The sequence below is a fragment of the Streptomyces griseosporeus genome, assembly GCF_014656055.1.
Lineage (GTDB): Bacteria > Actinomycetota > Actinomycetes > Streptomycetales > Streptomycetaceae > Streptomyces > Streptomyces griseosporeus.
Genome location: NZ_BNBR01000008.1, coordinates 181,110 through 296,452, shown reverse-complemented (window position 1 = coordinate 296,452; position 115,343 = coordinate 181,110). Strand labels below are relative to the sequence as shown.

Below are 115,343 nucleotides of genomic sequence, written 5' to 3'. Positions count from 1 at the left end.
CCGGCACAACGCGGTCGACATCGCGGGCCTGCTGCCCGACGGCACCCCGTCCGACCTCACCGTCAGCAAGACGCTGCGCGAGCGCGGCCAGATCCGCGACGTCTCCGCGGAGGCGCTCAACGACCTCAAGGCGCTGGAGCAGCGCGCCGAGGAACGCCTGGAGCGGAAGTCCCTCGCGCCGGCGACCTTCAAGCGGACCGAGGAGGCGTCGAAGTGAACCCGGTCAACTACCTGTACCTGGCAGCGCTGCTGTTCACGATCGGCGCCACCGGAGTGCTGATCCGGCGCAACGCCATCGTGGTGTTCATGTGCGTCGAGCTGATGCTGAACGCCTGCAACCTCGCGTTCGTCGCCTTCTCCCGCATGCACGGCAACCTCGACGGCCAGATCATCGCGTTCTTCACGATGGTCGTCGCGGCGGCGGAGGTCGTGGTCGGCCTCGCGATCATCGTGTCGCTGTTCCGTTCCCGCCACTCGGCCTCGGTCGACGACGCCAGCCTGATGAAGCTGTAAGGGGTCGGAAGAATCGTGGAGAACCTGATCGCGCTGCTCATCGCGGCGCCCCTGCTCGGAGCGGCCGTCCTGCTGGTCGGCGGCCGGCGGCTGGACGCCGTCGGCCACTGGCTCGGCGTCCTGCTGTCGACCGTCTCCTTCGTCCTCGGCCTCGTCCTCTTCTCCGACCTGCTCGGCAAGGGCGCCGAACACCGGACGCTGACACAGCACCTGTTCAGCTGGGTGCCGGTCGAGGGCTTCCAGGCGGACATCGCCTTCCGCCTGGACCAGCTGTCGATGACGTTCGTCCTGCTGATCACCGGCGTCGGCTCGCTCATCCACCTGTACTCGGTCGGGTACATGGAGCACGACGAGCGCCGCCGCCGCTTCTTCGGCTACCTCAACCTGTTCCTCGCGGCGATGCTGCTGCTCGTCCTCGCCGACAACTACCTGCTGCTGTACGTCGGCTGGGAGGGCGTCGGTCTCGCCTCCTACCTGCTCATCGGCTTCTGGCAGCACAAGCCCAGCGCGGCCACCGCGGCGAAGAAGGCCTTCCTGGTCAACCGCGTCGGCGACATGGGCCTGTCGATCGCCATCATGCTGATGTTCACCACCTTCGGCACGTTCGCCTTCGGCCCGGTCCTCGGCACGCACGCCGAGCCGGGCCTGGTCGGCGACACGTCCGAGGGCAAGCTCACCGCGATCGCGCTGATGCTGCTGCTCGCCGCCTGCGGCAAGTCCGCCCAGGTGCCGCTGCAGTCCTGGCTCGGGGACGCGATGGAGGGCCCGACCCCGGTCTCCGCCCTCATCCACGCCGCCACCATGGTGACCGCGGGCGTCTACCTGATCGTCCGCTCCGGGGCGATCTTCAACGCGGCGCCCGACGCACAGCTCGTCGTCACCGTCGTCGGCGCGGTCACGCTCCTGTTCGGTGCGATCGTCGGTTGCGCGAAGGACGACATCAAGAAGGCGCTGGCCGGCTCGACCATGTCGCAGATCGGCTACATGGTGCTGGCCGCGGGCCTCGGCCCGATCGGCTACGTCTTCGCGATCATGCATCTGGTGACGCACGGCTTCTTCAAGGCCGGGCTGTTCCTCGGCGCCGGTTCGGTCATGCACGGCATGAACGACGAGGTGGACATGCGCCGCTACGGCGGCCTGCGCAAGTACATGCCGGTCACCTTCGTCACCTTCGGCCTCGGCTACCTCGCCATCATCGGCTTCCCCGGCCTGTCCGGCTTCTTCTCCAAGGACAAGATCATCGAGGCGGCGTTCGCCAAGGGCGGCACCGAGGGCTGGATCCTCGGCGCGTGCGCCCTGCTCGGCGCGGCCATCACCGCCTTCTACATGACGCGCGTGATGCTGATGACGTTCTTCGGCGAGGAGCGCTGGCGCAACGCCCCGACGCCGTCCCCGGCCGAGCCCAGCGTCGAGCCCGCCGCCGAGACCCGCGGCGAGCACAGCGAGCCGCACCCGCACGAGTCCCCGAAGGTCATGACGGTCCCCATGATCGTGCTGGCCGTCGGATCGGTCTTCGGCGGCGCGTTCTTCAGCATCGGCGACCGCTTCCTGAACTGGCTGGAGCCCATCACCGGGCACAGCGAGGGCGACTCGCCGCTCAGCGCCGCGACGGTCACCGGCGCGACCATGGTGTGCCTCGTCATCGGCGTGGCCATCGCCTGGGCGCAGTACGGCCGCAAGCCCGTCCCGGCCGTCGCCCCGCGCGGCTCGCTGCTCACCCGGGCCGCCCGCCGCGACCTGCTCCAGGACGACTTCAACCACGTGGTCCTGGTCCGCGGCGGCGAGCACCTGACCCGGTCCCTGGTCTACGTCGACCACACCCTGGTCGACGGAGTCGTCAACGGCACGGCGGCCTCGATGGGCGGCCTGTCCGGACGACTGCGCCGGCTGCAGAACGGCTTCGCGCGGTCGTACGCGGTCTCCATGTTCGGCGGTGCGGCCCTGCTCATCGCCGCCACCCTGCTGATGAGGGCGGTCTGATACCGATGTCCTTTCCTCTGCTGACAGCGACGGCGGCGCTCCCGGCGGTCGGGGCGATCGCCACGGCCGCCGTGCCGGCCGCGCAGCGCACCGCCGCCAAGTGGCTGGCGCTGCTGTTCTCCCTCGCCACCCTCGCGCTCGCCGCCACGGTCGCGGTCCGCTTCGACCCCGGCGGCGACCGCTACCAGCTCACCGAATCCCACGCCTGGATCAAGGACTTCGGGGTGCGGTACGAGCTGGGCGTGGACGGCATCGGGGTGGCGCTCGTCGCGCTCACCGCCCTGCTGATCCCGTTCATCATCCTGGCGGGCTGGCACGACGCGGACCCGCTGGAGACCGGCAGCAAGCGCTGGCGGCCCACCCAGGGCTTCTTCGCGCTGATCCTCGCCGTCGAGGCGATGGTGATCCTCTCCTTCGAGGCCACCGACGTCTTCCTCTTCTACATCTTCTTCGAAGCCATGCTCATCCCGATGTACTTCCTCATCGGCGGCTTCGGAGACCGGGCCCACGAGCACGGCGAGCAGGCGGCGGCCACCCAGCGGTCGTACGCGGCGGTGAAGTTCCTGCTGTACAACCTGGTCGGCGGTCTGATCATGCTGGCCGCGGTGATCGGCCTGTACGTCGTCGCCGGGAACTTCTCCCTGGCGGAGATCGCCCAGGCGCGCGCCAACGGCACGCTCGACATGGCGACGAACACCGAACGCTGGCTGTTCCTCGGCTTCTTCTTCGCCTTCGCGGTGAAGGCGCCGCTGTGGCCGCTGCACACCTGGCTGCCCAACGCCATGCAGGAGTCCACCGCGCCGGTCGCCGTCCTCATCACCGCGGTCGTCGACAAGGTCGGCACCTTCGCGATGCTCCGCTTCTGCCTCCAGCTCTTCCCGGAGGCGAGCAAGTGGGCGACGCCGGTGATCCTGGTGCTGGCGGTCATCAGCATCATCTACGGCGCGCTGCTCGCGGTCGGCCAGCGGGACATCAAGCGCCTGGTGGCGTACGCGTCGATCTCCCACTTCGGCTTCATCATCCTGGGCATCTTCGCGATGACCAGCCAGGGCCAGTCCGGCGCGACGCTGTACATGGTCAACCACGGCATCTCGACGGCCGCGCTGATGCTGGTCGCCGGCTTCCTGATCTCCCGGCGCGGCTCGCGGCTCATCGCCGACTACGGCGGTGTGCAGAAGGTGGCACCGGTGCTCGCCGGCACCTTCCTGATCGGCGGTCTGGCGACGCTGTCGCTGCCGGGCCTCGCGCCGTTCGTCAGTGAGTTTCTGGTCCTGGTCGGCGCGTTCGCGCGCTACCCGGCCATCGGCATCATCGCCACCTTCGGCATCGTGCTCGCCGCGCTGTACACCCTCGTCCTGTACCAGCGGACGATGACCGGCCCGGTGAAGCCGGAGGTGTCCGCGATGCCCGACCTGAGGGTGCGCGAACTCGTCGTCGTCGCCCCGCTGGTCGTCCTGCTGATCTTCCTGGGCGTCTACCCGAAGCCCGTCACGGACATCGTCAACCCGGCGGTCAAGCAGACGCTGTCCGACGTACACAAGAAGGACCCCCGGCCCGAGGTGGAGGCGGCCAAGTGAGCACAGCAGCCGTCCACAGCCTGTGGACAACCGCGGCCGACCCGATCTCGAAGATCGACGCGCCGAAGATCGAATACGGGCAATTGTCGCCCACCCTGATCGTCGTGGGCGCCGCGATCATCGGGGTCCTCGTCGAGGCGTTCGTGCCGCGCAAGGCGCGCTACTACGCGCAGATGTTCGTCTCCGTCGTCGCGCTCGCCGCCGCGTTCGCCGCGGTCGTCGCCCTCGCGGCCGACGGATACGGCACGACCAAGGCCCGTATCGCGGCGATGGGCGCCATCGCCGTCGACGGACCGGCGCTCTTCCTGCAGGGCACCATCCTGCTGGCCGCGCTGGTCGGCCTGTTCACCTTCGCCGAGCGGCGTCTGGACCCGGAGGCGCACGGCCGGCCGGTGGACTCCTTCGCCGCGCAGGCCGCGTCCGTACCGGGCAGCGACAGCGAGAAGGCCGCGGTCAGGGCCGGGTTCACCACCACCGAGGTGTTCCCGCTGCTGCTGTTCGCCGTCGCGGGCATGCTGGTCTTCCCGGCGGCCAACGACCTGCTGACGCTCTTCGTCGCCCTGGAGGTCTTCTCGCTCCCGCTGTACCTGCTGTGCGCACTGGCCCGCCGCAAGCGGCTGATGTCGCAGGAGGCCGCGGTGAAGTACTTCCTGCTCGGCGCCTTCGCCTCCGCGTTCACCCTGTTCGGCATCGCCCTGCTGTACGGGTACGCGGGCTCGGTGTCGTACGCGACGATCGCGCACGTCGTCGACGGCACGGTGGCCGACGTCGACCCGGCCCTCGCCGACACCATGGGCAACGACGCGCTGCTGCTGATCGGCACCGCGATGCTGGTGATGGGCCTGCTGTTCAAGGTGGGCGCCGTGCCGTTCCACATGTGGACCCCGGACGTCTACCAGGGCGCGCCCACCCCCGTCACCGGCTTCATGGCGGCGGCGACCAAGGTGGCCGCCTTCGGCGCGCTGCTGCGCGTGCTGTACGTCATCCTGCCCGGCCTGCGCTGGGACTGGCGGCCCGTCATGTGGGGCGTCGCCATCGTCACGATGCTGGGCGGCGCGATCGTGGCGATCACGCAGACCGACATCAAGCGGCTGCTGGCGTACTCGTCGATCGCCCACGCCGGGTTCATCCTCGCGGGTGTCATCGCCACCACGCCGGACGGTGTCTCGTCGGTCCTCTTCTACCTGGCGGCGTACTCCTTCGTGACGATCGGCGCGTTCGCCGTGGTCACCCTGGTGCGCGACGCGGGCGGCGAGGCCACGCACCTGTCCAAGTGGGCGGGGCTGGGCCGTCGTTCGCCGCTGGTGGCGGCCGTGTTCGCGGTGTTCCTGCTGGCCTTCGCGGGCATTCCGCTCACCTCCGGCTTCGCCGGGAAGTTCGCCGTGTTCAAGGCGGCCGCCGAGGGCGGCGCGGCCCCGCTGGTCGTGGTCGGTGTGATCTCGTCGGCCATCGCGGCGTTCTTCTACATCCGGGTGATCGTGCTGATGTTCTTCAGCGAGCCCCGGCCCGAGGGGCCGACGGTCGCCGTGCCGTCGCCGCTGACCATGACGGCCATCGGGGTCGGCGTGGCGGTCACGCTGGTGCTCGGTGTGGCGCCGCAGTACTTCCTGGACCTGGCGGGCCAGGCGGGGGTGTTCGTGCGCTGACCTGCCCGCGTTGGCGCACGCCGCGGACCCGGTTCCCTTGGGGGGAGCCGGGTCCGTCGTGTGCCGGGGGACCGCCGCGGCTCAAAGCAGCGAGTCGAGCAGCGTGTCCAGACCGGCCAGACCGGTCAGGCCGTCGAGATCGATCAGCTCGTCCAGCTTGCCGAGGTCGAGGAAGGCACCCAGATCGTCCAGCTTGCCGAGGTCGAGCACGCCGTCCGTGCTGCCGGCGTCGGCAGCGGTGCTCGTGTCGGCGGTGCCGGCGTCCGTCGCGCTCGTGCCCGTGGTGCCCGTGTCCGCGGTGCTCGGGGCGGCCGGGTCCGGCGACACGGTCACCGCCGAGGGGCAGGCCAGCGTGGTGTTCCACGGCGTGAACATCCCGGACGGGTTGTCCTCGTAGATCCACGCCATCAGGGTGTAGTGGCCGGGCAGCACGTCCTTGGTGAACGTCTCACCGAACAGCTCCGGCGCGGCCTGCCCGGTGTCCTTGACCACCCACTCCACCGCGGCGAGGTCGCGTGAGCCGTCGTCGTCCGACGTGTACACGAGGCCCGCCGGCTTCGCCGGGTCCAGCGAGCCGACGTTCGCGGCGTTGAAGTAGTGGTAGCCCATCCCGCCCTTCTGCCCGTCGGTGACACAGGTGTCGGAACGCGTGAACCCGGCGGGGGAGGCGAGCGGCTCGTAGGCGAAGCGTGCCGTGGCCGCGTAGACCTTGCCCAGCTCGGTCCAGGCGACCGCGTCGGGGTCGGGCGCGGCGTACGCCGGCGCCGCGGACAGACAGAGGGCTGCGGTCGCCGCCAGGGTGACGGCGGCCTTGAGGGGCCGAGGGGACATCGGGACTCCTTGGGCGAGAGGGGGGACATCGAGGGCGGGGACGGGCCGCGGGTCTGCCCTGTCCCGCCGGATCAGCATGTCCACGCCGCCCATACGCCCGCACGGTGACGCAGTCCATTCGAATGACCACCGAACGTGAACACCCGAACGGGAGGACGGGACCTGTGGATAACTCCGGGGCTGTCAGTCGGGGCCCCTATCGTGGAGGCAGTGGTCGAGGGACGACGTACGGGGGACACGACGATGGGCGGGACGGGCGGTATCGGTGTGATGCCAAGCACGAGCCAGGCGCCGGACGAGAGCGCGGCGGCGGGCGCGGCCGCGAGCGAGGCGCTGGCCACGCTGCACCGGGTCTTCGGATACGAGGCCTTCCGCGGCGAGCAGGAAGCCGTCATCGAGCATGTGGTGGCCGGCGGCGACGCCGTGGTGCTGATGCCGACCGGCGGCGGCAAATCGCTGTGCTACCAGATCCCGGCCCTGGTCAGACCGGGCACGGGCGTCGTGGTCTCGCCGCTCATCGCGCTCATGCAGGACCAGGTGGACGCGCTGCGGGCCCTGGGCGTGCGGGCCGGGTTCATGAACTCCACGCAGGACTTCGACGAGCGGCGCACGGTCGAGGCCGAGTTCCTCGCCGGTGAGCTTGACCTGCTCTATCTCGCGCCGGAGCGGCTGCGGCTCGACGCCACGCTGGACCTGCTCTCCCGCGGGAAGATCTCGGTCTTCGCGATCGACGAGGCGCACTGCGTGTCCCAGTGGGGCCACGACTTCCGGCCCGACTACCTCACCCTGTCGCTGCTCGGCCGGCGCTGGCCGGACGTGCCGCGCATCGCGCTGACCGCGACCGCGACCCATGCGACGCACCGGGAGATCACCGAGCGGCTGGACATGCCGACGGCCCGCCACTTCGTGGCGAGCTTCGACCGGCCGAACATCCAGTACCGGATCGTGTCCAAGGCGGACCCGAAGAAGCAGCTGCTGAGCTTCCTGCGGGAGGAGCACCCGGGCGACGCGGGCATCGTCTACTGCCTGTCGCGCAACTCGGTGGAGAAGACGGCCGAGTTCCTCAGCAGCAACGGCATCGAGGCGGTGCCCTACCACGCCGGCCTGGACGCGGGGACGCGCGCGGCGCACCAGTCCCGGTTCCTGCGGGAGGACGGCCTGGTCGTGGTGGCGACCATCGCCTTCGGCATGGGCATCGACAAGCCCGACGTCCGCTTCGTCGCCCACCTCGACCTGCCGAAGTCCGTCGAGGGCTACTACCAGGAGACGGGCCGCGCCGGACGCGACGGACTGCCGTCGACCGCCTGGATGGCCTACGGCCTCAACGACGTCATCCAGCAGCGCAAGCTGATCCAGTCCGGCGAGGGCGACGAGGCGTTCCAGCGGCGCGCCCAGGCCCACCTGGACGCGATGCTCGCGCTGTGCGAGACCGTCCAGTGCCGCCGCGGGCAACTGCTGGCCTACTTCGGGCAGGAGCCCGACCCGTCGGGCTGCGGCAACTGCGACACCTGCCTGACCCCGCCGGAGACCTGGGACGGCACGGTCGCGGCGCAGAAGGTGCTGTCGACGGTGGTGCGGCTGCAGCGGGAGCGCGGGCAGAAGTTCGGCGCCGTGCAGATCGTCGACATCCTGCTGGGCAAGCGCACCGGCAAGGTCATCCAGTTCGACCACGACCAGCTGTCGGTGTTCGGCATCGGCCAGGAGCTGACCGAGGGCGAGTGGCGGGGCGTGATCCGCCAGCTGCTGGCCCAGGGCCTGCTCGCCGTCGAGGGGGAGTACGGCACGCTCGTGCTGACCGACGCCAGCGCCTCGGTGCTGCGGCGGGAGCGGGAGGTGCCGCTGAGGAAGGAGCCGAAGCGGGCGCCCGCGCAGCGCACGGGATCCGGCGGCTCCTCGGGTGCCGGACGCAAGGGCAAGACGGCCGTCGCGGCCGAGCTGCCCGAGCACCTGCTCCCCGCCTTCGAGGCCCTGCGCGGCTGGCGTGCCGAGCAGGCGCGGGAACAGGGCGTCCCGGCGTACGTCATCTTCCACGACGCCACGCTGCGGGAGATCGCCCTGGTGTGGCCCACGTCGGTGCGGGAGCTGGGCGGCGTCGGCGGGGTGGGGGAGAAGAAGCTCGCGACGTACGGGGAGGGCGTGCTGAAGGTACTGGCCGAGCTGGGTGGACCGCCCGGACCGGCCGGTGCGGACCCGGCGGGCGCAGACGCGGCGGGCGGGGGCCGGGACGCTGAGCCCGGACCCGACGACTGGCCCGAGATGGACGCCGAGCCGGAGCCCGACATCTGGGCGTAGACCGGTCGGCGCCCGTCGGTCATGCGCCGGTCAGCTCAGGGCCGTCAGCCCCGGCGCGAAGGTGATCAGCAGCGGCAGCAGCGGTACCAGCGCCGCGACCGTCGTCGTCAGGGCGCGGCGCCGGCGGCCCAGGCGGGGCGGGGGTTCGAGGAGGCGGTCGACCCGTTCGCCGAGCAGGCGGTGGCTGGAGTCGCAGGACAGGACACCGCGGTGCTGGTTCAGCTCGATCAGGGCGAGCGCCGTGGTGAGGTGGCCGCAGCGCCGGGAGGCCGTGTCGTCGGCGGCCAGTTCGACCAGGCGGTGCGTCTGGTCGCAGAAGTGGGCGAAGAGGGGGACACGGGGGAAGCCGGTGGCCAGGGCGGTGGACAGGTGCAGCAGCCAGTCGTGGTGGGCGCGGGCATGGCCGCGCTCGTGGGTGAGGACCGCGTCGAGCTGGTGGGCGGTCAGGCGGTGCAGCGCACCGGTGGTGACGATCAGCTGGGGCGGATGGCCGGGCAGCCACCAGGCGTCGGGATACTCGTCCTCCAGCACCAGCAGCGGACCGCGCCCGGCCGGAAGCCCCGCGGGCAGGTCGGGGGCGCGCTCGCGCAGCTGGGCGCGGGTCTGGCCGCGGCGCCTGCGGGCCTCGACCAGCTCCCGGGCGAGCATCGCCCCGGTCCAGGCCGCACCGCAGGCCAGCAGCACGGTGAGGACGGCCGCCCAGGTCGGCGCGGCGGACAGGTCGTACGCCTCGGTGACGGCGCGCGGGGCGGGCGCGAAGACCTGCGCGCGGACCGTGTGGAAGACCGCGGCTGCGCCCAGCACCAGCGCCGTCAGGCAGCACAGCAGGACGGTGGCGACCAGGCACTGCCACACCCACAGCGCGACGACCGGTTCCCGTTCGGGCCAGGCGGCCCGGGTCAGCGCGCGCGGGGCCGGGACGGCGGCGGTCAGGGCGACGGCGCTCAGCAGGAGCAGGCAGACGGTCATGCCACAGGCTCCGGATCCTGATCGGAAGGCGACGGTACGGGGGCGTGCGGGCGGTGGTGCGGCGCGGGCCGGCGGCGGGTGCGTCGTGCGGGACGGTGCGGTGGACCGCCGGCGGCAGGTGCGGGGTGCGGAGCGCACCCGCCGCCAGTATGACGGGCCACGGCCGGGGCGTCAGCCCGCCACGACGCGGCCCGTCACCTCGCCGAGGCCCACCCGGGCGCCGCCCGGGCCGGGCGCCCAGGCCGACAGGGTCACCACGTCGCCGTCCTCCAGGAAGGTCCGCTTGCCGTCGGGGAGTTCGAGCGGGTCGCGGCCGTTCCAGGTCAGCTCCAGCAGGGAGCCGCGCTGGCGCTCCTCGGGGCCGCTGACCGTGCCGGAGCCGTAGAGGTCGCCGGTGCGCAGGGAGGCGCCGTTCACCGTCATGTGGGCCAGCTGCTGGGCGGCCGTCCAGTACATGGTGGAGAACGGCGGCTCGGAGACGACGTGGCCGTTGATCGCGACGGAGATCCGCAGGTCGTAGCCGCCGGGCTCGTCGGCCGAGTCGTCCAGGTAGGGCAGCAGCGGGTGGGTGCGCTCCGGGGGCGCGACGCGGGCGTCCTCCAGCGCCTCCAGCGGGGTGATCCAGGCCGACACCGACGTGGCGAAGGACTTGCCGAGGAAGGGGCCGAGCGGGACGTACTCCCAGGCCTGGATGTCACGGGCCGACCAGTCGTTGAGCAGGCACAGGCCGAAGACGTGCTCACGGAAGTCGCCGAGCGGCACGGGCGTGCCGAGCGGCGAGGGCACGCCGACGACGAAGCCGACCTCGGCCTCGATGTCCAGCCGGACCGACGGGCCGAAGACGGGCGCCGGGTCGGTGGGCGCCTTGCGCTGGCCCGAGGGCCGCACGACGTCCGTGCCGGAGACCACGACGGTGCCGGAGCGGCCGTGGTAACCGATCGGGAGGTGCTTCCAGTTGGGGGTGAGGGAGTCCGCCGCGTCGGGGCGGAAGATCTGGCCGACGTTCCGGGCGTGGTTCTCGGAGGCGTAGAAGTCGACGTAGTCCGCGACCTCGAAGGGCAGGTGCAGCGTGACCGAGGACAGGGGGTGGAAGAGGGGTTCGACGACCTCCCGGTGGGAGGGCACCGTCACCCAGGCGGTCAGGGCGCGCCGGACGTCCGACCAGGCGGTGCGGCCCGCGGCCAGCAGCGGGTTGAGCGTGGGATGCGCGAGCAGGGCGGCGTAGGGGGAGTCGAGCGCCAGCGCCGCGGCGCCGGCGTCGAGCACGTGGTCGCCGAGCCGTACGCCGACCCTCCGCTCGGCGGGCGCCTCCGCGGTGGAGAAGACGCCGTAGGGAAGGTTGTGCACACCGAAGGGGTCGCCCTCGGGGACGTCGAAGGGGGGCATGCGGTGCAGCCTCGCTTTCGTGCACGTCGGACACGGCGGGGACGCCGTGTGGTCCATGTGGTTGCGGCACACGTTACGGCCGGGCCACCCGTCTTGGGCAGTGCCTAAAGAGTTTGCAATGTCTGATTTGCCCTTGTCGGAGGTGGCAATTCCGGCTTAGCGTCCTTTGCGGGGAACACGGACCGGGGACATCCGTTCCGCAGGGGGGACATGTGGGGGGACCCGTGACGAGGCGTGCCAGAAGTGTGCCTGTCGAGGCGGACCGCGAGGTGCCGGGCCTGATCGTCAAGTTCGGCGACTACCCGCTGCACCACGGCGGGGTCGGCGCGATCCGCAGCCTGGGCCGCCTGGGGGTGCCCATGTACGCGGTCACCGAGGACCGGTACACGCCGGCCGCCGCCTCCCGCTACCTCACCAGGGCTTTTCCCTGGCGGACGACGGGCACGGAGGAGCCGGAGGCCCTGGTGGAGGGGCTGCTGCGGATCGGCCGCCGGATCGGCCGGCTCGCGGTGCTCATCCCCACCGACGAGGAGGCCGCGGTGCTGATCGCCGAGCACCAGGAGGCGCTCGGCGGCCGCTTCCTCTTCCCCCGCGTCGACCCGCTCCTGCCCCGCCGGCTGGCCAGCAAGCAGGGCCTGCACGACCTGTGCGTGGAGCACGGCATCGCCAGCCCGGCGGCGGCCTTCCCGCAGTCGTACGAGGACATCGCCGCGTTCGCCGAGAAGGCCCGCTTCCCGGTGGTGGCGAAGAACCGGGAGGCGTTCCTGCGGCGCTCGCGGCCCGCGGTGAACGGCACCACCCGCATCGCCACCCGCGAAGGCCTGCTCAGCCTGGCCCGCGACTGGGGCGAGCACCCCGGGGTGATCCTCCAGGAGTACCTGCCCAGGGAGGACGCCGAGGACTGGATCGTGCACGCCTACTTCGACCGGGACTCCACACCGCTGGCGATGTTCACCGGCGTGAAGGTCCGCTCCTGGCCGCCGCACGCGGGCATGACCGCCAACGCCTACGTCGTCGACAACCCGGAACTCGCGGACCTCGCCGCGCGTTTCATCAAACAGATCGGCTTCACCGGCGTCATCGACCTCGACCTGCGCTTCGACCGGCGCGACGGACAGTACAAGCTCCTCGACTTCAACCCGCGCATGGGCGCCCAGTTCCGGCTCTTCGAGAACGAGTCGGGGGTGGACGTCGTCCGCGCCCTGCACCTCGACCTGACGGGGCGCCCGGTCCCCGAGGGGGAACAGCGGGCCGGCCACCGCTACATCGTGGAGAACATCGACCTGCCCGCCCTGCTCGCCTACCGCCGCAGCGGCTACACGACGCCGCACGCGCCGGCCCGGCCCAGCGGGACGGAACTGGCCTGGCTCGCGGGTGACGACCCGCTGCCGTTCCTCACGATGCTCGCGCGCTTCGTGCGGCCGGGCGCGAAGCATCTCTACCAGCTGTGGCGGGCCAACCGCCGCGGCGGCCATACCGGTTCGGGCGCCTGACGCCGCGACCGCGCGGGCCCGCCGGGCCCGAGCCGGCCACGAAGTGACGGTGTGACGTCTCTGGGGAGGGACTTCGTGATCCAACCGGTAGCAGTCATCGGCGCGGGCCCGTTCGGCCTGTCCACCGCCGCCCATCTGCGGGCACGCGGTATCCCGGTGCGTGTCTTCGGCGAGCCCATGGTCAGCTGGCGCGGCCACATGCCCGACGGGATGCTGCTCAAGTCGACCCCCGCCGCCTCCAGCATCGACGCCCCGCAGCCCGGGCACACGCTCGCCGACTACTGCGACGCCGCGGGGCTGCGGCGGCTCGTCACGGACGAGGACATCATCCCCGTGGAGACCTTCATCGGGTACGGGGAGTGGTTCCAGCAGAAACTCGTGCCCGAGCTGGAGCGGGTCCGGGTGGTCTCCGTCGACCGGGCGACCGGCGGGTCAGGCTTCGAACTGAAGCTGGACTCGGGCGAGTTGTTCACCGCGCGGGCGGTCGTGGTGGCGACCGGCCTGTCGGGCCTCGCGCATCTGCCCGCCGAGCTGGCGGCCGCCGCCCCGGACGGGCCGAGCCCCACCGGGCCGCTCTCGCACAGCAGCCAGCACCCCGACCTGGGCCGGTTCTCCGGCCGCGAGCTGATCGTCGTCGGCGCCGGCCAGTCCGCCCTGGAGACCGCAGTGCTGGCCGCGGAGGCGGGCGCCCGGGTGCGGGTCGTCGCCCGCGGACGGGGCAGGGTCGCCTTCGGCGCACCTCCCTGGCGGCAGCCGAGGCTGCGCCCCGAGTCGCCCTTCGGCCGCGCCTGGTCGCTGTGGGCGTTCAGCTACTACCCGCACCCCTACCGCTACCTCCCGGCCGACCTGCGCCACTACCTCGTCCGCCGGGTCCTCGGCCCGCTCGGCGCCTGGTGGCTGCGTGCCCGCTTCGAGGGCAACGTGCAGGTCAGCGAGGTGGAGCGGATCGTGCGGGCCGAGACGGCCGGCGACCGTACGGCGCTCACGGTGCGCACCCACGCGGGCGGCGGGCGGGAGCTGACCGCCGATCACGTCATCGCCGCGACGGGCTACCGGGTGGACATCGCCGCGATGGACTTCCTCGGCCACGAACTGCGCACCGAGCTGGCGGTCAGCCGCGGCACCCCGAGGCTCGGCGCTGGCTATGTGTCGTCGGTGCCGGGCCTCTACTTCACGGGGCTGCCGGCGGCGGCGTCGTACGGGCCGGTGATGCGGTTCGTGTGCGGCACGGAGTTCGCCTCGCCCCGGCTGGCCGGGCACCTGGCGGCGGCGCACGGGGGGTGAGGCGACGGCCGCGGCGGCGGGCCGGCACCGGGGCCGTCCGCGGTCACGGAGCGCGGTGAACGGGCGGGGTGTGGTGTCCGTATTCTCTGATCATGGCCGCACCCACCGCATATTCACTCGTCGCGACGGACCTGGACGGAACGCTGCTGCGCGGGGACGACACCCTCTCCGACCGGTCCCTCGCCGCGCTCGCGCGGGTGGCGGCGGCCGGCGCCCGTCACCTCGTGGTGACGGGCCGGCCGGCGCCCCGGGTACGGCCGCTCCTTGAGGACCTCGGCAGCACCGGGCTCGCGGTGTGCGGGCAGGGCGCGCAGGTGTACGACGCCGGCGCGGACCGGCTGCTGTGGTCGGTCACGCTGGACCGGGAGCTGGCCGAGACCGCGCTCGGCAAGATCGAGGCGGAGGTCGGGCAGGTGTACGCCGCGGTCGACCAGGACGGCGTCGACGGGCTCACCCTGATCGAGCCCGGCTACCTGATGCCCCACCCGACCCTGCCCGCGGTCCGGGTCGGGCGGCGCGACGACCTGTGGGGCGAGCCCATCAGCAAGGTGCTGCTGCGCCACCCCGAGCTGTCGGACGACGAGTTGGCGGCGACGGCCCGGTCCGTGGTGGGCTCCCTCGCCACGGTCACGATGTCCGGGCCGGGGACGGTGGAGCTCCAGCCGTGCGGCGTCACCAAGGCGACCGGGCTGGCGCTGGCCGCCGAGCACCTCGGGCTGCGCCCGGACCGCGCGCTGGCCTTCGGGGACATGCCCAACGACATCCCCATGTTCCGCTGGGCGGTCCACGGGGTGGCCATGGCCAACGCGCACCCGGAGCTGAAGGCGGTGGCCGACGAGATCACCCTGTCGAACGAGGACGACGGCGTGGCCGCCGTCCTCGAGCGGCTGTTCCCGTAGGGGGCCCGGGTGAGCCCGTCGGGGTCAGTAGGCCCCGAAGACGTTGTCGATGGAGCCGTAGCGGGCGGCCGCGTAGTTGCAGGCGGCGGTGATGTTGGCGACCGGGTCGTACGGGTCGAACGACGTGCCGGGCACGTGGTACGCGGCGAAGGTGGGGTCGATCACCTGGAGCAGGCCCTTGGAGGGGGTGCCGGCGACGGCGTTGGAGTCCCACAGGTTGATGGCGAGCGGGTTGCCGGACGACTCGCGCATGATGTTGCGGTAGATGCCGTCGTAGCTGCCCGGGATGTGCCGCTCGGCCATGATCGCGAGGGACTCGCGGATCCAGCCGTCGAGGTTGTTGGGGTAGCCGGCGAGCGTCGTCGCCGCGGTGGACGTGGTCGACGCGGGCGCGGCGGTGGCCGCGGAGGCGCTGCTCGCGCCGAGGAGCGGCAGGGCGAGGACGGCGGCGCCCGTGCCGGCGACGGCGAGGGTGCGGGCCAGCCGGGACGTGCGGGTCCGGCGGTGCGGGGCGGCAGCGGGCATGGCGGAAGAAGCAGGCATGGCGAAGTTCCTCTCCGACGCCTGCGAGGTGAGCTGTCGGGTTCGGGCGGGGAGGTGCCCGGCCGGGCCGCTCGTGGGCGGCCGGCTTCACCCCTAGCCGGGCCGTACGTCCGCGGACGTGCGGATGTACGGGCCGGCGCTTACCTGGGTCCCCCGCTCCTGCCGTGCGTGGATGCGTCCGTGGGTGGTGGAACGGGCGGCGGCAGGATTCGGCGTCCGCCCGACAGGCCGGGAACGTATGCGAGAGCACATGCCGGGAACAAGTGCCTGATTCCTGCATCACCGCCGGTGAGCATGATCGGAGCCGCTCGCTCGCGCTTGATCGTTTGCTGCTGCCAAGACGACAAGTGGCTGGTGAGAGCTGTGCGGCGGATGTGGGGAGGGAAGGCGGTGAAGGGGCGGGGAGGCCGTTCGAGTGAGTCACCTCACCTTGATCGACAAACGGGGGTGAAACGGGTGAATGGCCCAAGTCGGTGTCGACGGGTGCGGGTTGCCACTCCGGCGCTGGTTGTTACCCTTGGGTAAGTCGATAAATATTCCTCCTTATCAACCGATCAAGAACATAACGGGCGTGATCCGATACCGCCTGGCCTGTAACCGTGGGGGCTATCGGTGATCGAAACGTGACCGGATACGCTGACTTGAGTGAGGGCAGCGACCTATCGACAAACCGTGTAATCGCCAACAGACACCAGCAGACAGGAGACCCCTCGTGACCGTCGTCGGGCCGTTCGGGCTGAGCGTGCGGGACCAGGCTCTGGAAGCCGATGTCCAGGCCGGATTGGCGGCTGTCGAGGAAGGGCTGCTCGAGGCCACCAAGAGCGAGGTTCCCTTCATCACGGAGGCCGCGCAGCACCTGGTGCGGGCCGGCGGGAAGCGGTTCCGGCCGCTGCTCGTGATGCTCGCCGCGCAGTTCGGTGATCCGTACGCGCCGGGTGTCGTGCCGTCGGCCGTGGTCGTGGAGCTGACCCACCTCGCCACGCTGTACCACGACGACGTCATGGACGAGGCCGCCGTACGGCGCGGGGTGCCCAGCGCGAACACGCGGTGGGGGAACTCCGTGGCCGTCCTGACCGGCGACTTCCTCTTCGCGCGGGCCTCGCAGATCCTGGCCGACCTCGGCCCCGAGGCGGTGCGGGTGCAGGCGCTGGCGTTCGAGCGGCTGGTCACCGGGCAGATCCTGGAGACGGCCGGGCCGCAGGACGGGCGGGACCCGGTCGAGCACTACCTGGACGTGCTGAGCGGCAAGACCGGGTCGCTGGTGGCCGTGTCCTGCCGGTTCGGGGCGATGATGTCCGGCGCCGACGAGACGGTCGTGGACGTCCTGACGCAGTACGGCGAGCGGCTGGGCGTCGCCTTCCAGCTGGCCGACGACGTGCTCGACATCGCGAGCGACTCCCACGAGTCCGGGAAGACGCCCGGCACCGACCTGCGCGAGGGCATCCCGACGCTGCCGGTGCTGCGGCTGCGGGAGCGGGCGGCGCGGCTGGGGCTGGCCGAGGACGTCGCGCTGTGCGAGCTGCTGGACTCCGACCTCAGTGACGACACGCGGCACGCGGAGGCGCTGGCCGCGCTGCGGGCGCACCCGGCGCTGGAGCAGGCGCGCCGGGACACGGTGCGGTACGCGGAGGAGGCGCGGGCCGCGCTGGTGCCGCTGGCGGAGTGCGATGCGAAGGTCGCGCTGATGGAGCTGTGCGATGCGGTGGTGCATCGGGCGGGCTGAGGGGGTGCCCCCGGCTCGGGGGCGCCGCCGCGGGGCTCCGCCCCGGACCCCGTTCTGCCACCCGCCCACCCGACTCGGTGGGTCGAGAAGTGACCCTCACCCGGGGCTCCGCCCCGGACCCCGGCGGGGGCTTCGCCCCCCGCGCCCCCAGGGCGCCTTCCGCCCCCTGCGCCACCTCCCACCCCCACCCCGCCCCGTGCGCCCCCTCCCCACCCCCTGACTCCCCCTCAACCCGCCCATCCCCTACTGGATGGGGGACCCGACAGGCCTCCGTGTCATACCGGAGCAGTACGTGGAGTTGAGTCCCCGGGTTGACGAATCCTCCTGGCCGATTTGGTCAGATGGTGCATGCGGAAAGACACCAGACTTCACCGGTTCGGGTGAGAATGGCGGCTTGGTGGGATCCCGGCGCTACGGCGTGAGACGGACGGACAGCCGCCGCCGACAACGGAGGTAAGGCACACATGGCACCGTACGAATCCGACGACAGCACGGCCGGCGCCGACCCGAGGGCAGGGCGGCGCAAGGCATCGCGGTATGTCGTCCCGGTCGCGGTGGTGGGGGTGGCGGCGGCGACGATCGGCATCGTCCCCGCGCTCGCCGACTCCGGTGACCCCGACCTGCCCGAGATCAGCGCACAGCAGCTCATCGAGAAGATCGCCGCGTCGGACGTGCAGCAGCTGTCCGGCACCGTGAAGATCAGCACGGACCTCGGTCTGCCCGACCTCGGCGGCCTGGAGAAGAGCCTGGGCTCCGGCTTCGGCGGGGCGGGGGCGGGCGCGCGTTCCGGTTCCGAGGGCTCCGCCGCCGACCCGTCGGCCAAGATGACCGAGCTGGTGACCGGTTCGCACACCCTGCGGGTCGCCACCGACGGGCCGGACCGGCAGAAGGTCTCGCTCCTGGAGGACGCCGCCGAGTACAGCCTCATCCACAACGGCAAGGACATCTGGGGCTACGACAGCAGGTCCAACGAGGTCTACCACGCCACCGCCGACGACCGGCACCCCGCAGGAAAGGACGCTGAACTTCCCGCCACCCCGCGCGACTTCGCCGAGGAGGCCCTGAAGTCGGTCGACGACACGACCTCGGTCACGGTCGACGGCACGGTCCACGTCGCCGGCCGCGACGCCTACAAGCTGCTGATCAAGCCTAGGCAGTCGGGCACCACCGTCGGCGCGATCAGCATCGCCGTGGACGCGAAGACCGGGATGCCGCTGAAGTTCACGCTCACGCCGGCCGGCGGCGGCGCGGCCGTCGTCGACGCCGGCTTCACCAAGGTCGGCTTCGGCAAGCCGGACGCCTCCACCTTCGACTTCACCCCGCCCAAGGGCGCGAAGGTCACCGAGGACGAGGACATGCCGGGCAAGGACCTTCCCGGCAAGAACCTCCCCGGCAAGGACGCCCCAGGCGAGATCCCGGGCAAGGGCGATCTCGGCAAGGGACTCGACGGACTCAAGGTCATCGGCAAGGGCTGGAACACCGTCGCCACCTTCGACACCGGCGGCCAGGGCATCCCCTCCGGCTCCGAGGTCGGCGGTGACCTCGGCGGCTTCCTCGACTCCCTCGGCGACCACGTCAGCGGCAAGTTCGGCTCCGGCACGGTCTTCTCCACCCGCCTGGTCAACGCCCTCGTCACCGACGACGGCAAGGTCTACGTCGGTACGGTGGACAAGGACACCCTCGTCCGCACCGCCGACGCCGGGTAACAGCCCACCGAACACCGGGAGTCGACAGTCCATGGGCCATCCCTCCGCCGCGCGGACCGACGCGCCCGACCCGGTCATCCGCACCCGCGCCCTCACCAAGCGCTACCGCGGCGGACAGCTCGCCGTGGACGGTCTCGACCTGACCGTCCCGGCGGGCAGCGTCTTCGGGTTCCTCGGGCCCAACGGCTCCGGCAAGACCACCACCATCCGCATGCTGATGGGCCTGATCGAGCCGACCTCCGGCTCGGCGCGGGTCCTCGGGCATCCCATGCCGCGCGCCTCCCGCGCCGTACTGCCCCAGGTCGGCGCGCTCATCGAAGGGCCCGCGCTGTACGGCTTCCTGTCCGGCCGGGACAACCTGCTGCGGTACGACGCCGCCGACCCGACCGCCGACCCGCGCACCCGGCGTGCGCGGGTCGCGGCGGCGTTGGAGCGGGTGGGGCTGACGGCGGCGGCGGGGAAGAAGGCGAAGGCGTACTCGCTGGGCATGAAGCAGCGGCTCGGCCTCGCCGCGGCGCTGCTCCAGCCGCGTCGGCTGCTCGTCCTGGACGAGCCGACCAACGGGCTCGACCCGCAGGGCATGCGGGAGATCCGCACCCTGATCCGGGAGCTGGCCGCCGACGGCACCACCGTGTTCCTCTCCTCCCACCTCCTCGACGAGATCGAGCAGGTGTGCAGCCACGCTGCGGTCATGGCGCAGGGGCGGCTCCTCACGCAGGGCGCGGTCGCCGACCTGGCGGCGCGGGCCCGCGGGCGGCTGGTGGTGACCACGCCGGACACGGCGGACGCGGCCCGCGTACTGAAGGAGCAGGGCGTCGGGGACGTCGTGACGGCCGAGGACCAGGTGTCCGGGGATCCGCCCGACCGCGAACTCGCCGAGCTGACAGCCGCGTTGGTGGCGGCCGGCGTCCGGGTGCGCGGCTTCGGGGTGGAACGGGCGTCGCTGGAGGACGCGTTCGTGGCGCTGACGGGGGAGGGGTTCGATGTCGCGGGCTGACCGTGCTGCCGCCGACACCGCTGCGGCCGACACCGCTGTTGCCGACACTGCTGCGGCCTACACCGCTGCCGTGGACACACCGGGGCAGGGCGGCGCGGCCCGCGCCCCCAGCCCGCTGTGGACCCTCGGACTCTTCCGCAGCGAGCTGGTCGTCACGCTGCGGCGCTGGCGTACCCTCGCCCTGCTCGGGGTGCTGGCCGCCGTACCCGTACTGGTCGGGATCGCGGTGAAGATCGAGACCCGGGACGGCTCCGGAGCCGGCGGTGGGGGCGGCGAGGGGCCTGCGTTCATCTCGCAGGTCACCAACAACGGGCTGTTCCTGGTCTTCACGGCCCTGGCGGCGACCCTGCCGTTCTTCCTGCCGATGGCGATCGGCGTGATCGCCGGGGACGCGATCGCCGGCGAGGCGAACGCGGGCACCCTGCGCTATCTGCTGGTCGCCCCGGCCGGACGCACCCGTCTGCTGCTCGCCAAGTACGCGACGACGATGGCGTTCTGCCTGCTGGCCACGCTCGTCGTCGCCGCGTCGGCGCTCGCCGTGGGCGCCCTGCTCTTCCCGCTCGGCGACCTCACCACCATCTCCGGCACCCGGATCGGCTTCGCCGAAGGCCTCGGCCGGGCCCTGCTCATCGCGCTGGTCGTCGCCGCGTCACTGACCGGCGTCGCCGCGCTCGGCCTGTTCGTGTCCACCCTCACCGGCAGCGGGATCGCGGCGATGGCGACGACCGTGGGCCTGCTGATCACCGTGCAGATCCTGGACCAGATCCCGCAGCTGCACGCCGTACAGCCGTACCTCTTCTCCCACTACTGGCTGTCCTTCGCGGACCTGATGCGCGAGCCCCTGTACTGGGACGAGGTGCGCAAGAACCTCGGCCTCCAGGCCCTGTACGCGGCCGTGTTCGGATCGGCGGCCTGGGCACGGTTCGCCGCGAAGGACATCACCTCTTGAGCCATGTCAGCTCATGAGTCGCCGTCGGCCTCGTACGGGAAGCGGGCGAGCGGCGCTTCCTGCGCGAAGAACGTCTTCGCCCGGGCCAGCGCCTCCGCGTCCTTCTCGACGTCACCGGGCTTGCTGCCGTTGCCCAGCAGTACGCCGCCGAACCGCATGCCCATGTAGGCGGCCGAGTTGGAGAGCGTGCCGATCAGCGGGTCGGCGACCTCCTGCTCCTCGTGCGCCAGCGCGGTGACGCCCCACAGGGTGCGCCCGGCCATCCGCGCCTTGAAGTCGAGGCCGGGGGTGCGCAGCCAGCCGGACCAGTGGTCGAGGTAGCGCTTGGCCTGCGCGGACACCGAGTACCAGTACAGCGGCGAGGCGATCACGATGTCGGTCGCCGCGAGCGTGGCGTCCAGGAGGAGGGCGGTGGTGCCCTCGGTGGGGCGGACGTGGTCGCTGTCGTGCCGCAGGTCGGCGAAGTCGGGCAGCAGGTGCTCGGTGAGGCTCAGCCACTCCTGCTCCACGTCGCTCGGCAGCTGCTCGGCGGCCCGGCGGGCCAGCAGCTCGGTGTTGCCCTCACTGCGGCTGCTGGCCAGCAGGAACAGGAAGCGGCGGTTCATGGGGTCCCCCAGTCGACGGGCGTACGGCGATTAACTGCACCTGCATTATATGCAGACGCATGAAGATCGTGGGGGTGTGGTCTCAGGACAGGTGCGTGCGCGCGGTCGGGACGAGTCTGTGACGCTGCGGTGACGCCGCCGACGGGAGTGAGCGGCGAGACTCAACAGTACGGACGGCAGCAGGTTTTCGATGTCGGACGTACGAACGACCATGGCCGGCTGCGGCGGTGGGGAGAGGCGCGGGGGAGCAGTGAAGGGCACGATGGAAGCGATGTCTCGACTCAGCCGCGAGAAGCGGGAAAACAAGCCGGAGCCCGGCGGCTCCGCCGTACCTCCGCTCGACGTCCACGTCCCCGCCTCCGGGCCGGACGCGGGCCGGGCGTCGATCAGCGGGGTGCCGGTCGTCCCGGCGGAGGGCGAAGAGCTCCAGCAGGCCGTCCTCGGCCACCTGTACCGGATCGCCCGCGCCACCGGGCGCCCCGTATACGCGACCGTGCGCGACGAGCGCATCGGGTACGCCGTCCCCCTCCGGGTCGACCCTGACGGGTCCAGCCACCTCACGGCGGAGCCGGTGGCGACGACGGGGCCGGTGGGGACGGGGCCGGTGGCGAGGGGGCCGGTGGCGACGGAGCCCACCGGACGCGGTGGTGCCCCCGGCACGCAGGCCGCCACCGGGCCCACGGGCGGTGCCCACGGCATGGGAGCCCCCACCGAGCCGACAGCCGGTGCCCCCGGCACGCAGGCCCCCACCGGGCCGACGGCCGGTGTCCCCGGCACGCAGGCCCCCACCGGGCCGACGGCCGGCGTAAAGCCCCTCGTCGAGCCGATGGCCGGCACAGAGGCCGCCACCGAGGCCCGGCCTCCCGCCCCCCAGGGCGCCTTCGGTCCGCCCCCGGTGATGCCCCCGCCCGAGCCCGCCCCGGCGCCGGACACCACCTCCCGCCCCGGATCCACCCGCACACCCGCCCCTGACTCCGCGCCCACCCCGCCCCGCGGCTTCGACGCCGTCGCCGAGGCGGTGCTCGGGGACGGACCGACCGTCGGGGCGGGGATGCCGTCCCTGCTCGCGGCGAAGGTCGAGGACATCAACGAGGCCGTGCGGTCGGGGCGGATAGCGGCCGCGTCGGAGCTGGCGGAGCACACCGTGGGCGAGGCCGTCCGGGTGCTGGGCCCGGAGCACGCCGAGGTGCTCCGGCTGCGTGAACTCGCCGCCTACGTCGCCTACCTGGCCGGCGACCCGGTGCGGGCCTTCCGGCTCTCCCTGGACCTGGCCCGCGTCCACCACCGGGCGTGCGACGCGGACGCCGCCTACGGCAACGTGCAGAGCGCGGCCACGGCGTGGCGGGCCGTGCGCGATCCCTTGCAGGGCCTGGACCTGGGGCGCGACCTGCTGGGGCTGTGGGTGGAACTCACCGCGGGGGACGGCCCCGCCGCGGACGACATCGAGGAACTGGACTCCGCCCGGGCCCGGATGACCCGCCTTGCCGACCGCGCCGACCGCGCCGACCGCGCCGACCGCGCCGCCGCCCGCGGAACGGGCGGCGACCAGGGCTGACCGGGCTCACCGCACACAGACACCCGCGCCTTCCGGGCGCACTGCACGCGGGACCTGCTGCCCTCGCGGCTCACTGCACGCAGGACCTGTTGCCCTCGTGGCTCACTGCACGCAGAACTCGTTGCCCTCCGGGTCGGCCATGACGACCCACTCGCCGCCCGCCTCCTTCACCCGGCGCACGACCGTCGCTCCGAGCCCCTCCAGCCGCTCCGCCTCGGCGTCCCGCCGGTCCGCGCCGGGGTGCAGGTCGAGGTGGAGCCGGTTCTTGACGGTCTTCGCCTCCGGCACGCGCTGGAACAGCAGCCGCCGCCCCAGCCCGGTGCCGCTGTCCGGGTCGTAGGGGTCGTCGGGGTGGCGTACGGCGATCAGGTCCCGGAAGGCCGGGCGGCCGTGGAACTCGACGGTGGCCGCGCCGGGCAGCGCGCCGAGTCCGAGCAGCCGTTCGACGAGGGCGCTGTTGTCCTCGACCTCGTAGTGCAGCGCGGCGGCCCAGAAGTCGGCCTGGCCGTGCGGGTCGGCGGCGTCGATGACGAGCTTCCAGTGCAGCGGGGCGGGCGTCTCATTCATGGAGCCACTTAAATGTGTGCACCAGCCGCAGGGCAACGGAAACGCCGGAAGGGGATCAGGCTTCCACGCGAGGCGCAGCCGCCGTCCCGGTGGCCGTCCCGGCGGTCGCCGCAGGGACTGTCTCCGTCTCCGCCACCGGTGCCGTCGCCGCGAGCGTCGACCGCAGGCGGGCGGACCGGCGGGCCGTGTGCAGGCTGTCGGCGGTGAGCACGATCAGGGCCAGCCACACCAGGCCGAAGCCCGCCCAGCGCTCGGGCGGCATGGCCTCGTGGAAGTAGAGGATGCCGCACAGGAACTGGAAGACCGGGGCGAGGTACTGCAGCAGCCCCAGCGTGGACAGGGGCACGCGGATCGCGGCGGCGCCGAAGCAGACCAGCGGCAGCGCGGTCACCACGCCGGTCGCGGCGAGCAGCGCGGTGTGGCCCGGGCCCTCGCTGGTGAACGTGGAGTCGCCTCGCGCGGTCAGCCACAGCAGATAGCCGAGCGCGGGCAGGAACTGGATGGCGGTCTCGGCGGCCAGTGACTCCACGCCGCCGAGGTTCACCTTCTTCTTCATCAGGCCGTAGGTGGCGAAGGAGAAGGCGAGGATCAGCGAGATCCACGGGGGACGGCCGTAGCCGACGGTCAGGACGACGACCGCGGCCAGACCGACGCCGACGGCCGCCCACTGCGCCGGCCGCAGCCGTTCCTTCAGCAGCAGCACGCCCATCGCGATGGTGACGAGCGGGTTGATGAAGTAGCCGAGCGAGGCCTCGACGACATGGCCGCTGTTCACGGCCCAGATGTAGACGCCCCAGTTGACGCTGATGACGGCCGCGGCGACCGCGACCAGGCCCAGTCGGCGCGGCTGCCGCAGCAGCTCGCCGGCCCACCGCCACCGCCGTACGACGAGCAGCACCGCGGCGACCACGACGAAGGACCACAGCATGCGGTGGGCGAGCACCTCACCGGCGCCGGCGGGCTCCAGCAGAGGGAAGAAGAGGGGGAACAGCCCCCACATCCCATACGCCGCGAAGCCGTTCAGCAGACCTATGCGCTGCTCACCCTTCGACGTGTCGCCCACGGGGCCCTCCTTCGCCTGTCGCCCTGCGTTCACGAAGGTAGCGCCGCACACCCCCTGCTGTCATGCCCGTATCGCCATACGGTCATGACAGTCAGGGGGTGGACCCGGAGCGTGGGGCGTCAGCCCTGGTGCCGCTCCTTCAGCGCGACGGCGATCGCCTCCGCCAGCGGCGTGGTCGGACGGCCGGCCAGCCGGGACAGGTCACCGCCGGAGACCACCAGCTCGCCCTTCTCGATGGACGCGTCCACGCCCGCGAGGACGGCCGCGAGCGGGCCGGGCAGCCCGGCGCCGGTGAGGATGCCGGTCAGCTCCTCCACGGAGACGGGCTGGTAGGCGATCTCCCGGCCGGTCTGCCGGCTCAGCTCGGCCGCGTACTCGGCGAAGCTCCACGCCTCGTCGCCGCCCAGCTCGTACGTCCGGTTCTCGTGCCCCTCGCCCGTCAGTACGGCCACGGCGGCGGCCGCGTAGTCGGCGCGCGACGCGGTCGAGATGCGGCCCGCGCCGGCGGCGGCGACCACGGCGTCGTGCGCCAGGACCGGGGCGAGGTTCTCGGTGTAGTTCTCGTGGTACCAGCCGTTGCGCAGCAGCACGTACGGCACGCCCGAGCCGAGCAGGATCTCCTCGGTGGCGCGGTGGTCGTCGGCCAGCGCGGCGCTCAGGGAGCCGGGGGCGCTGGTGTAGGCGAGCAGGGCCACGCCGGCCGCCTCCGCGGCGTCGATGACGACCTTGTGCTGCTGCGGGCGGCCCTTGTCGAACTCGTTGCCGGAGATCAGCAGCACCTTGTCGCCGGCCGCGAAGAGGCCGTCGAAGGTCTCGGGCGCGTTGTAGTCGGCGACGGCGAGCCGCACGCCGCGCCCGGCGAGGTCGGCGGCCTTGGCCTTGTCCCGCACGACGGCGGTGATCTGCTCGGCAGGGACCTTCTCCAGCAGCTGCTCCACGACGTGGCGACCGAGCTTTCCGGTGGCTCCGGTGACGACGATGCTCATGATCTGCGTTCTCCTCGGGGGGTCGGCTTCTGACACTCACCGTAGGGCATGCGCTAACTATGGGAAAGTACCAACTTTGAAGTAAGGTACTGGCATGGCGGTAAGTGCAGTGCGCGCGAACAGCGCAGATAGCGCAGATAGCGCAGATAGCGCAGATAGCGCAGATAGCGCAGATAGCGCAGATAGCGCAGACAGCGCAGACAGCGGCGCAGAGATGTGTCCCCACCGGCTCGTGCTGGAGCACGTCACCAGCCGCTGGGGCGTCCTGGTGCTGATCGCGCTGCTGGAGCGGTCGTACCGGTTCAGTGAGCTGCGCCGGGAGATCGGCCGGACCGGCCGGGGCGTCAGCGAAAAGATGCTCACCCAGACCCTCCAGACGCTGGAGCGCGACGGCCTGGTCCACCGCGAGGCCCGGCCGGTCATCCCGCCCCGCGTCGACTACTCCCTCACCGACCTGGGCCGCGAGGCGGCCGAACAGGTGCGCGGGCTGGCGGCGTGGACGCAGCAGCGCATGCCGGACGTGGAGCGGTCGCGCCGGGCATACGACGAGGCCCGGGCGGCGGCCCGGGCCTCGTGACGGTGGCGGCGCCGGCTCAGCCGACCACGGTCCAGGTGTCCCCGCCGGCCAGCAGGGCGGCCAGGTCGCCCTTGCCCTTCTGCTCGACGGCGGTGTCGAGCTGGTCGGCCATCTGGGTGTCGTAGACGGGCCGTTCCACATCGCGCAGGACGCCGATCGGCGTGTGGTGCAGCGTGTCCGGGTCGGCGAGCCGGGACAGCGCGAAGGCCGTGGTGGGGGACGCGGCGTGCGCGTCGTGGACCAGGATGTCGGCCTCGTTGTCCGGCGTGACGTCGACGACCTTCAGATCACCGGTGGCCCGGTCGCGTACGACACCGCGGGCGCCGTCGGCGCCGAAGCGGATCGGCTTGCCGTGTTCCAGCCGGATGACGGCTTCCTCGGCCTGCTGCTTGTCCTTGAGGGCGTCGAAGGCGCCGTCGTTGAAGATGTTGCAGTTCTGGTAGATCTCGATCAGGGCGGTGCCGGGGTGGGCCGCGGCCTGGCGCAGGACCTCGGTGAGGTGCTTGCGGTCGGAGTCGATGGTCCGCGCCACGAAGGACGCCTCCGCGCCCAGCGCGAGCGAGACCGGGTTGAAGGGGGCGTCGAGGGAGCCCATCGGCGTCGACTTGGTGATCTTGCCGACTTCGCTGGTGGGGGAGTACTGGCCCTTGGTGAGGCCGTAGATCCGGTTGTTGAACAGCAGGATCTTGAGGTTGACGTTGCGGCGCAGGGCGTGGATCAGGTGGTTGCCGCCGATGGAGAGGGCGTCGCCGTCGCCGGTGACGACCCAGACGGACAGGTCGCGGCGGCTGGTGGCGAGGCCGGTGGCGATGGCCGGGGCGCGGCCGTGGATGGAGTGCATCCCGTAGGTGTTCATGTAGTACGGGAAGCGGGAGGAGCAGCCGATGCCGGAGACGAAGACGATGTTCTCCTTCGCCAGTCCCAGCTCCGGCATGAAGCCCTGCACGGCGGCGAGGATCGCGTAGTCACCGCAGCCGGGACACCAGCGCACTTCCTGATCGGACTTGAAGTCCTTCATGGACTGCCTGGCCTCGGCCTTGGGGACGAGCGAGAGCGCTTCGATCGTGCCCGTGCCTTCCCCCGACGAACGGGTCGTCTCAGCCATCGATGGCCTCCTTGAGAACCGCGGCGAGCTGTTCCGCCTTGAACGGCATGCCGTTGACCTGGTTGTACGAGACCGCGTCGACCAGGTACTTCGCCCGGATCAGCGTGGCGAGCTGGCCGAGGTTCATCTCCGGGATCACGACCTTGTCGTACGACCTCAGCACCTCGCCCAGGTTGCCCGGGAACGGGTTGAGGTGGCGCAGATGGGCCTGCGCGATGGGGATCCCGGCCGTGCGCAGACGCCGGACCGCCGCCGTGATCGGGCCGTACGTCGAACCCCAGCCCAGGACGAGCGTCCGCGCCTGCTGCGGGTCGTCCACCTCGACCTCGGGGACGTCGATGCCGTCGATCTTGGCCTGGCGCAGGCGCACCATGCGGTCGTGGTTGGCAGGGGCGTAGGAAATGTTGCCCGTGCCGTCCTCCTTCTCGATGCCGCCGATGCGGTGTTCGAGACCGGGCGTGCCCGGGATCGCCCAGGGACGGGCGAGGGTCTGCGGGTCGCGCTTGTACGGCCAGAACACCTCGGTGCCGTCGTCGAGCGTGTGGTTCGGGCCCTGCGCGAACTGCACCCGCAGGTCGGGCAGCTCGTCCAGCTCGGGGATGCGCCAGGGCTCCGAGCCGTTGGCCAGGTAGCCGTCGGACAGCAGCATCACCGGGGTGCGGTAGGTCAGCGCGATGCGGGCCGCCTCCAGGGCGGCGTCGAAACAGTCCGCCGGCGTTCTCGGCGCCACCACGGGGACGGGCGCCTCGCCGTTGCGGCCGTACATGGCCTGGAGGAGGTCGGCTTGCTCGGTCTTGGTCGGCAGGCCGGTGGAAGGACCGCCGCGCTGGATGTCGACGACCAGGAGGGGCAGCTCCAGGGAGACGGCCAGGCCGATCGTCTCCGACTTCAGGGCCACGCCCGGGCCGGAGGTGGTGGTCACGGCGAGGGAGCCGCCGAAGGCAGCGCCCAGTGCCGCGCCGATGCCGGCGATCTCGTCCTCCGCCTGGAAGGTGCGCACGCCGAAGTTCTTGTGCTTGGACAGCTCGTGCAGGATGTCCGAGGCCGGGGTGATCGGGTACGAGCCGAGGAAGAGCGGCAGGTCGGCCTGCTGGGAGGCGGCGATCAGGCCGTAGGCCAGGGCCAGGTTGCCGGAGATGTTGCGGTAGGTGCCGACCGGGAAGGCGGTGGCGGCCGGGGCGACCTCGTAGGAGACCGCGAAGTCCTCCGTCGTCTCACCGAAATTCCAGCCCGCGCGGAACGCCGCGATGTTCGCCGCGGCGATCTCCGGCTTCTTCGCGAACTTCTGCTTCAGGAACTGCTCGGTGCCCTCGGTCGGCCGGTGGTACATCCAGCTCAGCAGCCCCAGCGCGAACATGTTCTTGCTGCGCTCGGCCTCCTTGCGGGACAGGTCGAACTCCTTCAGCGCCTCCACCGTCAGCGTGGTCAGCGGCACCGGGTGCAGGCTGTAGCCGTCGAGGGAGCCGTCCTCCAGCGGGGAGGTCTCGTAGCCGACCTTCTGCATCGCCCGTTTGGTGAACTCGTCCGTGTTGACGATGATCTCCGCGCCGCGCGGCAGATCGCCCACGTTGGCCTTGAGGGCGGCGGGGTTCATCGCGACCAGCACGTTCGGGGCGTCGCCGGGGGTGAGGATGTCGTGGTCGGCGAAGTGCAGCTGGAAACTCGAGACACCTGGCAGAGTGCCTGCGGGCGCACGGATCTCGGCGGGGAAGTTGGGCAGCGTCGACAGGTCGTTGCCGAACGACGCCGTCTCCGAGGTGAACCGGTCGCCGGTGAGCTGCATACCGTCGCCCGAGTCCCCCGCGAACCTGATGATCACCCGGTCCAGCCGGCGGACGCTCTTCGCCCCGGCCGGTTTGCGCTGCTCTCCCACGACGGTGGTGTCGGTGTCGGCCTGTTCCGCTGGGCTGCTGACCTGACTGGTCACTGAACTGGACCTCCCTCGGGGCGGCTGTCGGGCAGGGGCCTTTCCACGGGCCCTCCCGTCACCAACCCTACGTCTCCGAGTACCGCCTCCCCTTGGTCTTTTGCATCGCGGACACGACTTGCGTACGGCAATCCGCTCGGTCGCGCTTCCGCCGGGGAAAAGGGGGGAGCCGCTGGGGCGGTCCCCGCTTCCGCCGGGGAAAGGGGGAGCCCCTGGGGGCGGTCCGTCAGGAATTGAGATACGTGAGCACGGCCAGGACCCGCCGGTGGTCGCCCTCGCTCGGGGAGAGCCCGAGCTTGAGGAAGATGTTGCTGACGTGCTTCTCGACCGCCCCGTCGCTGACCACCAGCTGCCTGGCGATCGCCGAGTTGGTCCGGCCCTCCGCCATCAGCCCCAGCACCTCCCGCTCCCGCGGGGTGAGCCCGGCCAGCACGTCCTGCTTGCGGCTGCGCCCGAGCAGCTGGGCGACGACCTCCGGGTCGAGCGCGGTCCCGCCCTCGGCGACCCGCACCACCGCGTCCACGAACTCCCGCACCTCGGCCACGCGGTCCTTGAGCAGATAGCCGACCCCGCGGCTGGAACCGGCCAGCAGCTCGGTGGCGTACCGCTCCTCCACGTACTGCGACAGCACCAGCACCCCGAGCCCCGGATGCGCCCTGCGCAGCTGTACGGCGGCCCGGACGCCCTCGTCGGTGTGCGTGGGCGGCATCCGCACGTCGGCGACGACCACGTCGGGCAGCGCGCCCTCGGCGTCCAGCTCGCCGATCGTCTTCACCAGCGCCTCGGCGTCACCGACCCCGGCGACGACGTCATGCCCACGGTCGGTCAGCAACCGGGTCAGGCCCTCCCGCAGCAGCACCGAATCCTCGGCGATGACCACCCGCACCCTGTCCTCCACGATCTCGGCCCCCCAGAAACCCACGCCCACCCGGGCGACAAGTCAAGCATTCCAGCATCGGGAGGGGAGCGTGGGTGGGGCAACGGGATTCCGGGGGGTCGGGGCGGCAGATTGCGGCGCGGATCGGCGGCACGGGGGAGGGTTTTCGGACGGGGGTGGCTGGTTGTCGAGGGGCGGTGCTGATCAGGGGGCGGTTCCGGGGATGTGTCGTCAGGCGGTGCTGATCAGTGGGCGGTTCCGGGGATGTGTCGTCGGGCGGTGCTGATCAGTGGGCGGTTCCGGGGATGTGTCGCCGGGCGGTGCTGATCAGTGGGCGCCGTCGGGGACGGAGGTCACCCCCGCCACGGCAGCTCCGCCGTCACCCGCGTCGGGCCGCCCGCCGGCGAGTCCACGACCAGGATCCCGTCCACCGCGTCCAGCCGCTCGGCCAGTCCCGCCAGCCCCGACCCGCCGGACGCGGACGCCCCGCCGACCCCGTCGTCCACCACCTGCAGCATCAGCCGGTCCTCCGACCGCCACACGTCGACGCTCGCCGACCGGGCCCCGCTGTGCTTGCTGACGTTCTGCAGCAGCTCGGAGACGGTGAAGTAGGCGATGCCCTCGATCGCCGGCGCCGGCCGCGACGCCAGGTCCACGTCCACCCGCACCGGCACCGTGCAGCGGGAGGCCACCGAGGACAGCGCGGCGTCCAGCCCCCGGTCGGTCAGGACGGCCGGGTGGATGCCCCGGGCCAGGTCCCGCAGCTCCTGCAGCGCCGTCTTCACCTCGCCGTGCGCCTCGTCCACCATCCGCGCCGCCACCTGCGGGTCCTCGCGCAGCTTCTCCTTGGCCAACCCGAGATCCATCGCCAGGCTGACCAGCCGCGCCTGCGCCCCGTCGTGCAGGTCGCGCTCGATGCGCCGCAGGTCGGCAGCGGCCGTGTCGACGACCACGCCCCGGTCCGACTCCAGCTCCACCACCCGCGACGCCAGCCGCGACGGCCCGAGCAGCCCGTGCACCAGCAGCCGGTCCACCATCGTCAGCGCCCGCACGATCCACGGCGTCGCCAGCGTGAACAGCAGTCCCACCAGCGCCGTCACCGTGATCTCGAAGGGGTTGTCCAGGTAGATGCTGTGCTGCTCGTCGCCGTACAGCTGGAGGCCGCCCTGGCCGCCGTACACCGGGAAGAGCCAGAACCACAGCGGATACGTCAGCAGCGCCCAGCCGTACGCCCACACGTTCAGCGCGACGACGAACGAGAACACCGCCCACGGGAAGTGCAGCACCGCGTACAGCAGGTGCCGCCACGACGTACCGCTCTTCAGAACCGCGCCCATCCACCCCATCAGGCCGCTCTTGCGCACCCGCAGCGGCTCCGGGTCGGCGACCTCCAGGCCGAGCAGGGCCCGTGCCCGCGCCCGCTCCATCGCCCCGAGGCCCCGGCAGCCGGCCAGCGCCGCCGCCAGCACCGGGATGCCGAGGAACGTCACGAGCAGCCCCGCGCCGAGCGCCACCATCGTCACGGCGTACGTGAAGAGCAGCACGCCGATCGGCAGGTTCAGCAGCAGGTACGCGAACTCCCGCCAGCTGCGCCCCTCGAACGGCGCCCGCAGCGCGGCGGGCAGCCGGTGCCGACGGGAGTCACCGGGGCCGTAGCCGCGGTGGCCGTCGTGGGCGCCGGTGCCGTAGCCGCTGTAGCCGCCGTAGCCGCCGTGGCTGCCGGAGGGGCCGTGGGTGTCGTAGGGGGATTCTCCGTACTCCATGGCCATCGCCGTGGTCCGTTTCTGCTCGTCGTCGGGTCTTCTCGAGGTCCGGCCGCGGATCCCGGTGAGGTCCGGTCGTCGGTCCCCGCGAGGTCCGGTCGTAGGTCCTCGTCAGGACCGGTCGTAGGTCCTCGTGAGGTCCGGCCGGCCGGACCCTCGGAGGTCCGGATGTCGTACCTCCACCCTGCTCTGCCGCAGGTCGGCGGACCATGGAGGCCGTCGGCGTCTTGGACGGGGGGTTTTCCCTACCTCGGCCGCTCGTCCGGGCCGCGGTCGCGCCAGGGCAGCTCCGCCGTGACCGTCGTCGGACCGCCGGGCGGCGAGTCGACGACGAACAGGCCGTCCACGGCACCCAGCCGCTCCGACAGGCCCCGCATCCCGCTGCCGCCGTCCAGCGACGCGCCGCCGCGCCCGTCGTCCCGGACCTGGATGAGCAGCCGGTCCCGCGACCGCCACACGTCGACGCTCGCCGACCGGGCCCCGCTGTGCTTGCTGACGTTCTGCAGCAGCTCGGAGACGGTGAAGTAGGCGATGCCCTCGATCGCGGCGGCAGGCCGGGACGGCAGGTCGGCGGTCACCTTCACCGGCACCGTGCAGCGGGAGGCCACCGAGGACAGCGCGGCGTCCAGCCCCCGGTCGGTGAGGACGGCCGGGTGGATGCCGCGGGCCAGGTCGCGCAGCTCCTGGAGGGCCAGCTTCACCTCGCCGTGCGCCTCCTCGACCATCGCCGCGGCCGCGTCGGGATCCTCCAGCAGCTTCTCCTTGGCCAGACCCAGCCCCATCGCCAGGTTCACCAGCCGGGCCTGCGCCCCGTCGTGCAGGTCGCGCTCGATACGTCGCAGGTCGGCGGCGGCCGTGTCCACGACCACCCCCCGGTCGGACTCCAGTTCGGCGATACGGCGCTCCAGCTCGTCCGACGGCGACAGCAGCCCGCGCACCATCGCCCGGTCCACGTTGCTCAGCGCCCGCGCCACGAACGGCAGCACCGGCCACAGCACGAACAGCGATGTGAGCACCGTGACGAAGGTGAGCACACCCCAGGGCAGCCGGATGAAGTCGTACAGCGCCGTACGCCAGGCCACCGGATCCTTCACGGCCATCCACATCCGGCCGAGGAGACCGTCCGGCCCGCGGCGCAGCGGCAGACTGCTCGGCTCGTCGACGCGCACCCCGAGCAGCGCCCGCGCCCGGTTCCGCTCGAACCGGCCCAGCAGCCGCGCACCCATCAGCCCCATCGCCAGCAGCGGCAGGCCGACCACGGTGATCGTCAGCGCGCTGCTGACAACCACCACCGTCATGACGTAGACGAACCCGGCCAGCGCCATCGGCAGGTTGGTCAGGAGATACGCGATCTCCTTCCACGTCCACGCCTCGAACGCGAAACGGGGCGGCGGCAGGCGATCGTCGTCGGGGGCCGCCGGAACAGGTGCGGAGACGGCCGGCGACGAGGGTGTGGATGCGGTCATATGGGTTAGCGTGCCGCGCGCCGCCGCGGCGCGCCATGAGGTCGCCCGGCCTCGTCCGACGGGGGAAAACCCCACCCCGCTCCCGACGGGGCGGCCCGACCGGCATCTCAAGGCGTGACGGGCTGCTTACCGGCTCTTTATCAGGGCCTAGACTCCCGTGCGTACAGATCGTCGAACATGTCGAGAGCGGAGAGCGAGGGGCGGACGTTGCGGGAGACGCTGCGTGAGCCGACCGCCGTCGTCGCGGCGGACTACTTCGAGTCGTACTCGGTGGTCGGCCTGCTGGCCGTCGTCGGCGTGCTGTTCGTGGCCGTCGCCTTCGGCGCGGGCCGCCTGCTGCGCCCGGTCGTGCCCACCCCCGAGAAACTGCTGACCTACGAGTGCGGTGTCGACCCCGTCGGCGAGGGCTGGGCCCACACGCAGGTCCGCTACTACGTCTACGCCTTCCTCTACGTCATCTTCGCCGTCGACTCGATCTTCCTGTTCCCCTGGGCGACCGTCTTCGCCCGCCCCGGCTACGGCGCGACGACGCTCGTGGAGATGTTCATCTTCCTCGGCTTCCTCGCCGTGGGCCTGCTGTACGCATACAAGAAGGGCGTCCTGGCATGGACGTGAACCCCGCTCCCGCCGAGCCCGTGCTGCTTCCCGAGCCGAAGCGGCTGGGCGCGCTGGCCCGCCTGGCCCCCGAGCCGATGAAGGTGGTCCTGAACTGGGGCCGCCGCTACTCCCTCTGGGTCTTCAACTTCGGCCTCGCCTGCTGCGCCATCGAGTTCATCGCGGCCTCGATGGCCCGCCACGACTTCATCCGCCTCGGCGTGATCCCCTTCGCGCCCGGCCCGCGCCAGGCCGACCTGATGGTCGTCTCGGGCACGGTCACCGACAAGATGGCCCCGGCGGTCAAGCGCCTGTACGAGCAGATGCCGGAGCCGAAGTACGTCATCTCCTTCGGCGCCTGCTCCAACTGCGGCGGCCCCTACTGGGACTCCTACTCCGTCACCAAGGGCGTCGACCAGATCATCCCCGTCGACGTCTACGTCCCCGGCTGCCCGCCCCGCCCCGAGGCGCTCCTCCAGGGCATCCTCAAGCTCCAGGAGAAGATCGCCCGCGAGTCCCTGGGCGAGCGGTACGGCAACGGCGACACCGCGCGTCCCTCCCCGGCCGCCCTGCAGAGCGGCCTGGTGCCACCGCCCGCACCGAAGGGGGAGGCCCGATGACCGAGGCCGGCTGGCTGCCCGCCCCCGTCGAGGAACTCTTCGGCCCCGAGGCCACCGCCGACGAGTCCTACGACGTCCTGACCGTCGACGTCCCGCCCGCCTCCTGGATCACCGCGTTGGAGACGGCCCGTGACCGGCTCGGCTGCACCTACTTCGACTGGCTGAGCGCCGTCGACGAGCCCGGCACCGGCTTCCGCGTCGCCGCGCACGTGGCCGCGCTGGGCCCGGTGCGCCGACTGCTGCTGCGCACCACGGTCCCGCACGAGGCCCCCGCGCTGCCGACGGCCGTCTCCGTCTACGCGGGCGCCGCCTGGCACGAACGCGAGACGCACGAAATGTTCGGCGTCCGCTTCGAGGGCCACCCCGCCCTGCACCACCTCCTCCTTCCCGAGACCTTCGAGGGCCACCCCCTGCGCAAGGACTTCGTCCTCGCCGCCCGCGTGGCCAAGGCTTGGCCCGGCGCCAAGGAACCGGGCGAGTCCGACCACGCCGGCCCCAAGCGCCGCCAGATGCTCCCCCCGGGCGTCCCCGACCCCAACGACTGGGGCCCCCTGAAGGGCCAGCTCCCCCCGGCTCCCGCCCGCCCCGCCCGCACGGCAGGAGCAGCCGGCCGCGCCGCCGCCGCACGCGGCACGGCGCCCGCCGACCGCCCCCGCCGCACCCGCTCGGCCTCAGAGGGCTCGGCATCCCAGGCTTCGGCCGGCCAGACCACCGCCCCCGAGCCGACGGAAACCGACACCCCGCCCGCCGCACCCGCCCGCCGCACCCGCACCGCCTCGGAGGGCTCGGCCAGCCAGCGCCCAACCACCCCACGCCGCGCTCGAAGCGCGAGCGAGGGCTCGGCCACGCAGCGGGCGGAGCCGACGGAGGGGGTTGCGGGTGCCGCGCAGCCTGGTGGGGCTGCGGAGGCCGCCGGGCAGCAGGGTGGACCTGCGGTGGTTGCCGGGCAGCAGGGTGGACCTGCGGAGGCCGCCGGGCAGCAGGCCGGCTCTGAGCCGACGCCTGCTCCGTCGGCCACCGCGCGCCGCGCCCGGAGCGCGAGCGAGGGTTCGGCCACGCAGCGGGCGGAGGCCGCCGAGGCGGCTTCCGGTGCCGCCGCGGACGCGGGGTCGGCAGCGGCCGCGGCCGCGGCTGCCGCCGAGCAGGGCACGCCCGAGGAAACCACCGGCACCGGAGAACCGACGGCATCCGGCCGCCCCGGCGGCCCCACCGCACCGACGCCGCGAACGACCCGTCGCCCCGCCCCCCGCAGCGCCGACGCCCCGTGGCACCACGCCCGCCCCGCCTTCGACGAGCCGGAGCCGAGCGACCGCAAGGCTCCGAGTCAGCCGAGCGACCGCGAGGCTCCGAGTGAGCCGGCGGGCGAGGCGACGGAGGAGCCTGCCACCGAGCGCACCACACCCTCGCCGGTCAGCCCCACCCCTGAGCAGCAGAAGCGCCCCGAAGGCCGGCAAGGGCAGGAGCCGCAACGGGACCCGAAGGCACCGGAGGCCCCGGCCCCGGAGGACACCGCGGCCGACGGCACCGCCCCGGCCGACGACGCAGCCCCAGCTGATGCCACCGCCCCGGCCGACGATGCAGCCTCAGCCGACGGCACCGCCCCGGCCGACCCGACCCCTGACTCCCCGCAGCACCCCCAGAACCACCCCGACCCCGACAACCCCGCAGGAGGCCCGCAGTGAACGACGTGCTCGACGTCGCTCTGCGACTCCTCGTCGTCTTCGTCGTCTTCCTCACCTTCCCCCTGATCGTCGGTCAGACCGAGCACAAGGTGATGGCCCACATGCAGGGCCGCCTCGGCCCGATGTACGCCGGCGGCTTCCACGGCTGGGCCCAGCTGGTGGCGGACGGCGTGAAGTTCGCGCAGAAGGAGGACGTCGTCCCCGCGGGCGCCGACCGCCGTGTCTTCCAGCTCGCCCCCGCGGTGGCCCTCCTGCCGTACCTCCTCGTCCTGCTCGCCATCCCCATCGGCCCCAGCGAAGGCGCCGTCGGCCAGGTCATCGACGCCGGTGTCTTCTTCGTCCTCGCCGTGATGGGCGTCGGCGTCCTCGGCTCCCTCATGGCCGGCTGGGCCAGCGCCAACAAGTTCTCCCTCCTCGGCGGCCTCCGCACAGCCGCCCAGCTCCTCGCCTACGAACTCCCGATGCTGCTCGCCGCCGCCTCCGTCGCGATGGCGGCCGGCACGGTCTCCCTCCCCGGCATCCTCGACGCGTTCGAGTGGTGGTGGCTGCCCTGGCAGATCGTCGGCGCGATCGTCTTCTTCGTCGCCGGCCTCGCCGAGCTGCAGCGCCCCCCGTTCGACATGCCCGTCGCCGACTCGGAGATCATCTTCGGCGCGTACACCGAGTACACCGGCCTGCGCTTCGCCCTGTTCCTCCTCGCCGAGTACGCCGGGATCATCGTCCTGTGCGGCCTGACCACCGTCCTCTTCCTGGGCGGCTGGCACGGCCCCTGGGGCGCCGACGGCCTCGGCTGGGTGTGGACCCTGCTGAAGACGGCCGTCCTCGCCTTCATCGTCATCTGGCTTCGCGTGACCTACCCCCGCCTGCGCGAGGACCAGCTGCAGAAGCTCTCCTGGACTCTCCTCGTCCCCCTTTCCCTCGCTCAGATCGCCCTCACCGGCATCGTCAAGGTGGTGATCCAGTAGCCATGGCCGATCAGCTCCAGCCCACCAAGTCCCGCTTCCCGGGCGCCGGCCTGGCCAAGGGCCTGGCCGTCACCCTGCGCACGATGACGAAGAAGACCGTCACCGAGCAGTACCCGGACGCCCAGCCCGAGCTCCCGCCCCGCACCCGCGGCGTCATCGGGCTGTTCGAGGAGAACTGCACGGTCTGCATGCTGTGCGCCCGCGAGTGCCCGGACTGGTGCATCTACATCGACTCCCACAAGGAGACGATCCCGGCGGCGACCCCGGGCGGACGTGAGCGCAGCCGCAACGTCCTCGACCGGTTCGCCATCGACTTCTCCCTGTGCATGTACTGCGGTATCTGCATCGAGGTGTGTCCTTTCGACGCGCTGTTCTGGTCCCCGGAGTTCGAATACGCCGAGACCGACATCCGCGATCTCACCCACGAGCGGGACAAGCTCCGCGAGTGGATGTGGACCGTCCCGGCCCCGCCCGCGCTCGACCCGGGTGCGGAGGAACCGAAGGAGATCGCCGCGGCCCGCAAGACCGCCGAGAAGCTGGCCGCCCAGCAGGCAGCTCCCGCGGCTCCCGCCACCGCCGAGCCGCAGCCGGCGCCGTCGGCAGGTGAGCCGCGCCGGCCCGCCTCGTCCGCCGTACCGCACGCGGAGGAGCAGGCCCGCGCCGCCGAGCACCCCACCCGCGCGCAGGGCGACTCCCGGCAGCAGACGGACCAGCCGCGGCAGGAGGGCCAGGAATGACATCCGCCGCAGCGACCGCCCATGCCGTGACCCTGTCCGCCCAGGGACACGGTTTCCTCTCCCCGACCGGCGTCGAGATCGCGTTCCTCCTCGTCGGCCTGCTCACCTTCGGCGCCGCCCTCGTCACCGTCACCACCAGGCAGCTGGTGCACGCCGCCCTGTGGCTCGTGGTGACCCTCGGCGGCCTGGCCGTGGAGTACCTCCTGCTCACGGCCGAGTTCATCGCCTGGGTGCAGGTCCTCATCTATGTGGGTTCCGTCGTCGTCCTCCTACTGTTCGGTCTGATGCTCACCAAGGCCCCCATCGGCCGCTCCCCGGACGCCGACTCCGGCAACCGCTGGGCCGCGCTCACCGTGGCCGTCGCCGCCGCGGCCGCGCTGGTCTGGGTGGTCGTCGACGCCTTCCGCACCACCTGGATCGACCTGGACGGCGCCGCCGCCGGCTCCACGGAGGTCACCGGCGCGAGCCTGTTCCAGAACTGGGTCCTGCCCTTCGAGGCCCTTTCCGTCCTCCTCCTCGCGGCCCTGGTCGGCGCGATCGTCCTGTCCCGGAAGGCGAAGGCGGAGTCGAGCTCTCCCCCTGTGAACTCCCGGGCCGCGTCCGGTGGTTCCCCATCCGTCCCGGATTCCCGGAATCACCCGATCGAGGGAACGCAGCCGGACGGCCCCCAGAAGCCGGCCGACCCCGGGGCCCCGGCCGAGCAGGAAGGCGCCCGCTGATGCACCTCGCCTATCCCGCCGTACTCTCCGCCCTCCTGTTCTGCACGGGCCTGTACGGCGTCCTCGCCCGCCGCAACGCGATCCTCGTGCTGATGTCGGTCGAGCTGATGCTCAACGCCGTCAACCTCAACCTGGTCGCCTTCGACGTCTGGCTGAGCAAGACCGCCGAGGAGACCCTGCACTCCGGGCAGGCCCTGACCCTGTTCACCATCGCCATCGCCGCCGCCGAGATCGGCATCGGCCTGGCGATCGTCCTCGCCGTCCACCGCAACCGCGGCACCTCGGACATCGACAAGCTCCGCGACACCGCCGAGGGCCCCGGTCCCGACGGTTCCGGCAGCGACCTCCCCGACAGCGACGCCCTCACGGCCGAGCAGGCCGAGAAGGCTGAGGCCTCCGCGTGACCACGACCACCCTCGCCGTCCTCGTCCCCCTCCTGCCGTTCCTCGGCGCGGCCGCCGGCCTGCTGCTGGGCCGCACGGCACCGGGGTTCGTCCGCCCGCTCGCCGTCCTGCCGACCCTCGCCGCCCTCGTACTGGCCGTCCTGGTCGCCGTACGCCAGGGCGGAGACGCGGCCGTCGACGCGGCCACCGAACTCACCCCGACCGGCTCGGTGCCGATCGAGCTCGCCGTGCACATCGACGGCTTCGCCGCGCTCGTCGCCGTCCTGGTCGGCGTGGTCGCGAGCTGCGTGCAGATCTACTCCACGGGCTACCTGCGCGACGACCCGCGCTACCCGTCGTACGCCGCCCTCGTCTCCCTGTTCACCTCCGCGATGCTCCTCGTCGTCTACTCCGGCGACCTGATCGTGCTGCTGGTCGGCTGGGAAGTCATGGGTATCTGCTCCTACTTCCTGGTCGGCCACTACTGGGAGACCCCCGAGGCCCGCGCCGCCTCCATCAAGGCCTTCCTGGTCACCAAGCTCGGCGACGTCCCCTTCCTCATCGGCCTGTTCGCCCTCGCCGGGGACACCGGCTCCTTCCGGATCACCAAGATCCTCGGCGCTGTCGCGCACGGCGGCCTGGACCACCCGACGCTGATCGCCCTGCTGCTCCTCGCCGGTGTGGCGGGCAAATCGGCGCAGTTCCCGCTGCACACCTGGCTCCCCGACGCGATGGCGGGCCCCACGCCCGTCTCCGCGCTGATCCACGCCGCGACCATGGTCGCCGCCGGTGTCTACTTCATCGCCCGTCTCCTCCCCGTCTTCGAGACCTCCTCGGCCGCGATGGTGGTCCTCGCCGTCATGGCCGCCGTGACGATGGCCGGCTCCGGCCTCGCCGCGCTCGCCCAGGACGACATCAAGCGGGTCCTCGCCTACTCGACGATCGGCCAGCTCGGCTACATGACCGGCGCCCTGGCCGTCGCCGACCGCGGTGCCGCCGTCTTCCACCTCCTGTCGCACGGCGCCTTCAAGGCGCTGCTGTTCCTCGCCGCCGGCGCGGTCATCCACGCGGCCGGCACCAATTCCCTGGCCGCCATGTCCCGCATGCGGAACCTGCGCGACCGCGTGCCCGACGCCTACTGGACGATGACCGTGGCGCTCCTCGCGCTCGCCGCGATCCCGCCGTTCAGCGGCTTCTTCTCCAAGGAGTCCGTCCTCGGCGCCGCCGAGCACGTCTCCACCGGCCACACCGAGCACGCGCCCGCCGCCGCGGGCTGGATCGTCCTCCTCTCCGGCCTGCTGACCGCCCTCCTCACCGCCGCCTACGCGGCCCGCCTGTGGCTGCTCGCCTTCCGAGGCCGGGGCGCCGACGCCCCCGACCACGGCAGGCAGCCGCTGACGATGACGGTGGTGCTGTGGGTGCTCGCCGTGCCGTCCCTCGCGCTCGGCGGACTCACCTACCGCCTGCTGCCCGACTGGTTCGACGGCCGCGACCTGACGCCCACCCTGACGACCTCGGTGCTCGGCACCGGCCTGGCCCTGATCGGCGGACTCGTCACCTACGCGGCCTGGCGGCACACCACCGCCCTCGCCGCCCGCGTGCCGCTCGGCGCGGTCGCCGCCCACCCGGAGGGCGACGCCGGACTGGTCGAGGCGGAGGCCATCGCCAGCCACACGCCCGCCTACGGAAACATCGCCTACGCCCCCGACCCGGCCGACCCCGGGCGGCTGCTGCTCGGCCCGCTGCACCACTCCGCGGCCGTCGGCTTCCACCTGGACGCCGTCTACCGGGCGCTGTTCGTCCGCCCGGTGCAGGCCGCGGCGAGCCTCGTCCGGTTCCTCGACCGCGAGGTCGTCGACGCCTACGTCCGCGGTGCGGGCGCCCTTCCGCGCTGGCTCGGGGCCGCCGTACGGCGCGCCCAGACCGGCAATGTGCAGACCTATGTGAGCGCGCTGCTCGCCGGCACCGTCGTCCTCGCGGTCGCCGCCGTCCTCGTCGCCACGGGAGCGTGAGCAGGCGTGATCGATATCAGCGAGTCCGTGATGCAGTTCCTTCTGGCGTTCGTCGTCGTCGGCCCGCTCCTCGGCGCGGCCGCCGCTCTCCTGCCGGCCCCTCCCGGACTGAAGGGGAAGTCGCCCGAGCAGGCCGTCCTCCGGCACGGTGTGACCGTGACCGGCGCGGTGCTCATCGCCGCGATCGTCCTCGCGCTCGGCTTCGACCACGGCCACCCGTCGAGGATGCAGGCCACGACCGACATCAGCTGGATCCCCGCACTCGACGTGCGGATCCACCTGGGCATCGACGGCATCTCCCTCCCCCTTCTGGTCCTGACCGCGCTGCTGACCTTCCTGAGCGCGCTGTACTCCTACTTCAAGATGCCTGCGGGGCCGAGCCCGAAGGCCTTCGTCCCCCTGCTGCTCGTCCTGGAGTCCGGCACCCTCGCCACCTTCGCCGTCCTCGACCTGCTGCTGTTCTTCCTCGCCTTCGAGATGGTCCTGATCCCGATGTACTTCCTCATCGCCCGCTGGGGCGGCGAGGGCCGGGCCGCGGCCGCCTGGAAGTTCATCCTGTACACGCTGCTCGGCTCGGTCGTCATGCTGCTCGGCCTGCTCCTGATCGGGCTCAAGGCGGGCACGTTCGACATGGTGGCACTCGCCACTGACAACGGCCGGTCGCTGACCACATCCGTGCAGGTCATCGCCGTACTGGCGATCGGGATCGGGCTCGCGGTCAAAACGCCGATGTGGCCGCTGCACACCTGGCTGCCCGACGCGCACACCGCCGCGCCGACCGTCGGCTCGGTCCTCCTCGCCGGTGTCCTGCTGAAGATGGGTACGTACGGGTTCGTCCGGATCCTTCTGCCGGTGGCACCCGACGGCTTCCACACCTTCGCGCCCTACCTCGCCGCCTTCGCCGTGGTCGGGATCATCTACGGATCCCTCGCCTGCCTGGCCCTGGCCAAGCAGGGCGCCAAGGGGGACCTGAAGCGGCTCATTGCCTACTCCTCCGTCGGCCACATGGGCTTCGTCCTCCTCGGCATCGCCAGCACCACCCCGACCGGCGTGAACGGCGCCCTGTTCGCCAACATCGCCCACGGCCTCATCACCGGCCTGCTCTTCTTCCTGGTCGGCGCGCTGAAGGACCGCACCGGCAGCACCGACCTCGACACCCTCGCCGAGGAGACCGGAGCCGCCCTCTACGGCAAGGCGCCCCGCCTCGGCGGTCTGCTCGCCTTCGGCGCCGTCGCCTCGCTCGGCCTGCCCGGCCTCGCCGGGTTCTGGGGCGAGATGCTCGCGCTCTTCGGCGCGTTCCGGCCCGCCGCCGACCTGCACCGGGGCGCGTTCCTCACCTTCATGGCGATCGCCGCGTTCGGCACCCTGCTGACGGCCGCGTACATGCTCGTCGTGGTCCGCCGCGTCTGCATGGGCGCCCTGCCGCAGGACGCGCCGAAGCTGACCGACGTCCACGCCTACGAGTTCGCGGCCTGGACCCCGCTGGTCGCCCTGACCGTCGTCGCCGGACTGTGGCCCAAGGCCCTCCTCGGCCTGACCGACCCGGCCGTGCAGCAGCTCCTCGCAGGAGGCACCCGATGAGCTCCCTGGCCCAGCCGCTGGCCGCGTCCCTGGTCCAGTCCGTCGACTGGCTCGCCATCGCGCCGCCCACCGTCGCCGCGGTCGTCGCGCTCGCCGTCCTCGTCGCCGACCTGTTCGTGCCCGAGGAACGCAAGCCACTGCTGGGGTGGCTGTCGGTGGCCGGCCTCGCCGCCTCCACCGTCCTGCTGATTCCCCTGGTGGACGGCGACCGCTCCACCTTCTGCCTGCCCGACGCCCCCACCGCCTGCAGCTACACCGCGGACCGCTTCACCCTCGTCATCCAGCTGCTCGTCCTCGGCGGCGCCCTCCTCGCCGCCCTGCTGTCGGTCACCGCACTGAAGGACGCGCGCAAACAACTCCCCGAAGGGGAGTTCTGGTTCCTGCTGCTGTCCTCCGCGGCCGGCGCGGCCCTGCTGCCCGCCTCCCGGGACCTCGCGACCCTGATCGTCGCACTGGAGGTCGCATCCCTGCCCGCGTTCGCCCTCGTCGGCCTGCGCCACGGGGACAAGCGCTCCTCCGAGGCGGCGCTGAAGTTCTTCCTGTCCTCGGTCACCGCGACCGCGGTCAGCCTGATGGGCATCAGCTTCGTCTACGCCTCCACCGGCACCCTCTACCTCACCCAGGTCGCCGACCGGATCCAGCACGTCGACGGGCAGCTGCACACCCTCGCCCAGACCGGCGTCGTCCTCACCCTCGTCGGCTTCGCCTTCAAGACGGCCGCCGTGCCGTTCCACTTCTGGGTGCCCGACACCTATGTGGGGGCGCCCCTGCCGATCGCCGCCTACCTGTCGGTCGTCGGCAAGGCGGTCGGCTTCTCCGGCCTCATCCTCGTCACCGTCGTCGCCCTGCCCTCGTACGACGACGTCTGGGGCCCGGCGCTCGCCGCGCTCGCCGCGCTCACCATGACCGTCGGCAACGTCGGCGCCCTGCGCCAGCAGGCCACGCGCGCGTACAGCGCCGTACGGCTGCTGGCCTGGTCGTCGGTGGGCCAGGCCGGCTACCTCCTCGTGCCGATCGCCGCCTCCGCCTACACCGACGACGCCGAACACGCCGTCGGCTCCACCGTCGCGTACGCCCTCATGTACGGCGTCGTGAACCTCGGCGCCTTCGCGGTCTCCGCGCTGGTCGGCCGCACGAGGCTGCTGAACCGCGTCAGCGACTACCGAGGGCTCTACGCGAAGAACCCCCTGGCCGCCCTGCTGCTGGCCTTCTTCCTGCTCTGCCTCGCCGGACTGCCGCCCGGCATCATCGGCCTGTTCGCGAAGGTCACCGTCTTCTCCGCGGCCGTCGACGCGGGCCTGGGCTGGCTGGCCGTGGTCATGGCGGTCAACGTCGTGATCGCGCTGTTCTACTACCTCCAGTGGACGGCCCTGCTCTTCCGCGCACCCGAGGGCGAGCCGGTCAGGCACCGCGTCCCCGCACCGCTGACGGCCGCCATCACCCTGACCGCCGTGCTCGGCATCGCCCTGTCCGGCGCCCCGCAGGTGGTCCTGCGCTTCGCCGACACCGGCCTCTTCTGAGCCTCCGGCCCAGCGCCCACCACCCTGGGCCGTCCCTCACCCGGACGGCCCAGGACCGCCCCGCCCGCACAAGGGAACTAGTGCCCCTCGCCTCGCGTTGACCAGTCAGGGAGGGTCCACTGGACGTGACACCACGGCACCGGTGGCATCGCAGAACGACCAGCAAAGGGTTCCCCTGCCGCACCATTTGGAGGGCGTACCGTGCACCGCCGGCACAACGGGCTCAGGACCGCAGTACTCCTCGGGGGACTGTCCGCACTCATCATCGTCTTCGGCAGTTTCTTCGGCCGTACGGGCCTGATCGTCGCGCTCCTGGTGGCGCTCGGCACCAACGCCTACGCGTACTGGAACAGCGACAAGCTGGCCCTGCGCGCCATGCGTGCCCGCCCGGTGAGCGAGTTCGAGGCGCCCGCGCTGTACCGCATGGTCCGCGACCTCTCCACGCAGGCCCGCCAGCCCATGCCGCGGCTGTACATCTCACCGACTGAGGCGCCCAACGCCTTCGCCACCGGCCGCAACCCGCGCAACGCCGCCGTGTGCTGCACCGAGGGCATCCTTCGCATACTCGACGAGCGGGAGCTGCGCGGCGTCATCGGCCACGAACTCAGCCACGTCTACAACCGCGACATCCTGATCTCGTCGGTCGCCGGCGCCCTCGCCTCGGTGATCATGTTCCTGGTCAACTTCGCCTGGCTGATCCCGATCGGCCGCTCCGACGACGATGACGGCCCCGGCCTGCTCGGCATGCTGCTGATCATGATCCTCGGACCGCTCGCCGCCTCGGTCATCCAGCTCGCCATCAGCCGTTCCCGCGAGTACGAGGCGGACGCGTCCGGCGCCCACCTCACGGGCGACCCGCTCGCCCTCGCCAGCGCGCTGCGCAAGCTGGAGGCCGGTACCCAGCAGCTCCCGCTGCCGCCGGAGCCCCGCATCGAGACCGCGAGCCACATGATGATCGCGAACCCGTTCCGGCCCGGCCAGGGTCTGTCCAGGATGTTCTCCACCCACCCGCCGATGGCGGACCGTATCGCCCGGCTCGAGAAGATGGCAGGTCGTCAGCTGTGAAGACCATCCTGAACGTCATATGGCTCGTGCTGAGCGGATTCTGGCTGTTCCTCGGCTATCTGGCCGCCGGACTCCTGCTCTGCATCACCATCATCGGCATCCCGTTCGGCATCGCCGCCTTCCGCATCGGCGTCTACGCCCTCTGGCCCTTCGGCTACACCACCGTCGAACGCCACGACGCCGGCGCCCCGTCCTGCGTCGGCAACGTGCTGTGGCTGGTCCTCGCCGGCTGGTGGCTCGCGCTCGGCCACATCGTCACCGGGCTCCTGCTCTGCGTCACGATCATCGGCATCCCGTTCGGCGTGGCCAACTTCAAGCTGATCCCCGTCTCGCTGTTCCCGCTGGGCCGCGAGATCGTCCGCACCGACGAGCCGTTCACGGCGTACTGAGAGGCCGACAAGGCCGAGGCGTTGTCCACAAGGGCCCGGTTGTCCACAGGCCGGCCCGGATGTCAGTGGCCCCCCGCATCATGGATGCATGACACACAGCGACCACTCGACAGCAAAAAGCGACGGGCAACCGGGATGCCCCCGACCCCCGAGTGCGGCCTGCCGCTCTACGGGAGCCCGACCCCCTACCGCCGCCCGCGCAACTCCCGCCGCCGCAGCAGCCCTCGCACGCCGTACGCGCCGACACCCACCGCCAGGACCCCCGCACCCACCGCCACCGACGTCATCGGCAGCGAGAACGCCAGCACCGCGCACCCGATGAGGCCCAACGCCGGGACGACCCGCTTCGCCGGCGCCGGGTCGAGGGTCCACGCCGAGGCGTTGGCGACCGCGTAGTACGCGAGCACACCGAAGGAGGAGAACCCGATGGCGCCGCGCACGTCCACCGTCGCGGCCAGCACGGCGACCACCGCGCCCACCGCCAGCTCCGCCCGGTGCGGCACCTTGAACCGCGGGTGCACCACGGCCAGCAGGCCGGGCAGATGCCGGTCCCGGGCCATCGCCAGCGTCGTCCGGGACACCCCCAGAATCAGCGCGAGAAGCGAACCGAGCGCGGCCACCGCAGCCCCCGCCCGCACCACCGGCACCAGCCCGGGCGCCCCCGCGGCCCGCACCGCCTCCGCCAGCGGCGCGCCCGCCTCCCCGAGCCCTTGAGACCCCAGCACGGAAAGGACAGCCACCGCCACGCACACGTAGACCGCCAGAGCGATGCCCAGCGCCAGCGGGATCGCCCGGGGAATGGTGCGCGCGGGGTCGCGCACCTCCTCGCCGAGCGTCGCGATGCGCGCGTACCCCGCGAACGCGAAGAACAGCAGGCCGGCCGCCTGCAGCACGCCGCCCGCGCCGCCCGACGCCCCGACATCCAGCCGCCCCGCGTCCGACTCCCCGGAGGTGAGACACACGACCACCACGCAGGCGAGGACGGCCAGCACGACCGCCACGATCGCCCTCGTCAGCCAGGCGGACTTCTGGATGCCGCCGTAGTTCACCGCGGTCAGCGCCACCACCGCCGCGACCGCCACCGCGTGCGCCTGCGCCGGCCAGACGTACGTACCCACCGTCAACGCCATCGCAGCACAGGAGGCCGTCTTGCCCACCACGAAGGACCAGCCCGCGGCATACCCCCAGAACTCCCCGAGACGCTCACGCCCGTACACATAGGTGCCGCCCGAGGCGGGGTAGCGGGCGGCCAGCCGTGCCGAGGACATCGCGTTGCAGTAGGCGACCACGGCCGCGACCGCGAGCCCGATCAGCAGCCCGGAGCCCGCGGCGCGCGCGGCGGGACCGAGGGCGGCGAAGATACCGGCGCCGACCATGGAGCCGAGCCCGATGACGACGGCATCGCCGACGCCGAGCGTGCGCCGCAGCTCAGCGGCAGGTCCGGGCTGTGTCATGGCACGCACCCTACTGATCGCCGGAACCGGCGGGTGCTGCGGTGACGTCTTCCCGGCCAACAGAGCACGAACGCACGCGCGGTAGAGGCACAGGTCACCGAGAGCCGGATCACGGCGCCGGGACAGCGCCCGCACAGCGCGGAGGGGCAGGTTCACGGCATGGGCGTCATCAGCTGGATCATCCTCGGCCTGCTGGCCGGAGCCATCGCCAAGTTCCTGCTGCCGGGACGCGACCCTGGCGGCTTCGTCGGCACGACGGTCATCGGCATCGCGGGCGCGTTCATCGGCGGCTGGATCTCGGCGCGCTGGCTGGACCACCCGATCAGCAAGGACTTCTACGACGGCGCCACCTGGGCCGCGGCGATCGGCGGCTCACTGGTGCTCCTGATCGCCTACCGCATCCTGTTCGGCAACTCCCGCGACTGACCGCCCCCGGCCGTCCCGGAGCGCGTCGGGCCGTTCGCGACCGCCAGACCCGTCCCTTTCCGCCACACCCGTCCCCGACCAGCAGACGGGAGGGGCGGGCGCCCGCACTCGGGTGCCCGCCCCTCCCGTACCCGGACGCACCGGTGGTCGTCGTCAGCGGTAGTTCACGAACTGCATCGCGAAGTCGAAGTCCTGGCCCTTCAGCAGGGCGATGACGGCCTGCAGGTCGTCGCGGCTCTTGGAGCTGACCCGCAGCTCCTCGCCCTGCACCTGCGCCTTCACACCCTTGGGGCCCTCGTCGCGAATGATCTTCGCCACCTTCTTGGCGTTCTCCTGGGAGATGCCCTCCTTGATCGTGGCGAAGATCTTGTACTCCTTGCCGGACAGCTGCGGCTCACCCGCGTCCAGCGCCTTCAGGGAGATCCCGCGCTTGATCAGCTTGGACTGGAAGACGTCGAGGACAGCCTTCACCCGGTCCTCGGAGTTCGCCTCCATCAGGATCTTCTCCCCGGACCAGGAGATCGAGGCACCCACGCCCTTGAAGTCGTAGCGCTGGGAGATCTCCTTGCCGGCCTGGTTGAGGGCGTTGTCGACCTCCTGCCGCTCGACCTTCGAGACGATGTCGAAACTGGAGTCGGCCATGTCCTGTGGCTCCTTGTATCGGGTGCGGATCGGGTGGGTGTCGGCGTCCGTGGGGGCTGCCGCCGAGCCCGGCGTAGGTCCCGGGCCCCATCCGGACAAGCCTAGCCACCCGCCTCTCGCCAGGTGGAGATCAATGGGGTGGCGAAGCACCCCTGTCCATCGGGTATTGTTTACGTCGTTGCCACGGAGCACCGCCGAAAAGCGGTTCGAGGCAGCACAACCCGGCGGTGTGCCCGAGCGGCCAAAGGGAGCAGACTGTAAATCTGCCGGCTCAGCCTTCCCAGGTTCGAATCCTGGCGCCGCCACGCTGAGGGAAACCCCCTCCGACCTGCTGTAAAGCAGAGCGGAGGGGGTTTCTTCGTATTCGAACACGCAGATTCGAACGATGGTCGAAAAGCAAAGCTTGTCTCACCTGATCTCAGGTGTGACCCGATCCTGATCAGCGCGTGTCCCCCAGACGTCCCCCGGGGGACGCGCTCCCTCAGTGCCATTCCCGCAGGCCAGCCTCAATCTGGCGGTTCGCTCGGTCCTGGGCCTGTGCCAGAACCTTCGCATAGACCCGCAGGAGCACAGCCACGGAGTGACCGGCCCTACGCGCTACCTCCATGGGATCGACCCCGGAGAAGAGCCAGAAGGAGACCCCGGCGCATCGCAGGTCATACGACCGGCGGGGAAGCGGGGACGCCACCTAGGAGGGGGACAGGGCGGCGCTCCGGGCTTCCGCCCAAACCTCTCCGTATCCCGTGTCCTGAATCACACCGCCGCGACTGGTGCGGAACAGGCGCCCATCCGGTGCCGCGCCGAATCGCTCGATGTGCCACCGGAGCATGGCGACGAAGTGCGGCGGGATCGGCACGACTCGCGAGTCCCGGGCGGCCCGGGCCTTTAGGTGGCGCTCTTGGTGGGCCCGGTTGTCGTCTGTCCAGTCGTGGCCGGCATGGACTAAGCCGCCGCGAAGCGTGAGGTGGCCCCACCCGCACTTGGGCAGATGGCACTGTGACGCCTTCAGGCCCACGGCCTCTGCGGGGCGCATGGCGGCGTAGTAGAGGCACCCGAAGAAGGCTTCGAGGTGCGCCCCACGCTCCCCCTGCGCGCGTACCGCTTCGAGTAATTCCCGCACCTGGCGCGGATTGGCGACACTCGCCGGGTCGACTTCCTCCGTGGACTTGGGGCCGTCCACTTCACTGTGGTCAGGGGGTTCACGGGGATGGTGAAGTACCGCCGTTCGACCGCGAGTCCGAGAACGTCGCTCAGGCAGGCTCGCTTGCGACGGGCGGTACGCTCCACCGCCGGGGAGCCGTCGAGCAGCGTCGACAGGGCGTCCAAAGCCGTGCGGAGCGTCGTGGGGTCTTCAAGCGCTGAGATGGCCACCGAGTTCTTCTCCACCCATCGAAGAGCCTCAGCCACTTCGGTGGGAGGCTCTTGGTCCCAACGGCTCTTGTTGTACGCCCAGCCGTACAGAGCCCTGCGGAGCGCTCTGGGCGCTGGGCGTCCGGCCGCGGTCTTCACTAGTGCCGGCGTCAGGGTGGCCAGGGCGTCAGCGTCGTTGCGGCGAGACTTGGCCGGGAGGCGGTCCCATCTGCCGTCCACATATGCCCGGGTGTGCTCGTACCAAGTCACGGAACCGTTCAGCGGGCGGAGTTCCGAGGCGGGCAGGCCCGTCTCCACGTCGAACTGCTCGCCCTTGCGAAGAGCGGTCATCAGCTCGGATCGGCGGCCGTCTGCCTGCGCTTTGACGGTGTAACTCTTGGAGTGCTTCTGAGGGCCGACGAGCCAGCGGACGCGATTGGGCTTCGGGCGGTCTCGGCGGATCTCGATGCTGTAGACGCGAACGTCATAGGTGAGGGGCATTGCTCTCCATGCAGCGAAAGGGCCCGCCCTGGCGAGCGGGCCCGATGGGCGGTGCAGGTTAGGCGGCGTGCTCGGTGCAGCTCTCCCACCAGGCGTCCAGGTCGGCGCGGCTGATGCGGAGCTGACCGTTGGGGAGTTTGCGGAGCTTGGGTGCTTGGCCACGGGCGCGCATCCGGTAGAAGGCGGCGCGGCTCATGCCGATCTCTTCGAGTACTTCGGGGAGCTTGAGCATCTTGGGAGCAGCCAAGGCAAAGACTCCTTCTCAGGATCCGTGGGGGAGGGGCGGCGAACTCTTAAGGCGCTGCGGTGCGCGGGGTGGCCGGGCTGGGTGAGTGTGAAGCTGCCGCCGGGTAACGGGCAGTGCGTACGCATCCACCCCACCGGGTGGGACATCGCCGTCCCCGACCCCCAGGAAGTCCGACAGCTCCGGGGTCATGTGGGAGAGGTTGTCCAGGGCGGTCCTCTGGCCCGCCTGGCGTAGATGGCGCCCGATGTGGCGACGCTCGCGCAGGTCAAGCCGCGCTTGGCCGAGGAGATCCGATCGGTCTTGAAAACCGTCGTGCCTCACGCCACCAGGGGTTCAGATGACGAGTTTGGTGCCTTCGGCGGCCAGAGTCTCGCTACGCTCGCTGTATGCAAAGGGGGCGGTATGACGGGTGTTGAGATCGCAGTCGGTTATGTGTTCGCGTGGGCGGTGCGTAAGGCGCGCCGGGTGGCGGGGCGGGCGGATGCCGAGGTCGATTTGGCTCTCGACGGAGCGATGGACCGTGTCCATGGCGTGGTGGCCCGTCGTCTGGGCAATGATCCGGAGCTGGAGCGGCTGGAGGCCGAGGCGGCAGCTGGCCAGGATGAGCCGAGTTCTCTGACCCGGCAACGTGTCGAGGCCGCAGTCTCCCGGGCCGCGGAAGAGGACTCAGGCTTCGCGCAGGATCTGGAGCAGGCGGTGTCTGCCGTGCAGGAGGCGGCACGATCCGCGGGCAGTGTGGTGGCCGGGGCCTATGGTCTGGCTGTCGGGGGTGATCTGTCGGTGAAGGCGGAGGGAGGTTCCTTCGCGGCCGGTATGGCCAACGTCCGCGACGGGGTGCGGTTGGGAAACCCTCAGCAGCCGGGTACGGGCCGGCCCTGACCGGACCCGGCGAACCAGACGCCCCCCAGCCGGGCGTTCAGGCCCGCAACGGATCACTCGCCGCCCACGAGTTTCGGGCGGACAACGTCTACTTCGGTGCTGCCGGAGCTATGTCCGACCCTGTCCCGGTCACAGTGGCGCCGCCGCTGGGTCTGCGGGATCCGAAGCGTCCTTTGCGGGGCCGCGATGCACTGTTGGGGCGAGTGGAGGCTGGCCTGTCCCTTCCTGGGATCCGGCTGGTGCAGGTGCTGTGCGGGTTGGGGGGCTCGGGGAAGACCACAGTCGCCCTGGAGCTGGCTGCCCGCAGGCTGGCCCGCGCCGAGCAGGTGTGGTGGGTTGACGCACGGCAAGCGACTGGTCTTGAGGCGGGTCTGCGGGCCGTGGCCCGGCAGGCAGGCGCCTCCGAGGACGAGTTGCGGGCTGGGGACACCGCCGACGTGCTGTGGTCGCGCCTGGCCCAGTGCGAGCGGCCGTGGCTGCTGGTGGTGGACAACGCCGACGACCCGGCGCTGCTGGACGGTCCGGGGAAGCTGAGCGAGGGCACCGGCTGGATCCGGCTGCCTCCTGCTGGCCGCGGCAACGTCCTGGTCACCACCCGCGACAGCACTCCAGGGACCTGGGGCGGCGTATGCGCCCCGCACACAGTGCACCCCCTGACCGGCGACGACCTTACGGACGCCGCGCAGATCCTACGCGACCACGCGGGCCAAACGGCTGGATCCCTGGAGGACGCCCGGCGCCTGGCGCGACGGCTCGGTGGTCTTCCCCTGGCCCTGCGCCTGGCCGGCGCCTACCTCGCCGACGCCAACGACGTGCCGGCCCCCTACCGTGGGTCGGATACGCCAGTGGACTTCCGCTCCTACCAGGCCTCGCTGGACCGAGGCCTGGAGCACGTGGACCGGGGCAACGTCATTACCCAGACCTGGGCCATGTCCCTGAAGCTGCTCGATCAGCGCGGCCAGTCCCTGGCTCGGCCCCTGCTGCGGCTGATTACCGCGTTTGCGGACGCCCCGCTGCCGTACACGCTGCTCCTGACCCCGCGCACGCTGGCCGGCGCCGGAGAGCTGGCGCAGCTCGACGGACCCGGCATGTGGAGCCTGCTCACGGCCCTGGCCGGCCTGGGTCTGGTGGACCTAGAGCCCGTGACCGGCTCCGATGCGCTGCCCACGCTGCGTGTGCATCCGCTGGTCCGGGACGCAAGCCTCGATCCCGCGGCACTCGGCACTGCTGTCCAAGCGCTGTACAGCGCGGCGTTCGCCCAGGAGACGGGGATACCAGAGGAGCCGGACTACTGGGAGCACTGGGACCTCTTGCAGCCTCATGCTCTGGATCTCTTCCACCGCGCTACGACGGGCGAACCGCCGGATCAGGCGACCGCAGGCGCGGCAGCCGCAGCGGCGCATCTTGCAGCGCGCCACCTGTTGGTAAAAGGCCTGTACAGGCAGGCTCGCCGGGAGTGTGAGGCCATCCTCGCCCACGAGCGTGACGTCCTCGGCGAGACCCACCCGCACACTCTCACCACCCGGCATGACCTCGCCAGGGCGCTGCATGACCTGGGGGAGGTGGAGCAGGCTCGCGGCGAGTTTGAGGCCATCCTCGCGCACCGGCGTGACACTCTCGGCGAGACCCACCCGGACACTCTCACCACCCGGCACAACCTCGCCAGGGCGCTGCATGACCTGGGGGAGGTGGAGCAGGCTGGCGGCGAGTATGAGGTCGTCCTCGCGCACCGGCGTGACCTTCTCGGCGAATTCCACCCGAGCACTCTCACCGCCCGGCACGAACTAGCCAGGGTGCTGCATGACCTGGGGGAGATGGAGCAGGCTCGCGGCGAGTTTGAGGCCATCCTCGCGCACCGGCGTGACACTCTCGGCGAGACCCACCCGGACACTCTCACCACCCGGCACGAACTAGCCAGAGCGCTGCATGACCTGGGGGAGGTGGAGCAGGCTCGCGGCGAACTTGAGGCCGTCCTCGCCCACGAGCGTGACCTTCTCGGCGAATTCCACCCGAGCACTCTCACCACCCGGCACAACCTCGCCGGGGTGCTGCATGACCTGGGGGAGGTGGAGCAGGCTCGCGGCGAGTATGAGGTCGTCCTCGCGCACCGGCGTGACCTTCTCGGCGAATTCCACCCGAGCACTCTCACCACCCGGCACAACCTCGCCGTGGTGCTGTATGACCTGGGGGAGGTGGAGCAGGCTGGCGGCGAGTATGAGGTCGTCCTCGCGCACCGGCGTGACCTTCTCGGCGAATTCCACCCGAGCACTCTCACCACCCGGCACGAACTAGCCGGGGTGCTGCATGACCTGGGGGAGGTGGAGCGGGCTCGCGGCGAGTATGAGGCCGTCCTCGCGCACCGGCGTGACCTTCTTGGCGAATTCCACCCGAGTACTCTCACCGCCCGGCACAGCCTCGCCGGGGTGCTGCATGACCTGGGGGAGGTGGAGCGGGCTCGCGGCGAGTATGAGGCCGTCCTCGCGCGCGAGCGTGACGCCCTCGGCGAATTCCACCCGAGCACTCTCACCACCCGGCACAACCTCGCCGGGGTGCTGCATGACCTGGGGGAGGTGGAGCAGGCTCGCGGCGAGTATGAGGCCATCCTCGCGCGCGAGCGTGACACTCTCGGCGAGACCCACCCGCACACCCTCACCACCCGGCACAGCCTCGCCGGGGTGCTGCGCGACCTGGGGGAGGTGGAGCGGGCTCGCGGCGAGTATGAGGCCGTCCTCGCGCACCGGCGTGACACTCTCGGCGAGACTCACCCGCACACTCTCACCACCCGGCACAGCCTCGCCGGGGTGCTGCGCGACCTGGGGGAGGTGGAGCGGGCTCGCGGCGAGTATGAGGCCGTCCTCGCGCACCGGCGTGACACTCTCGGCGAGACTCACCCGCACACCCTCACCACCCAGCACAACCTCGCCGCCCTTCAATAACCTGGCACGGTCGCCTGAAGGATCAGGCTGGGTGCCCGAACGAGGCTGGGGATTAGCAGGGGGCCGGGGAATCCCGACATGACGAAGAGGGTCACCGCTCCCCCAGGTGTCCACCGGCAGTGGCCCGGCAGCAAAGAACCGCAGGCGGTGAAGGGTGGACGGAGCCCGCTGTAAATCTGCCGGCTCAGCCTTCCCAATTGGCGGCGGCGGGTCGTCAGAGGGCGCCCGAGTCGGCCGCTGCCATGGCCTCGGTCGCCGCCCGCCGCAGCGCGCGCTGTGTGAGCCGGCTGTTTCTTCCGCCGGTCAGGCCGGCCACGGCGCGGCCCACCCAGTCCGGGTCGCCGAGGAGGTGTGGCTTCGCCTCGTCGATGAGCTGCCGCAGCAGACTCTCCAGGCGGAGGACATCCACCGCCCGGTACGGGCGCGCGTGCTGGTCGAAGCGCAGGTGGTGGTCCTCGTACGGGTGGCGAAGCGTCATGTGCATCCAGCCGCCGTCGCGCCCGGCGACCGTTCCCTTGAGCGTGTACACGCCCCTGTGGTTCGTGTTCCAGGAGTGCTTGCCCCAGGTGAGCCAGATGCCGGTCATGATCCCGGACCACGGGACCAGCCGTCCCTCGGAGTCCGGCTTGTGCTGGTGGAGGCCGTCCGGGCGGAACTCCACCCAGTGGGTGTCCGGGCGTGTGGCGTCCCCGACTGCCCAGTGTCCGCCGACCAGTTCCAACGGCCCTAAGTGCGTAGCGTTAGCCCCCATGCAAGGCATTGAATCACGCGTCGCCCCACGTCAGCGGGGCTGCTGTAGCGGTCCCGGTCCCTTCGTGCCCTGTGCGGCGGAGTCACGGTGTGGGGCGTAGTGCCAGCAGGGCGATGTCGTCGGTGTTGTCGGCGCCGAACTTGATGATCAGTTCGTCGCAGAAGACGTCCAGCGGGGCTCGTGCGTGGGCGGCTGCGTGGCGGCTGAGGCGGGCCATCGCGTCGTCGAGGGACTCGCCGCGCCGTTCGATCAGGCCGTCGGTGAAGAGCAGCAGGGTCGAGTGCGGCGGCAGCGCGTCGCAGGCGGAGTGCCGGGGCAGGCCGGGGTCCATGCCGATCAGCATGCCCCGGCCCGCGTCCAGGTAGCGGGTCTCACCGTCCTGGGTGGCCAGCAGCGGGGGCAGATGGCCGGCGGAGGAGTGGTAGAGGTCCCAGGGGCCGCCCTCCTGGCCCTTGATCAGGGCGTAGACACAGGTGGCGGTCGCGTGCGGGTCGAGCGTGTGCGTCGCCAGGTCCAGGCGGCGCAGGACGTCACCGGGTGGCTCCTCACCGTCGACGGCGAGGCCGCGCAGCATGTTGCGCAGCGCGCTCATGGCGACCGCGGCCCGCAGGTCGTGGCCCGACACGTCGCCGATGACCAGCGCGGTGTCGCCACCGGGCAGGGTGAACGCGTCGTACCAGTCGCCGCCGACCTCGGCGGTGGTGCTGGAAGGGACGTAGCGGGCGGCCATCTCCAGCCGGCCGGTGCGCGGCAGCTCGGGCAGCAGGGCCCGCTGCAGCTCTTCGGCGGTGGATCGGATGTGCCGGTGCAGCCGGGCGCTGTCCACCCCGAGCGCGATGCTGCGGACGAGATCGCCGATCTGGGGGACGTCGTCCTTGGTGAACGGGTGCTCGTCCCGGACCCGCACCAGCGTCAGCGCGCCGAGGATCTCCCGGTGGGCGCGGAGCGGAGCGACCACGGCACTGCGCCCGCCCAGCTCCTCCACCAGCTCCAGCTGCCGCGCCTCCAGAGGACTCTGCGCCTGGCCACGCGGCGGAGTGAGCGTGAGCAGCAGCGGGCCGGCGCCCCGCAGCACCCGGGGCAGGGAACCCTGCGTGGCCTCGGACACCGGAGGGAGCATGCCCAGGTGATCCCCGGACACCTGCACCCGCGGATCACGGTGCACCACACAGACCCGCTTCAAATGCCCCGCCTCGTCGAAGAGGTCCGCCGCGCACCAGTCGGCCAGCCCATGCGTCAGGACGTGGCACACCCGCCGCAGCACCACCTCCACGTCGTGGGCGCTCGCCATCGCCCTGCCGGTCTCGGCGAACACGGGCAGCCACTCCGGCGCCGACCGGTCGAAGTTCGCCTTCCGCGACTTCTTCCTGGTCGTCGGCAGGTGGACCGGGCCCGGCGCCGGACGCGTGGTGTGCCGGCGATCCGACGGGTCGCGGGACGGAGCCGACGGAGCCGTCCGCGCCGTCAGCTGGGCGACGAACACCGTGCGGCCGTCGATCGACTCCTGCGTCTCGATGCGCAGCCGGACGGGGACCACGCGGCCGTCCCGGTGCAGCGCGGGAACCGGTATGGAGCGGCCGAGGATCCGGGGCACGCCGGTGAGCAGCAGAGACGTGAAGGCGGCCGTGTGCCGCCCGCGCAGGTGCTCGGGCATCAGGACGGTCAGCCGCTTCCCGACGAGATCGTGCGCGTCCCAGCCCAGCAGGCTCGCCGCGGACGAGTTCACCCCGATGATGCGGTTGCGGTCGTCGGCCGCGATGGTCGGTACGTTGCTGGCCTCCACCTCGCTCGCGTCCCACGGCGCCAGATCCGTCGGGGTGTCGCTCGGCGCGCCCCGGACCAGCGTCCAGGCGGTGGGGCGCCCGCCCTCCAGCTGCTCGGCGATCTGGTCCAGCAGCCAGTGGCGGAAGGCCCGGATCTGCGGCAGGGACGGGAGCACGAGCAGGCTTCCCTGCTGGGCGGCGGCGTCGGCCTCGTCGAGCACGCGCCGCAGGGTCCGTACGGCGGTGACGGCGTGCTTCGGGAACGCCACGAGCAGGGAGAGCGTCGAGCTGTCGGGCGTCTCCTGCTCCACCGCGGCCGTCATGGACGCGCAGATCACATTGCTCATGTCCTGAGCCACGACGAGATCCTCCAGCGGCACACCGGCCCAGTCGGGCTCCGGACCGGCCCAATCGGGCTCCGGACCCGCCCAGTCGGACTCCGCACCGGCCCAGTCGGGCTCGTGACCGCCGCCCGTCTCCGCACCGCCCCGGAGCGCCGCTGCACACGCCCCGGCACCGAGGCCCTCCTCCGGACCCCCCTCCGCCCCCACACGCGCCGCGACCCTTTCCACACCGTTCGCCACCGCCCCCACACCGCCGGGCAGGGCGAGGAGCAGCTCGCGCAGCAGCCCCTCCCACTGCTGCTGGGCCGCCCAGTACAACGCGTACGGCACATCGCTGAGCGCCACGCTCACGGTGTCGTCGGACGGGGCCACGGTCTCCCACGCGGACGTCGGCGGGGCCGGAGCGCCGGGCCAGAGCTCGAACCAGACCGTCTTGCGGTCCTCGCCGCTGTGCGCGCCGTGGCTGGTGGACAGTTCCTCCACCAGGGCCAGGCCTCTGCCCGTGCAGGCGTAGGGATGACGGTCGTGCGGCACCAGCCCGCGGTCCGGCCGCAGGTCGCTGACGCGCACATGGACCCGGCCCTCGGTCACCCAGACCCGCGTCTCGATCTCGGTACGGGCGTGGATCACCGCGTTGGTCACCAGTTCGCCCACCAGCAGCTCGGCGGTGTCCACCATGTCCGGCGGGACACCGCTCAAGGCCGATCGCACGAACCGCCGGGCCACCGCGACGTTCGCGGCCGTCGGAGACAGCCGCCGCGACGGCGCCCCGGGCGGACTGGGGCTGCCCATACCAGCAGGGTGCCCAGAAAACCCCGCGCAAACAGGGCGGCCGGGGACACCCGCCTCAGCTGTCCCCGGCCGCCGCCCGCTTCACCTCCGCCTCGACCTCGTTCCGGGGCCTGCCCTCGTCCCTGGCGTACTCGGTGACGGAGGCCTGCACGTCCCGCGCGAGGTCGCGCCAGGCTCGCCAGGCGGTCTCGTACGTGCCGTGCTGTTCCCCGGTCCAGGGCGCCGCCGTAGGGGCGCCGTAGCTGCCGCGCAGCTCCTCCACGCGCGCGTGCGCCTCGTTCGCCGCACGCTGCATTGCCACGAGCTCGTCGAAAGTGTGGGCCACGTTCGGATGCTATGGAGGCTTCGGCACATCCGCGCGGCGGGACGGACGCCGCGCGCGGGGCGGTACACGTGTGGCGCACTGCGGCACACTGGCCCCATGTCCAGCCGCCGCAGACACTGCCCGGAATGCCGCCGGGAGATCGCCGTCGTCGCGGGCCGCTTCGCCCGGCACGACCCGCCCGGCGCCCGCGGGAACGGCCCGCTGACCTCATGCCCCGGCTCGCGCCGCCCCGCGCAACTGGGCGCCGTACAGCCCTCCTTGGACGGGTACGTCGTGCCGGAGATCCCCGGCCAGCTGCCCCTCTTCTGACGGCCCGTCGAGGCTCCTCAAAGCCCCTGAAGGGCCCCCACCGCCTGCTCGGCCCGCTCCCGTCCTAGTTGCCCGCCACCGACTTCACCGCCACCGACACCGGGGTGGACCCGCTGACCAGTTCCAGCGTGAGGCCCGTCGTCGCCGGGGTGTCCACCAGTTCGGCGAGTACGGCGGCCACGTCGTCGCGCGGGACCGGTCCGCGGCCCGTGCGGGCCTCCAGGCGGACCAGGCCGGTGCCGGCGTCGTTCGTCAGCGAACCGGGGCGCAGGATCGTCCAGTCCAGGTCCAGGCCGCGCACGTGGTCGTCGGCCTCGCCCTTGGCGCGCAGGTACACGTCGAAGACGTCGTCGCCCTGATGCCGCGCGTCGGCGCCCATCGACGACACGACCACGAAACGCCGTACACGCGCGCGTACCGCCGCGTCCGCGAACAGCACCGCCGCGCCCTTGTCCACCGTGTCCTTGCGCGCCACCCCGCTGCCGGGGCCCGCGCCCGCCGCGAAGACGGCCGCGTCGGCGCCCTGCAGATGCGCCGCGACCTCCTCCACCGAGGCCGACTCCAGGTCCAGCAGCACCGGTTCGGCCCCGGCCTCCCGCAGGTCGTCGCCCTGTTCGGCCTTGCGGATCAGACCCGCGACCTCGTCCCCGCGCGCGGCGAGCAGCCGCTCCAGCCGCAGCGCGATCTGACCATGACCACCAGCGATGACAATGCGCATGCCTTCGACCGTACGCCCGCGCCGCCCCATCCGCCGCATGACGCCGGCCGGGACCTAGAAAGCCGCTACGACAGCTCGTTGCGCCCCTGCCGGGGCAGCCCCAGCTCCACCGCGGCGGCGGAGTCGCAGAACTCGCGCACGGCGCTGGTACGCGCCACCACCCGCCCGCGGTGGACGACGATCCTGCTGTACGCGAGGGACAGCGCACCGGCGAGCTGATCGCCCCGCACCGCCAGCAGCTCCGCCGGGAACCCCGCCTCCACCCGCACCTCGGGCAGCCCCAGGACGGCCCGCGCGGCCGAACTCACCGCGTCGTAGGCGTCCTCGGGGCGCAGCCCCTCACGCGAGGCGAGGAGGTAGGCGGCCTCCAGGGGGTCGCCGCGGCCCACGGGGTTGCAGGCGTCCCGCAGGGCGCCGCTGCCCGCCGCGAGCCGCACACCGGCGGCGCGCAGCAGCCGTACGGGCGCTGCCCCGCGCCCCTGCGTGCCGCGCGCTTCCACGCCCCCGCAACCGCCCTGCGGCAGGCACACCACCGCCACACCGGCGGCGGCGAGTTGGTCGGCGGTGCGGGCCGCCGCGTCCGCGGGCAGCCGGTCCAGGCCGCCGCACGGGCTGATCGTCACCCCGGGCCGCAGACCGCCCGCCATCGCGGCCACGCGCGCGAGGCGCGCCGGATCGGCGGCGTCGGTGTGCAGGTCGACGGGGCAGCCGTGCTCGGAGGCGACCTCCAGGACGGCCTCGACGTACCCGGTGGGATCGGGATCGAGGTCAGGGCAGCCGCCCACCACCGAGGCGCCCATCTTCATCGCGTCCCGCAGCACGGCGAGCCCGTCCGCCCCGGCCACCCCGGTCAGCACCCGGGGCATCGCCACCGTCGTCAGCTCCACCAGCCCGCGCAGCGCCCGCCGCGCCTGGAGTACGGCGGCGAGCGCGCCGAGCCCCTGCACGTCGCCCACGCGCACGTGCGCGCGCTGGGCGGTCGCGCCGTGCCCGAGTTGCAGCAGGGCGGCCTCGGTGGCCCGGCGCTGGACGTCCTGGGCGTCGTACGGGACGGGCCCGTCGGCGTCGGCCGACAGGGCGGTGTCGGCGTGGGCGTGCGGCTCCGCGGGGGCCGGCAGCAGCAGATAGCCGCCGAGGTCCACGCGCGTGCCGCCCCGGCCCGGCGGGCCCGCGAGGCTCCCGGCGGTGCCCACGGCCTCGATACGCCCGCCGACGAGCCGTACGTCCACTCGGCGGCCGTCGGTGAGGCGCGCTCCGCACAGCAGCAGGGAGGCGTCGGCCGGTCCCGAGGGCGGGGGTGTGGCGTGGGGCGGCTGCGGCTGGCTGTCGGGCATCGGGCTCCAGGGGGCTCGGGCAGGCCGCGCGCGGCGGCGCAAGATCACACAGCGTGTCGAGCCTAGGACGGCCGTCCCCGGCCGGAGCGGAGGAGCGCAATAGTCGTACCGGCGTGGTCCGCCGAACGGGAGGTGCGGCAGGGGCCGCGGAGGGCCTGCGCGACGCCCTTGAAGAGCCGACAAGACGCCGACGGGACGCCGACGGGATACGGATTTGGGCGAACGGCGGCGGACCGTGTAATGTCTTCATCGCTCGCCCCAATAGCTCAGTCGGCAGAGCGTCTCCATGGTAAGGAGAAGGTCTACGGTTCGATTCCGTATTGGGGCTCTGGTGAGAGAGGTTCCCGTCGCGAGGCGGGAGCTGATCGATCCGCAGCGGTGTAGCTCAGTCGGTAGAGCAAGCGGCTCATAATCGCTGTGTCACCGGTTCAAGTCCGGTCACCGCTACTCTCAGTAGCCGATTGCCGGGTCGGTCCGTCGATCGGCTACTCTTTCTTGCGTTGAACTAGCCTACCCGTTCGTCAAGGAGCACTCCTGTGGCTGCCACCGACGTCCGCCCGAAGATCACGCTGGCCTGCGTGGAGTGCAAGGAGCGGAACTACATCACCAAGAAGAACCGGCGGAACAACCCCGACCGGCTCGAAATGAAGAAGCACTGCCCGCGTTGCAACGCGCACACCGCGCACCGCGAGACGCGATAAATCAGGCTCGTACAGGAGGCCGCCCCCGCAGTCGGGGGGCGGCCTCGTGTCGTTTCCGCCACAGCAGATCCGAGCTACAGCAGACACCAGTGCTACAGCAGACACCAGGAGGTGCCGGGCCCATGGCGCTCGACCAGTCCTTCGTGGGGCGGAGCTACCCGCCCACCGAGCCCTATGAGGTGGGGCGGGAGAAGATCCGTGAGTTCGCGGAGGCCGTGGGGGACGCCAACCCGGCCTACACGGACCCGGAGGCGGCCAAGGCGCTCGGCCACCCCGATGTGATCGCCCCGCCGACCTTCGTCTTCGCGATCACCTTCAAGGCGGCCGGCCAGGTCATCCAGGACCCGCAGCTGGGCCTGGACTACAGCCGGGTGGTGCACGGCGACCAGAAGTTCTCCTACGTCCGCCCGGTCCGCGCCGGTGACCGGCTCACCGTCACCTCCACCATCGAGGCGATCAAGTCCATGGCCGGCAACGACATCCTGGACATCCGCGGAGAGGTCCACGACGAGGCCGGCGAGCACGTCGTGACCGCCTGGACCAAGCTGGTCGCCCGTGCGGCGGACACCGAAGGGGAGGCGTGAGGAATCCCATGACGGCGAAGATCGCTTACGACGACGTCGAGGTCGGCACCGAGCTGCCCGCGCAGTCCTTCCCCGTGACACGCGCCACGCTCGTCCAGTACGCGGGCGCCTCCGGCGACTTCAACCCGATCCACTGGAACGAGAAGTTCGCCAAGGAGGTCGGCCTCCCGGACGTCATCGCGCACGGCATGTTCACCATGGCCGAGGCGATCCGGGTCGTGACCGACTGGACCGGCGACCCGGGCGCGGTCGTGGAGTACGGCGTCCGCTTCACCAAGCCGGTGGTCGTCCCCAACGACGACCAGGGCGCGGTGATCGAGGTCAGCGGCAAGGTCGCGGCCAAGCTCGACGACAACACGGTCCGCGTGGACCTGACCGCGACCAGCGCCGGCCAGAAGGTGCTCGGGATGTCGCGGGCGGTCGTACGGCTGGCCTGAAGCAGATGAGCGTAAGGGGCGCCCTCCAGGGAGAGGCGCCCCTTACGCACCTATAGGACCCAGACCCCTTGACGAAGTTAGTGATTGAGCACTAACTTCATACGCATGGTCAGGATGAGCGCAGAAGAGCGACGCGAGAGTGTCATCCGGGCGGCGACGACCGAGTTCGCGAGGGGTGGCTACCACGGCACCTCGACCGAGGCGATCGCCAAGCGGGTCGGCGTCTCGCAGCCGTATCTCTTCCGGCTCTTCCCCGGCAAGAAGGCGATCTTCCTCGCGGTGGCCCAGCGGTGTGTCGACGACACGATCCGCACCTTCGAGAAGGCCGCCGAAGGGCTGGAGGGCGAAGAGGCCCTGCACGCCATGGGTGAGGCCTACACCAAGGTCATCGCGGAACAGCCCGAGCGGCTGATGATGCAGATGCAGATGTACCTCGCCGTGGCCGCCGCGGAGGCGGAGGGCGACAGCGAGTTCGGTGAGGCCGTACGGGCCGGCTGGACGCGCCTGTGGGACACGATCCTGCTGTCCCTGGGGGCGGACGTCGAGCAGACGACGACGTTCATGGCGCACGGCATGCTGATCAACTGCCTGGTCGCCATGGGCTTTCCGCGGGACCACCGGGTGTGGGAAGGCTTCTGAGGGACGCACGTCTCACCGCAGGCCTTTCTCATGCCTCCGAAAGTTAGTCATCAATAACTAACCAACCTCTCCGGGGGAGAGATGTCACAGCAGACCGCACCGCGCGGGGGAGCCGCGTGGGCTCTCGTCATCACCAGCGTCGCCGGATTCATGGCGGCCCTCGACAACCTCGTCGTCACCACCGCCCTGCCGTCCCTGCGCAAGGACCTCGGCGGCGCCCTGGACGACCTCGAATGGACCGTCAGCGCCTACACGCTCACCTTCGCCGTGCTGCTGATGTTCGGCGCGGCCCTCGGTGACCGCTTCGGCCGCCGCCGGCTCTTCCAGGTCGGCGTCACCATCTTCACCGGCGCCTCCGCCGCGGCGGCCATGGCACCCGGGATCGGCTCGCTCATCGCGGCCCGCGCGGTCCAGGGCGTCGGCGCGGCCGTGATGATGCCGCTGACGCTCACCCTGCTCACGGCCGCCGTGCCCGCCGCCAAGCGCGGAATGGCGTACGGCATCTGGGGCGCGGTGAACGGCCTCGCCGTCGCCTCCGGGCCGCTGATCGGCGGCAGCCTCACCGAGCACATCTCCTGGCACTGGATCTTCTGGCTGAACGTGCCGCTCGGCGTCGCCCTGCTGCCGCTCGCCCGCCTGCGCCTCGCCGAGTCGTACGGCGCCGGGGCCCGGCTCGACCTGCCCGGCACGCTGCTCGCCAGCGGCGGTCTGTTCGGCATCGTCTACGGGCTGGTGCGCGGGCCGGCCGACGGCTGGACCAGCCCGTTCGTGCTGACCGGCCTGTTCGCGGGCTCGGCTCTGCTGGCCGCCTTCGTGCTGCACGGCACGCGCGCGAAGAACCCCATGCTGCCGATGCGGCTCTTCCGCTCGCGGGCCTTCTCCGGCATCAATGCCGCGAGTCTGCTGATGTTCCTCGGCATGTTCGGGTCGATCTTCCTGCTCAGCCAGTACATGCAGGGCGTGCTCGGTTACTCGCCCACGCAGGCCGGGCTGCGGATGCTGCCGTGGACCGGTATGCCGATGCTCGTCGCGCCGATCGCGGGCATCCTCTCCGACCGAGTCGGCGGCCGCCCCGTCGTCGCCACGGGTCTCTTCTTCCAGGCGGCCGGCCTCGCCTACCTGGCCGCGGTGGCCACCACCGATGCCTCCTACGCCGTCCAGCTGCCCGGCCTGATCACCAGCGGCATCGGCATGGCCCTGTTCTTCGCGCCGGCCTCCAACCTGGTCATGTCCAGCGTGCGGGCGTCCGAGCAGGGGATCGCCTCCGGGGCGAACAACGCGCTGCGGGAAGTGGGCGGTGCGCTCGGCATCGCGATCATGTCCTCGATCTTCTCAGCGCGGGGTGGCTACGAGTCCGGCCAGGCCTTCGTGGACGGCCTGCGGCCGGCGCTGGTCACGGGGGCGGGGGTGGTGGCGCTCGCGGGTGTCGCGGCGCTGGTGATTCCCCGGCGGCGGGCTGCGGAGCGCGACGGGTCGGCGTCGCCGGCGCGGTCGTCGTCACCGGCCCTGGAGACCGCGTCCCGGTGAGCCGGAGGCCGCTGTTGCCCCCGGCTTCGATCCCTCCCTCGACCTCGCTGACAGGAGACCGCCATGCCCACGCTTCCCTGGACCGTGCCGAACACCCCGCCGGCGGGGGCCGACGTCCATGTCTTCGCCTCCCGGTTCGAGACGCGCACGCTTCTCGGGGCGGTGCGGTTCCTGCTGCGTACGGCGGGGGTGTGGCGGCAGGTGGGGCGGGCGCCGGGGGCGTACGGGGCGTCGCTGAAGGCGCAGCCGTTCAGGCGGACGTTCTGGACGTTGTCCGCGTGGGAGTCGGCGGAGGCGCTGAAGGCGTTCGCCGGGGGTGGGGTGCATGCGCCGGTCTCGCGGGGGTTGGCCGGGGAGATGCGAGACGTGAGGTTCGCCTCCTGGACGACGTCGAGCGAGGAACTGCATGTGCGGTGGGAGGAGGCGGCACGGAGGCTGAGGTGAGATTGCGGTGCGGGGCACCGGTGCCGGCCGGGGGTGGGTCGCGCGGCCCGGCGCTAACGGGGTGCCGCTGCGCCCACCCGTGCCGCCCCAGCGGCACGACTGCCCGCAGCTAAGTCGGCGGGGCGGCCCGCTGCTGGGTGGGCGCCGGCCCAGCGGTGCGGCTGCCCGCAGCTGCGTGGGCTGAGTGGGGGAGCCGCCGACGGCGGGGAGGGGACGTGTCGGGGGGTGTCCGCCCGCAGCGGGCGCCGGAAAGAGAGGGTGCCAATTTGACCGTACCCAGCGGCGCACCGAGGACGGATACCCCCCGGCGCGGCCCCGACCCACCACCAGCAGAGCGCGCTACACCAGCCCCCCACACACCCGCGCGGGCCGCCGCAGGCATATAGGGGCGCGGGGAACTGCGCGAGCAACCACCCACCCACCCGCACCGGCCGCCGCAGGCACACCGCGGGGAACGGCGCGACCAGCCCCCCACCCACCCGCACCGGCGACCCCGCGCCCAGCCCCCCCACCCCCCACCCCCCGTCTCGTAGGCTGACCCCGTGCAGGTACTCCACGACGCCCCCCTCGCCCCGCTGACCACCTTCCGCCTCGGCGGCCCCGCCGACCGCCTCGTCACCGCGACCACCGACGCCGAAGTGATCGACGCCGTCCGCGAGGCCGACGCCACCGGCACCCCGCTGCTCGTCATCGGCGGCGGCTCCAACCTGGTCATCGGCGACAAGGGCTTCGCCGGCACCGCACTCCGCATCGCCACCACCGGCTTCGAGCTGACCGGCACCACCCTCGAACTCGCCGCCGGCGAGGTGTGGACCGACGCCGTCGCCCGCACCGTCGACGCCGGCCTCGCCGGCATCGAGTGCCTCGCCGGCATCCCCGGCTCGGCCGGCGCCACCCCCATCCAGAACGTCGGCGCGTACGGCCAGGAGGTCTCCTCCACGATCACCGAGGTGATCGCCTACGACCGCCGCGCCCACGAGACGGTCACCCTCACCAACGCCGACTGCGTCTTCACGTACCGCCACAGCCGCTTCAAGGCCGACCCCAACCGGTACGTCGTCCTGCGCGTCCGCTTCGCGCTCGAAGACGCCGGCGGACTCTCCGCACCGCTCAAGTACGCCGAGACCGCCCGCGCCCTCGGCGTCGAACCCGGCGACCGCGTCCCCCTCGCAGAGGCCCGCGAGACCGTGCTGAAGCTGCGCGCCGGGAAGGGCATGGTCCTGGACCCCGAGGACCACGACACTTGGTCGGCCGGCTCCTTCTTCACCAACCCGATCCTCACGGACGAGCAGTTCGCCGCGTTCCACGCGCGCGTGCGCGAACGCCTCGGCGACGGCGTCGAGCCGCCCGCCTACCCGGCCGGCCCCGGCCACCCCGGCCACACCAAGACCTCCGCGGCCTGGCTGATCGACAAGGCCGGCTTCACCAAGGGCTACGGCACGGGCCCCGCCCGCATCTCCACCAAGCACACCCTCGCCCTCACCAACCGCGGCGAGGCCACCACAGAGGACCTCCTCGCCCTGGCCCGGGAAGTCGTCGCAGGCGTGCGCGAGGCGTTCGGGATCACGCTGGTCAACGAGCCGGTGACGGTCGGGGTCAGCCTGTAAGGGCCCCAGGCCCCTTCCCCGGAAGCCGGGTCAGGCAGCCGGGCCGCCCAGCCAGTCATCCACCCCGGCCAGCAGCTTCGCCTTGACGTCCTCCGGCGCCGCCGACCCCCGGACCGACTGACGCGCCAGCTCCGCCAGCTCCTCGTCGGTGAAGCCGTGGTGCTGCCGGGCGATCTCGTACTGCGCCGCCAGCCGGGAGCCGAACAGCAGCGGGTCGTCGGCGCCCAGCGCCATCGGCACGCCCGCCTCGAACAGGGTGCGCAGCGGCACGTCCTCGGGCTTCTCGTACACCCCGAGCGCCACGTTCGACGCGGGGCACACCTCGCAGGTCACCCCCCGCTCGGCGAGCCGCCGCATCAGCCGGGGGTCGTCCGCCGCGCGCACCCCGTGCCCGATCCGCGAGGCGTGCAGGTCGTCGAGGCAGTCCCGTACCGACGAGGGGCCCGCCAGCTCGCCTCCGTGCGGCGCGGACAGCAGCCCGCCCTCGCGGGCGATGTGGAAGGCGCGGTCGAAGTCCCTGGCGAGGCCGCGGCGTTCGTCGTTCGACAGGCCGAAGCCGACGACGCCCCGGTCGGCGTACCGCACGGCCAGCCGGGCGAGGGTGCGGGCGTCCAGCGGATGCTTCATGCGGTTCGCGGCGACCAGCACCCGCATCCCGAGGCCGGTCTCCCGCGAGGTCGTCTCGACCGCGTCGAGGATGATCTCCAGCGCCGGGATCAGCCCCCCGAGCCGGGGCGCGTACGACGTCGGGTCGACCTGGATCTCCAGCCACCCCGAGCCGTCCTTGAGGTCCTCCTCGGCGGCCTCGCGCACCAGCCGCCGGATGTCCTCGGGTTCGCGCAGGCAGGAGCGGGCGGCGTCGTAGAGCCGCTGGAAGCGGAACCAGCCGCGTTCGTCGGTGGCGCGCAGCTGCGGCGGTTCCCCGCTGACCAGGGCCTCCGTCAGCGTCTCGGGCAGGCGGACGCCGTACTTGTCGGCCAGTTCCAGGACGGTGGCCGGCCGCATCGAGCCGGTGAAGTGCAGGTGGAGATGGGCCTTCGGCAGCTCAGAGAGATCACGTACACGCTCCATTCCCAGATCCTGCCGCACGTCACCGCCGTACCGGTAGCCGATTCCCCGAACCTCCCCGAACGTGGCCTTGCCAGCACAAACGAACGGGGGCACCGCCGGAAGGACCGGTGGTGCCCCCGAGGGGCCGTGCGACGGCGCGACGGGCGGGGACCTCAGTCCCGCGCCTCCGCCAGCAGCTTCTGGATCCGCGAGACACCCTCGACGAGGTCCTCGTCACCCAGCGCGTACGACAGCCGCAGGTAACCCGGCGTGCCGAAGGCCTCGCCCGGGACGACCGCGACCTCCGCCTCCTCCAGGATCAGCGCGGCCAGCTCGACGGTGTCCTGCGGGCGCTTGCCGCGGATCTCCTTGCCGAGCAGGCCCTTGACCGACGGGTAGGCGTAGAAGGCGCCCTCGGGCTCCGGGCAGAGCACGCCGTCGATCTCGTTGAGCATGCGGACGATGGTCTTGCGGCGCCGGTCGAAGGCCTCCTTCATCTTCTCGACGGCCGACAGGTCGCCGGAGACGGCGGCCAACGCGGCCACCTGGGCGACGTTGGAGACGTTGGAGGTGGCGTGCGACTGGAGGTTGGTCGCGGCCTTGACGACGTCCTTGGGGCCGATGACCCAGCCCACGCGCCAGCCGGTCATGGCGTACGTCTTGGCGACACCGTTGACCACGATGCACTTGTCGGCCAGCTCGGGCACGACCACCGGCAGCGAGTGGAACTCGGCGTCGCCGTAGACCAGGTGCTCGTAGATCTCGTCGGTCAGGACCCACAGGCCCTTCTCGGCGGCCCAGCGGCCGATCTCCTCGATCTGCTCGCGGGTGTAGACGGCGCCGGTCGGGTTGGAGGGGGAGACGAAGAGCAGGACCTTGGTGTTCTCGGTGCGCGCGGCCTCCAGCTGCTCGACGGAGACGCGGTAGCCGGTCGTCTCGTCGGCGACCACCTCCACCGGGACACCGCCGGCCAGCCGGATCGACTCGGGGTACGTCGTCCAGTAGGGGGCCGGGACGATGACCTCGTCGCCGGGGTCGAGGATCGCGGCGAAGGCCTCGTAGATGGCCTGCTTGCCGCCGTTGGTGACCAGGACCTGCGCGGCCTCGACCTCGTAGCCGGAGTCCCGCTTGGTCTTCTGGGCGATCGCGGCCTTCAGCTCGGGCAGGCCGCCGGCCGGGGTGTAGCGGTGGAACTTGGGGTTCTTACAGGCCTCGACGGCCGCCTCGACGATGTAGTCCGGGGTCGGGAAGTCGGGCTCGCCGGCGCCGAAGCCGATCACCGGGCGCCCGGCGGCCTTGAGGGCCTTGGCCTTGGCGTCCACGGCGAGGGTGGCGGACTCGGAGATCGCGCCGATGCGGGCCGAGACCCGGCGCTCGGTGGGAGGGGTTGCAGCGCTCATACCGCCCATGGTTTCAGACCGGAAACCGGCCCGGCACGCGGGTTTCACAGACTGAACAGCACAGGGTGCCCAGGTGAACTGGAGTCCGGATCCGGCGCATGGCCTGGTGATCTTCCGGTGGTTTCCCGCCGATCTCCCCTCCGCACGGCCCCGACGGGCACTTTCTGTTCGACGAGGCGCCCCGGAGCACGTACACTCTCACCTCGTTGGCCTTCGGCAGCCGCACCGCAATGGCGGTTCCGGAACCGGTGCACACCACGCACCCGACCGGATGCGGTACGTTGGGGGACACACAAAGGGTCGTAGCTCAATTGGTAGAGCACCGGTCTCCAAAACCGGCGGTTGGGGGTTCAAGTCCCTCCGGCCCTGCTACACACACCTTCGCCAGGATGTGTGCGCATGTACGTACAGTAATGCACCGCCGTGCGGCTCAGACCGGGCGCGGCACGGCCACGACCCGGGATCAGGTGAGGACGAATGGCGGACGCCGTGGGCTCCATCGACACGCCTGACGCCCAGGATGAGGCGGCGGAGACCAGGAAGAAGACCCGCAAGGGCGGTAAGCGTGCCAAGAAGGGCCCGCTGAAGCGCCTTGCCCTCTTCTACCGGCAGATCATCGCGGAGCTCCGCAAGGTGGTCTGGCCGACGCGCAACCAGCTGACGTCGTACACCACCGTGGTGATCTTCTTCGTCATCGTCATGATCGCCTTGGTGACCGTGATTGACTATGGACTCAGCCACGCCGCCAAGTACGTGTTCGGCTGAGCAGTAAGCGAAGGGCGCCGAGGTATCCGGCGCCCGTTTCGCGTGTTCCACCCCTATGTATCCAGGAAGAAGCAGCCACCGTGTCTGACCAGAACCTGAACGACGCCGTCGAGCCTCGCGGAGAAGGCGTCGAGTCCGTCGACGACGAGCTCGACATCGTCGGGGGCGCGGACGAGGACCTGGACGAGGTCGAGGCTGCCGACGCCGAGGCGGACGAGCCGGCCGAGGAGGCCGCCGTGCACGCCGAGGACGTCGAGGACGCCGACGAAGAGGCTGCCGAAGACGCCGAGGAGTCCGCAGAGGAGTCCGCGGAGGCCGAGGAGGAGACCGCTCCGGTCGACCCCGTCGAGGCCCTCCGCGAGGAGCTGCGCACCCTGCCCGGCGAGTGGTACGTCATCCACACCTACGCCGGTTACGAGAACCGCGTGAAGACCAACCTGGAGCAGCGCGCCGTCTCGCTGAACGTCGAGGACTACATCTTCCAGGCCGAGGTGCCGCAGGAAGAGGTCGTCCAGATCAAGAACGGCGACCGCAAGACGATCAAGCAGAACAAGCTGCCGGGTTACGTGCTGGTCCGCATGGACCTGACCAACGAGTCCTGGGGCGTCGTCCGCAACACGCCGGGCGTCACCGGCTTCGTGGGCAACGCCTACGACCCGTACCCGCTGACCCTGGACGAGATCGTCAAGATGCTCGCCCCGGAGGCGGAGGAGAAGGCCGCCCGCGAGGCCGCCGAGGCCGAGGGCAAGCCGGCGCCGCAGCGCAAGGTCGAGGTCCAGGTGCTGGACTTCGAGGTCGGCGACTCGGTCACCGTCACCGACGGCCCGTTCGCCACCCTCCAGGCGACCATCAACGAGATCAACCCCGACTCCAAGAAGGTCAAGGGTCTGGTGGAGATCTTCGGTCGCGAGACCCCGGTCGAGCTGTCGTTCGACCAGATCCAGAAGAACTAGTCCCTCGGGGACACTGCTGGACTCACTGCTTCCGGTGGACTCACTGCTTCCGGACAGGTCAGGCGGACGCTCGCGCGGCCGCCTGACCTGCTCGGTTTTTGGCCGCGCATCTATACCCGTTATCGTTGTGCGGTATGCCTGCGTCCGGGTGGTTCCCGGTGGCGGGCATGGACCCGAATCGAAAGGACCCGGAGAGCTATGCCTCCCAAGAAGAAGAAGGTCACGGGGCTCATCAAGCTCCAGATCCAGGCCGGTGCCGCCAACCCGGCTCCGCCGGTCGGCCCCGCGCTGGGTCAGCACGGCGTCAACATCATGGAGTTCTGCAAGGCCTACAACGCCGCGACCGAGTCGCAGCGCGGTTGGGTCATCCCGGTGGAGATCACGGTCTACGAGGACCGCTCCTTCACCTTCATCACCAAGACGCCGCCGGCCGCCAAGATGATCCTCAAGGCCGCGGGCGTGGACAAGGGCTCCGGCGAGCCGCACAAGACCAAGGTCGCCAAGATCACCCAGGCGCAGGTCCGCGAGATCGCCCAGACCAAGATGCCCGACCTCAACGCCAACGACCTGGACGCCGCGGCGAAGATCATCGAGGGTACCGCCCGTTCCATGGGCGTCACCGTCGAGGGCTGACCTCAACCCCCCTGCAGAACAGCGTGGAAGGGCCTGCTCGGCCCGTACCACGACTCCTAGCCAACACAGGAGCATCACGTGAGCAAGCGCAGCAAGGCTCTCAAGGCTGCGGACGCCAAGGTCGACCGGGAGAAGCTGTACGCCCCGCTCGAGGCCGTCCGTCTCGCCAAGGAGACCTCCACGACCAAGTTCGACGCCACCGTCGAGGTCGCCTTCCGTCTGGGTGTCGACCCGCGCAAGGCCGACCAGATGGTCCGTGGCACCGTGAACCTTCCGCACGGCACCGGTAAGACCGCCCGGGTCCTGGTCTTCGCGACCGGCGACCGTGCCGAGGCCGCGCGTGCCGCGGGCGCCGACATCGTCGGCGCCGACGAGCTGATCGACGAGGTCTCCAAGGGCCGCCTGGACTTCGACGCCGTCGTCGCCACCCCGGACCTCATGGGCAAGGTCGGCCGCCTCGGCCGCGTGCTCGGTCCCCGTGGTCTGATGCCGAACCCGAAGACCGGCACCGTCACCCCCGACGTGACCAAGGCCGTCACCGACATCAAGGGCGGCAAGATCGAGTTCCGCGTCGACAAGCACTCGAACCTGCACTTCATCATCGGCAAGGCGTCCTTCGACGACGCCAAGCTGGTGGAGAACTACGGCGCCGCGCTGGAGGAGATCCTCCGTCTGAAGCCGTCCGCCGCCAAGGGTCGCTACATCAAGAAGGCCGCCATCACCACCACGATGGGCCCCGGCATCCCCGTCGACCCGAACCGCACCCGCAACCTCCTCGTCGAGGAGGACCCGGCCGCGGTCTGAGCCTGACGGCTCACCGAGTCGGTCACGGGCCCCGCACCTTCCCAGGTGCGGGGCCCGTTCCCGTACCCCCGGGACCCCTCGCCGGGTTAGCGTGGCGATCACGGGGACCCGAGGGGGAGACATGAGGCACAGGGGCACCGCCCGCCCGCGGGGAGCCGCGCCGACCACGACGGCCCTGCTGGCCGCCGTCGCCGCGCTGACGGCCCTGACCGGGTGCGGCGGCTCCGACGACGGCGCCGCCCGCCCGGACGCCACGGGCGGCACCGTGAGCGCCGCACCGCGCCCCGACCCCCGTACGGCGGACGCGCTGCGCGCCGTCGAGCGGGCCGTCGCCGGGGCGGGCTCGGCCCGGATCAGCTCCACCACGGCCATGGGCGACCTGCTCTCCACCCGCACCGAGGGCGCCCTGGACTGGGCCGGCGACTCCACCGGCACCCTGCGCATCACCTACACCGGCGGCAGCCTCACCGAGCCCCTGCGCAAGCTCGGCACCACCACCATGGAGGCCCGTCTGCTACCCGACGCCTACTACGCCCGGGTCGGCGAGGACTTCGCCCGGCGGATGGGCGGCCGGCACTGGATCCGCTACGACTTCGACGACCTCGCCGAGCTGCCCGGCGACTCCGGCGCCTACCTCCGCGACCAGCTCCGCGACACCGCGCCCGTGCTGCCCGTGAGGCTCCTGCTGGCCTCCGGCACGGTGCGCGAGACGGGCCGGGAGACGGTAGGGGGCCGCGCCACCCGGCACTACACCGGCACCGTCGACGTCTCCGCGCTCGGCGACGTGGCCCTGCGCCGGCAGCTCACCGACGCCGGCGTCACCGCGGAGCAGGTCGACATCTGGGTCGACGAGAAGAACCTGCTGGTCAAGAAGGTGGAGAAGGCCGAGATGACGTCCGGCCCGATGACCCAGACGGCGTACTACGACACCTACGGCGTGCCGGTCGCCGTACAGCGGCCGCCGGCCGGGGACACCGAGGACTTCGAGGCACTCATGGGCGGCCAGGGGTCCTGACAAATCGAGCGACTGATCGGTAACCCGCGGGTTAGGCTCGTCCGGCCGCCGTGTGGCGGCCATGTGTTTCCTTGGGGGGAAATCGATGAAGCGTGCCGTGTCCACCGCTGCCCTCGCCGGGCTGCTCCTGGCGGGTGCCGTCGGCTGCGGCAAGGGCGAGCAGTCTCCGGACCTGGAGCCCGCGGCGGCCGTGGCCCGGGCCGCGAAGAACGCCGACGCCGTCACCTCGTTCCGCTACCGGCTCGACGGCCGGGTGCCCGGCGAGGGCCGGGTGCGCGGCGAGGCCGCGATGAGCACGAAGCCGCCCGCCCTGAGCATGAAGATCACGCCCGAGGACCAGGCCGACGCCGGACAGGTCGAGATCCGGTTCGTGGACAAGGCGATGTACATCAACGGCGGCGCCGAGGCGGCCGGCGAGATGGACGGCAAGAGCTGGATCAAGTTCGACATGTCCAAGGCGGGCAAGGAAGCCAACCCGCTCGCGGGGGCCGGGGCCACGGCCGAGCAGAACCCGGCGGCCCAGTCCACCTTCCTGGCCGGCGCCGACGACGTGCGCGAGGTCGGCACCGAGACCGTCGACGGGGTGAAGACCACCCACTACCAGGGCACCGCCACCCTCGACGCCCTGGAGAAGTCGCTGAAGGGCACCGACAAGGCGAGTCGCGACAAGCGGCAGAAGAGCCTCGACGAGTTCGAGAAGCTGGGCATCGACAAGCTCTCCATGGACCTGTGGGTCGACGGCGAGGACCACACCAAGCGGTTCCGGATGCGCGGCGACGCCGACAAGGGCCCGCTCGACATGACGATCACCTTCTACGACGTGAACAAGCCCGTCACCGTCACGGCGCCGCCGGCGAAGGACGTCGCCGACCTCGCCGAGATGATGAAGGGCGTCCAGGGCTGACGCCCGTATCGGCGATTTGCTTGACGGCGTACCCGTCCCGTACTCTCCTACAGAAGCCAAAGACCGCTGGTCGTTGCCGTGCCCCATTCGGGGTCGGTGGCCGAAGGATCCGCTGTTCAATGCGGACGACCCGCGCAGGTGACTGTGGAAGAACTCCCGGAGCATACGTGTGTTCACGCACGTGCGAACCGGTCGAGTCCGCCCCGTGCGCCTGCGCCGGGGCGTTTCGTTTTTCCCAGTCCTCCTTCGGGTCCGCGCGGTCCGAATCACCCGGAAGGAGGCCGAGGCTCTATGGCGAGGCCCGACAAGGCTGCCGCGGTTGCCGAGCTGACGGACAAGTTCCGCAACTCGTCTGCTGCCGTGCTGACCGAGTACCGCGGTCTCACCGTCGCGCAGACCAGGAAGCTGCGTCTCGCACTCGGTGAGAACGCCCAGTACGCCGTGGTGAAGAACACGCTGACCAAGATTGCGGCCAACGAGGCCGGGATCACGACGCTGGACGACCTGTTCAACGGTCCGACGGCTGTCGCCTTCGTCACCGGTGACCCGGTGGAGTCGGCGAAGGGTCTCCGTGACTTCGCCAAGGAAAACCCGAATCTCGTCATCAAGGGCGGTGTCCTTGACGGCAAGGCGCTGTCCGCCGACGAGATCAAGAAGCTTGCGGACCTCGAGTCCCGCGAGGTTCTGCTCAGCAAGCTGGCCGGTGCCTTCAAGGCGAAGCAGTCCCAGGCTGCCTCCGTCTTCCAGGCGCTGCCGTCGAAGCTCGTCCGCACCGTGGACGCGCTGCGCGCCAAGCAGGCCGAGCAGGGCGGTGCCGAGTAATTCGGCTCGCTTTCCGACCCACGCCGACCGACCGGCGAGGGTCCTAGCGGGCCCGACGTACGCCCGCCTTATCCAGTACATCCGGCACCTGCCGAATTGAGTGGAAGGACCGCCATCATGGCGAAGCTGACCCAGGACGAGCTGCTCGCGCAGTTCGAGGAGATGACCCTCATCGAGCTCTCCGAGTTCGTGAAGGCGTTCGAGGAGAAGTTCGACGTCACCGCCGCCGCTGCCGCGCCGGTCGTCGTCGCCGGTGGTGCCGCCGGTGGCGCCGCCGCCGAGGCCGAGGAGGAGAAGGACGAGTTCGACGTCATCCTCACCGGCGCCGGCGACAAGAAGATCCAGGTCATCAAGGTCGTGCGTGAGCTGACCTCCCTGGGCCTGAAGGAGGCCAAGGACCTCGTCGACGGCACCCCGAAGCCGGTCCTCGAGAAGGTCAACAAGGAGCAGGCCGACAAGGCCGCCGAGGCCCTCAAGGGCGCCGGCGCCTCCGTCGAGGTCAAGTAAGACCTTCGCGACCGCATGAACGGCCCTCAGGGGCTGTAACGCGAACGCACCGAAGGGCGATCATCCATCCGGGTGGTCGCCCTTCGGCGTTCCCCGGGGGACGGCCCGGGCTGCCTTGCACCTGTGTTCGTGAGGGGTAAGGTGATCTTCGTCGTGTCTCGGCCGCCCCGGTTCGGGCAAGGGGGGCCTTGACGAACCGCACGCAGCGCGCAATTCTCAGGACGCGTCGTCACAAGGATCCGAATCCGAGGCATGGATCGACGACGAAGAGGGCAGTATCAACGTGCGTTGAGGGCAGGCATGCCGCAGGCGTTGAGAACAGTGGAGTCTCCGAAAATGCGGGACTGGACATCAGTGTGCCTTGTGGCTACACTGACCCTTTGCGCTGCCTGTTAGCTGTCCCCTGCCCGTCACCAGGGGTCTGCCCTCACTCGAGCACTGACCGACAGATGATCTCCGACCTGGGATCTCTGTCTCTGTGTACGGGGGAGGGGCCGGTACGCGCGTAGTGAGTCCGAGCCCTCGGAAGGACCCCCTCTTGGCCGCCTCGCGCACTGCCTCGACCGCGAATACGAACAACGGCGCCAGCACCGCCCCGCTGCGCATCTCCTTTGCAAAGATCAAGGAGCCTCTCGAGGTTCCGAACCTGCTCGCGCTGCAGACCGAGAGCTTTGACTGGCTGCTCGGCAACACCGCCTGGCAGAGTCGGGTCGAGGAGGCTCTCGAGAACGGTCAGGACGTCCCCACCAAGTCCGGCCTCGAGGAGATCTTCGAGGAGATCTCCCCGATCGAGGACTTCTCGGGGTCGATGTCGCTGACCTTCCGCGACCACCGCTTCGAGCCGCCGAAGAACTCGATCGACGAGTGCAAGGAGCGCGACTTCACCTACGCCGCGCCGCTCTTCGTCACGGCCGAGTTCACCAACAACGAGACCGGCGAGATCAAGTCCCAGACCGTCTTCATGGGCGACTTCCCGCTCATGACGAACAAGGGCACGTTCGTCATCAACGGCACCGAGCGTGTCGTGGTGTCGCAGCTGGTCCGTTCCCCCGGTGTCTACTTCGACTCCAGCATCGACAAGACGTCCGACAAGGACATCTTCTCCGCCAAGATCATCCCGTCCCGGGGTGCCTGGCTGGAGATGGAGATCGACAAGCGCGACATGGTCGGTGTCCGCATCGACCGCAAGCGCAAGCAGTCCGTGACCGTCCTGCTCAAGGCGCTCGGCTGGACCACCGAGCAGATCCTCGAGGAGTTCGGCGAGTACGAGTCCATGCGCGCCACCCTGGAGAAGGACCACACCCAGGGCCAGGACGACGCGCTGCTCGACATCTACCGCAAGCTGCGCCCGGGCGAGCCCCCCACGCGTGAGGCCGCGCAGACGCTGCTGGAGAACCTCTACTTCAACCCCAAGCGCTACGACCTGGCCAAGGTCGGCCGCTACAAGGTCAACAAGAAGCTGGGCACGGACACCCCGCTGGACGCCGGGATCCTGACCGTCGAGGACATCATCGCGACGATCAAGTACCTGGTGAAGCTGCACGCCGGTGAGACCGAGACCGTCGGCGACAACGGCCAGCCGGTCGTCGTCGAGACCGACGACATCGACCACTTCGGCAACCGCCGCCTGCGCAGCGTCGGCGAGCTCATCCAGAACCAGGTCCGCACGGGTCTGGCCCGTATGGAGCGTGTCGTCCGCGAGCGGATGACGACCCAGGACGTCGAGGCGATCACGCCGCAGACCCTGATCAACATCCGGCCGGTCGTCGCCTCCATCAAGGAGTTCTTCGGCACCAGCCAGCTGTCCCAGTTCATGGACCAGAACAACCCGCTGTCCGGGCTGACGCACAAGCGTCGTCTGTCCGCGCTCGGCCCGGGTGGTCTCTCCCGTGAGCGGGCCGGCTTCGAGGTCCGTGACGTCCACCCGTCGCACTACGGCCGCATGTGCCCGATCGAGACCCCCGAAGGCCCGAACATCGGTCTGATCGGCTCGCTCGCCACCTACGGCCGCGTCAACGCGTTCGGTTTCGTCGAGACCCCGTACCGCAAGGTCGTCGACGGCCAGGTCACCGACGAGGTGAACTACCTGACCGCCGACGAGGAGGACCGCTTCGTCATCGCGCAGGCCAACGCGCCGCTCACCGCCGACATGCGGTTCGAGGAGGCCCGCGTCCTGGTCCGCCGCCGTGGCGGCGAGGTCGACTACGTCGCCCCCGAGGACGTGGACTACATGGACGTCTCGCCGCGCCAGATGGTGTCGGTCGCGACCGCCATGATCCCGTTCCTCGAGCACGACGACGCCAACCGTGCCCTCATGGGCGCGAACATGATGCGCCAGGCCGTGCCGCTGATTAAGTCCGAGGCCCCGCTCGTCGGCACCGGCATGGAGTACCGCTCCGCCGTCGACGCCGGCGACGTGGTCAAGGCCGAGAAGGACGGTGTGGTCCAGGAGGTCTCCGCGGACTACATCACCACCGCCAACGACGACGGCACGTACATCACGTACCGCCTGGCCAAGTTCTCCCGGTCCAACCAGGGCACCTCGGTCAACCAGAAGGTCATCGTCAACGAGGGCGACCGCGTCATCACGGGCCAGGTGCTCGCCGACGGCCCGGCCACCCAGAACGGCGAGATGGCGCTCGGCAAGAACCTGCTCGTGGCGTTCATGCCGTGGGAGGGTCACAACTACGAGGACGCGATCATCCTGTCGCAGCGCCTCGTGCAGGACGACGTCCTCTCCTCGATCCACATCGAGGAGCACGAGGTCGACGCCCGTGACACCAAGCTCGGCCCCGAGGAGATCACCCGGGACATCCCGAACGTCTCCGAGGAGGTCCTCGCCGACCTCGACGAGCGCGGCATCATCCGCATCGGTGCCGAGGTCATCGCCGGTGACATCCTCGTCGGCAAGGTCACGCCCAAGGGTGAGACCGAGCTGACGCCGGAGGAGCGCCTGCTGCGCGCCATCTTCGGTGAGAAGGCCCGTGAGGTCCGTGACACCTCGCTGAAGGTGCCGCACGGCGAGACCGGCAAGGTCATCGGTGTGCGCGTCTTCGACCGCGAGGAGGGCGACGAGCTGCCGCCGGGCGTGAACCAGCTGGTCCGCGTCTACGTCGCGCAGAAGCGCAAGATCACCGACGGTGACAAGCTCGCCGGCCGCCACGGCAACAAGGGTGTCATCTCCAAGATCCTGCCGATCGAGGACATGCCGTTCCTGGAGGACGGCACGCCGGTCGACATCATCCTCAACCCGCTGGGTGTGCCGTCCCGAATGAACCCGGGACAGGTCCTGGAGATCCACCTCGGCTGGCTCGCCAGCCGCGGCTGGGACGTCTCCGGCCTGGCGGACGAGTGGGCGCAGCGCCTCCAGGCGATCGGCGCCGACAAGGTCGAGCCCGGCACCAACGTCGCCACCCCGGTCTTCGACGGTGCGCGTGAGGACGAGCTCGCGGGTCTGCTGCAGCACACCATCCCGAACCGCGACGGCGAGCGCATGGTGCTCCCGTCCGGCAAGGCGCGGCTGTTCGACGGCCGCAGCGGTGAGCCGTTCCCGGACCCGATCTCGGTCGGCTACATGTACATCCTGAAGCTGCACCACCTGGTCGACGACAAGCTGCACGCCCGCTCGACCGGTCCGTACTCGATGATCACCCAGCAGCCGCTGGGTGGTAAGGCCCAGTTCGGTGGCCAGCGCTTCGGTGAGATGGAGGTGTGGGCGCTGGAGGCTTACGGCGCCGCCTACGCCCTCCAGGAGCTGCTGACCATCAAGTCCGACGACGTCACCGGCCGCGTGAAGGTCTACGAGGCCATCGTCAAGGGCGAGAACATCCCTGAGCCCGGCATTCCCGAGTCCTTCAAGGTGCTCATCAAGGAAATGCAGTCCCTGTGCCTCAACGTGGAGGTGCTGTCCTCGGACGGCATGTCCATCGAGATGCGCGACACCGACGAGGACGTCTTCCGCGCTGCGGAGGAGCTCGGTATCGACCTGTCCCGGCGCGAGCCGAGCAGCGTCGAAGAGGTCTGACGGGAGTCCGGTACGGGGACTCGGTGAAGTCCGCTGAGTCCCCGGCCGGCCCCAGGACCCCCGTTTCAGACCCCAAGACTTACAACCCTGAGAGGGATTGACGCATAGTGCTCGACGTCAACTTCTTCGACGAGCTCCGGATCGGTCTGGCCACCGCTGACGACATCCGTCAGTGGAGCCACGGCGAGGTCAAGAAGCCGGAGACCATCAACTACCGCACGCTCAAGCCCGAAAAGGACGGACTCTTCTGCGAGAAGATCTTCGGTCCGACCCGGGACTGGGAGTGCTACTGCGGCAAGTACAAGCGCGTCCGCTTCAAGGGCATCATCTGCGAGCGCTGTGGCGTCGAGGTCACCCGCGCCAAGGTGCGCCGTGAGCGGATGGGCCACATCGAGCTGGCCGCCCCCGTCACGCACATCTGGTACTTCAAGGGCGTTCCGTCGCGCCTTGGCTACCTGCTCGACCTCGCCCCGAAGGACCTGGAGAAGGTCATCTACTTCGCGGCGTACATGATCACGTACGTCGACGAGGAGCGCCGTACCCGCGACCTGCCCTCCCTGGAGGCGCACGTCTCGGTCGAGCGCCAGCAGATCGAGAACCGCCGGGACGCCGACCTGGAGGCCCGCGCCAAGAAGCTCGAGGCCGACCTGGCCGAGTTGGAGGCCGAGGGTGCCAAGGCCGACGTGCGCCGCAAGGTGCGCGAGGGTGCCGAGCGTGAGATGAAGCAGCTGCGCGACCGTGCGCAGCGCGAGATCGACCGCCTCGACGAGGTGTGGACCCGCTTCAAGAACCTCAAGGTCCAGGACCTGGAGGGCGACGAGCTGCTCTACCGCGAGCTGCGTGACCGCTTCGGCACGTACTTCGACGGTTCGATGGGTGCCGCGGCGCTGCAGAAGCGCCTGGAGTCCTTCGACCTGGAGGAGGAGGCGGAGAAGCTCCGGGAGATCATCCGCACCGGCAAGGGCCAGAAGAAGACCCGTGCGCTCAAGCGCCTGAAGGTCGTCTCGGCGTTCCTGCAGACCTCCAACAGCCCCAAGGGCATGGTCCTGGACTGCGTCCCGGTCATCCCGCCGGACCTGCGTCCGATGGTGCAGCTGGACGGTGGCCGCTTCGCGACCTCCGACCTGAACGACCTGTACCGCCGTGTCATCAACCGCAACAACCGTCTGAAGCGCCTGCTCGACCTGGGCGCTCCGGAGATCATCGTCAACAACGAGAAGCGCATGCTTCAGGAGGCTGTTGACGCCCTCTTCGACAACGGTCGTCGCGGCCGGCCGGTGACCGGTCCCGGCAACCGCCCGCTGAAGTCCCTCAGCGACATGCTGAAGGGCAAGCAGGGCCGCTTCCGTCAGAACCTGCTCGGCAAGCGTGTCGACTACTCGGCGCGTTCCGTGATCGTCGTCGGTCCGCAGCTGAAGCTGCACCAGTGCGGTCTGCCGAAGGCGATGGCGCTGGAGCTGTTCAAGCCGTTCGTGATGAAGCGCCTGGTCGACCTGAACCACGCGCAGAACATCAAGAGCGCCAAGCGGATGGTCGAGCGCGGCCGCACCGTGGTGTACGACGTCCTCGAAGAGGTCATCGCCGAGCACCCGGTGCTGCTGAACCGTGCGCCCACCCTGCACCGCCTCGGCATCCAGGCCTTCGAGCCGCAGCTGGTCGAGGGCAAGGCCATCCAGATCCACCCGCTCGTCTGCACCGCGTTCAACGCGGACTTCGACGGTGACCAGATGGCCGTGCACCTGCCGCTGTCCGCGGAGGCGCAGGCCGAGGCCCGCATCCTGATGCTGTCCTCGAACAACATCCTCAAGCCGGCCGACGGCCGTCCGGTGACGATGCCGACCCAGGACATGGTCCTCGGTCTGTTCTTCCTCACCACGGACGCCGAGGGCCGGGGCGCCAAGGGCGAGGACCGTGCGTTCGCGTCGGTCGCCGAGGCGATCATGGCGTTCGACGCGGGCGAGCTGTCGCTGCAGGCGCCGGTGCACATCCGCTTCCCGGTGGGCACCATCCCGCCGCGCGGCTGGGTCCCGCCGGTGCGCGAGGAGGGCGAGCCGGAGTGGCAGCAGGGTGACAGCTTCACGCTGAAGACCACGCTGGGCCGTGCGCTCTTCAACGAGCTGCTGCCCGAGGACTACCCGTTCGTCGACTACGAGGTCGGCAAGAAGCAGCTCTCCGAGATCGTCAACGACCTCGCCGAGCGCTACCCGAAGGTCATCGTGGCGGCGACGCTCGACAACCTGAAGGCGTCCGGCTTCTACTGGGCGACCCGTTCCGGTGTCACCGTGGCCATCTCCGACGTCGTCGTCCCCGAGGCGAAGAAGGAGATCGTCAAGGGCTACGAGGCGCAGGACGAGAAGGTCCAGAAGCAGTACGAGCGCGGTCTGATCACCAAGGACGAGCGCACGCAGGAGCTCATCGCGATCTGGACCAAGGCGACCAACGAGGTCGCCGAGGCGATGAACGACAACTTCCCGAAGACCAACCCGATCTTCATGATGGTGAACTCGGGTGCACGAGGCAACATGATGCAGATGCGTCAGATCGCCGGTATGCGTGGTCTGGTGTCGAACGCGAAGAACGAGACGATCCCGCGGCCCATCAAGGCCTCGTTCCGTGAGGGTCTGTCCGTGCTGGAGTACTTCATCTCCACGCACGGTGCCCGTAAGGGTCTGGCGGACACCGCTCTGCGTACCGCCGACTCGGGTTACCTCACCCGTCGTCTGGTCGACGTCTCCCAGGACGTCATCATCCGCGAGGAGGACTGCGGCACCGACCGCGGCCTCAAGCTCAAGATCGCGGAGCGGGGCGCGGACGGCGTGCTGCGCAAGGCGGACGACGTCGAGACGTCCGTGTACGCGCGCTGCCTCGCCGAGGACATCGTGGTCGACGGCCAGGTGCTGGCCCCGGCCGGCACCGACCTGGGCGACGTCCTCATCGAGGAGCTCGTCCAGCGCGGCGTCGAGGAGGTCAAGACCCGCTCGGTCCTGACCTGCGAGTCCGCCGTCGGTACCTGCGCGATGTGCTACGGCCGTTCGCTCGCCACCGGCAAGCTGGTCGACATCGGTGAGGCGGTCGGCATCATCGCCGCCCAGTCCATCGGTGAGCCCGGTACCCAGCTGACGATGCGTACCTTCCACACCGGTGGTGTGGCCGGTGACGACATCACCCAGGGTCTGCCGCGTGTCGTCGAGCTCTTCGAGGCCCGTACCCCGAAGGGTGTCGCCCCGATCTCCGAGGCCTCCGGCCGCGTGCGGATCGAGGAGACCGAGAAGACCAAGAAGATCGTCATCACGCCGGACGACGGCAGCGACGAGACGGCGTACCCGATCTCGAAGCGCGCCCGTCTCCTGGTCAGCGAGGGCGAGCACGTCGAGGTGGGCCAGAAGCTCACCGTGGGTGCCACCAACCCGCACGACGTGCTGCGCATCCTGGGCCAGCGTGCCGTCCAGGTCCACCTGGTCGGCGAGGTCCAGAAGGTGTACAACTCGCAGGGTGTGTCGATCCACGACAAGCACATCGAGATCATCATCCGGCAGATGCTCCGCCGTGTGACGATCATCGAGTCCGGCGACGCCGAGCTGCTGCCCGGTGAGCTGGTCGAGCGCTCGAAGTTCGAGCACGAGAACCGTCGTGTGGTCCAGGAGGGCGGTCACCCGGCCTCCGGTCGTCCGCAGCTCATGGGTATCACCAAGGCCTCGCTGGCGACCGAGTCCTGGCTGTCGGCGGCGTCCTTCCAGGAGACGACCAGGGTCCTCACGGACGCGGCGATCAACGCCAAGTCCGACTCCCTGATCGGCCTCAAGGAGAACGTCATCATCGGTAAGCTCATCCCGGCCGGTACGGGTCTGTCCCGCTACCGCAACATCCGGGTCGAGCCGACCGAGGAGGCCAAGGCCGCGATGTACTCGGCCGTCGGCTACGACGACATCGACTACTCGCCGTTCGGCACGGGCTCCGGCCAGGCCGTCCCGCTGGAGGACTACGACTACGGTCCGTACAACCAGTAAGCGAGCGATCGCATGAGACGAAGGGCGGTCACCCCGTGCGGGGTGGCCGCCCTTCGGCGTTCGCCGGGCGCGGTCAGAACGTGGCGACGTCCCAGGTGACGTTGAGTTCGTCGAGTTCGCGGTCGGAGACCAGCAGGGAGCGCTGGAGGCGGCGCAGGGACGGGGAGGGTTCCAGTCCCAGTTCGTTCACCAGTGTGGTGCGCATGCGCTGGTAGGCGTCGAGTGCCTCGCAGCGGCGGCCGGAGCGGTAGAGCGCCAGCATGAGGTGGGCGCAGAAGCCCTCATGGGTGGGGTGGTGGGCGGTGACGCTCCGCAGCTCACCGAGGAGTTCGTGATGGCGGCCGAGCCGGAGGTCGGCCTCGATCCTGCGGTCGAGGACGTTGAGCCGGGCCTCCTCGATCCGCTGCACCTCTATGCCCAGCTGGGGGCCCACCTCGACGTCGGCGAGGGCGCGGCCGCGCCACAGGCCGAGGGCCTCGGTGAAGCTCCGCGAGGCGGCCTCGAAGTCGCCCTTCTCCCGGGCGCGGTGTCCGGCGCAGGCCAGCTGCTCGAACTGCTCAAGGACCACCGCGGTTCCCGGGGCGCGCAGCAGATAGCCGCCGGGGAGGGTGACCAGGATGTCCTTGGCCTCGGGGAACTGGCCCGGTGGGCGGCGCGCGGCGGACTCGGCGATACGTTTGCGCAGATGCAGGATGTACCCCTGTACGGCCGTCTTCGCGGTGGCCGGCGGTTCGGGTCCCCAGAGTTCTCCCATGAGGGAGGGCAGGGGGACCAGCCGGTTGGTGTAGACGGCGAGCATCGCCAGGACGGTGCGCGGCTTGGAAGCCGTCGGGACAATCGAAGCGGACTTCTGCGAGACCTCAAGCGGTCCCAGGACATCGATCTCCATCGAACTCCCCCGTTGCGGTGGTGCACAAGTGGATCGACCGTGCTGACGACATCGCATCTCCCGGTGTGTGGAAGCGACGTGGGGAAACCGGCATACGCGGCAGGGCGCCGCGTGGGCGCGGGATGACCGCGCCGTGCGGCGCCCTGCCGGGATCACGCCTCACGTTCCAGCTCTTGAGCTTTCATGTTCCCCCATTGCTCGTGGTGGAGCAGGCTCGGTCAGTGATCTCTCGGTGATCTTTTTGAACGTTTCTGGCGGTGAATGTCCTTATCTGGGCGCGATGCTACTTCATGTGTCCCGGTGCCGGATCGCCGCTTGGCGGTATCCGGTCGGGCCTTATATCGGAACGTGATTCTGCGGGGAGCGCCCGGTGCATGGGAAGAGGCCGGTCCCGCCCGGCCCGTCGATCACGGGTTCCGGGCATGGATTCGGCCGAAAACCGACGTCAGGGAGGGTGTCGGAGCGTCAGGACGCCAGGGAGGTCCGGGCCAATCCGGACAGGACGGTGAGGGCGTCGGTGTCGAAGATCGACTCACAGGCGCGGCTCACCGCGTAGCAGAGGAAATACCGTTCCGCCAGGGCGATGCCGACGCTGCTCAGGGAAAGGTAGAGCAGGCTGGTCAGCAGTCGGGTGGCCAGAAAGGACGGGTCGCGGTCGAGGAAGTCACGCAGCCCGTCGGAGCCCTCGACAATGCGGTGGAACGCGCTTTCGGACAGGCCCTTGCCGTCCGGGCCGGTGTCCGGGGGCTGCTCCTCGGTGTCCAGGGCGAGGTCGGTTCCGGCGCGGAACAGCTCGGTCACCGCGGGCTTGGCGGCGCGCATCGCCTCGTACCACTGCCGCGCGGGCAGGGAGACCACCGGGCCGCGCTCCTCGCACTGGGTGAGGACGCCGTCGACCAGGCGCTCCAGGGTGGCGGCGGCGCGGGTGTACTTCGCGTCCATCATCGCCTGCGCGGCCTTCGGGTCGCGGCTGGAGGCCAGGAACGCCTCCGCGTGCGAGCGGTAGCTGAGGAAGCCGAGCGGCACGCCCTCGCGCAGCTCCTCCCACTGGCGGGGGCCGGGGGCCGCGGAGACGCTGACCGCACGCAGATGCGCGGACATGAGTTCGACGGCACTGGCCAGCAGGGCGGGCCTGCCCTGTTCGGCGGCCTCGGTGGCGGCGAGCAGCGCGGGGCATACGGCGGCCAGCGCGGCGCGGGTCACCGGGCCGAGGGCCGCCCCCGCGAAGACCGAGCCGGCGAGCGGGACGAGCGTCGCCGGGCCGGCCGCGACCTGCACGGGGAGGCCCAGCCCGGCGGCGAGCGCGCGGGCCCGGGCGGCGTACGGCTCGGCGAGGTCCGTGCCGGGGGTCACCTCCAGCTGGACGACCAGGGCGGGCTGGGCCGCGCCGACGCCCCGCAGGAAGAACCCGGGCGCGGGCTCGGCCCCCGGCTCCGCGGGCTCCCGCAGCAGCGGCCGCACGACACCGGCGACCAGGGCGGGTACGGCGTCGGCGGGGGCGTCGAGCCCGATCTCCAGCCAGGCCGCCCCGGCTGCGTGTGCCGCCTCGGCCGGGGCCTGCCCCGGCCCCGAGGTCACACCAGCTCCGGCTGGGACATGGCCATCTCGAAGGCCAGCTCGATCAGGGTGAGACCGGCGATGTCACGCGGGAGGCGGATGCCGTGGTCGTCCTCGACCAGGCCGCGGCCGCGCAGGAAGTCCGCGAGGGGCGCGACCGTGGGCCGCAGCAGCACCTCGGCGAGGTCCGTGCCGGTGCGCTGCCGCCAGTCCTCGCGGGGGATGCCGTCGAACATGGCGAGCCCGGCCTGCAGCAGCGACACCAGGACGCGGTCCTGGCCCGCCGGCACGTCGATGTCGAAGGCGTGCGGATCGTCGACGTAGGAGTGCAGCAGGCCCTTCTGGTGGGACTTGAACCGCTGGTCCACCAGGGAGATCGCGCCCGAACCCAGGCCGACGGTGTCGGCGCGGTGCTGGAAGTACATGGAGGCGAACGGCGACACCTTGCCGAAGTAGCCGTTGGCGTACTCGCTGAGGCCGAAGCCCTCGATCGCCCGGCGGGCCCGCGTGAACAGCGCCTGCTGGCGGCGCAGGTACGTCCGCCGCTCCGAGGAGTCCATCCGGCGGCGCATGAACGTGCCCGGGGTGGGCCGGAACGAGTACAGCGAGAGGTGGTTGACCGGCAGCTCAAGAGCACGGTCGACGGTCCGGTCCAGCTCGTCGGCCTCCTGGTCGGGGAAGCCGGACATGATGTCGATGGAGACGTCCTCGAACCCCGCGGCCCGCGCGGCGTGCACGATGCGCCCGGCCTGCTCCGCGGTGTGCCGGCGGCCCAGGCGGCGCAGCCGGTCGTCGTCGAAGGACTGCACGCCGCTGGAGACCCGGTTGAATCCGAGACCGCGGTAGAAGGACAGCTTCCGCTCGTCGACGGTGTCCGGGCTGCACTCGATGGTCGCCTCGGCCACCGTGCTCATGTCGAAGGAGGAGTGCAGCGCCTCCATGACCGCCGCGGTCTCCTGCTCGTCGAGGCTGCTGGCCGTGCCGCCGCCCCAGTAGAGGACATGGGGGATGTCACCTGCCGCGCGATGCATCGCGCCCCGCTCTGCGATTTCCGCGCAGAGTGCGGAGATGTACTTCTGGCGCACCGAGTCACCGGGCTTGCGCAGGAGATCCTTCGTCGGGATGGCCTGGACCCAGTCGCAGAACGTGCACTTCGAATGGCAGAAAGGGATGTGCACATAGATCATCAGCAGGTTCTGCCGCATGCGGATTCCTTTCGGGTCGAGAAAAGCGGCGCCCTGTACCGGATCGCTCCGGTACAGGGCGCCGTCTCCATCAGGAGGAGCAGGAACAGCAGCACTCGCAGGTGGTGCACGAGGCCGACATGACCTTGGCCACGACCTCGCTGTCCTCCAGTCGGCTCTCGTCCAGGAACTCGGAGATCTCGAGAGCGTCGATGTCCAGGTCGGACAGGTGTGCAGCGTCCACCGGAAACCCCTTCCATGTCGACGGTAATTTACTTCGCGCATTTCCTGCAGCGCGTGCCTCGGAGGCTATGCAGCGGGTCTTCCGTGAGTCAAGGATTCCGGCCCTTTTGCATTTCTGCTGATCCCCCGCTGCTGTACTGCTGTGACGGCACAAAAAGGCCGCTAAAGCGCTGCTAACCATGCGCTTCGGGTCTGCTGCGGAACCGCCGTGTAGGTGGTTCAGGGCTGGGTGAATGCGCAGGTGGGGAGAGTAACGGAGAAAGAGTCCTCCGTTTCCTCGGTGTCTTGTTCGGAATTCCCGGGTGGCGTTACATGGGCCGGGTCCCTTCCGGCCGTTCGCAGAGGAATTCACATGACGCAGAACTCCCAGGCAATGACCTCGCACGCAATGACCGGTGACTTCGTCCTGCCGGAGCTGGAGGACGTACGCGCCGAGGCGGCCACGGTGGACACCCGTGCCGTCCTCGCCCTCGCCGAGGGCGAGGAGCCGGCCGAGTCGCGGGCGGCGGTCGCGCTCGCCCTGTGGGAGGACCGCTCGATCGGCACCGCCGAGCTGCAGGCGGCCGCGGAGGCCCGGTGCGGGGCCCGCCGCCCCCGGCTGCACACCTTCGTGCCGCTCTACACCACCAACTACTGCGACTCCGAGTGCAAGATGTGCTCCATGCGGAAGGGCAACCACCGCCTCGACCGCAAGTTCTCCGGCCGCAAGGAGATCACCGAGCAGCTGGAGATCCTCTACCACCACGAGGGCGTCCGCGGGGTCGGCTTCCTCACCGGCGAGTACGAGGACAAGCACACCCGGCTCGCCTCCGCCTTCCGGATCGGCTGGGCCATCCGCACCGCCCTGGACCTGGGCTTCGAGCGGGTCTACTTCAACATCGGCAGCATGGAGCAGGACGAGATCGACGTCCTCGGCGAGTGGATCGGCCGGGAGGACCCGGTCACCATGTGCGTGTTCCAGGAGAGCTACGACCGCGAGACGTACCGCCGCTTCATGGGCAAGACCTCCGTCGGGGTACCCAAGGCCGACTTCGACCGCCGGGTGGTCTCCTTCGACCGCTGGCTGGACGCCGGCTACCGGTATGTGAACCCCGGGGTGCTGGTCGGGCTGCACGACGACCTCTCCGCCGAGCTGGTGAGCCTGGTCGCGCACGGCGACCATCTGCGCTCCCGGGGCGCGACCGCCGACCTGTCGGTGCCGCGGATGCGGCCGGCCATGAAGTCCCGGGACACCACGCGGGTCGGCGACGACGACTACCTGCGGCTGATGTCGGTGGTCGCCTTCACCTGTCCCGAGCAGCGGCTCGTCCTCACCACGCGGGAGCCGCAGGAGTTCCAGGACGTCGCGCTGGGCCTGGCCGGCGTGATCTCGCCCGGCAGCCCCGACGTCGCCCCCTACCGGGCCGGCTGCGAGGCCCGCAACGACGAGAAGTCCTCCCAGTTCCTCGTCGCCGACCTGCGCCGGCCGCGGCACATCCTCGGCCGTATCGAGGCGTCCGGCACACCCGTCGACCACTTCGTGAACCCCGCGGGCGAGGCGTCCCGGGCGGTCTGAGGCACCGGTGGACGCGGAGACGCCGATGGACACCGAGACGCCGAGGGACACGGAGACGCCGATGCACACCGGGACGTCGACGGGCCCGGAGACGCCCACCGTCTACCTGGTGCACGGGCTGCTGGGCACCGGCCACGGGCACTTCGCCGCGCAGATCCGGGCCTGGCACGGCCGACTGCGGACCGTACCCGTGGATCTGCCCGGTCACGGCCGCTGCCGCCGTGACGCCGCCGAGGACTACTTCGACGACGCGCTGCGCTACCTCGTCGCCGTGCTGGAACGCTTCGGGCCCGGCCGGCTGATCGGCGCCTCCTACCTGGGCGGGCCGCTCGCCCACCGCTGCGCGGCCACCCGGCCCGACCTGGTCGCCTCGCTGGTGCTGACCGGGTTCGCGCCGGACGTCTCCCGCGACGCGTTCCTCTCGCTGATCGCCGGTTTCGAGGGGCTCGCCGCGCAGCAGCCGGCCCTGGCCGCCGAGTACGAGCAGCTGCACGGCACCCGGTGGAAGCGGACGCTCGACGCGGTCACCGGGCATGTCGAGCGGGACTTCGAGCGGACCGCGCTGGTCCGCGCGGCGGACGTGGCCGCGCTCACCGTCCCGACGCTCGTCCTCAATGGCTCCCTGAAGTCCGTCGAACGCGCGGCGGCCGAGCAGGCGCCCGGCTGGGGCGGCCGGGTCCGCGGCCGGGTCGTCCCCGGCGCCGGCCATCTGGTCGGCCACGACCGGCCGCGGGAGTTCAACGAGGCGGTCGAGGACTTCTGGCGCACCGCGCACGACGCACCCGCCGGTCCCCGAACGACGCAGAAGGGCGACACGTGACATCTCAGCGCACCACACCCCGGACGCCGGACGACGTACCGGACCTGCAGGAGGAGCTGGCCGGGCTGCTCCAGGAGGACGACCCGCGGCGGCGGCTCGACTCGCTGGAGACGGTCGTCGTCCTGTCGTACTTCGCCCGGCAGGCACCCGGGCGGACCCTGCCCGAACTGCCCGACGCGCCGCGCACGATCGAGGGGTGGGTGACATGGGCCGACCAGCGTTCCAGCGCTTCCTGACCCCCCGTCACCTCCCGGCGGGCCGGGCCTGTGCCGTGACCGGCGTCCGCTGGGGCGGCGACTTCGCCGCCTGGGACGACCTGCTCACCGCCGGCCGCGACCTGGCCGCGCAGGTGCGTCCCGGCGGCGCGTACGCGATCGACCCCACCGCCGGACTCCCCGCGCTGGCCGCGCTGTTCGCCGTGGCCACCGTGCCGGACACGGTCCTGCTCTGGGCGTCGCCGCGCACCCTCGGCGTCACCGGGCGGGAGATCGCCCCGGCGCTGCACGCCCTCCCGGACGACGGGTCCGTACCGCTCGCGGCACAGGAGCGCCCGCTGTGGGGCGTGTGCACCTCCGGCAGCTCCGGCGCGCCCAAGGTGGCCGTCGGCCCCGCCGACGAGTGGGAGCAGATCGCCCTGCACGCCGAGGCGGCGATGTACGCGGACGCGTTCCCCGCGGGCCCGCCCGAGGCGCTGGCCACCTGTCTGCCGCTGGGCTTCTCCGCCGCGTTCTTCATGTGCGTCCTGCCCGCCCTCTACCTGAAACGGGACCTGGTCGTGCACCCGCCGCACGACTGGAGCCCGCTGTACGACCTCGCCCGCGACCGGCGCGTGCTGGCCCTCGGCGTCCCGGCCCTGGCCGCGGCGGCCTGCCTGTCCGCGCCCGCCGCCACCGACCTCGGCTCCGTCGCCCTGTTCCTCGGCGGCGGCCACCTCAGCGCCCCGCGGGTCGAGCTGATCCGCCGCCACTTCACCGGCGCCGCCGTCAGCAACCTGTACGGCACCGCCGAGACCGGCGCCATCGCCCTCGACCACGACCCCGGCCACAACCGGCACGTCGGCCGGCCGATCCCCGGCAAGTCCGTGTGGCTGACCGGCACCGACGAACGCGGCATCGGCACGGTCGCCGTCGCCGGCCCCGGCTGCTGCCGGCGCACCTGGCGGCCCGGCAGCCCGCCCTCCGCCCCCGCCGACCACGTGACCGGCACCGACTACGGCCGCTTCGACGCCGACGGCAACCTCTGCCTCGAAGGCCGCCTCGACGGCGCCGAGAAGCTCGCCGGAGTGCTCGTACGGCCCCGGGAGATCGAGCGCCACGTCCTCGCCCTCGACGGGGTCAGCGACGTACGGGTCACCGTCGAGACCGCCCCGACCGGCCTGGAGTTCCTGGCCGCCACGGTGGTCGGCAGCGTCGACGCGGACACCGTCCGCGCGCATTGCGCCGCCCTCCCCGAACAGCACCGGCCCAGCCGGATCAGCTGCGCCTCCGAGCAGGAGGCCGCAACCGTCTACAGCGCGCACGGGAAGCTCTGACATGACAGACGTGGCAGCAGACAGGGCACAGCCGGCCGGCCCGGCCGCCGACCCGCTGACCGACACCCTCACCCGCACCTACCGGCTCCGCGCCGACGCCTTCTACGTCCGCCAGCAGGACGGCGTCTGGCTCGGCAACAACACCGGCTCCTTCTCCGTCCGCGGCCAGGGCGCCTACCAGCTGGTCAGCTCCCTCTTCGCCGGGCTGGACGGCGAACGCACCCTCCAGGACCTCTACGGCGACCTGCCCGACCGGGCCCGCCGGTCCGTGCTGGGGCTGGTGCGGGCCATGCTGCGCAACGGCTTCATCAAGGAGGTCGCCCACCCCGTCGAGCCGGTGCCCGGCTGGATGCGCGAGCGGTACGCCACCCACCTGGCGTTCCTCGAACACCACGCCGACCGCCCGGTCACCCGCCTCCAGCAGGTCCGCACGGCACGCGTGGTGTGCGCGGGCCGCGGCACCGCGCTGCACGCCCTGCTGGACGCGCTGCGCGAGTTCGGCATCGCCCGGCTCGACGTGGTCCCGGACGGCGACGACGACCTGACCGCCGTACAGCAGGTGCTGAAGGAGACCGCCGCGGCGGATCCCGGGGCGCGCTGGCGGCTGCGCGACCCGCTCGCGGCGGACGGACCGGCCGCGCTGGCCGGACACCCCGACGTCGAGGGCGCCGACGCCGTCCTGCTCGCCTACGACAGCGCCGACGCCGCCGCGCTGGCCCGCGCCCAGCACGCGCTGTGGCGCGCCGGGGTGACCGTCGGCGTCCTCGCCCGGTGCGGCGACTTCGTCACCGCGCTCGAACCCGGGCTGGGCACCCCGTACTGCTGGGAGTGCGTGCACCGCTCGATCGCCGTCCGGGCCACCGGCGACACCGCGGGCCTCGCCCCGGCGGTCGCCCCGGCCGCGGTCGGCGCGCTGCGGGTCGCGCAGCACACCTTCGCCCGGCTGGCCGGGGTCCGGCCGCCCGGGGACAAGCCGGTGACCACCGTCGAACCCCTCGTCCCCGCGGTGCGCGGCCACGCCGCCCGGCGGCACCCGCGCTGCCCGCACCACGAGCCCGCCGTACCGCGGCAGCTGCCGCCCGCCGGGGCCGCCGCACCCGAGGACGCCGTGCGGCCCGACATCCCGCGCTCCGAGGACCCGCCCGAGCGGGTGCGGATCTCCGACCGGATCGTGGCGGCCTGCGCCGCCCTGACGGACGCGGTCACCGGCCCGCTGCTCGCGCTCGGCGAGGAGGACCTGGCCCAGCTGCCGCTGTCGGCCAGTGCCTGCCAGGTCGCCGACCCGGACGGCGGTGCCCACGCGCCCGCCGCCCTCGGCGTGGTGTGCCGGGCGCTGTCGCCGCGCGAGGCCCGCAACCAGGTCGTGCTGTGCGCGGTGGAGTCGCTGGCCGGCCGCCTCACCGCAGGGGACGCGCGCTACGGCGCGGTCGGCGCCGGCTGGTCCCTGGGCGAGGCCCGGCTGCGCGCCCGGCTGCACGCGGCGCTCGGCCGGCCCACGCCGGACCTCCACTGGGCTCCGGCGCCGGAGGAGCCGCCGCCCGGCGACACCGCGGCAGGCTACCTCGCCGGGGTGCTGGCCGCCGAGGGCACGCCCTGGACCGCCACCGCCGTCGAGGAGCTGCCCGACGGTGTCGTCCGCGCCCACGTGCGCACCCGCGACGGCGCGGTCACCGCGGGCGTGGGCACCGACCGGGAACGGGCGGTGGGACACGCCCTCCTCAACGCGGTGGCGCGCGTCCTGCCGCTGCCCGGGAACGCCCAGGAGGCCACCGCCTTCCTGGCCCCGGCCACCGCGACCTGGACCGCCGCGCCCACCGCCGAAGGCGAACGCGAGATCACCGGCCTGCTGCCCTTCCTCACCGACACCGACACCGACACCGACACCGACACCGACACCGACACCGGCACCCGCAGCGGGGGAGAGGCCGGCGCCCGCGTCCGCGTCGTGGCCCTGCCCGTGTCCGAGGAGGCGTCATGAGTACGGCGACCACCCCGCAGCCCCGCACAGGGCCGGCCGGGCCGCCGGTCGTCGTCGGGCGGGGCGTGCTCGCCGAGCATCTGGTCCGGCGCCTCGGCCGCGACGACACCCCCGACCCGGACGGCGGTGCACGCTTCGGCCGGTCCTCCAGGGCGACCGTCCTCGTCGCCGGGCTCGACGGGCTCGGCGAGTTCCAGGACACCGTCGTCGACTGCCTGGCCACCGGACGCTCCCTGCTCTTCGTCGGCAGCTGGCGCTCGCTCGTCTACATCGGTCCCGTCTGGCGCCCCGGCACCCAGGGCTGCCCGCGCTGCCTGGTGACCCGGACCGCCAACTCGCCCTTCGGGCCCGGCCTGGAGGGCGACAGCCTCGCCGAGTCCTGGCCGCACGGCGCCGACGTCCGCATCTGGGGACCCGGCGTGCTGCGGCTGGTGGAGGAGTACGTCCGCGCCCGGCTCGCGTCCTGCCAGGGGCCGGCCGGCCCGGCCGACGGCCGCGTCCTCGTCCTCGACGGCGCCGCCGGCACGGTCGAGCAGCAGACCCTGCTGCCGGACTCCGGCTGCCCGAACTGCGGCAGCCTCCGCGAGGACACCGTGCCCGCGCTGACCCCCGCCGCCGTCCCGCTCACCAAGCTCACCCCGGCCACCCTGCGCACCGGACGGCTGCCCGCGGACGCCGTCCGCGGCGACTACCTCTACGCCGGCCTCGGCCTGTTCAAGGAGCTGCGGCAGGACCTGCAGAGCCCCTTCGGGGCCTGCTCGGTGGAGCTGCCGCCGCGCTGGGGCCGCCGCGAGCCCGCCATCGGCCGCGCCGCCGACTACGCCACCAGCCGCACCGTCGCCGTCCTGGAGGGGCTGGAACGCTACGCCGGCCTGCACCGCGGCGGCACCCTGCCCCCCGTGCGGGCCCGCTACGCGGACGTGGCCGACCAGGCCCTGTACCCGCCGGACCTGGGCACCCACCCGGAGGAGAGCTACGCCTCCGAAGGCTTCCGGTACCGGCCCTTCGACCCCGGCACCGAGATCGACTGGGTGGGCGCGTACTCCTTCCGCCGCGACGGACGCGTCCTCGTCCCGGAGCGCGCCGCGTTCTGGGGACCGCGCCACGACGACGAGATCTCCTTCTTCTACGACACCTCGAACGGCTGCGCCCTCGGCAACAGCGTCGAGGAGGCCGTCCTGCACGGCCTGCGCGAACTCGCCGAGCGGGACGCCTTCCTGCTCACCTGGTACCGCGAACTCGACGTCCCAGAGGTCGCCCTCGACGGCACCTCGCCCGCCCTGGACCACCTGCTGGCCAAGTCCCGCCTCTTCACCGGCTTCGACTTCCGCTGCTTCGACGCCACGATGGAGTACGGCGTCCCGGCGCTGCTGCTCACCGCCGAGAACGACAGCGGCGACGGGCCCCGGCTCTTCGCGGGCTGCGGCGCGCACCCCGACCCCGTCCAGGCCGTCACCGGCGCCCTGCACGAGCTGGTGGGCACGGTCCTCGCCACCCGGGACGCCTACGAGCGCCGCCGCCCCGACGCGCTGCGCATGCTCGACGACCCGTTCCTCATCCGCCGCATGGAGGACCACTCCACGGTCGGCGCGCTGCCCGAGGCCCGCGACCGCTTCTCCTTCCTCCTCGACCGGCCCCGCACCGGCGACCCCGTCCCGCTCGGCCGGGTCCGCTCGACGCTCCGCACGCAGGACGCCGACCTGCGGGCCGACCTGTACGCGGCCGTCTCCGGCGTCCTCGACTGCGGCCTCGACGTCCTGGTCGTCGACCAGACCATGCCCGAGCTGCGCCGCAACGGCCTGCACTGCGTCCGGGTGCTGGTGCCGGGCCTGATCCCGATGACCTTCGGCCACCGCAACCGCCGTACCCGCGGCCTGCCCCGGCTCACGGAGGGCACCACCCTGCCCTACCGCAGCCTGCTGGCCCCCGGCCGGGAGATCGGCGCCGTCCCGCACCCCTTCCCGTAGGACATGCCGTCCGATGGCCAGCCGGCAAGGAGAACCCGCACGACCATGACCATGACGACCGACGAGGCGTACACCTACACCACCGGGCTGCGGCTCGACCCGCGCTCCGCCAACCCGGACGGCTGGCGGGTGGACTGGGCCGACGGGCCCTGGCCGGTGAAGGTCTACAGCGGAGCGCGGCGGCTGCCGCTGCGGCCCGACGGACCGCCGCCGCTCGCGGCCCTGCACCGGCTCCTGCACGGCGGCTTCGCCGTCAGCCGGATCCGCACCGACCCGTCCGGCGGCATCGCCGCCACCCCGGCCGACCCGCGTCCGCACCACGGGCCCGAGGTGCAGCTGCGCCGGCCCGTCCCGTCGGGCGGGGCGATGTACCCGACCGAGGTGTACGCCGCCCTCACCGCGACCGGGCAGGTCTGCCACTACGACCCCTACCGGCACGAGCTGACCGTGCTGGCCGGCGGCGACGCGGCGGCCCGGCTGCGCGCCGCGCTGCACCTGCCGACGGAGGCGGCGCCCGCGGCGGTGCTCGTCCTGACCAGCCGCTTCTGGAAGAACTTCTACAAGTACGGCGATTTCGCGACCCGCCTCGGCCTGGTCGACGCCGGGGTCGCCCTCGGCCGCGCCGCCCGCCTCGCGCGGGCCGAGTGGGAGCACGCGGAGGTGCGGACGGTCTTCGACGACGAGGCCGTGCACGCCTGCCTCGGCCTCGACGGGGAGGAGGAGAACGCGTGGGCGGCGGTGACGCTCGGACCGTACCTCCCGTACAGGGCGGACACCGGCGGACCCGACGCCCCGCCCCGCCCCGCCCTGCTGGAGCGCTCCCGGACGGTACGGCGCTCCGACCGCTTCACCGCCTTCCAGCGCGCGGCCCGCGAGGACACGAGCACCGCCGCGCCCGCCCGGCCGCCCGAGGACGCCGTACCGGCCGCCGCGCCCGGCCCCGTGCCCGGGGACGCCGTACCGGCCGCCGCGCCCGGCCCCGTGCCCGGGGACGCCGCGCCCGGCCCCGTGCCCGAGGATGCCGTGCCGGTCGGCCCGGTGCCGTTGCCCGCCCCCCGCGCCCTCGATCTCCTCGCCGCCGAGACCGCCGCGCGGCGGTTCTCACGGGGGCGCTTGTTCACCGGGGCCGAGGCCGACGGGGAGGCCCTCGCGGGGGTGCTGGGGCAGGCGGCCGAGGCGCTGCGGGCGCTGGCCGGAGCCGGGGTGGACGGGCCGGCCGGGTGGGCCGCGCGGACCCGCCTGTACTGCGCCGTGCACCGGGTGCGCGGCGTGCCGCCGGGCTGGTACCGGTACGCGCACGAGCTGGGCGCGCTGCTGCCCGTGGGGGAGGGGACCGGGCCCGGCAGCGCGCGCCGGGTGCAGGAGGCGCTGTTCGCCGCCTCCTTCAACGCCGAGCTGGCCGCCTTCACCGTCCACCCGGTGACCCCGGCCGACTGGCGGCCGGCGGGCGGCCCGCGCGCCTACCGCGCGCAGCAGCTCGCCGTGGGCGCGGCGATCGAGGCGGTGACGCTGGCCGCGGCCGCCGAGGGCCTCAGCGGCCACGCCGTCCTCGGGTTCGACGTGACCCTGATCGACACGGCGTACGGCCTCGACGGCGGCGCGGACACGGACGGCGGGACCCAGGCGCAGATCTGCGTCGGCGCCGTACGCCCCGACCCGAACTGGGAGATTGCGGTGATGCCACGGTGAACGACACGACCCGGGTGCCCGGCGCGCCCGACGCTGCCGGCGCGCCCGACGGGTTCAGCCCCTACTACCTCTACCGCCGCGGCACGCTCGGCCCGTCCGAGCTGGCCGCGCTGACCCCGGCACGCACCTGGGCGCTGCTCGCGGAGGCCGAGGAGACCCGGCAGCGACGCGAGGAGCTGCGCGGGCGCCTGGAGGACGCGCTGCACGCGGCCGTGCCGGAGCTGCCCGCCGACCGGCGCCACGAACTGCTGCGGCTGCGGCGCGACATCCACAACGACCGCGTCCCCGGCGTCCCCGACGCCGCCCGCCTGCTCGACCCGGCGAGCCGGGAACTGCTGGAGGACTGGCTGCGGCACCGCGCCGAGGGCAACCGGCTGCACAAGGAGGCCGAAGCGGCCCTCGCCGCCGAACTCGACGCGGGCCGAAGGGCGTTGGCGGCCATCGCGACCGGGGAGTTCTTCCAGCGCGGCCTCCAGCTGTCCGACGAGCGGACCTGGCGGACCGTCACCGAGTGGGCCGCCGACCCGTTCTCCGCGCGCCGCAAGCCCAGCAAGCGGCGCCGCGCCGAGAACACGCTGACCAGCTTCGCCTACCGGGTCGCCCTCAAGCCGTCGCCGTTCGCCTCCTTCACCGAGATCGGCGCCGCCCCCTGGACGCCCGCCGGCGACGGCACGGCACCGGCCGCACCGGCCGACCGCCCTCCGGCCCGCCCCGTCCAGGCCCGGCTCAGCGCGGGACTGCTGTCCTGGATGACGTACGAACTGCACCGCCTGGACCGCGCCGACGAGCTGATGCGGATCCGGCTCAACCACTCCCTGCTCGTCCGGGAGGAACAGGCCCTGTGCGTACGGCGGGCCCCGGACGGCGCCCCCGAGGCCGCCTACGGCACCGCCCAGGTGGTGACCGCCCGCGACACCGGCCTGCTGCGCCTGCTGCGGTCCCTGCTCGCCGACGGCGGGCTGCCCGAGCGCGAGCTGCGCGAGAGGCTGACCGCCGCCGGACTGTCCCCGCAGGCCGCGGCGACCGCCCTGGACAAGCTGGTCCGCGCCGGGATCTGCGAACGCGGGCTCGGCATCCCCGACCAGCACCCGCGCCCCGCGCTCGCCGTCGCCCAGCGGCTGCGCACCCTCGACACCGACCAGGCCGGCCGCTGCGCCGTCGTCTTCGAACGGCTCCAGGCCGCCGAGGACGCCTTCCCGGCCGCCCCCGTGCGGCGGCGGGCCGCGCTGCTGGCCGAGATCCGTGAACAGGTCGCCGTGTTCGTCGAGGCCGTCGGCTGCCGCGCCCCTGCCCCCGAGGCCATGCGCTCCGTCGTCTACGAGGACGTCGGCACCCGCGAACCCGCCCACAGCTGGCACCCGGACCTGCTGCACGCCAACCGCTGGGCCCTGGAGCTGTTCCAGCGGATCGTCCCGGTGCTGGACGACGCGAGCGTGGAGAAGGCGGGCCTGTACGCCTTCTTCGCCCGGCACTTCGGCGCGGCGGACGGCGACGGCGACGTCCCGTTCATCGAGTTCTACCGCCGGTTCGCCGCGCTGCCGCCCGCCGAGGCCAGTGCCGTGGCCTCCGGCGTCGGCGACCCGCACAGCGACCGCATCCGCCGGCTGCGCGCCGACTTCGCCGACCTCCTCCGCACCGAACTGCGCGCTCATGACAGCGCACACACCGGCGCGCTGCGCCTGGACGCCGAGCGGCTGCGCGCCTTCGCCGACCGGCTGCCCGCCGAGGTGACCCCCTGGCGGTCCACCGCCTACCGGATGCAGTTCACCGCGGAACCCGAGCGGCCGTACGCCGTCGTCAACGGCGTCACCACCGGGCACGGCGTGTTCTTCTCCCGGTTCTGCGATCTGCTGGAGCCGGACGGGCCGCACGAGTGGAGCCTCACCGAGGCGCTGCGCGGCCACATCGCCCGCACGACGCCCCGCCAGTGCGACATCACGGCCGTCCTCGGCCTCAACTTCAATCTGCACCCCCGGCTCAGCCCGTACGAGCTGGTCTACCCCGGCTCGGTGCCGCGCGCCGCCGACGAGCACGCCCTGACCCTCGCCGACCTGGCCGTCCGCGCCGACCCGGCCCGCCGCACGCTGACCCTGGTCAGCACCCGCGACGGGCAGCCCCTGGACCTCGTACCGCTCAACTTCCTCTACCCGGCCGCCGCACCCGGCCTGTACCGGCTGCTGTGCGCCTTCGCCCCCACCCGCACCTACCGCGGCGGACTGTGGGACCAGCTCGACCGGGCCGACGCGGAAGCGGGCCGGGCCGCCGGCCGCACCGGCGTCCCCGCAGCCCACCGCTCGCTGCCCCGGGTACTGCTCGGCGACCTCGTCCTCGACCGGGCCTCCTGGCGGCTGCCCGCGGCGGACGTCCCGGACACCGACGGCCTGGAACGGCAGGAGGCGGCGGCCCTCGCCTCGTTCGACCGCTGGCTCGGGCAGCGGGGCATCCCCCGGCACACCTTCTTCCGGCTGACCACGCCCCCGCCCGTGCCCGCCGGCGAGCGCGACCTGCTGGCGGAGACCCGGCAGTGGGCGCTGGAGGCGCGCACCGCCCGGCTGCACAAACCGCACTACCTCGACGCCCGCAACCCCTTCCTCCTCCAGGTCTTCGCCCGCCGGCTCGCCGAGGCCGGCCCGGACGCCACCGTCACCTTCCAGGAGTGCCTGCCGCACGCCGGCGACCTGGACGGCCGGACCTCCGGCGCGGAGGAGTTCTTCGTCGAGTACACCCTCGGCACCCCCGCCCCCGCCGGAACCCAGGCCACGGAGGACGCCCATGCCCGCCCCTGAGACCGGCCCCTGGCACAGCCTGCACCTGCACCGGTACGCCGATCAGGACGCGTTCCTCGTGGACGGGCTGGCCCCCGTGCTCGCCCCGCTGCACGCCTCCGGCGCGCTGGAGAGCTCCTTCTTCCTGCGGTACTGGCAGGGCGGCCACCACATCCGGCTCCGCCTGCGCCCCGCCGCCCACGACCCCGAGCAGGCCGCCCGCACCGTGCGCGAGGTCGCCGACCGCCTCGCCGGCCACCTCGCCGCCCACCCCGGCGGCTACGGAGACCTCGACCCCGAGGAGTTCCGCGAGGCCCAGCTGACCATGGCCGCACTGGAGTCGGAGGCGACCGGCGAACTGCTCCCGCCGGACACCGTGCACCCCGCCCGCTACGAGCCCGAGTACGGCAAGTACGGCGGCCCGGAGGGTGTCGCCGTCGCCGAGCGGTTCTTCGACCGCAGCAGCGCCGTCGCCCTGTCCGCGCTGCGCGCCATCGGCGACCGCCCGGCCCGCCGGCTGGGCGCCGCGTTCACCATGACGCTGCGCGGCCTGTGCGCGGCCCGGCTCTCCCCGCCCGCCATGGCCGCGTTCCTCGCCCACTACTGCGCGGTGTGGTCGCCGTACGTCTTCGACAGCTTCCTCGACACCTGGCCCGAGCTGCTGGACCAGCGCCGCGGCCCGGCCGCCGCCCACCTGCGGCCGCTGCTCGCCGCCGCGCAGCCGCCCGACGACCCCTACGGCCGGGCCGTCGGAGAGGCCTGGCAGGCGCTGCACACGGCCGCGGACCGCGTGCTGCCCGCCGTGACGCTCGGCGGCCCCGACGCGCCGGCGGAGCGGCGCCGCCAGATCGTGCTCCTCAGCTATCTGCACACCCACAACAACCGGCTGGGCCTCATCCCGGAGCAGGAGGCCTTCCTCGGCTACCTCGGCCACCACGTCGTCGCCGACTGCGCGGGCCTCGCCCCGGACACCGGCCTGCTCGACCGGGTCCGCGACCACCGCCGGGAACGCCTCGCCGCCCATCTGCCCTCCGGCCAGCACTGACCGACAGGAGCCCCTGCCGTGGACATCGAAGCGCGCACCTACCCCTTCACCCGCCACACCCCGTTCGAGATGCCGGAGGAGTTCGCCTGGCTGCGCGAGAACCGGCCCATCGCCCAGGTCCGCCTCGCCACCGGCGACACCGCCTGGCTGATCACCCGCTACGAGGACGTCCGCACCGCCCTCACCGACCCGCGGTTCTCCCGCACCATCAACCGGGAGGGCGCGGCCCGGGTGGACACCGGCTTCCAGGCCGACGCCGACAGCCCCGTCTTCAACTTCGGCGGCTCCATCTCCGAACCGCCCGGCCACACCCGCTGGCGCCGCCTGGTCAACCAGGCGTTCACCGCCCGCCACGCCGAGTCGATGCGGCCCGCCGTCGCCGCCCACACCGACGCCCTCCTCGACGACCTCGAAAGCGCCGGCGGTCGCTTCGACCTCATGGCCGACTACGCCTACCAGCTGCCGATCCGGGTCATCTGCGACCTGCTCGGACTGGAGCAGACCGCCCGCCCCGAGTTCTCCGCGCTCGCCGCGCAGATCACCCGCCGCGACTTCACCTCGTCGTTCGTCGAGTTCGGCCAGGCCCTCCAGGCGATCGGCCGGTACGCCATCGGGCTGATCGTCCGCAAGCGGCAGAACCTGGGCGACGACCTGCTCAGCACGCTGATCGGCCTCACCGACGAGGAGGACGGCCGGCTCAGCAACGAGGAACTGGTCTCCACGGTCATCCTGCTGCTGATGGCCGGCTACGAGAGCACCGCCGTCCAGCTCGGCAACGCCTTCTACGCCCTGTTCCGCGACCCCTCCCAGATGCGCCGGCTGCGCGAGGAGCCCGCGCTGATCGGCCAGGCCGTCGAGGAGATCCTGCGGTACGCCCAGATGGGCACCGGGTACGCCATCGCCAAGTTCACCACCGAGGACGTCGAGCTGTCCGGCGGGACCGTCCCGGCCGGCTCGACCGTCTTCGTCTCCCTCGCGTCGGCCAACCGGGACGAGAAGGTCTTCGGCGAGGACGCCGACCGCTTCGACGTCGGCCGCGGCTGCGCCCACCGGCAGACCGCGTTCGGCTACGGCCCCCACTACTGCCTGGGCGCCGCGCTGGCCCGCGTCGAGATGCAGGAGGGCATCGCGCGCATGCTGAACCGCTTCCCGGACCTGCGGTTCGACGGGCCCGACCTGGACGGCGTGCCGCTCGCCAGCAACCTGTTCACCTTCTACCCGGCCGAGCTGCCGGTGCGGATCTGAGCGTGGAGGCCCCCATGGACGAGAGCCCGACGTACCCCTTCGAGCAGAAGTGCCCCTTCGCCCCACCCGAGGAACTGGTCCGCCGCCGCGACGAGGCCCCCGTCTCCCAGATCCGCCTCGCGAACGGCGCCACGGCCTGGCTGGTCACCCGCCACGACGACGTCCGCACGGTCCTGACCGACCCCCGCTTCAGCCGCGCGGCGATCCGAGCGGGAGCCCTCCGGGGCGGCCCGCCCGGCCCCGGCGGCTCCGCTGAGGGTGCCCCGCAGGGCGGTTGGCCGGGCGGGCCGGGCGGCTCCGCCGGGGGTGCCCCGCAGGGCGGTTGGCCGGGTGGGGCGCCCGGGCCTGGCGGTCCGGGTGGACCGGCAGGGGGAGCACCGCAGGGCGGTTGGCCGGGCGGCCCCGGAGGGGTGGCCCCTCAGGGCGACGGCCAGGGTGGCCCCGTCGGGGGTGCCCCGCAGGGCGGTCGGCCGGGTGGGGCGCCCGGACCTGGCGGCCCGGGTGGCCCCGGGGCGGGACTGCCGCAGGATGGCGAACCGGGCGGGCCCGCCCGGGTTGTCCCGCAGGGCGACGGTCCGGGTGGCCCCGCCGGGGTGTCTCCGCAGGGCGGTTGGCCGGGTGGAGCGCCCGGGCCTGGCGGTCCGGGTGGACCGGCCGGGGGAGCGCCGCAGGGCGGTTGGCCGGGTGGGGCGCCCGGGCCTGGCGGTGCGGGTGGCCCCGGGGCGGGGCTGCCGCAAGGCGGCGGGCCTGGCGGCCCGGGCGGAGCCGGGTTCGGTGCCGTGCCGGGCGGGGTGGGCTCGGGGGCCCCCGGTAAGGGGCCCGGGCAGCGGTTCGACTTCGGGATGGCGCTGGCCGATCCCGAGCGGCACGCCCGGTGGCGCCGTACCCTCGCCACCGTCCTCACCCCCCGGCACGCCGAGTCGCTGCGCAAGGCGGTCGGGCAGGCGGTGGACGAGGTGCTGGACGGGCTCGCCGAGGCGGGGCCGGAACCCGTCGACCTGGTCTCCGGCTTCGCCTACCAGGTGCCCGTCCGCGTGCTGTGCGAGCTGTTCGACCTGCCCGAAGAGCTGCGCCCCGGGCTGTGGGGGTGGGCGGCCCAGGTGCGGGCCGCCGCCCCGTCGACCGCCGCCTTCGGCGCGGCCATGGGCGCGCTGTTCGGCGTGGCCCGGCAGCTGGTGGAGAAGGAGCTGGCCGCTCCCGGCGACGGGCTGATCGGCAGCCTGATCGCGGGCCTCGACGAGGACGCCCGCCCCTCCGCCGACGAACTCGTCTCCACCGTCGTCCTGCTGGCCACCGCCGGTTACGAGTCCACCGCCGTCCAGTTCGCCAACGGACTCCTCGCCCTCTTCCAGCACCCCGACCAGCTCGCCCGGCTGCGCGACGGCACCGTCACCGAGGCCGCCGCCGTCGAGGAGATCCTGCGGTACGCCCAGGCCGGCACCGGCTTCGCCGGGACGACCGTCACCACCGAGGAGGTGACCCTCGGCGGCATCACCCTCCCCGAGGGCGCCACGGTCTTCATCTCCCTCGACTCCGCCGCCCGCGACGAGCGGCACGTCGACCGCCCCGACACCTTCGACCTGGCCCGGGGCGCCGCGCGCACCCACCTCACCTTCGGCGCCGGCGCGCACTACTGCCTCGGCTCGTCCCTGGCCCGCGTGGAACTCCAGGAGGGCCTCGGCCGGCTGCTGCGCCGCTTCCCCGCCCTCACCCCGGCCGCCGACCCGGCCGCCGTGGAGTTCACCGCGAACCTCTTCCACCGGTACCCGCGCGAACTGAAGGCGGTCCTGCGATGACCGAACACCCCGCACAGCAGCTGTACTGCACGGTCGTCCTGTGGGACCTGTCCCGCTCCGCGGCGACCGTCGCCTCCCTGCGCGCCTACCTGCGCGACCACGCCGTGGACGCGTACGCGACCGTGCCCGGCCTGCGGCAGAAGACGTGGATCTCCTCCACCGGCCCCGAGGGCGAGCAGTGGGGCGCGGTCTACCTCTGGGACTCGCCCGAGGCCGCCTACGGCCGCCCGCCCGGCGTGTCCAAGGTCGTGGAGCTGATCGGCTACCGCCCGACCGAGCGCCGCTACTACAGCGTCGAGGCCGCCACCGAGGGCCCCGCCGCTGCCGCCGCACCCTTCGGCAAGGGGCTGGGCCTGGCCTTCGACCCGGCCTCGCCCGAGCCGCTGACCCGCCCGCAGGAGTTCGTACCGCCGGGCGCCGACGCCTTCATCCCCGCCCGGCCGCCGGCGTAGCGCGAGCGGAGACACCACCAAAAATCAGCGCCTTCTGCGCGCCCCTCGCGCGCCCCCCGGTACCCGGGCATGCTCCGGCCATGCCCGGGTACCGTACGTACCGGGATGAATCGGTACGCGGTGCGCTCGCGGCCCCGGTCCACCGGGGCGGGTTCCATTTGTTTTGACCGGAGCTGACGGGCTAGGTACGCTCAGACCTTGTGCCTGGGGTGTGCCCTGGCTCTCGTGCGTGCCTTCAACCGCACAGAGAGCCGTCACCGGCCACCGCAATCTGCGCCTCTTTCTGCCTTGCGGCGGGAGTCCGCACGATTCGACACACCCGACCGCGTGGGTCGGCGACGTTCCAGGTTAGCTTCACCATTCGGCACACAGAAACCGGAGAAGTAGTGCCTACGATCCAGCAGCTGGTCCGCAAGGGCCGGCAGGACAAGGTCGAGAAGAACAAGACGCCCGCACTCGAGGGTTCCCCTCAGCGTCGTGGCGTCTGCACGCGTGTGTTCACGACCACCCCGAAGAAGCCGAACTCGGCCCTGCGTAAGGTCGCGCGTGTGCGTCTGACCAGCGGGATCGAGGTCACCGCTTACATTCCGGGTGAGGGACACAACCTGCAGGAGCACTCCATCGTGCTCGTGCGCGGCGGCCGTGTGAAGGACCTGCCGGGTGTTCGCTACAAGATCATCCGTGGCTCGCTCGACACCCAGGGTGTCAAGAACCGCAAGCAGGCCCGCAGCCGCTACGGCGCCAAGAAGGAGAAGTAAGAATGCCTCGTAAGGGCCCCGCCCCGAAGCGCCCGGTCATCATCGACCCGGTCTACGGTTCTCCTCTGGTGACCTCCCTGATCAACAAGGTGCTGCTGAACGGCAAGCGCTCCACCGCCGAGCGCATCGTCTACGGCGCCATGGAGGGCCTGCGCGAGAAGACCGGCAACGACCCGGTCATCACGCTCAAGCGCGCTCTCGAGAACATCAAGCCGACCCTCGAGGTCAAGTCCCGCCGTGTCGGTGGCGCCACCTACCAGGTCCCGGTCGAGGTCAAGCCCGGCCGTGCCAACACCCTGGCGCTGCGCTGGCTCGTCGGTTACTCCCGCGCCCGTCGCGAGAAGACCATGACCGAGCGTCTGCTCAACGAGCTCCTCGACGCCTCCAACGGCCTCGGCGCCGCGGTGAAGAAGCGCGAGGACACGCACAAGATGGCCGAGTCCAACAAGGCCTTCGCGCACTACCGCTGGTAGTCGGAACCCCTTCGAGAACCGAGAGAAGACTGAAGCCTTATGGCTACCACTTCGCTTGACCTGGCCAAGGTGCGCAACATCGGCATCATGGCCCACATCGACGCGGGCAAGACGACCACCACCGAGCGGATCCTGTTCTACACCGGTGTGTCCTACAAGATCGGTGAGGTCCACGACGGCGCTGCCACCATGGACTGGATGGAGCAGGAGCAGGAGCGTGGCATCACGATCACCTCTGCTGCCACCACCTGTCACTGGTCGCTGGACGACGTCGACCACACCATCAACATCATCGACACGCCGGGTCACGTCGACTTCACCGTCGAGGTGGAGCGTTCCCTGCGCGTGCTCGACGGTGCCGTGACGGTGTTCGACGGCGTCGCCGGCGTCGAGCCGCAGTCCGAGACGGTGTGGCGTCAGGCGGACCGCTACGGCGTTCCGCGTATCTGCTTCGTCAACAAGCTCGACCGCACCGGTGCCGAGTTCCACCGCTGCGTCGACATGATCAGCGACCGGCTGGGTGCCCAGCCGATCGTGATGCAGCTGCCGATCGGCGCGGAGGCCGACTTCAAGGGCGTCGTGGACCTGGTCCGCATGAAGGCGCTCGTGTGGTCCGCCGAGGCGACCAAGGGCGAGATGTACGACGTCGTCGACATCCCGGCCACGCACACCGAGGCCGCCGAGGAGTGGCGCGGCAAGCTGCTCGAGGCCGTCGCCGAGAACGACGAAGAGATCATGGAGCTGTACCTGGAGGGCGAGGAGCCCTCCGAGGAGCAGCTGTACGCGGCCATCCGCCGTATCACGATCGCTTCCGGCAAGGGCCAGGGCACCACGGTGACCCCGGTCTTCTGCGGCACCGCGTTCAAGAACAAGGGCGTCCAGCCCCTGCTCGACGCGGTCGTGCGCTACCTGCCCTCCCCGGTCGACATCGAGGCCATCGAGGGCCACGCGGTCGACAACGCCGAAGAGGTCATCAAGCGCAAGCCGTCCGACGAGGAGCCCCTCGCGGCGCTGGCGTTCAAGATCATGAGCGACCCGCACCTCGGCAAGCTCACCTTCGTCCGCGTGTACTCCGGCCGCCTGGAGTCCGGCACCGCCGTGCTGAACTCCGTCAAGGGCCGCAAGGAGCGCATCGGCAAGATCTACCGCATGCACGCGAACAAGCGTGAGGAGATCGCGTCGGTGGGCGCCGGCGACATCGTCGCCGTCATGGGTCTGAAGCAGACCACCACCGGTGAGACGCTCTGCGACGACAAGTCCCCGGTGGTCCTGGAGTCCATGGACTTCCCGGCGCCGGTCATCGAGGTCGCGATCGAGCCGAAGTCGAAGGGCGACCAGGAGAAGCTGGGTGTCGCCATCCAGCGTCTCGCGGAGGAGGACCCCTCCTTCCAGGTCCACACCAACGAGGAGACCGGCCAGACCGTCATCGGCGGTATGGGCGAGCTGCACCTCGAGGTGCTCGTCGACCGCATGAAGCGCGAGTTCAAGGTCGAGGCCAACGTCGGCAAGCCGCAGGTCGCGTACCGCGAGACCATCCGCAAGTCGGTCGAGAAGGTCGAGTACACCCACAAGAAGCAGACCGGTGGTACGGGCCAGTTCGGCCGCGTCATCATCTCGGTCGAGCCGATCGAGGGTGGCGACATGTCCTACGAGTTCGTCAACCAGGTCACTGGTGGACGTATCCCGAAGGAGTACATCCCCTCGGTCGACGCCGGTTGCCAGGAGGCCATGCAGTTCGGCATCCTCGCCGGCTACGAGATGACCGGTGTGCGTGTCACGCTGCTCGACGGTGCCTACCACGAGGTCGACTCCTCCGAGCTCGCGTTCAAGATCGCCGGTTCGCAGGCCTTCAAGGAGGCCGCGCGCAAGGCCAGCCCCGTGCTCCTCGAGCCGATGATGGCCGTCGAGGTCACCACGCCCGAGGACTACATGGGCGACGTGATCGGCGACATCAACTCCCGCCGTGGCATGATCGAGGCCATGGAGGAGCGGGCCGGTGCCCGCGTCGTGAAGGGCCTCGTGCCCCTGTCGGAGATGTTCGGCTACGTCGGCGACCTCCGCAGCAAGACGTCGGGTCGCGCAAGCTACTCGATGCAGTTCCACTCCTACGCCGAGGTTCCGCGGAACGTCGCCGAGGAGATCATCGCGAAGGCCAAGGGCGAGTAACGCACCGCGTTCCCACGCCGTAGGCTTGACTCCGGAGCCTCAAGGGGTAAACGCCCGCAATCGTGAGCGTTTGCCCCGGGTTCCGGGCCTTTACAGCAAAGATCACCTGGCGCCGATGAAGTAAGGCGTACAGAACCACTCCACAGGAGGACCCCAGTGGCGAAGGCGAAGTTCGAGCGGACTAAGCCGCACGTCAACATCGGCACCATCGGTCACATCGACCACGGTAAGACGACCCTCACGGCCGCCATTACCAAGGTGCTGCACGACGCGTACCCGGACCTGAACGAGGCCACCCCGTTCGACAACATCGACAAGGCGCCCGAGGAGCGTCAGCGCGGTATCACCATCTCCATCGCGCACGTCGAGTACCAGACCGAGGCGCGTCACTACGCCCACGTCGACTGCCCGGGTCACGCGGACTACATCAAGAACATGATCACGGGTGCGGCGCAGATGGACGGCGCCATCCTCGTGGTCGCCGCCACCGACGGCCCGATGCCGCAGACCAAGGAGCACGTGCTCCTGGCCCGCCAGGTCGGCGTTCCGTACATCGTCGTCGCCCTGAACAAGGCCGACATGGTGGACGACGAGGAGATCATGGAGCTCGTCGAGCTCGAGGTCCGTGAGCTCCTCTCCGAGTACGAGTTCCCGGGCGACGACCTGCCGGTCGTCCGCGTCTCGGCGCTGAAGGCGCTCGAGGGCGACGCTCAGTGGACGCAGTCCGTCCTCGACCTGATGAAGGCCGTCGACGAGTCCATCCCGGAGCCCGAGCGTGACGTCGACAAGCCGTTCCTGATGCCGATCGAGGACGTCTTCACGATCACCGGTCGCGGTACGGTCGTCACCGGCCGTATCGAGCGTGGTGTCCTCAAGGTCAACGAGACCGTCGACATCATCGGCATCAAGACCGAGAAGACCACCACCACGGTCACCGGCATCGAGATGTTCCGCAAGCTGCTCGACGAGGGCCAGGCCGGTGAGAACGTCGGTCTGCTCCTCCGTGGCATCAAGCGCGAGGACGTCGAGCGCGGCCAGGTCATCATCAAGCCGGGTTCGGTCACGCCGCACACCGAGTTCGAGGCCCAGGCCTACATCCTGTCGAAGGACGAGGGTGGCCGTCACACCCCGTTCTTCAACAACTACCGCCCGCAGTTCTACTTCCGTACCACGGACGTGACCGGCGTCGTGCACCTCCCCGAGGGCACCGAGATGGTCATGCCGGGCGACAACACCGAGATGCGCGTCGAGCTGATCCAGCCCGTCGCCATGGAGGAGGGCCTGAAGTTCGCCATCCGTGAGGGTGGCCGGACCGTCGGCGCCGGCCAGGTCACCAAGATCGTCAAGTAAGTTCCGCTTGCTTGAGGGTCCCGTGACCCGGTAGCTCCCTCGTGAGCTCCTGAAAGGGGCCCGTACGACTTCGGTCGTGCGGGCCCTTTTCGCGTGTCCGGCCCGTCACTCTGTGTGCCCTCGTCGCAACGTTTCGTTGCCGCTTCGTTGCCGACCGCCCCATTGTTCACACCGGTCACCCGACCCCAGCATTTGTCATGCCGCTTTCCAAATTAGTGCGTGGCAGGGAGGGTGTCGTATGACGCGGGACGTCAGCAGGAGAACGGTCCTCGGGACCGGCATGGCAGCGGGGCTCGGAGCAGCGCTGCCGCCGGTCACCGCCGAGGCCGCGGGGGGCGCGGAGGCCGCCACGAGGGCTCCGCGCCCCACCGACCCCGGCGCCTACGTCACCTTCCGCCCCGAGCCCGGCGCCTTCCCCCTGGTCCGCTCCGGCCGCGCGGTCCCCGTCCTCGTCGACGCCGCCGACCACCCCGGCGTCCGCCGCGTCGCCGCCGACCTGCGCGCCGACATCGAGCGCGTGACCGGCGTCCGCCCGGCCGCCGAGCGGGGGAGCGCCCGCGAGATCGCGATCGTCGGCACGGTCGGCCACAGCCCCCTGCTCGACGGCCTGATCGCGGCGGGGAAGCTGGACGTCTCCGCGATCCGCGGAAAGTGGGAGACCTCGCTGCAGACGGTCGTCGAGCACCCGCTGCCCGGCGTCGACCGCGCGTTCGTCATCGCCGGCAGCGACCAGCGGGGCGCGATCTTCGGGGCGTACGACGTCTCCCGCGGCATCGGCGTCTCCCCCTGGCACTGGTGGGACGACGTCCGGCCGGTCCGGCGGCGGCAGATCTTCGTCCGCCCCGGCGCCTGGACCCAGGGCACGCCGACCGTGAGGTACCGCGGGGTCTTCATCAACGACGAGAACCCCAACCTCGGCACCTGGGCCCCGCGGTTCTTCGGTCCCGGCAAGGCACCCGGCTACCCCGGCGGCTTCACCGCCGACTTCTACGCCAAGGTCTTCGAACTGCTGCTGCGCCTGAAGGCCAACTACCTCTGGCCGGCCGTCTGGGGCCGCGCCTTCGCCGAGGACGACCCCGACAACCACGCCCGCGCCACCGAGTACGGCATCGTCGTCGGCACCTCCCACGAGGCCCCGATGATGCGCGGCATCGAGGAGTGGAACCGGCACGCCGTCCCCGCCAAGCGCGACGCCGCCGGGAACATCGTCACCCCCGGCCACGACCCGTACGGCGGCACCGGCGAGTGGTCCTTCCGCCGCAACCGCGCCGCCATCGAGGCGTACTGGCGCGAGGGCGTGCGCCGGATGGCCGACCAGGGCATCGAGGGAGTCGTCACGCTCGGCATGCGCGGCAACGGCGACACCAGCCTGCCCGACGGCGACGCCATCGAGCTGATGCACGAGATCATCGCCACCCAGCGGCGCATCATCGCCGAGGTCACCGGCTCGGAGACGTCCGTCCCGCAGGTGTGGACGCTGTACAAGGAGGTCCAGCGCTACTGGACCCGCGGCCTGCGCGCCCCCGACGACGTCACCGTCGTCCTCTGCGACGACAACTGGGGCAACATCCGCATGCACCCCGACCCCGCCGAACCGCCGCGCAAGGGCGGCTACGGCCTCTACTACCACTTCGACTACGTCGGCGACGGCCGCAACTACAAGTGGGTCGACACGGTCAACCTGCCCAACCTGTGGGACCAGCTGCACCAGGCGGTGGCCTACGGCAACACCACCCTGTGGGTGACCAACGTCGGCGACCTCAAGGGCAACGAGCTGCCCACGCACTTCTTCATGGACTACGCCTGGAACCCCGGGCGCTGGACCCTGGGCGCCCTGTCCGAGTGGGAACGCCGTTACGCCGCCCTCCACTTCGGCGAGGAGCACGCCGAGGCGATCGCCGGCCTCCTCGCCCGCTACGGCCATCTCCAGCACCGCCGCAAGCCGGAGCTGCTGAACCGCCGTATCACTCTGGACCCCACCAAGGACCTGGCGACGGACGACTCGGCCGTCCTCTACGACGACCAGCAGACCCCCTTCTACTGGGGCGAGTTGGAGCGCGTCACGGAGGATTGGCGGCGGCTCGGCAAGGACGCGGCCCGCGTGGCCCGCGACCTTCCCGCATCCGCCTCGGACGCCTGGTTCGAACTGGTCGGCTACAACATCCAGGCCACCGCCAACCTCTACGAGCTGCGCGAGGCCGAGTTCACCAACCTCCTCTACGCCCGCCAGGGCCGCGCCGCCACCAACGACCTCGCCGCGAAGGCCGAGGCGGGCCTCGCGGAGGACTTCCGCCTCCAGGACGTCTTCAACCAGGAGATCGCCGGCGGCAAGTGGCAGGACTTCCAGCTCCAGCCGCACATCGACTACGGCGACGTGGAACGGTACGGCCCCAACGCCCCCTGGCAGCAGCCCGAGCGGGACAACGTGGCCATCCCCGACGTCCTCTTCCCGGCGGTCCGGCGCATCGAGGTGCCGGACGTGGCGGAGATGGGCGTCGCCGTGACCGGCTCGGAGGACTGGTGGCCGGGGAGCGGGGAGCCGGGCCCGGTGCTGCCGGAGTTCAGCCCGTACCGCACGGACCCCACGGGGACGTACGTGGAGATCTTCAACCGGGGCACGCGCGCGTTCCCGTACCGGATCACCGCCTCGGTGCCGTGGCTGCGCGTGGACCGGCCGCGCGGGACGGTACGGCAGCAGACCCGGGTGGCCGTGACGGTCGACTGGGCGAAGGTGCCGGCCGGGCGGGCCGAGGGGCAGCTGACCGTCGAGGGCGCGGGCCGCACCGTGACCGTACGGGCCGTGGCCTCCCCGCTCTCCCCGCGCGGACTGAAGGGCTTCGTCGAGGCCGGCGGCTACGTCGCCATCGACGCCGAGCACTACACGCGCGCCGTCGGCACCCGCGACATCGGCTGGCTGCGCGTCGACCGCCTCGGCCGTACCGGCGCGGGCATGACCCCGGTGCCGGTGACGGCGCCGGCGCAGACGCCGGGCGGGAACGGGCCGCGCCTGGAGTACGACGTGACGCTGCTGACGCCGGGCGAGGTCACCGTGTGGGCGTACCTCTCGCCCCGCAACCCGGCCCTGGCCCGCCCCGGCCTGCGCTACGCCGTCTCCTTCGACGACGCGCCCCCGCAGACCGTGGACGTCATCGCCGTGACGGGCCCGGACGACGGGGGCCTGAACCGCCGGTGGGAACGCCACACGTCCGACAACGTGAACCGGACGTCCACGCGCCACCGGATCGCGGAGGCCGGCGTGCACCGGCTGCGCTTCTGGATGGTCGACCCGACGGTCGTCGTACAGCGTCTGCTGATCGACACGGGCGGCCTGCCGGAGACGTACCTGGGCCCGCTGGAGAGCCACCGCATTCACTGATGGGAAAGGGAAAGACAACGATGAGGCAAGTTCGCACCACCTCCGCCGCGCTCCTCGCGGCCGGCGCCCTGCTGCTCGGGGCGGGGGCGCAGACGGCGTCCGCCGCCTCGGACACCCAGGCCCCCGGCATGCCGCTGAGGGCGGCGGCCGAGCGGGCGCACCTGAAGTTCGGCACGGCGGTCAACACCACCGCGCTGGCGGAGGACGCCGACTACCGCCGGATCACCGGCCGGGAGTTCAGCTCGGTGACCGCCGAGAACGTCATGAAGTGGGAGGTCGTCGAGCCGCAGCGGGGCGTGTACGACTGGACGGCCGCCGACCAGCTGATCGACTTCGCCCGCGCCCACGGCCAGTCGGTGCGCGGCCACACGCTGCTCTGGCACAACCAGCTGCCCGGGTGGCTCACCCAGGGCGTCGCGGACGGCACGATCGACTCCGCGGAACTCCGCGAGATCCTGCACGACCACATCAAGACCGTGGTGACCCACTTCAAGGGCAAGCTCTACCAGTGGGACGTGGTGAACGAGGTCTTCAACGACGACGGCACCTACCGCGACTCCCTCTGGCTGCAGAAGCTCGGCCCCGGCTACATCGCCGACGCCTTCCGCTGGGCCCGCGAGGCCGACCCGAAGGTGAAGCTGTTCTTCAACGACTACAACGTGGAGGGTGTGAACGCGAAGTCCACGGCCTACTACGAGCTGGCGAAGCAGCTGAAGGCCCAGGGCGTCCGCGTCGACGGCTTCGGCATCCAGGGCCACCTCAGCACCCAGTACGGCTTCCCGGGCGATGTCGGCGCCAACCTGAAGCGGTTCGCGGACCTCGGCCTGCAGACCGCGTTCACGGAGGTCGACGTCCGCATACCGCTGCCCGCGGACGCGACGAAGCTGGCCACGCAGGCGGACTACTACCGCGGCCTGCTGTCGGCCTGCCTCGGCTCGACGAGCTGCACGTCCTTCACGGTGTGGGGCTTCGCCGACCAGTACTCCTGGGTCCCCGACGTCTTCGACGGCGAGGGCGCGGCCTGCCTGTACGACGAGTCGTACCGCCGGAAGCCGGCGTACGAGGCGCTGCGGCAGGAGCTGCGGCAGGGCCGGCGCTGACCTCAGCGTGACGCGGACCAGGTCCGCAGCACCGCCAGGGCGTAGGCCGTGCGGGAGTCCAGGTGACCGGGGTCGTGCCGGCAGGTCTTCCGCCGGCCCCGGTAGTCCAGGACCGTGCCCGTGCCGGGGGCGTGCCAGCGGGTGCGGGACGGGCGGCCGAAGGTGAAGTCGTCGGGGCTGCCGTCGAAGAAGGAGAACAGGGTCATGCCCACGACCCAGAGGAACCAGACCGGGGAAGTGACCACATAGGTCAGCCACCCCCACCGGGTGCCCTCACGGCCCGTGACCTGCCCGAACGACCCCGCGGGGTCCGCCGACCAGCGGACCCTGCGGGGCCACGGCAGGAAGCGGCCGGGGTGGCGCGTGACGCGGGCCAGCGGGGTGCCGTCGGCGGCGTGGACCTCGTAGCTGTCCGGGCCGGCCGGGTGGACGGAGCAGAGCAGGGCGTCGTCCGGGCCGGAGTGGATCCAGAACGGCACGGGTGCCTTGCGGCTCCAGCGCCGGTCCAGGCGCGGCGTGACGACCCGGGCGAGGGGCGGCTCCTCGGGGCGCTGTCCGGTACGGCGGATCGTCGCGGGCGTCTCCGCGTCGGGCGGCAGGTGCGGCGGCACCGGCCCGGACAGCGGCACGGGGTTGTTCGCCGAGATCAGGAACGTGTACGGGGTGTGGTCCACGGTGGTCATCCAAACGGGTTGGCCGTCAGGCGGTCGAAGACGTGGCTCGCCGTCTCCCGCGCCTGGTCGAGCTTCTCGTGGATCTTCTCCGACCCGTACTGCACGTCCTCCGTCACGACGCGCACACCCTCCTTGTAGAGGTTCTTCGCCCCGGAGACCGCCTCGTAGCCGCGGGCCGTCCAGGACCGCGGGTCGATGTACTTGTCGACGACACGGCCGTTGTCGATGATCGGCTTGACCGAGTCCGCGAGCGCGGGGATGCGCTTCAGCGGCGTGTTCTCGATCAGCGCCGGCATCACCTTCTGGAAGCCGATGTCCGACAGCTTCGTGCCCGCCCCGTACAGGTTGCGGTCACCGAACTCCTTCGCGACGGCCACCTTGAACCGGTCCGCCAGCGTGTCCGCCGTGACGTGGATGGCGTGCGCCTTGCTGCCCATCGCGTTGACGTTCCGCATCACCCACTGCTCGGCGTCGTCACCGAGCTTCGCGGTCCCGCCGACGTGGTCGATGATGTTCCGGGCGCGCTTCCAGGAGTCCGCCGCCTTCGCGCCGAAGTCCAGCACGTTCATCGGTATCTTCACGCCCTTCAGGGCGCCCTTGCCGACCTTCCCGAGCCGCGCGAGGTCACCGAACGGCACGAAGCCGACCAGGTCCAGACCGATATCCGTCCAGCTGCCCTTCTTCGCTCCGGCCGCCCAGCCCACACCGTGGAAGAGCAGGGCACCGCCGTTGAGCACCATGCCGATGCCCTCGAAGATCACCGCGCCGACGATGGTCTCGGAGAAGACGACGGCGAGGATGTCGCAGGCGGCGCTGGCGTACCCGAGCCAGTCACCGATCTTGTAGATCGTGTCGGCGTGCTTCTTGATCCAGTCCCACAGGTCACCGGCCAGCTCGGCCACCTTGTCGGTGATGCTGGAGAGCAGGTCCTTGAGCTTGTCGAGCAGCGACTCGTCCGGCGCCATGCCGGCGGCCTTGCGGATCGCCTCGGCGGCGGCACGGGCGGCGGCCTCGTGGTCGCCCAGCAGCTCCTTGGCCTTCTTGATGATCGCGTTCAGCTCGTCGGAGGCGTCGTTGACCCGCTTCACCGCGTGGTCCAGCCGCCGCTGCGCGTCCTGCAGCTCCGCGTCCGTGTCGAAGGTGCGTCCCGCGAGCTTCAGGTCCGGGTTGCCCTCCGCGTCCTTCAGCGCCTTGCGGGCGACGGCGGCCTCGTGCTCGTAGCGCCGGGCCAGCGCCTGGAAGTCGGTGAGCCGGGTCTCCCAGGTGCGCAGCGCGTGCGCGGCGTCGAGCAGCGACGTGTGCCCGTCGGAGAGGTACTTCGGCAGCGAGCCGGTCTTCTTCGCGAAGGCGGACGCCGCCTCGCCCACCCACTCCGCGTCGGGCCTGCCGAGCTTGCTCAGCGTGGCGTGGGCGTCGTGCAGCTGCTTGCTGACACCGGTCAGGGAGCTGACCAGCTCGCGCACGGTGGCCGGCACACCGGGCGCGGGGTCGAAGCCGAGAGCGTCGTACGTCTGTGTGGTCATCGTGCGCGGTCTCCTCGGCGCGGTCAGTAGGAGGCGAGGGGGGAGGCGACCGTGCCGGCCGGCGCCG

General features: G+C 71.5%; 95 protein-coding genes, 4 tRNA genes, 1 pseudogene and 1 riboswitch (1 of these 101 only partly in view). Of the genes and pseudogenes, 70 read left to right on the top strand and 30 right to left on the bottom strand.

Features of this window, described 5'->3' with window-relative positions; genetic code table 11:
• The 5 genes in view from IE308_RS32775 to nuoN are tightly spaced (at most 15 nt apart) and all read left to right on the top strand, a layout consistent with a single transcriptional unit that may run on beyond the window.
• Positions 1-217 carry the 3' end of an NADH-quinone oxidoreductase subunit J gene (locus IE308_RS32775; RefSeq protein ID WP_190220663.1) on the top strand. The gene continues 650 nt to the left of window position 1, outside the view, so the window shows 217 of its 867 coding nt (coding positions 651-867); its start codon lies beyond the left edge, outside the window; it ends in the stop codon at positions 215-217.
• Positions 214-513: an NADH-quinone oxidoreductase subunit NuoK gene (gene nuoK / locus IE308_RS32770; protein ID WP_004927567.1), complete on the top strand. Its 300-nt coding sequence runs from the start codon at positions 214-216 to the stop codon at positions 511-513. Before IE308_RS32775 ends, nuoK (IE308_RS32770) begins: the two co-directional genes overlap by 4 nt.
• Before the next feature lie 15 nt (positions 514-528).
• Positions 529-2,493, top strand: coding sequence for an NADH-quinone oxidoreductase subunit L (gene nuoL, locus IE308_RS32765; RefSeq protein WP_190220662.1), 1,965 nt, complete (start codon positions 529-531; stop codon positions 2,491-2,493).
• Positions 2,494-2,498: 5 nt separating this feature from the next.
• On the top strand, positions 2,499-4,070 hold the full coding sequence (locus IE308_RS32760) for an NADH-quinone oxidoreductase subunit M (protein ID WP_190220661.1): 1,572 nt from the start codon (positions 2,499-2,501) through the stop codon (positions 4,068-4,070).
• Entirely contained in the window at positions 4,067-5,716 is a 1,650-nt protein-coding gene (nuoN, locus tag IE308_RS32755) for an NADH-quinone oxidoreductase subunit NuoN (protein ID WP_110629736.1), read from the top strand. Before IE308_RS32760 ends, nuoN begins: the two co-directional genes overlap by 4 nt.
• Before the next feature lie 81 nt (positions 5,717-5,797).
• Here the strand turns inward: nuoN and IE308_RS32750 are convergent, their stop codons facing one another.
• The gene (locus IE308_RS32750; RefSeq protein ID WP_190220660.1) at positions 5,798-6,547 is read right to left on the bottom strand and encodes a hypothetical protein; all 750 of its coding nucleotides are present in this window, start codon (positions 6,545-6,547) and stop codon (positions 5,798-5,800) included.
• A gap of 243 nt (positions 6,548-6,790) precedes the next feature.
• Here IE308_RS32750 and recQ point away from each other — a divergent pair, with 243 nt between their 5' ends.
• Positions 6,791-8,839, top strand: a complete 2,049-nt coding sequence (gene recQ / locus IE308_RS32745) for a DNA helicase RecQ (protein ID WP_190220756.1) — start codon at positions 6,791-6,793, stop codon at positions 8,837-8,839.
• A 30-nt stretch (positions 8,840-8,869) separates the two neighbouring features.
• Here recQ and IE308_RS32740 read toward each other — a convergent pair whose 3' ends face one another.
• Both IE308_RS32740 and fahA read right to left on the bottom strand, forming a co-directional pair.
• Positions 8,870-9,808, bottom strand: a complete 939-nt coding sequence (locus IE308_RS32740) for a M56 family metallopeptidase (RefSeq protein ID WP_190220659.1) — start codon at positions 9,806-9,808, stop codon at positions 8,870-8,872.
• Between the two features lie 171 nt (positions 9,809-9,979).
• Positions 9,980-11,194: a fumarylacetoacetase gene (gene fahA / locus IE308_RS32735; protein ID WP_190220658.1), complete on the bottom strand. Its 1,215-nt coding sequence runs from the start codon at positions 11,192-11,194 to the stop codon at positions 9,980-9,982.
• A gap of 245 nt (positions 11,195-11,439) precedes the next feature.
• On the opposite strand from fahA, the gene IE308_RS32730 reads away from it, so the two are divergent.
• From IE308_RS32730 to IE308_RS32720, 3 genes are all read left to right on the top strand, one after another.
• The gene (locus IE308_RS32730; protein WP_110629740.1) at positions 11,440-12,687 is read left to right on the top strand and encodes a carboxylate--amine ligase; all 1,248 of its coding nucleotides are present in this window, start codon (positions 11,440-11,442) and stop codon (positions 12,685-12,687) included.
• Between the two features lie 75 nt (positions 12,688-12,762).
• Positions 12,763-13,971 (top strand): FAD-dependent oxidoreductase, encoded by a 1,209-nt coding sequence (locus IE308_RS32725; RefSeq protein ID WP_190220657.1) that lies wholly within the window; start codon positions 12,763-12,765, stop codon positions 13,969-13,971.
• 92 nt (positions 13,972-14,063) lie between these two features.
• Entirely contained in the window at positions 14,064-14,870 is an 807-nt protein-coding gene (locus tag IE308_RS32720) for an HAD family hydrolase (protein WP_190220656.1), read from the top strand.
• Positions 14,871-14,894: 24 nt separating this feature from the next.
• Here IE308_RS32720 and IE308_RS32715 read toward each other — a convergent pair whose 3' ends face one another.
• Positions 14,895-15,395 carry a transglycosylase SLT domain-containing protein gene (locus IE308_RS32715; protein WP_110629743.1) on the bottom strand — a complete coding sequence of 167 codons (501 nt, stop codon included), beginning with the start codon at positions 15,393-15,395 and terminating at the stop codon, positions 14,895-14,897.
• A 21-nt stretch (positions 15,396-15,416) separates the two neighbouring features.
• A riboswitch (cyclic di-AMP (ydaO/yuaA leader) is annotated at positions 15,417-15,603 on the bottom strand.
• Between the two features lie 522 nt (positions 15,604-16,125).
• Here IE308_RS32715 and IE308_RS32710 point away from each other — a divergent pair.
• From IE308_RS32710 to IE308_RS32695, 4 genes are all read left to right on the top strand, one after another.
• Positions 16,126-17,136, top strand: a complete 1,011-nt coding sequence (locus tag IE308_RS32710; RefSeq protein WP_190220655.1) for a polyprenyl synthetase family protein — start codon at positions 16,126-16,128, stop codon at positions 17,134-17,136.
• 464 nt (positions 17,137-17,600) lie between these two features.
• The gene (locus IE308_RS32705) at positions 17,601-18,842 is read left to right on the top strand and encodes a LolA family protein (RefSeq protein ID WP_190220654.1); all 1,242 of its coding nucleotides are present in this window, start codon (positions 17,601-17,603) and stop codon (positions 18,840-18,842) included.
• A gap of 31 nt (positions 18,843-18,873) precedes the next feature.
• A complete protein-coding gene (locus tag IE308_RS32700; protein ID WP_110629746.1) occupies positions 18,874-19,839 on the top strand; it encodes an ABC transporter ATP-binding protein in 966 nt (321 codons plus the stop codon).
• Positions 19,826-20,788 (top strand): ABC transporter permease, encoded by a 963-nt coding sequence (locus IE308_RS32695; protein ID WP_373314653.1) that lies wholly within the window; start codon positions 19,826-19,828, stop codon positions 20,786-20,788. The genes IE308_RS32700 and IE308_RS32695 overlap by 14 nt, the downstream gene beginning before the upstream one ends.
• An 11-nt stretch (positions 20,789-20,799) precedes the next feature.
• Here IE308_RS32695 and IE308_RS32690 read toward each other — a convergent pair whose 3' ends face one another.
• The gene (locus IE308_RS32690; RefSeq protein ID WP_190220652.1) at positions 20,800-21,393 is read right to left on the bottom strand and encodes a flavodoxin family protein; all 594 of its coding nucleotides are present in this window, start codon (positions 21,391-21,393) and stop codon (positions 20,800-20,802) included.
• A gap of 271 nt (positions 21,394-21,664) precedes the next feature.
• Here IE308_RS32690 and IE308_RS32685 point away from each other — a divergent pair, with 271 nt between their 5' ends.
• Positions 21,665-22,948: a tetratricopeptide repeat protein gene (locus IE308_RS32685; protein WP_190220651.1), complete on the top strand. Its 1,284-nt coding sequence runs from the start codon at positions 21,665-21,667 to the stop codon at positions 22,946-22,948.
• A gap of 102 nt (positions 22,949-23,050) precedes the next feature.
• Here the strand turns inward: IE308_RS32685 and IE308_RS32680 are convergent, their stop codons facing one another.
• The 3 genes from IE308_RS32680 to IE308_RS32670 all read right to left on the bottom strand — a co-directional run bounded on the left by IE308_RS32680 (position 23,051) and on the right by IE308_RS32670 (position 25,564).
• Positions 23,051-23,515 (bottom strand): VOC family protein, encoded by a 465-nt coding sequence (locus tag IE308_RS32680; RefSeq protein ID WP_190220650.1) that lies wholly within the window; start codon positions 23,513-23,515, stop codon positions 23,051-23,053.
• A 55-nt stretch (positions 23,516-23,570) separates the two neighbouring features.
• The gene (rarD, locus tag IE308_RS32675; RefSeq protein WP_190220649.1) at positions 23,571-24,578 is read right to left on the bottom strand and encodes an EamA family transporter RarD; all 1,008 of its coding nucleotides are present in this window, start codon (positions 24,576-24,578) and stop codon (positions 23,571-23,573) included.
• A gap of 119 nt (positions 24,579-24,697) precedes the next feature.
• On the bottom strand, positions 24,698-25,564 hold the full coding sequence (locus IE308_RS32670; RefSeq protein ID WP_190220648.1) for an SDR family oxidoreductase: 867 nt from the start codon (positions 25,562-25,564) through the stop codon (positions 24,698-24,700).
• Between the two features lie 214 nt (positions 25,565-25,778).
• Between IE308_RS32670 and IE308_RS32665 the strand changes: the two genes are divergently transcribed.
• Positions 25,779-26,141 carry a winged helix-turn-helix transcriptional regulator gene (locus IE308_RS32665; RefSeq protein ID WP_190220647.1) on the top strand — a complete coding sequence of 121 codons (363 nt, stop codon included), beginning with the start codon at positions 25,779-25,781 and terminating at the stop codon, positions 26,139-26,141.
• Positions 26,142-26,157: 16 nt separating this feature from the next.
• Here the strand turns inward: IE308_RS32665 and IE308_RS32660 are convergent, their stop codons facing one another.
• The 5 genes from IE308_RS32660 to IE308_RS32640 form a co-directional block, all read right to left on the bottom strand.
• Entirely contained in the window at positions 26,158-27,246 is a 1,089-nt protein-coding gene (locus IE308_RS32660; protein WP_190220646.1) for a 2-oxoacid:ferredoxin oxidoreductase subunit beta, read from the bottom strand.
• Complete coding sequence (locus IE308_RS32655; RefSeq protein WP_190220645.1) at positions 27,239-29,173, bottom strand: 2-oxoacid:acceptor oxidoreductase subunit alpha; 1,935 nt, start codon at positions 29,171-29,173, stop codon at positions 27,239-27,241. Before IE308_RS32655 ends, IE308_RS32660 begins: the two co-directional genes overlap by 8 nt.
• Positions 29,174-29,399: 226 nt before the next feature.
• Entirely contained in the window at positions 29,400-30,059 is a 660-nt protein-coding gene (locus IE308_RS32650; RefSeq protein WP_308440134.1) for a LuxR C-terminal-related transcriptional regulator, read from the bottom strand.
• 344 nt (positions 30,060-30,403) lie between these two features.
• Positions 30,404-31,819, bottom strand: coding sequence for a sensor histidine kinase (locus IE308_RS32645; RefSeq protein WP_190220644.1), 1,416 nt, complete (start codon positions 31,817-31,819; stop codon positions 30,404-30,406).
• A gap of 239 nt (positions 31,820-32,058) precedes the next feature.
• Positions 32,059-33,279 carry a sensor histidine kinase gene (locus tag IE308_RS32640; RefSeq protein WP_190220643.1) on the bottom strand — a complete coding sequence of 407 codons (1,221 nt, stop codon included), beginning with the start codon at positions 33,277-33,279 and terminating at the stop codon, positions 32,059-32,061.
• Between the two features lie 177 nt (positions 33,280-33,456).
• On the opposite strand from IE308_RS32640, the gene IE308_RS32635 reads away from it, so the two are divergent.
• The 12 genes from IE308_RS32635 (at position 33,457) to IE308_RS32580 (ending at position 45,546) form a co-directional block, all read left to right on the top strand.
• Entirely contained in the window at positions 33,457-33,894 is a 438-nt protein-coding gene (locus IE308_RS32635; RefSeq protein ID WP_190220642.1) for an NADH-quinone oxidoreductase subunit A, read from the top strand.
• On the top strand, positions 33,885-34,493 hold the full coding sequence (locus IE308_RS32630; protein WP_110629758.1) for an NADH-quinone oxidoreductase subunit B: 609 nt from the start codon (positions 33,885-33,887) through the stop codon (positions 34,491-34,493). The genes IE308_RS32635 and IE308_RS32630 overlap by 10 nt, the downstream gene beginning before the upstream one ends.
• Positions 34,490-36,175, top strand: a complete 1,686-nt coding sequence (locus IE308_RS32625; protein ID WP_190220641.1) for an NADH-quinone oxidoreductase subunit C — start codon at positions 34,490-34,492, stop codon at positions 36,173-36,175. The genes IE308_RS32630 and IE308_RS32625 overlap by 4 nt, the downstream gene beginning before the upstream one ends.
• A complete protein-coding gene (locus tag IE308_RS32620) occupies positions 36,172-37,140 on the top strand; it encodes a complex I subunit 1/NuoH family protein (protein WP_110629760.1) in 969 nt (322 codons plus the stop codon). The genes IE308_RS32625 and IE308_RS32620 overlap by 4 nt, the downstream gene beginning before the upstream one ends.
• Before the next feature lie 2 nt (positions 37,141-37,142).
• Complete coding sequence (locus tag IE308_RS32615) at positions 37,143-37,877, top strand: NuoI/complex I 23 kDa subunit family protein (RefSeq protein ID WP_190220640.1); 735 nt, start codon at positions 37,143-37,145, stop codon at positions 37,875-37,877.
• A complete protein-coding gene (locus IE308_RS32610) occupies positions 37,874-38,596 on the top strand; it encodes an NADH-quinone oxidoreductase subunit J family protein (protein ID WP_190220639.1) in 723 nt (240 codons plus the stop codon). The genes IE308_RS32615 and IE308_RS32610 overlap by 4 nt, the downstream gene beginning before the upstream one ends.
• Positions 38,596-39,000, top strand: coding sequence for an NADH-quinone oxidoreductase subunit NuoK (gene nuoK / locus IE308_RS32605; RefSeq protein WP_190220638.1), 405 nt, complete (start codon positions 38,596-38,598; stop codon positions 38,998-39,000). Before IE308_RS32610 ends, nuoK (IE308_RS32605) begins: the two co-directional genes overlap by 1 nt.
• Positions 38,997-40,991, top strand: a complete 1,995-nt coding sequence (locus IE308_RS32600) for an NADH-quinone oxidoreductase subunit 5 family protein (RefSeq protein ID WP_190220637.1) — start codon at positions 38,997-38,999, stop codon at positions 40,989-40,991. Before nuoK (IE308_RS32605) ends, IE308_RS32600 begins: the two co-directional genes overlap by 4 nt.
• Before the next feature lie 6 nt (positions 40,992-40,997).
• Entirely contained in the window at positions 40,998-42,572 is a 1,575-nt protein-coding gene (locus IE308_RS32595; RefSeq protein ID WP_190220636.1) for an NADH-quinone oxidoreductase subunit M, read from the top strand.
• Positions 42,569-44,092 carry an NADH-quinone oxidoreductase subunit N gene (locus tag IE308_RS32590; RefSeq protein ID WP_190220635.1) on the top strand — a complete coding sequence of 508 codons (1,524 nt, stop codon included), beginning with the start codon at positions 42,569-42,571 and terminating at the stop codon, positions 44,090-44,092. Before IE308_RS32595 ends, IE308_RS32590 begins: the two co-directional genes overlap by 4 nt.
• Positions 44,093-44,293: 201 nt before the next feature.
• Positions 44,294-45,157 (top strand): zinc metalloprotease HtpX, encoded by an 864-nt coding sequence (gene htpX / locus IE308_RS32585; protein WP_110629767.1) that lies wholly within the window; start codon positions 44,294-44,296, stop codon positions 45,155-45,157.
• Positions 45,154-45,546: a YccF domain-containing protein gene (locus IE308_RS32580; protein WP_110629768.1), complete on the top strand. Its 393-nt coding sequence runs from the start codon at positions 45,154-45,156 to the stop codon at positions 45,544-45,546. Before htpX ends, IE308_RS32580 begins: the two co-directional genes overlap by 4 nt.
• Positions 45,547-45,731: 185 nt before the next feature.
• Here the strand turns inward: IE308_RS32580 and IE308_RS32575 are convergent, their stop codons facing one another.
• Positions 45,732-47,000: an APC family permease gene (locus IE308_RS32575; RefSeq protein ID WP_190220634.1), complete on the bottom strand. Its 1,269-nt coding sequence runs from the start codon at positions 46,998-47,000 to the stop codon at positions 45,732-45,734.
• A gap of 159 nt (positions 47,001-47,159) precedes the next feature.
• Here IE308_RS32575 and IE308_RS32570 point away from each other — a divergent pair, with 159 nt between their 5' ends.
• Positions 47,160-47,426: a GlsB/YeaQ/YmgE family stress response membrane protein gene (locus IE308_RS32570; protein WP_110629770.1), complete on the top strand. Its 267-nt coding sequence runs from the start codon at positions 47,160-47,162 to the stop codon at positions 47,424-47,426.
• Between the two features lie 153 nt (positions 47,427-47,579).
• Here IE308_RS32570 and IE308_RS32565 read toward each other — a convergent pair whose 3' ends face one another.
• Positions 47,580-48,068, bottom strand: coding sequence for a YajQ family cyclic di-GMP-binding protein (locus tag IE308_RS32565; protein ID WP_190220633.1), 489 nt, complete (start codon positions 48,066-48,068; stop codon positions 47,580-47,582).
• A 223-nt stretch (positions 48,069-48,291) separates the two neighbouring features.
• Between IE308_RS32565 and IE308_RS32560 the strand changes: the two genes are divergently transcribed.
• Positions 48,292-48,373 (top strand) — tRNA-Tyr (locus IE308_RS32560).
• A gap of 176 nt (positions 48,374-48,549) precedes the next feature.
• Here IE308_RS32560 and IE308_RS32555 read toward each other — a convergent pair.
• Positions 48,550-49,919 (bottom strand): annotated as a pseudogene (locus IE308_RS32555) (tyrosine-type recombinase/integrase).
• A gap of 58 nt (positions 49,920-49,977) precedes the next feature.
• Positions 49,978-50,166, bottom strand: a complete 189-nt coding sequence (locus IE308_RS32550; RefSeq protein ID WP_190220632.1) for a helix-turn-helix transcriptional regulator — start codon at positions 50,164-50,166, stop codon at positions 49,978-49,980.
• A 234-nt stretch (positions 50,167-50,400) separates the two neighbouring features.
• On the opposite strand from IE308_RS32550, the gene IE308_RS32545 reads away from it, so the two are divergent.
• Positions 50,401-51,045, top strand: coding sequence for a chromosome partitioning protein (locus tag IE308_RS32545; protein WP_190220631.1), 645 nt, complete (start codon positions 50,401-50,403; stop codon positions 51,043-51,045).
• 203 nt (positions 51,046-51,248) lie between these two features.
• Positions 51,249-53,981 carry a tetratricopeptide repeat protein gene (locus IE308_RS32540; RefSeq protein ID WP_190220630.1) on the top strand — a complete coding sequence of 911 codons (2,733 nt, stop codon included), beginning with the start codon at positions 51,249-51,251 and terminating at the stop codon, positions 53,979-53,981.
• A 214-nt stretch (positions 53,982-54,195) separates the two neighbouring features.
• Here the strand turns inward: IE308_RS32540 and IE308_RS32535 are convergent, their stop codons facing one another.
• The 3 genes from IE308_RS32535 to IE308_RS32520 form a co-directional block, all read right to left on the bottom strand.
• Positions 54,196-54,741 carry a hypothetical protein gene (locus IE308_RS32535; protein ID WP_373314652.1) on the bottom strand — a complete coding sequence of 182 codons (546 nt, stop codon included), beginning with the start codon at positions 54,739-54,741 and terminating at the stop codon, positions 54,196-54,198.
• A gap of 73 nt (positions 54,742-54,814) precedes the next feature.
• Positions 54,815-57,631 (bottom strand): SpoIIE family protein phosphatase, encoded by a 2,817-nt coding sequence (locus IE308_RS32530; RefSeq protein ID WP_229909307.1) that lies wholly within the window; start codon positions 57,629-57,631, stop codon positions 54,815-54,817.
• A gap of 55 nt (positions 57,632-57,686) precedes the next feature.
• Positions 57,687-57,956, bottom strand: coding sequence for a hypothetical protein (locus tag IE308_RS32520; protein WP_190220628.1), 270 nt, complete (start codon positions 57,954-57,956; stop codon positions 57,687-57,689).
• 96 nt (positions 57,957-58,052) lie between these two features.
• On the opposite strand from IE308_RS32520, the gene IE308_RS32515 reads away from it, so the two are divergent.
• On the top strand, positions 58,053-58,265 hold the full coding sequence (locus IE308_RS32515; RefSeq protein ID WP_190220627.1) for a hypothetical protein: 213 nt from the start codon (positions 58,053-58,055) through the stop codon (positions 58,263-58,265).
• Positions 58,266-58,329: 64 nt separating this feature from the next.
• Here IE308_RS32515 and IE308_RS32510 read toward each other — a convergent pair whose 3' ends face one another.
• Positions 58,330-58,983: an NAD(P)H-binding protein gene (locus IE308_RS32510; RefSeq protein ID WP_110629774.1), complete on the bottom strand. Its 654-nt coding sequence runs from the start codon at positions 58,981-58,983 to the stop codon at positions 58,330-58,332.
• Positions 58,984-59,048: 65 nt separating this feature from the next.
• Positions 59,049-60,317, bottom strand: a complete 1,269-nt coding sequence (locus IE308_RS32505) for an amidohydrolase family protein (protein WP_110629775.1) — start codon at positions 60,315-60,317, stop codon at positions 59,049-59,051.
• A 255-nt stretch (positions 60,318-60,572) separates the two neighbouring features.
• Here IE308_RS32505 and IE308_RS32500 point away from each other — a divergent pair.
• From IE308_RS32500 to IE308_RS32460, 9 genes are all read left to right on the top strand, one after another.
• Positions 60,573-60,645, top strand: a tRNA-Thr gene (locus IE308_RS32500).
• Between the two features lie 46 nt (positions 60,646-60,691).
• Positions 60,692-60,764: transfer RNA gene (locus IE308_RS32495), tRNA-Met, on the top strand.
• Positions 60,765-60,853: 89 nt separating this feature from the next.
• Complete coding sequence (rpmG, locus tag IE308_RS32490; RefSeq protein ID WP_003948671.1) at positions 60,854-61,018, top strand: 50S ribosomal protein L33; 165 nt, start codon at positions 60,854-60,856, stop codon at positions 61,016-61,018.
• A gap of 122 nt (positions 61,019-61,140) precedes the next feature.
• Positions 61,141-61,602, top strand: coding sequence for a MaoC family dehydratase N-terminal domain-containing protein (locus tag IE308_RS32485; protein ID WP_110629776.1), 462 nt, complete (start codon positions 61,141-61,143; stop codon positions 61,600-61,602).
• Between the two features lie 8 nt (positions 61,603-61,610).
• Complete coding sequence (locus IE308_RS32480; protein WP_110629777.1) at positions 61,611-62,039, top strand: MaoC family dehydratase; 429 nt, start codon at positions 61,611-61,613, stop codon at positions 62,037-62,039.
• Positions 62,040-62,144: 105 nt separating this feature from the next.
• Positions 62,145-62,678 (top strand): TetR/AcrR family transcriptional regulator, encoded by a 534-nt coding sequence (locus tag IE308_RS32475; protein ID WP_190220626.1) that lies wholly within the window; start codon positions 62,145-62,147, stop codon positions 62,676-62,678.
• Between the two features lie 81 nt (positions 62,679-62,759).
• Positions 62,760-64,205, top strand: a complete 1,446-nt coding sequence (locus tag IE308_RS32470; protein WP_190220625.1) for a DHA2 family efflux MFS transporter permease subunit — start codon at positions 62,760-62,762, stop codon at positions 64,203-64,205.
• A gap of 63 nt (positions 64,206-64,268) precedes the next feature.
• Positions 64,269-64,649 (top strand): DUF3291 domain-containing protein, encoded by a 381-nt coding sequence (locus IE308_RS32465; protein WP_190220624.1) that lies wholly within the window; start codon positions 64,269-64,271, stop codon positions 64,647-64,649.
• Between the two features lie 542 nt (positions 64,650-65,191).
• A complete protein-coding gene (locus tag IE308_RS32460; protein ID WP_190220623.1) occupies positions 65,192-66,256 on the top strand; it encodes a UDP-N-acetylmuramate dehydrogenase in 1,065 nt (354 codons plus the stop codon).
• Positions 66,257-66,286: 30 nt separating this feature from the next.
• Here IE308_RS32460 and IE308_RS32455 read toward each other — a convergent pair whose 3' ends face one another.
• Entirely contained in the window at positions 66,287-67,327 is a 1,041-nt protein-coding gene (locus tag IE308_RS32455; RefSeq protein ID WP_190220622.1) for an adenosine deaminase, read from the bottom strand.
• A gap of 152 nt (positions 67,328-67,479) precedes the next feature.
• The gene (locus tag IE308_RS32450; protein ID WP_190220621.1) at positions 67,480-68,706 is read right to left on the bottom strand and encodes a pyridoxal phosphate-dependent aminotransferase; all 1,227 of its coding nucleotides are present in this window, start codon (positions 68,704-68,706) and stop codon (positions 67,480-67,482) included.
• A 296-nt stretch (positions 68,707-69,002) separates the two neighbouring features.
• Between IE308_RS32450 and IE308_RS32445 the strand changes: the two genes are divergently transcribed.
• From IE308_RS32445 to IE308_RS32395, 11 genes are all read left to right on the top strand, one after another.
• Positions 69,003-69,075: transfer RNA gene (locus IE308_RS32445), tRNA-Trp, on the top strand.
• Between the two features lie 108 nt (positions 69,076-69,183).
• A complete protein-coding gene (gene secE, locus IE308_RS32440; RefSeq protein ID WP_110629782.1) occupies positions 69,184-69,471 on the top strand; it encodes a preprotein translocase subunit SecE in 288 nt (95 codons plus the stop codon).
• 80 nt (positions 69,472-69,551) lie between these two features.
• On the top strand, positions 69,552-70,424 hold the full coding sequence (gene nusG, locus IE308_RS32435) for a transcription termination/antitermination protein NusG (protein ID WP_190220620.1): 873 nt from the start codon (positions 69,552-69,554) through the stop codon (positions 70,422-70,424).
• A 198-nt stretch (positions 70,425-70,622) separates the two neighbouring features.
• Positions 70,623-71,057, top strand: a complete 435-nt coding sequence (gene rplK, locus IE308_RS32430; RefSeq protein ID WP_110629784.1) for a 50S ribosomal protein L11 — start codon at positions 70,623-70,625, stop codon at positions 71,055-71,057.
• A 78-nt stretch (positions 71,058-71,135) separates the two neighbouring features.
• Entirely contained in the window at positions 71,136-71,861 is a 726-nt protein-coding gene (rplA, locus tag IE308_RS32425) for a 50S ribosomal protein L1 (protein WP_110629785.1), read from the top strand.
• A 121-nt stretch (positions 71,862-71,982) separates the two neighbouring features.
• On the top strand, positions 71,983-72,876 hold the full coding sequence (locus tag IE308_RS32420) for an SCO4651 family lipoprotein (protein ID WP_190220619.1): 894 nt from the start codon (positions 71,983-71,985) through the stop codon (positions 72,874-72,876).
• Positions 72,877-72,961: 85 nt separating this feature from the next.
• Positions 72,962-73,780, top strand: coding sequence for an SCO4651 family lipoprotein (locus IE308_RS32415; protein WP_190220618.1), 819 nt, complete (start codon positions 72,962-72,964; stop codon positions 73,778-73,780).
• A 291-nt stretch (positions 73,781-74,071) separates the two neighbouring features.
• Positions 74,072-74,602 (top strand): 50S ribosomal protein L10, encoded by a 531-nt coding sequence (gene rplJ, locus IE308_RS32410; protein ID WP_110629788.1) that lies wholly within the window; start codon positions 74,072-74,074, stop codon positions 74,600-74,602.
• Positions 74,603-74,719: 117 nt separating this feature from the next.
• Positions 74,720-75,109: a 50S ribosomal protein L7/L12 gene (gene rplL, locus IE308_RS32405; protein ID WP_110629789.1), complete on the top strand. Its 390-nt coding sequence runs from the start codon at positions 74,720-74,722 to the stop codon at positions 75,107-75,109.
• A 538-nt stretch (positions 75,110-75,647) separates the two neighbouring features.
• The gene (gene rpoB, locus IE308_RS32400; protein ID WP_110629790.1) at positions 75,648-79,133 is read left to right on the top strand and encodes a DNA-directed RNA polymerase subunit beta; all 3,486 of its coding nucleotides are present in this window, start codon (positions 75,648-75,650) and stop codon (positions 79,131-79,133) included.
• A gap of 107 nt (positions 79,134-79,240) precedes the next feature.
• Positions 79,241-83,140, top strand: coding sequence for a DNA-directed RNA polymerase subunit beta' (locus IE308_RS32395; RefSeq protein WP_190220617.1), 3,900 nt, complete (start codon positions 79,241-79,243; stop codon positions 83,138-83,140).
• Between the two features lie 73 nt (positions 83,141-83,213).
• Here the strand turns inward: IE308_RS32395 and IE308_RS32390 are convergent, their stop codons facing one another.
• From IE308_RS32390 to IE308_RS32375, 4 genes are all read right to left on the bottom strand, one after another.
• Positions 83,214-84,029: an AfsR/SARP family transcriptional regulator gene (locus IE308_RS32390; RefSeq protein WP_110629792.1), complete on the bottom strand. Its 816-nt coding sequence runs from the start codon at positions 84,027-84,029 to the stop codon at positions 83,214-83,216.
• Positions 84,030-84,494: 465 nt separating this feature from the next.
• A complete protein-coding gene (locus IE308_RS32385) occupies positions 84,495-85,607 on the bottom strand; it encodes a lantibiotic dehydratase C-terminal domain-containing protein (RefSeq protein WP_190220616.1) in 1,113 nt (370 codons plus the stop codon).
• Positions 85,604-86,791 carry a radical SAM protein gene (locus IE308_RS32380; RefSeq protein ID WP_190220615.1) on the bottom strand — a complete coding sequence of 396 codons (1,188 nt, stop codon included), beginning with the start codon at positions 86,789-86,791 and terminating at the stop codon, positions 85,604-85,606. The genes IE308_RS32385 and IE308_RS32380 overlap by 4 nt, the downstream gene beginning before the upstream one ends.
• A gap of 70 nt (positions 86,792-86,861) precedes the next feature.
• Positions 86,862-87,014: a thiocillin/thiostrepton family thiazolyl peptide gene (locus IE308_RS32375; protein ID WP_162655577.1), complete on the bottom strand. Its 153-nt coding sequence runs from the start codon at positions 87,012-87,014 to the stop codon at positions 86,862-86,864.
• Positions 87,015-87,365: 351 nt separating this feature from the next.
• On the opposite strand from IE308_RS32375, the gene nocL reads away from it, so the two are divergent.
• The 18 genes from nocL (at position 87,366) to IE308_RS32285 (ending at position 113,079) form a co-directional block, all read left to right on the top strand.
• Positions 87,366-88,568, top strand: a complete 1,203-nt coding sequence (gene nocL / locus IE308_RS32370; protein ID WP_110629796.1) for a 3-methyl-2-indolic acid synthase — start codon at positions 87,366-87,368, stop codon at positions 88,566-88,568.
• A 25-nt stretch (positions 88,569-88,593) separates the two neighbouring features.
• Entirely contained in the window at positions 88,594-89,388 is a 795-nt protein-coding gene (locus IE308_RS32365; protein ID WP_190220614.1) for an alpha/beta fold hydrolase, read from the top strand.
• Positions 89,385-89,624, top strand: a complete 240-nt coding sequence (locus IE308_RS32360; RefSeq protein ID WP_190220613.1) for a hypothetical protein — start codon at positions 89,385-89,387, stop codon at positions 89,622-89,624. The genes IE308_RS32365 and IE308_RS32360 overlap by 4 nt, the downstream gene beginning before the upstream one ends.
• Entirely contained in the window at positions 89,594-90,919 is a 1,326-nt protein-coding gene (locus IE308_RS32355) for an AMP-binding protein (RefSeq protein ID WP_190220612.1), read from the top strand. The genes IE308_RS32360 and IE308_RS32355 overlap by 31 nt, the downstream gene beginning before the upstream one ends.
• A gap of 10 nt (positions 90,920-90,929) precedes the next feature.
• Positions 90,930-92,897: a hypothetical protein gene (locus IE308_RS32350; RefSeq protein WP_190220611.1), complete on the top strand. Its 1,968-nt coding sequence runs from the start codon at positions 90,930-90,932 to the stop codon at positions 92,895-92,897.
• Positions 92,894-94,864: a TOMM precursor leader peptide-binding protein gene (locus IE308_RS32345; RefSeq protein WP_190220610.1), complete on the top strand. Its 1,971-nt coding sequence runs from the start codon at positions 92,894-92,896 to the stop codon at positions 94,862-94,864. The genes IE308_RS32350 and IE308_RS32345 overlap by 4 nt, the downstream gene beginning before the upstream one ends.
• A 45-nt stretch (positions 94,865-94,909) precedes the next feature.
• On the top strand, positions 94,910-96,553 hold the full coding sequence (locus tag IE308_RS32340) for a nitroreductase family protein (protein ID WP_190220609.1): 1,644 nt from the start codon (positions 94,910-94,912) through the stop codon (positions 96,551-96,553).
• Complete coding sequence (locus tag IE308_RS32335) at positions 96,550-99,339, top strand: lantibiotic dehydratase (protein WP_190220608.1); 2,790 nt, start codon at positions 96,550-96,552, stop codon at positions 99,337-99,339. The genes IE308_RS32340 and IE308_RS32335 overlap by 4 nt, the downstream gene beginning before the upstream one ends.
• A complete protein-coding gene (locus IE308_RS32330) occupies positions 99,326-100,363 on the top strand; it encodes a lantibiotic dehydratase C-terminal domain-containing protein (protein ID WP_190220607.1) in 1,038 nt (345 codons plus the stop codon). The genes IE308_RS32335 and IE308_RS32330 overlap by 14 nt, the downstream gene beginning before the upstream one ends.
• A gap of 18 nt (positions 100,364-100,381) precedes the next feature.
• Positions 100,382-101,608 carry a cytochrome P450 family protein gene (locus tag IE308_RS32325; protein WP_110629804.1) on the top strand — a complete coding sequence of 409 codons (1,227 nt, stop codon included), beginning with the start codon at positions 100,382-100,384 and terminating at the stop codon, positions 101,606-101,608.
• A gap of 842 nt (positions 101,609-102,450) precedes the next feature.
• Positions 102,451-103,404 (top strand): cytochrome P450, encoded by a 954-nt coding sequence (locus tag IE308_RS32320; RefSeq protein ID WP_190220606.1) that lies wholly within the window; start codon positions 102,451-102,453, stop codon positions 103,402-103,404.
• Positions 103,401-103,856, top strand: coding sequence for a hypothetical protein (locus tag IE308_RS37115; RefSeq protein WP_229909305.1), 456 nt, complete (start codon positions 103,401-103,403; stop codon positions 103,854-103,856). Before IE308_RS32320 ends, IE308_RS37115 begins: the two co-directional genes overlap by 4 nt.
• Positions 103,857-104,242: 386 nt before the next feature.
• Complete coding sequence (gene rpsL / locus IE308_RS32310) at positions 104,243-104,614, top strand: 30S ribosomal protein S12 (RefSeq protein ID WP_003948652.1); 372 nt, start codon at positions 104,243-104,245, stop codon at positions 104,612-104,614.
• Between the two features lie 2 nt (positions 104,615-104,616).
• On the top strand, positions 104,617-105,087 hold the full coding sequence (gene rpsG / locus IE308_RS32305) for a 30S ribosomal protein S7 (protein WP_003998848.1): 471 nt from the start codon (positions 104,617-104,619) through the stop codon (positions 105,085-105,087).
• Between the two features lie 39 nt (positions 105,088-105,126).
• Entirely contained in the window at positions 105,127-107,253 is a 2,127-nt protein-coding gene (gene fusA, locus IE308_RS32300; protein ID WP_110629807.1) for an elongation factor G, read from the top strand.
• 156 nt (positions 107,254-107,409) lie between these two features.
• Positions 107,410-108,603: an elongation factor Tu gene (gene tuf, locus IE308_RS32295; RefSeq protein ID WP_110629808.1), complete on the top strand. Its 1,194-nt coding sequence runs from the start codon at positions 107,410-107,412 to the stop codon at positions 108,601-108,603.
• Between the two features lie 238 nt (positions 108,604-108,841).
• Entirely contained in the window at positions 108,842-111,979 is a 3,138-nt protein-coding gene (locus IE308_RS32290; RefSeq protein ID WP_190220605.1) for a glycosyl hydrolase 115 family protein, read from the top strand.
• Between the two features lie 20 nt (positions 111,980-111,999).
• Entirely contained in the window at positions 112,000-113,079 is a 1,080-nt protein-coding gene (locus tag IE308_RS32285) for an endo-1,4-beta-xylanase (RefSeq protein ID WP_190220604.1), read from the top strand.
• 2 nt (positions 113,080-113,081) lie between these two features.
• On the opposite strand, the gene IE308_RS32280 is transcribed toward IE308_RS32285, so the two are convergent.
• Both IE308_RS32280 and IE308_RS32275 read right to left on the bottom strand, forming a co-directional pair.
• Positions 113,082-113,762, bottom strand: a complete 681-nt coding sequence (locus tag IE308_RS32280; protein ID WP_190220603.1) for a hypothetical protein — start codon at positions 113,760-113,762, stop codon at positions 113,082-113,084.
• Positions 113,759-115,276 (bottom strand): putative T7SS-secreted protein, encoded by a 1,518-nt coding sequence (locus IE308_RS32275; RefSeq protein WP_110629812.1) that lies wholly within the window; start codon positions 115,274-115,276, stop codon positions 113,759-113,761. The genes IE308_RS32280 and IE308_RS32275 overlap by 4 nt, the downstream gene beginning before the upstream one ends.
• Positions 115,277-115,343: the final 67 nt, after the last annotated feature.

Excerpts from the sequence above, each read along its gene's own strand:
- IE308_RS32450 (WP_190220621.1), bottom strand. The coding sequence starts at position 68,706 with ATGAGCGCTGCAACCCCTCCCACCGAGCGCCGGGTCTCGGCCCGCATC.
- IE308_RS32715 (WP_110629743.1), bottom strand. The coding sequence starts at position 15,395 with ATGCCCGCTGCCGCCCCGCACCGCCGGACCCGCACGTCCCGGCTGGCC.
- IE308_RS37115 (WP_229909305.1), top strand. The coding sequence starts at position 103,401 with ATGACCGAACACCCCGCACAGCAGCTGTACTGCACGGTCGTCCTGTGG.
- IE308_RS32750 (WP_190220660.1), bottom strand. The coding sequence starts at position 6,547 with ATGTCCCCTCGGCCCCTCAAGGCCGCCGTCACCCTGGCGGCGACCGCA.
- IE308_RS32685 (WP_190220651.1), top strand. The coding sequence starts at position 21,665 with ATGTCTCGACTCAGCCGCGAGAAGCGGGAAAACAAGCCGGAGCCCGGC.
- IE308_RS32610 (WP_190220639.1), top strand. The coding sequence starts at position 37,874 with ATGACATCCGCCGCAGCGACCGCCCATGCCGTGACCCTGTCCGCCCAG.
- IE308_RS32365 (WP_190220614.1), top strand. The coding sequence starts at position 88,594 with ATGGACACCGAGACGCCGAGGGACACGGAGACGCCGATGCACACCGGG.
- IE308_RS32690 (WP_190220652.1), bottom strand. The coding sequence starts at position 21,393 with ATGAACCGCCGCTTCCTGTTCCTGCTGGCCAGCAGCCGCAGTGAGGGC.
- fusA (WP_110629807.1), top strand. The coding sequence starts at position 105,127 with ATGGCTACCACTTCGCTTGACCTGGCCAAGGTGCGCAACATCGGCATC.
- IE308_RS32285 (WP_190220604.1), top strand. The coding sequence starts at position 112,000 with ATGAGGCAAGTTCGCACCACCTCCGCCGCGCTCCTCGCGGCCGGCGCC.
- IE308_RS32700 (WP_110629746.1), top strand. The coding sequence starts at position 18,874 with ATGGGCCATCCCTCCGCCGCGCGGACCGACGCGCCCGACCCGGTCATC.
- IE308_RS32535 (WP_373314652.1), bottom strand. The coding sequence starts at position 54,741 with ATGCCTTGCATGGGGGCTAACGCTACGCACTTAGGGCCGTTGGAACTG.
- IE308_RS32705 (WP_190220654.1), top strand. The coding sequence starts at position 17,601 with ATGGCACCGTACGAATCCGACGACAGCACGGCCGGCGCCGACCCGAGG.
- IE308_RS32665 (WP_190220647.1), top strand. The coding sequence starts at position 25,779 with ATGTGTCCCCACCGGCTCGTGCTGGAGCACGTCACCAGCCGCTGGGGC.
- IE308_RS32630 (WP_110629758.1), top strand. The coding sequence starts at position 33,885 with ATGGACGTGAACCCCGCTCCCGCCGAGCCCGTGCTGCTTCCCGAGCCG.
- IE308_RS32640 (WP_190220643.1), bottom strand. The coding sequence starts at position 33,279 with ATGACCGCATCCACACCCTCGTCGCCGGCCGTCTCCGCACCTGTTCCG.
- IE308_RS32695 (WP_373314653.1), top strand. The coding sequence starts at position 19,826 with ATGTCGCGGGCTGACCGTGCTGCCGCCGACACCGCTGCGGCCGACACC.
- IE308_RS32670 (WP_190220648.1), bottom strand. The coding sequence starts at position 25,564 with ATGAGCATCGTCGTCACCGGAGCCACCGGAAAGCTCGGTCGCCACGTC.
- IE308_RS32290 (WP_190220605.1), top strand. The coding sequence starts at position 108,842 with ATGACGCGGGACGTCAGCAGGAGAACGGTCCTCGGGACCGGCATGGCA.
- IE308_RS32345 (WP_190220610.1), top strand. The coding sequence starts at position 92,894 with ATGAGTACGGCGACCACCCCGCAGCCCCGCACAGGGCCGGCCGGGCCG.
- IE308_RS32320 (WP_190220606.1), top strand. The coding sequence starts at position 102,451 with ATGGCGCTGGCCGATCCCGAGCGGCACGCCCGGTGGCGCCGTACCCTC.
- IE308_RS32505 (WP_110629775.1), bottom strand. The coding sequence starts at position 60,317 with ATGCCCGACAGCCAGCCGCAGCCGCCCCACGCCACACCCCCGCCCTCG.
- IE308_RS32340 (WP_190220609.1), top strand. The coding sequence starts at position 94,910 with ATGACCATGACGACCGACGAGGCGTACACCTACACCACCGGGCTGCGG.
- IE308_RS32475 (WP_190220626.1), top strand. The coding sequence starts at position 62,145 with ATGGTCAGGATGAGCGCAGAAGAGCGACGCGAGAGTGTCATCCGGGCG.
- IE308_RS32570 (WP_110629770.1), top strand. The coding sequence starts at position 47,160 with ATGGGCGTCATCAGCTGGATCATCCTCGGCCTGCTGGCCGGAGCCATC.
- IE308_RS32635 (WP_190220642.1), top strand. The coding sequence starts at position 33,457 with ATGTCGAGAGCGGAGAGCGAGGGGCGGACGTTGCGGGAGACGCTGCGT.
- nocL (WP_110629796.1), top strand. The coding sequence starts at position 87,366 with ATGACGCAGAACTCCCAGGCAATGACCTCGCACGCAATGACCGGTGAC.
- rplK (WP_110629784.1), top strand. The coding sequence starts at position 70,623 with ATGCCTCCCAAGAAGAAGAAGGTCACGGGGCTCATCAAGCTCCAGATC.
- IE308_RS32625 (WP_190220641.1), top strand. The coding sequence starts at position 34,490 with ATGACCGAGGCCGGCTGGCTGCCCGCCCCCGTCGAGGAACTCTTCGGC.
- rplL (WP_110629789.1), top strand. The coding sequence starts at position 74,720 with ATGGCGAAGCTGACCCAGGACGAGCTGCTCGCGCAGTTCGAGGAGATG.
- IE308_RS32660 (WP_190220646.1), bottom strand. The coding sequence starts at position 27,246 with ATGGCTGAGACGACCCGTTCGTCGGGGGAAGGCACGGGCACGATCGAA.
- rpsG (WP_003998848.1), top strand. The coding sequence starts at position 104,617 with ATGCCTCGTAAGGGCCCCGCCCCGAAGCGCCCGGTCATCATCGACCCG.
- IE308_RS32465 (WP_190220624.1), top strand. The coding sequence starts at position 64,269 with ATGCCCACGCTTCCCTGGACCGTGCCGAACACCCCGCCGGCGGGGGCC.
- IE308_RS32455 (WP_190220622.1), bottom strand. The coding sequence starts at position 67,327 with ATGGAGCGTGTACGTGATCTCTCTGAGCTGCCGAAGGCCCATCTCCAC.
- IE308_RS32485 (WP_110629776.1), top strand. The coding sequence starts at position 61,141 with ATGGCGCTCGACCAGTCCTTCGTGGGGCGGAGCTACCCGCCCACCGAG.
- IE308_RS32760 (WP_190220661.1), top strand. The coding sequence starts at position 2,499 with ATGTCCTTTCCTCTGCTGACAGCGACGGCGGCGCTCCCGGCGGTCGGG.
- IE308_RS32470 (WP_190220625.1), top strand. The coding sequence starts at position 62,760 with ATGTCACAGCAGACCGCACCGCGCGGGGGAGCCGCGTGGGCTCTCGTC.
- IE308_RS32680 (WP_190220650.1), bottom strand. The coding sequence starts at position 23,515 with ATGAATGAGACGCCCGCCCCGCTGCACTGGAAGCTCGTCATCGACGCC.
- nuoK (WP_190220638.1), top strand. The coding sequence starts at position 38,596 with ATGCACCTCGCCTATCCCGCCGTACTCTCCGCCCTCCTGTTCTGCACG.
- recQ (WP_190220756.1), top strand. The coding sequence starts at position 6,791 with ATGGGCGGGACGGGCGGTATCGGTGTGATGCCAAGCACGAGCCAGGCG.
- IE308_RS32510 (WP_110629774.1), bottom strand. The coding sequence starts at position 58,983 with ATGCGCATTGTCATCGCTGGTGGTCATGGTCAGATCGCGCTGCGGCTG.
- IE308_RS32275 (WP_110629812.1), bottom strand. The coding sequence starts at position 115,276 with ATGACCACACAGACGTACGACGCTCTCGGCTTCGACCCCGCGCCCGGT.
- IE308_RS32740 (WP_190220659.1), bottom strand. The coding sequence starts at position 9,808 with ATGACCGTCTGCCTGCTCCTGCTGAGCGCCGTCGCCCTGACCGCCGCC.
- IE308_RS32420 (WP_190220619.1), top strand. The coding sequence starts at position 71,983 with ATGAGGCACAGGGGCACCGCCCGCCCGCGGGGAGCCGCGCCGACCACG.
- fahA (WP_190220658.1), bottom strand. The coding sequence starts at position 11,194 with ATGCCCCCCTTCGACGTCCCCGAGGGCGACCCCTTCGGTGTGCACAAC.
- IE308_RS32575 (WP_190220634.1), bottom strand. The coding sequence starts at position 47,000 with ATGACACAGCCCGGACCTGCCGCTGAGCTGCGGCGCACGCTCGGCGTC.
- IE308_RS32380 (WP_190220615.1), bottom strand. The coding sequence starts at position 86,791 with ATGCGGCAGAACCTGCTGATGATCTATGTGCACATCCCTTTCTGCCAT.
- IE308_RS32415 (WP_190220618.1), top strand. The coding sequence starts at position 72,962 with ATGAAGCGTGCCGTGTCCACCGCTGCCCTCGCCGGGCTGCTCCTGGCG.
- IE308_RS32565 (WP_190220633.1), bottom strand. The coding sequence starts at position 48,068 with ATGGCCGACTCCAGTTTCGACATCGTCTCGAAGGTCGAGCGGCAGGAG.
- IE308_RS32720 (WP_190220656.1), top strand. The coding sequence starts at position 14,064 with ATGGCCGCACCCACCGCATATTCACTCGTCGCGACGGACCTGGACGGA.
- IE308_RS32480 (WP_110629777.1), top strand. The coding sequence starts at position 61,611 with ATGACGGCGAAGATCGCTTACGACGACGTCGAGGTCGGCACCGAGCTG.
- IE308_RS32615 (WP_190220640.1), top strand. The coding sequence starts at position 37,143 with ATGGCCGATCAGCTCCAGCCCACCAAGTCCCGCTTCCCGGGCGCCGGC.
- secE (WP_110629782.1), top strand. The coding sequence starts at position 69,184 with ATGGCGGACGCCGTGGGCTCCATCGACACGCCTGACGCCCAGGATGAG.
- IE308_RS32390 (WP_110629792.1), bottom strand. The coding sequence starts at position 84,029 with ATGGAGATCGATGTCCTGGGACCGCTTGAGGTCTCGCAGAAGTCCGCT.
- IE308_RS32645 (WP_190220644.1), bottom strand. The coding sequence starts at position 31,819 with ATGGCCATGGAGTACGGAGAATCCCCCTACGACACCCACGGCCCCTCC.
- IE308_RS32515 (WP_190220627.1), top strand. The coding sequence starts at position 58,053 with ATGTCCAGCCGCCGCAGACACTGCCCGGAATGCCGCCGGGAGATCGCC.
- IE308_RS32355 (WP_190220612.1), top strand. The coding sequence starts at position 89,594 with ATGGGCCGACCAGCGTTCCAGCGCTTCCTGACCCCCCGTCACCTCCCG.
- IE308_RS32530 (WP_229909307.1), bottom strand. The coding sequence starts at position 57,631 with ATGGGCAGCCCCAGTCCGCCCGGGGCGCCGTCGCGGCGGCTGTCTCCG.
- rplJ (WP_110629788.1), top strand. The coding sequence starts at position 74,072 with ATGGCGAGGCCCGACAAGGCTGCCGCGGTTGCCGAGCTGACGGACAAG.
- IE308_RS32280 (WP_190220603.1), bottom strand. The coding sequence starts at position 113,762 with ATGACCACCGTGGACCACACCCCGTACACGTTCCTGATCTCGGCGAAC.
- IE308_RS32330 (WP_190220607.1), top strand. The coding sequence starts at position 99,326 with ATGCCCGCCCCTGAGACCGGCCCCTGGCACAGCCTGCACCTGCACCGG.
- IE308_RS32590 (WP_190220635.1), top strand. The coding sequence starts at position 42,569 with ATGAGCTCCCTGGCCCAGCCGCTGGCCGCGTCCCTGGTCCAGTCCGTC.
- IE308_RS32545 (WP_190220631.1), top strand. The coding sequence starts at position 50,401 with ATGGCGCCCGATGTGGCGACGCTCGCGCAGGTCAAGCCGCGCTTGGCC.